The sequence below is a fragment of the Streptomyces diastatochromogenes genome (assembly GCF_002242805.1).
Lineage (GTDB): Bacteria > Actinomycetota > Actinomycetes > Streptomycetales > Streptomycetaceae > Streptomyces > Streptomyces diastatochromogenes.
Genome location: NZ_MCGQ01000058.1, coordinates 1 through 91,901, shown reverse-complemented (window position 1 = coordinate 91,901; position 91,901 = coordinate 1). Strand labels below are relative to the sequence as shown.

The 91,901-nt window shown below is 72.2% G+C and carries 80 protein-coding genes and 1 pseudogene; 41 read left to right on the top strand and 40 right to left on the bottom strand.

Features of this window, described 5'->3' with window-relative positions:
- The coding region (locus BEK98_RS49680) for a type I polyketide synthase (RefSeq protein WP_208643401.1) at positions 1–3,953 on the bottom strand (3,953 nt) is incomplete at its 3' end.
- 253 nt (positions 3,954–4,206) lie between these two features.
- Here BEK98_RS49680 and BEK98_RS44050 point away from each other — a divergent pair.
- From BEK98_RS44050 to BEK98_RS44040, 3 genes are all read left to right on the top strand, one after another.
- Entirely contained in the window at positions 4,207–4,584 is a 378-nt protein-coding gene (locus BEK98_RS44050; RefSeq protein ID WP_094222468.1) for a YybH family protein, read from the top strand.
- 94 nt (positions 4,585–4,678) lie between these two features.
- Positions 4,679–5,104 (top strand): YybH family protein, encoded by a 426-nt coding sequence (locus BEK98_RS44045; RefSeq protein ID WP_094222467.1) that lies wholly within the window; start codon positions 4,679–4,681, stop codon positions 5,102–5,104.
- 114 nt (positions 5,105–5,218) lie between these two features.
- Positions 5,219–6,394 carry an acyl-CoA dehydrogenase family protein gene (locus BEK98_RS44040; RefSeq protein WP_094222466.1) on the top strand — a complete coding sequence of 392 codons (1,176 nt, stop codon included), beginning with the start codon at positions 5,219–5,221 and terminating at the stop codon, positions 6,392–6,394.
- Between the two features lie 163 nt (positions 6,395–6,557).
- Here the strand turns inward: BEK98_RS44040 and BEK98_RS44035 are convergent, their stop codons facing one another.
- Together BEK98_RS44035 and BEK98_RS44030 are read right to left on the bottom strand one after the other, a co-directional pair.
- Positions 6,558–7,466: an NAD(P)-dependent oxidoreductase gene (locus BEK98_RS44035; RefSeq protein ID WP_094222465.1), complete on the bottom strand. Its 909-nt coding sequence runs from the start codon at positions 7,464–7,466 to the stop codon at positions 6,558–6,560.
- Between the two features lie 174 nt (positions 7,467–7,640).
- Positions 7,641–8,192 (bottom strand): flavin reductase family protein, encoded by a 552-nt coding sequence (locus tag BEK98_RS44030; protein WP_094222464.1) that lies wholly within the window; start codon positions 8,190–8,192, stop codon positions 7,641–7,643.
- Between the two features lie 207 nt (positions 8,193–8,399).
- Between BEK98_RS44030 and BEK98_RS44025 the strand changes: the two genes are divergently transcribed.
- Positions 8,400–10,004 (top strand): aspartate aminotransferase family protein, encoded by a 1,605-nt coding sequence (locus BEK98_RS44025; RefSeq protein WP_094222463.1) that lies wholly within the window; start codon positions 8,400–8,402, stop codon positions 10,002–10,004.
- Between the two features lie 167 nt (positions 10,005–10,171).
- Positions 10,172–13,129, top strand: a complete 2,958-nt coding sequence (locus tag BEK98_RS44020) for a BTAD domain-containing putative transcriptional regulator (RefSeq protein ID WP_094222462.1) — start codon at positions 10,172–10,174, stop codon at positions 13,127–13,129.
- A 99-nt stretch (positions 13,130–13,228) separates the two neighbouring features.
- Here the strand turns inward: BEK98_RS44020 and BEK98_RS44015 are convergent, their stop codons facing one another.
- Genes BEK98_RS44015 through BEK98_RS44005 form a run of 3 tightly spaced genes read right to left on the bottom strand, consistent with a single transcriptional unit; the run spans position 13,229 to position 16,764 of the window.
- Complete coding sequence (locus tag BEK98_RS44015) at positions 13,229–15,313, bottom strand: ATP-binding protein (protein WP_167444416.1); 2,085 nt, start codon at positions 15,311–15,313, stop codon at positions 13,229–13,231.
- On the bottom strand, positions 15,240–16,142 hold the full coding sequence (locus BEK98_RS44010; protein WP_094222476.1) for a thioesterase II family protein: 903 nt from the start codon (positions 16,140–16,142) through the stop codon (positions 15,240–15,242). The genes BEK98_RS44015 and BEK98_RS44010 overlap by 74 nt, the downstream gene beginning before the upstream one ends.
- Before the next feature lie 7 nt (positions 16,143–16,149).
- The gene (locus BEK98_RS44005; RefSeq protein WP_094222460.1) at positions 16,150–16,764 is read right to left on the bottom strand and encodes an NADPH-dependent FMN reductase; all 615 of its coding nucleotides are present in this window, start codon (positions 16,762–16,764) and stop codon (positions 16,150–16,152) included.
- 272 nt (positions 16,765–17,036) lie between these two features.
- Between BEK98_RS44005 and iolC the strand changes: the two genes are divergently transcribed.
- From iolC to BEK98_RS43980, 5 genes are read left to right on the top strand one after another with little or no spacing between them, the layout of a single operon-like run.
- The gene (gene iolC, locus BEK98_RS44000) at positions 17,037–18,005 is read left to right on the top strand and encodes a 5-dehydro-2-deoxygluconokinase (protein ID WP_094222459.1); all 969 of its coding nucleotides are present in this window, start codon (positions 17,037–17,039) and stop codon (positions 18,003–18,005) included.
- 4 nt (positions 18,006–18,009) lie between these two features.
- The gene (locus BEK98_RS43995) at positions 18,010–18,882 is read left to right on the top strand and encodes a Cgl0159 family (beta/alpha)8-fold protein (protein ID WP_094222458.1); all 873 of its coding nucleotides are present in this window, start codon (positions 18,010–18,012) and stop codon (positions 18,880–18,882) included.
- Positions 18,879–19,754 carry a 5-deoxy-glucuronate isomerase gene (iolB, locus tag BEK98_RS43990; protein ID WP_094222457.1) on the top strand — a complete coding sequence of 292 codons (876 nt, stop codon included), beginning with the start codon at positions 18,879–18,881 and terminating at the stop codon, positions 19,752–19,754. The genes BEK98_RS43995 and iolB overlap by 4 nt, the downstream gene beginning before the upstream one ends.
- The gene (gene iolD / locus BEK98_RS43985; protein WP_094222456.1) at positions 19,751–21,634 is read left to right on the top strand and encodes a 3D-(3,5/4)-trihydroxycyclohexane-1,2-dione acylhydrolase (decyclizing); all 1,884 of its coding nucleotides are present in this window, start codon (positions 19,751–19,753) and stop codon (positions 21,632–21,634) included. The genes iolB and iolD overlap by 4 nt, the downstream gene beginning before the upstream one ends.
- 14 nt (positions 21,635–21,648) lie before the next feature.
- Entirely contained in the window at positions 21,649–23,139 is a 1,491-nt protein-coding gene (locus tag BEK98_RS43980) for a CoA-acylating methylmalonate-semialdehyde dehydrogenase (protein ID WP_094222455.1), read from the top strand.
- A gap of 143 nt (positions 23,140–23,282) precedes the next feature.
- Here BEK98_RS43980 and BEK98_RS43975 read toward each other — a convergent pair whose 3' ends face one another.
- The 5 genes from BEK98_RS43975 to BEK98_RS43955 form a co-directional block, all read right to left on the bottom strand.
- The gene (locus BEK98_RS43975) at positions 23,283–23,825 is read right to left on the bottom strand and encodes a GNAT family N-acetyltransferase (RefSeq protein ID WP_094222475.1); all 543 of its coding nucleotides are present in this window, start codon (positions 23,823–23,825) and stop codon (positions 23,283–23,285) included.
- 272 nt (positions 23,826–24,097) lie between these two features.
- Positions 24,098–24,889 carry an ATP-binding cassette domain-containing protein gene (locus tag BEK98_RS43970; RefSeq protein WP_094222454.1) on the bottom strand — a complete coding sequence of 264 codons (792 nt, stop codon included), beginning with the start codon at positions 24,887–24,889 and terminating at the stop codon, positions 24,098–24,100.
- A gap of 2 nt (positions 24,890–24,891) precedes the next feature.
- Complete coding sequence (locus BEK98_RS43965) at positions 24,892–25,956, bottom strand: ABC transporter permease (RefSeq protein ID WP_094222453.1); 1,065 nt, start codon at positions 25,954–25,956, stop codon at positions 24,892–24,894.
- Between the two features lie 87 nt (positions 25,957–26,043).
- Positions 26,044–27,135: a sugar ABC transporter substrate-binding protein gene (locus BEK98_RS43960; RefSeq protein ID WP_208643400.1), complete on the bottom strand. Its 1,092-nt coding sequence runs from the start codon at positions 27,133–27,135 to the stop codon at positions 26,044–26,046.
- Between the two features lie 350 nt (positions 27,136–27,485).
- Complete coding sequence (locus BEK98_RS43955) at positions 27,486–28,523, bottom strand: LacI family DNA-binding transcriptional regulator (protein WP_094222452.1); 1,038 nt, start codon at positions 28,521–28,523, stop codon at positions 27,486–27,488.
- A gap of 226 nt (positions 28,524–28,749) precedes the next feature.
- Between BEK98_RS43955 and BEK98_RS43950 the strand changes: the two genes are divergently transcribed.
- The 5 genes from BEK98_RS43950 (at position 28,750) to BEK98_RS43930 (ending at position 32,898) form a co-directional block, all read left to right on the top strand.
- The gene (locus BEK98_RS43950) at positions 28,750–29,931 is read left to right on the top strand and encodes a Gfo/Idh/MocA family protein (protein ID WP_094222451.1); all 1,182 of its coding nucleotides are present in this window, start codon (positions 28,750–28,752) and stop codon (positions 29,929–29,931) included.
- 67 nt (positions 29,932–29,998) lie between these two features.
- A complete protein-coding gene (locus tag BEK98_RS43945) occupies positions 29,999–31,012 on the top strand; it encodes a sugar phosphate isomerase/epimerase family protein (protein WP_094222450.1) in 1,014 nt (337 codons plus the stop codon).
- 85 nt (positions 31,013–31,097) lie between these two features.
- Positions 31,098–31,958, top strand: a complete 861-nt coding sequence (locus BEK98_RS43940; protein WP_094222449.1) for a sugar phosphate isomerase/epimerase family protein — start codon at positions 31,098–31,100, stop codon at positions 31,956–31,958.
- A gap of 47 nt (positions 31,959–32,005) precedes the next feature.
- Positions 32,006–32,479: a MarR family winged helix-turn-helix transcriptional regulator gene (locus tag BEK98_RS43935; RefSeq protein ID WP_094222448.1), complete on the top strand. Its 474-nt coding sequence runs from the start codon at positions 32,006–32,008 to the stop codon at positions 32,477–32,479.
- Between the two features lie 62 nt (positions 32,480–32,541).
- Positions 32,542–32,898, top strand: a complete 357-nt coding sequence (locus tag BEK98_RS43930) for a tetratricopeptide repeat protein (protein WP_094222473.1) — start codon at positions 32,542–32,544, stop codon at positions 32,896–32,898.
- A 106-nt stretch (positions 32,899–33,004) separates the two neighbouring features.
- Here the strand turns inward: BEK98_RS43930 and BEK98_RS43925 are convergent, their stop codons facing one another.
- From BEK98_RS43925 to BEK98_RS43910, 4 genes are all read right to left on the bottom strand, one after another.
- Positions 33,005–33,622, bottom strand: coding sequence for a TOPRIM nucleotidyl transferase/hydrolase domain-containing protein (locus BEK98_RS43925; protein WP_094222447.1), 618 nt, complete (start codon positions 33,620–33,622; stop codon positions 33,005–33,007).
- A 127-nt stretch (positions 33,623–33,749) separates the two neighbouring features.
- A complete protein-coding gene (locus BEK98_RS43920) occupies positions 33,750–34,679 on the bottom strand; it encodes a M56 family metallopeptidase (protein WP_094222446.1) in 930 nt (309 codons plus the stop codon).
- A 6-nt stretch (positions 34,680–34,685) separates the two neighbouring features.
- Complete coding sequence (locus tag BEK98_RS43915; RefSeq protein WP_094222445.1) at positions 34,686–35,117, bottom strand: BlaI/MecI/CopY family transcriptional regulator; 432 nt, start codon at positions 35,115–35,117, stop codon at positions 34,686–34,688.
- Between the two features lie 58 nt (positions 35,118–35,175).
- Entirely contained in the window at positions 35,176–36,579 is a 1,404-nt protein-coding gene (locus BEK98_RS43910) for a PepSY-associated TM helix domain-containing protein (protein ID WP_094222444.1), read from the bottom strand.
- A gap of 133 nt (positions 36,580–36,712) precedes the next feature.
- Here BEK98_RS43910 and BEK98_RS43905 point away from each other — a divergent pair, with 133 nt between their 5' ends.
- Complete coding sequence (locus tag BEK98_RS43905; RefSeq protein WP_094222443.1) at positions 36,713–37,357, top strand: peptide deformylase; 645 nt, start codon at positions 36,713–36,715, stop codon at positions 37,355–37,357.
- Between the two features lie 8 nt (positions 37,358–37,365).
- Here BEK98_RS43905 and BEK98_RS43900 read toward each other — a convergent pair whose 3' ends face one another.
- Positions 37,366–38,796, bottom strand: a complete 1,431-nt coding sequence (locus tag BEK98_RS43900; protein WP_094222442.1) for a dihydrolipoyl dehydrogenase family protein — start codon at positions 38,794–38,796, stop codon at positions 37,366–37,368.
- A gap of 198 nt (positions 38,797–38,994) precedes the next feature.
- On the opposite strand from BEK98_RS43900, the gene trxA reads away from it, so the two are divergent.
- Positions 38,995–39,369, top strand: coding sequence for a thioredoxin (gene trxA / locus BEK98_RS43895; protein WP_094222441.1), 375 nt, complete (start codon positions 38,995–38,997; stop codon positions 39,367–39,369).
- Between the two features lie 9 nt (positions 39,370–39,378).
- Here the strand turns inward: trxA and BEK98_RS43890 are convergent, their stop codons facing one another.
- Both BEK98_RS43890 and BEK98_RS43885 read right to left on the bottom strand, forming a co-directional pair.
- A complete protein-coding gene (locus BEK98_RS43890) occupies positions 39,379–40,815 on the bottom strand; it encodes an aldehyde dehydrogenase family protein (RefSeq protein ID WP_094222440.1) in 1,437 nt (478 codons plus the stop codon).
- A gap of 146 nt (positions 40,816–40,961) precedes the next feature.
- The gene (locus tag BEK98_RS43885; RefSeq protein WP_094222472.1) at positions 40,962–42,008 is read right to left on the bottom strand and encodes a LacI family DNA-binding transcriptional regulator; all 1,047 of its coding nucleotides are present in this window, start codon (positions 42,006–42,008) and stop codon (positions 40,962–40,964) included.
- A 141-nt stretch (positions 42,009–42,149) separates the two neighbouring features.
- Here BEK98_RS43885 and BEK98_RS43880 point away from each other — a divergent pair, with 141 nt between their 5' ends.
- Both BEK98_RS43880 and BEK98_RS43875 read left to right on the top strand, forming a co-directional pair.
- Positions 42,150–42,812: a TetR/AcrR family transcriptional regulator gene (locus BEK98_RS43880; RefSeq protein ID WP_094222439.1), complete on the top strand. Its 663-nt coding sequence runs from the start codon at positions 42,150–42,152 to the stop codon at positions 42,810–42,812.
- A 25-nt stretch (positions 42,813–42,837) separates the two neighbouring features.
- The gene (locus BEK98_RS43875) at positions 42,838–43,992 is read left to right on the top strand and encodes an FAD-dependent oxidoreductase (RefSeq protein ID WP_094222438.1); all 1,155 of its coding nucleotides are present in this window, start codon (positions 42,838–42,840) and stop codon (positions 43,990–43,992) included.
- Between the two features lie 7 nt (positions 43,993–43,999).
- Here BEK98_RS43875 and BEK98_RS43870 read toward each other — a convergent pair whose 3' ends face one another.
- On the bottom strand, positions 44,000–44,680 hold the full coding sequence (locus BEK98_RS43870) for a TetR/AcrR family transcriptional regulator (RefSeq protein ID WP_208643399.1): 681 nt from the start codon (positions 44,678–44,680) through the stop codon (positions 44,000–44,002).
- Between the two features lie 101 nt (positions 44,681–44,781).
- Between BEK98_RS43870 and BEK98_RS43865 the strand changes: the two genes are divergently transcribed.
- Entirely contained in the window at positions 44,782–45,339 is a 558-nt protein-coding gene (locus tag BEK98_RS43865; protein ID WP_094222436.1) for an NAD(P)H-dependent oxidoreductase, read from the top strand.
- A 223-nt stretch (positions 45,340–45,562) separates the two neighbouring features.
- The gene (locus BEK98_RS43860) at positions 45,563–46,543 is read left to right on the top strand and encodes an aldo/keto reductase (RefSeq protein WP_094222435.1); all 981 of its coding nucleotides are present in this window, start codon (positions 45,563–45,565) and stop codon (positions 46,541–46,543) included.
- Positions 46,544–46,572: 29 nt separating this feature from the next.
- Here BEK98_RS43860 and BEK98_RS43855 read toward each other — a convergent pair whose 3' ends face one another.
- From BEK98_RS43855 to BEK98_RS43835, 5 genes are all read right to left on the bottom strand, one after another.
- Positions 46,573–47,475: a LysR family transcriptional regulator gene (locus BEK98_RS43855; protein WP_094222434.1), complete on the bottom strand. Its 903-nt coding sequence runs from the start codon at positions 47,473–47,475 to the stop codon at positions 46,573–46,575.
- A 16-nt stretch (positions 47,476–47,491) separates the two neighbouring features.
- Positions 47,492–48,664, bottom strand: a complete 1,173-nt coding sequence (locus BEK98_RS43850; protein ID WP_167444415.1) for an FAD binding domain-containing protein — start codon at positions 48,662–48,664, stop codon at positions 47,492–47,494.
- Positions 48,652–49,329 (bottom strand): DsbA family oxidoreductase, encoded by a 678-nt coding sequence (locus BEK98_RS43845; protein ID WP_094222432.1) that lies wholly within the window; start codon positions 49,327–49,329, stop codon positions 48,652–48,654. The genes BEK98_RS43850 and BEK98_RS43845 overlap by 13 nt, the downstream gene beginning before the upstream one ends.
- A gap of 63 nt (positions 49,330–49,392) precedes the next feature.
- Positions 49,393–49,734, bottom strand: coding sequence for a cupin domain-containing protein (locus BEK98_RS43840; RefSeq protein ID WP_094222431.1), 342 nt, complete (start codon positions 49,732–49,734; stop codon positions 49,393–49,395).
- 6 nt (positions 49,735–49,740) lie between these two features.
- Positions 49,741–51,537 carry a helix-turn-helix domain-containing protein gene (locus tag BEK98_RS43835; protein WP_167444414.1) on the bottom strand — a complete coding sequence of 599 codons (1,797 nt, stop codon included), beginning with the start codon at positions 51,535–51,537 and terminating at the stop codon, positions 49,741–49,743.
- Between the two features lie 301 nt (positions 51,538–51,838).
- Between BEK98_RS43835 and BEK98_RS43830 the strand changes: the two genes are divergently transcribed.
- Complete coding sequence (locus BEK98_RS43830; RefSeq protein ID WP_094222429.1) at positions 51,839–52,819, top strand: alpha/beta hydrolase; 981 nt, start codon at positions 51,839–51,841, stop codon at positions 52,817–52,819.
- A 3-nt stretch (positions 52,820–52,822) separates the two neighbouring features.
- On the opposite strand, the gene BEK98_RS43825 is transcribed toward BEK98_RS43830, so the two are convergent.
- Positions 52,823–53,281 carry a (2Fe-2S)-binding protein gene (locus BEK98_RS43825; protein ID WP_094222428.1) on the bottom strand — a complete coding sequence of 153 codons (459 nt, stop codon included), beginning with the start codon at positions 53,279–53,281 and terminating at the stop codon, positions 52,823–52,825.
- Between the two features lie 26 nt (positions 53,282–53,307).
- Positions 53,308–55,380, bottom strand: coding sequence for a xanthine dehydrogenase family protein molybdopterin-binding subunit (locus BEK98_RS43820; protein ID WP_094222471.1), 2,073 nt, complete (start codon positions 55,378–55,380; stop codon positions 53,308–53,310).
- Positions 55,381–56,219: 839 nt separating this feature from the next.
- Here BEK98_RS43820 and BEK98_RS43815 point away from each other — a divergent pair.
- A complete protein-coding gene (locus BEK98_RS43815) occupies positions 56,220–57,395 on the top strand; it encodes a helix-turn-helix domain-containing protein (protein WP_094222427.1) in 1,176 nt (391 codons plus the stop codon).
- Between the two features lie 6 nt (positions 57,396–57,401).
- On the opposite strand, the gene BEK98_RS43810 is transcribed toward BEK98_RS43815, so the two are convergent.
- Positions 57,402–58,790, bottom strand: coding sequence for a glycoside hydrolase family 43 protein (locus BEK98_RS43810; protein ID WP_094222426.1), 1,389 nt, complete (start codon positions 58,788–58,790; stop codon positions 57,402–57,404).
- 200 nt (positions 58,791–58,990) lie between these two features.
- On the opposite strand from BEK98_RS43810, the gene BEK98_RS43805 reads away from it, so the two are divergent.
- The 7 genes from BEK98_RS43805 to BEK98_RS43775 all read left to right on the top strand — a co-directional run bounded on the left by BEK98_RS43805 (position 58,991) and on the right by BEK98_RS43775 (position 65,644).
- The gene (locus BEK98_RS43805) at positions 58,991–60,412 is read left to right on the top strand and encodes an amidase (RefSeq protein WP_094222425.1); all 1,422 of its coding nucleotides are present in this window, start codon (positions 58,991–58,993) and stop codon (positions 60,410–60,412) included.
- Positions 60,413–60,438: 26 nt separating this feature from the next.
- Entirely contained in the window at positions 60,439–60,657 is a 219-nt protein-coding gene (locus BEK98_RS43800) for a hypothetical protein (RefSeq protein WP_244202236.1), read from the top strand.
- 133 nt (positions 60,658–60,790) lie between these two features.
- Positions 60,791–62,281, top strand: coding sequence for an SPFH domain-containing protein (locus BEK98_RS43795; protein ID WP_094222424.1), 1,491 nt, complete (start codon positions 60,791–60,793; stop codon positions 62,279–62,281).
- A 223-nt stretch (positions 62,282–62,504) separates the two neighbouring features.
- On the top strand, positions 62,505–63,362 hold the full coding sequence (locus BEK98_RS43790; protein ID WP_244202235.1) for a polysaccharide deacetylase family protein: 858 nt from the start codon (positions 62,505–62,507) through the stop codon (positions 63,360–63,362).
- A gap of 63 nt (positions 63,363–63,425) precedes the next feature.
- The gene (locus BEK98_RS43785; protein ID WP_094222422.1) at positions 63,426–63,914 is read left to right on the top strand and encodes a hypothetical protein; all 489 of its coding nucleotides are present in this window, start codon (positions 63,426–63,428) and stop codon (positions 63,912–63,914) included.
- Positions 63,911–65,140: a M48 family metalloprotease gene (locus BEK98_RS43780; protein ID WP_094222421.1), complete on the top strand. Its 1,230-nt coding sequence runs from the start codon at positions 63,911–63,913 to the stop codon at positions 65,138–65,140. Before BEK98_RS43785 ends, BEK98_RS43780 begins: the two co-directional genes overlap by 4 nt.
- 57 nt (positions 65,141–65,197) lie before the next feature.
- Positions 65,198–65,644 (top strand): type II toxin-antitoxin system PemK/MazF family toxin, encoded by a 447-nt coding sequence (locus BEK98_RS43775; RefSeq protein WP_094222420.1) that lies wholly within the window; start codon positions 65,198–65,200, stop codon positions 65,642–65,644.
- A 7-nt stretch (positions 65,645–65,651) separates the two neighbouring features.
- On the opposite strand, the gene BEK98_RS43770 is transcribed toward BEK98_RS43775, so the two are convergent.
- Positions 65,652–66,485: a TIGR02452 family protein gene (locus tag BEK98_RS43770; protein WP_167444413.1), complete on the bottom strand. Its 834-nt coding sequence runs from the start codon at positions 66,483–66,485 to the stop codon at positions 65,652–65,654.
- A gap of 275 nt (positions 66,486–66,760) precedes the next feature.
- On the opposite strand from BEK98_RS43770, the gene egtA reads away from it, so the two are divergent.
- From egtA to egtD, 4 genes are read left to right on the top strand one after another with little or no spacing between them, the layout of a single operon-like run.
- The gene (gene egtA / locus BEK98_RS43765) at positions 66,761–68,074 is read left to right on the top strand and encodes an ergothioneine biosynthesis glutamate--cysteine ligase EgtA (protein WP_094222419.1); all 1,314 of its coding nucleotides are present in this window, start codon (positions 66,761–66,763) and stop codon (positions 68,072–68,074) included.
- Entirely contained in the window at positions 68,071–69,408 is a 1,338-nt protein-coding gene (egtB, locus tag BEK98_RS43760) for an ergothioneine biosynthesis protein EgtB (RefSeq protein ID WP_094222418.1), read from the top strand. The genes egtA and egtB overlap by 4 nt, the downstream gene beginning before the upstream one ends.
- A complete protein-coding gene (gene egtC, locus BEK98_RS43755) occupies positions 69,408–70,187 on the top strand; it encodes an ergothioneine biosynthesis protein EgtC (RefSeq protein ID WP_094222417.1) in 780 nt (259 codons plus the stop codon). The genes egtB and egtC overlap by 1 nt, the downstream gene beginning before the upstream one ends.
- Positions 70,184–71,146 (top strand): L-histidine N(alpha)-methyltransferase, encoded by a 963-nt coding sequence (gene egtD / locus BEK98_RS43750; RefSeq protein WP_094222416.1) that lies wholly within the window; start codon positions 70,184–70,186, stop codon positions 71,144–71,146. The genes egtC and egtD overlap by 4 nt, the downstream gene beginning before the upstream one ends.
- 1 nt (position 71,147) lies before the next feature.
- Here egtD and BEK98_RS43745 read toward each other — a convergent pair whose 3' ends face one another.
- Positions 71,148–72,404, bottom strand: a complete 1,257-nt coding sequence (locus tag BEK98_RS43745; RefSeq protein ID WP_094222415.1) for an extracellular solute-binding protein — start codon at positions 72,402–72,404, stop codon at positions 71,148–71,150.
- Between the two features lie 218 nt (positions 72,405–72,622).
- Between BEK98_RS43745 and BEK98_RS43740 the strand changes: the two genes are divergently transcribed.
- A complete protein-coding gene (locus BEK98_RS43740) occupies positions 72,623–72,838 on the top strand; it encodes a dodecin (protein WP_094222414.1) in 216 nt (71 codons plus the stop codon).
- Positions 72,839–72,849: 11 nt separating this feature from the next.
- Here the strand turns inward: BEK98_RS43740 and BEK98_RS43735 are convergent, their stop codons facing one another.
- Positions 72,850–73,341 (bottom strand): phosphatase domain-containing protein, encoded by a 492-nt coding sequence (locus BEK98_RS43735; protein WP_094222413.1) that lies wholly within the window; start codon positions 73,339–73,341, stop codon positions 72,850–72,852.
- A gap of 60 nt (positions 73,342–73,401) precedes the next feature.
- On the opposite strand from BEK98_RS43735, the gene BEK98_RS43730 reads away from it, so the two are divergent.
- The gene (locus tag BEK98_RS43730) at positions 73,402–73,776 is read left to right on the top strand and encodes a (2Fe-2S) ferredoxin domain-containing protein (protein ID WP_094222412.1); all 375 of its coding nucleotides are present in this window, start codon (positions 73,402–73,404) and stop codon (positions 73,774–73,776) included.
- Positions 73,777–73,851: 75 nt separating this feature from the next.
- Positions 73,852–74,856 (top strand): LLM class flavin-dependent oxidoreductase, encoded by a 1,005-nt coding sequence (locus BEK98_RS43725; protein ID WP_094222411.1) that lies wholly within the window; start codon positions 73,852–73,854, stop codon positions 74,854–74,856.
- Positions 74,857–74,861: 5 nt separating this feature from the next.
- Here the strand turns inward: BEK98_RS43725 and BEK98_RS43720 are convergent, their stop codons facing one another.
- Positions 74,862–77,339, bottom strand: a complete 2,478-nt coding sequence (locus BEK98_RS43720; RefSeq protein WP_094222410.1) for an ATP-dependent Clp protease ATP-binding subunit — start codon at positions 77,337–77,339, stop codon at positions 74,862–74,864.
- Between the two features lie 145 nt (positions 77,340–77,484).
- On the opposite strand from BEK98_RS43720, the gene BEK98_RS43715 reads away from it, so the two are divergent.
- On the top strand, positions 77,485–77,676 hold the full coding sequence (locus BEK98_RS43715) for an antitoxin (RefSeq protein WP_094222409.1): 192 nt from the start codon (positions 77,485–77,487) through the stop codon (positions 77,674–77,676).
- Positions 77,677–77,745: 69 nt separating this feature from the next.
- A complete protein-coding gene (locus tag BEK98_RS43710; RefSeq protein WP_094222408.1) occupies positions 77,746–80,085 on the top strand; it encodes an ATP-binding cassette domain-containing protein in 2,340 nt (779 codons plus the stop codon).
- Here the strand turns inward: BEK98_RS43710 and BEK98_RS43705 are convergent.
- From BEK98_RS43705 to BEK98_RS43685, 5 genes are all read right to left on the bottom strand, one after another.
- A complete protein-coding gene (locus BEK98_RS43705) occupies positions 80,061–80,906 on the bottom strand; it encodes a lysophospholipid acyltransferase family protein (RefSeq protein WP_094222407.1) in 846 nt (281 codons plus the stop codon). The genes BEK98_RS43710 and BEK98_RS43705 overlap by 25 nt on opposite strands.
- Positions 80,906–81,676, bottom strand: coding sequence for a GNAT family N-acetyltransferase (locus BEK98_RS43700; protein WP_094222406.1), 771 nt, complete (start codon positions 81,674–81,676; stop codon positions 80,906–80,908). Before BEK98_RS43700 ends, BEK98_RS43705 begins: the two co-directional genes overlap by 1 nt.
- 236 nt (positions 81,677–81,912) lie before the next feature.
- Positions 81,913–82,662 (bottom strand): succinate dehydrogenase/fumarate reductase iron-sulfur subunit, encoded by a 750-nt coding sequence (locus tag BEK98_RS43695; RefSeq protein WP_094222405.1) that lies wholly within the window; start codon positions 82,660–82,662, stop codon positions 81,913–81,915.
- Entirely contained in the window at positions 82,659–84,608 is a 1,950-nt protein-coding gene (locus BEK98_RS43690) for a fumarate reductase/succinate dehydrogenase flavoprotein subunit (protein ID WP_094222404.1), read from the bottom strand. Before BEK98_RS43690 ends, BEK98_RS43695 begins: the two co-directional genes overlap by 4 nt.
- Position 84,609: 1 nt before the next feature.
- Complete coding sequence (locus tag BEK98_RS43685; protein ID WP_094222403.1) at positions 84,610–85,281, bottom strand: succinate dehydrogenase; 672 nt, start codon at positions 85,279–85,281, stop codon at positions 84,610–84,612.
- 120 nt (positions 85,282–85,401) lie between these two features.
- On the opposite strand from BEK98_RS43685, the gene BEK98_RS43680 reads away from it, so the two are divergent.
- Entirely contained in the window at positions 85,402–86,286 is an 885-nt protein-coding gene (locus BEK98_RS43680) for a LysR family transcriptional regulator (RefSeq protein ID WP_094222402.1), read from the top strand.
- 40 nt (positions 86,287–86,326) lie between these two features.
- On the opposite strand, the gene BEK98_RS43675 is transcribed toward BEK98_RS43680, so the two are convergent.
- The 4 genes from BEK98_RS43675 to BEK98_RS43660 all read right to left on the bottom strand — a co-directional run bounded on the left by BEK98_RS43675 (position 86,327) and on the right by BEK98_RS43660 (position 91,387).
- A complete protein-coding gene (locus BEK98_RS43675) occupies positions 86,327–87,106 on the bottom strand; it encodes an SDR family NAD(P)-dependent oxidoreductase (protein ID WP_094222401.1) in 780 nt (259 codons plus the stop codon).
- Positions 87,107–87,203: 97 nt separating this feature from the next.
- Complete coding sequence (locus tag BEK98_RS43670) at positions 87,204–89,348, bottom strand: putative bifunctional diguanylate cyclase/phosphodiesterase (RefSeq protein WP_094222400.1); 2,145 nt, start codon at positions 89,346–89,348, stop codon at positions 87,204–87,206.
- Entirely contained in the window at positions 89,345–90,157 is an 813-nt protein-coding gene (locus tag BEK98_RS43665; protein ID WP_094222399.1) for an SAM-dependent methyltransferase, read from the bottom strand. Before BEK98_RS43665 ends, BEK98_RS43670 begins: the two co-directional genes overlap by 4 nt.
- A gap of 258 nt (positions 90,158–90,415) precedes the next feature.
- Entirely contained in the window at positions 90,416–91,387 is a 972-nt protein-coding gene (locus BEK98_RS43660; RefSeq protein WP_094222398.1) for an SCO0930 family lipoprotein, read from the bottom strand.
- 276 nt (positions 91,388–91,663) lie between these two features.
- Between BEK98_RS43660 and BEK98_RS49675 the strand changes: the two are divergent.
- Positions 91,664–91,901 (top strand): annotated as a pseudogene (locus BEK98_RS49675) (hypothetical protein); the annotation flags it as partial.

Below are 91,901 nucleotides of genomic sequence, written 5' to 3'. Positions count from 1 at the left end.
TCCACATCCGCCGGACCGAGATGCGCGTCGTGCAGGGCCTGGCGGACGACCCGCTCCTGGGACGGGCCGTTCGGCGCCGTCAGTCCGTTGCTGGCGCCGTCCTGGTTCACGGCGCTGCCCCGCACCACCGCGAGCACCCGGTGGCCGTTGCGGCGCGCGTCCGACAGGCGCTCCACCACGAGCAGTCCGACACCCTCCGACCAGGAGGTGCCGTCGGCCGCCGCGGCGAAGGACTTGGACCGGCCGTCCGGGGCCAGGCCCCGCTGCCGGGAGAACTCCACGAACATGCCGGGCGAGGACATCACGGTGACGCCGCCGGCCAGGGCGAGGGTGGTCTCGCCGGAGCGCAGGGACCGGATCGCCAGGTGCAGGGCGACGAGCGACGAGGAGCAGGCGGTGTCGACGGTCACGGCCGGGCCGATCAGGCCCAGTTGGTAGGCGATACGGCCGGACAGGACGCTCGGAGTGGTGCCGGTCAGCACATGGCCCTCGACGGTGTCCGGGGCCTCGTGCATCCGGGGCCCGTACTCCAGGGCCGTGGCGCCGACGAAGACGCCGGTGCGGGTGCCCTTCAGGGCGGCGGTGTCCAGGCCGGCCCGCTCCATGGCCTCCCAGGCGGTCTCCAGCAGCAGGCGCTGCTGCGGGTCCATGGCGAGGGCCTCGCGGGGCGAGATGCCGAAGAACTCGTTGTCGAAGAGGGGGGCGTCGTGCAGGAATCCGCCCTCGCGGACGGTGCTGTGGCCGCTCGCGGTGGCGTCGCCGTCGTGGAGGCCGGGGTCCCAGCCGCGGTCGGTGGGGAAGCCGGAGACGGCGTCTCCGCCCTCGGCGACCAGCCGCCACAGGTCCTCCGGGGAGCCGATCCCGCCCGGGTAGCGGCAGGCCATGCCGACGATGGCGATCGGCTCGTCGGACTCGGCGGCCGGGGGCAGTTCGTCCTCGTCCTGTTCGGTTCCGGTCAGCAGGGTGTCGAGGTGGTCGACGAGGGCGGCCGGGGTGGGGTGGTCGAAGAGGAGGCCGCTGGGCAGCCGCAGGCCGGTGGCGGCGGACAGCGCGTTGCGCAGCTCGACCGACATCAGGGAGTCGAAGCCGAGGTCCTTGAAGGTGCTGTGGGCCTCGACCCGGCGGCCGTCGGGGTACTCCAGGACCGCGGCGATCCGGGCGAGGACGAGGGCCGTGGTGTCGGCGCCGGGCAGCGCGGCCGGTGCCGGCCGGGCCGCGGGCCCGGCTGCCGCCGACGGGGTCTCGGCGGGGAGGGCAGCGGTGCGGGCGGTGCCGGTGATCCAGTAGGGCTCGCGCTGGAAGGCGTAGGTGGGCAGGGCGACGCGTCGGCCGCCGGTGCCGGCGTGGACGGCCGTCCAGTCGATGTCCGTGCCGCGTACGAACGCCGTGGCGAGCGCGGTGAGCAGGGTGCGCGGCTCGGGCCGGCCGGCGCGCAGCATGGCCAGCGGCAGCGCCGCCTCGGTGTCCGGCAGGCAGTCGGCCGCCATGGGTGCGCAGACGGCGTCGGGGCCCAGCTCCAGGAAGGTCACCGCGCCCTCGGCGGCCAGGGCGCGTACGGCGTCCAGGAACCGGACCGGGCGGCGCACCTGCTCGACCCAGTAGTCGGGGGACGTCCACCGGCCGGGCTCGACCGGACGGCCGGTCACCGTGGACACGGCCGGGATGCGCGGCTCGTGGAAGGTGAGTCCGGCGACGACGCGGCGGAAGTCCTCCAGCATCGGGGTCATCAGCGGGGAGTGGAAGGCGTGCGAGACGGTCAGCCGGCGGGTGCGGCGACCGTCACCGGCGAGCTGCTCCGCGATCCGGGTGACGTGCTCCTCGGTGCCGGACAGCACGACGGAGCGGGGCCCGTTGACGGCGGCGACGGCCACCTCGTCCGCGTGCTCCGCGAGCCGCGGCAGCACCTCGTCCTCGGCGGCCTCGACGGCGACCATGGCACCGCCGGACGGCAGTCGCTGCATCAGCCGGCCGCGAGCGGCCACCAGTCGGGCGGCGTCCGGCAGGGACAGCACGCCCGCGACGTGCGCGGCGGCGATCTCGCCGATGGAGTGGCCGGCGACCAGGTCGGCGGTCACCCCCCAGGAGGCCAGCAGCCGGTGCAGGGCGACCTCGACGGCGAACAGCGCGGGCTGGGTGTACCCGGTGTCGTCCAGGCCGTCGCCGGAGTCGATCACCTCGGCGAGCGGGCGGTCCAGCAGCGGATCCAGTACGGCGCACACCTCGTCGAAGGCGGCGGCGAACTCCGGGAAGGCGGCGCGCAGTTCGCGGCCCATGCCGAGGCGCTGGGCGCCCTGCCCGGTGAACAGCAGCGCGGTCCGGCCGGACCGGACGGTTCCGGTGACGACGTGGGCCGCGGCCGTACCTGCGCCGAGCGCGTCGAGCCCGGCCAGCATGGCGTCCCGGTCGGCGCCGAGGACGACGGCGCGGTGCGCGAAGGCCGTCCGGGTCGCGGCCAGCGACCAGCCGACGTCCACGGGACGCGGGGCGGTCCCGCCCTCGACGGCGGTCCTCAGCCGCCCCGCCTGGGCCCGCAGGGCGTCGTCGCCGCGGGCCGAGACCAGCCAGGGCCGCAGCGCGGCACCGGACTCGGCGGGCTGTTCGGCCGTCTCCGGTGTCGTGGCCGGTGCCTCCTGGAGCACCACGTGGGCGTTGGTGCCGCCCATGCCGAAGGACGACACGCCCGCGATCAGCGGCCGGTCGGGCACGGGCCAGGCCGAGAGGTCGCGCTGGACTTCCAGGCCCAGGTCGGCGAGCGGGACGGCCGGGTTCGGCGTCGCGAAGTTGAGGCTCGGCGGCAGGGCGCGGCGGCTGACCGCCAGCACGGTCTTGACCAGGCCCGTGATGCCCGCCGCGCCTTCCAGGTGGCCGATGTTGGTCTTCACCGAGCCGACCCGGAGCGGCGCCCCACCGGCCCGGTCGCCGCCGAGCACCGCGCCGAGTGCTGCGGCCTCGATCGGGTCGCCGACCGGGGTTCCGGTGCCGTGGAGTTCGACGTACTGCACCTGGGCGGGGTCGACGCCGGCCCGCTCGTACGCCTCGCGCAGCACCTGTTCCTGGGTGGCCTGACCGGGGACGGTGAGGCCGGGGGTGGAGCCGTCGTTGTTGACGGCGCTGCCGCGGACGACGGCGAGGACCGGGTCGCCGTCGGCGAGGGCGCGGGACAGCGGCTTGAGGACGACGGCGGCGCCGCCCTCGCCGCGGACGAAGCCGTTGGCGCGGGCGTCGAAGGTGTAGGTGGTGCCGTCCGGGGACAGGCCGCCGAACCGCTCCTGCGCCACCGCGCTCTCCGCGAGCAGGTTGAGGTTGACGCCCGCGACGATCGCCGCGTCCGCCTCGCCGGCCCGCAGCGACTCGCAGGCGAGGTGGACGGCGACCAGCGAGGAGGACTGGGCCGAGTCCACGGTGAGGCTGGGGCCCTGGAGCCCGAGGTGATAGGACACCCGGTTGGCGATGACCCCGCGGTTGACCCCGGCCATGGTGTGCTGGGTGACGGCGGCGGCGCCGTGCTGGTAGAGGAGGGCGGCGTAGTCGTCGCGCAGGGTGCCGACGAACACAGCGGTGCGGCTGCCGCGCAGCGCGGCGGGCACGATGCCGGCGTGTTCCAGCGCCTCCCAGGCGAGTTCCAGCACGAGCCGCTGCTGCGGGTCCATGGTGACGGCCTCGCGCGGGGCGATGCCGAAGAAGGCGGCGTCGAAGGTGTCGACGCGGTCGAGGAAGCCGCCGCGGCGCGTGCCGGGCGCAGTGTCCCCGGGCGCCCCGGGTGCGCTCTCGTCGGCCGCGGACCGCAGCCGGCCCTCGGGGGGTGGCGTGATGGCGTCGGTGCCGGTGCGCAGCAGCTCCCAGAACGCCTCGGGGCCGTCGGCACCGGGCAGGCGGCAGGACAGTCCGACGACCGCGATCGCCTCCGCCTCGCCGCGGGTGAAGGGGGATTCGGACTGGTGCTGATTCGTCATCGTGCTCGACTGCCTTTCCGACGGAATTGCCAAGACCTGCCGGGACTCTCCAGAGCGTGTGGCGCACCGGGCGGGCCGATCGTAGGCAGGGGATTCTCACCCGCCCCTCAGTAATCGCCCTCAATCCAGTAATTCTGTTTACGGCGAGGCCGGTTGATTACCGCGCGATGGGCCGGTGCAGAGCAGCACCGCATAGTTTCCGTAGCGGAAATTCCCGGACGCCGACTACCGAGAAGGCAGGTCGACTCTTCCCATGTCTCAGCTGCTGGAGAACCTGGAAAAGCACACCGCGCAATACGTCGAGGCATTCAACGCCGGCGACTTCGAGACCCTGGACGCCTTCTACACGGAAGAGGCAGTGGCGGTCTGGGAGCCCGGAGAGCCGCTCACGGGCCAGGCCCGGCGGGACTACCAGCGGGAGTTCCTCGCCCGCAGGCCGAAGATCTCCACGACGACCCGGCAGTCGTTCGTGACCGGCGACACCGCGCTGCTGATCGTCGACTGGGTCATCGACACGGTCGACGACCAGGGCGCCCCGGAGCGCCTGACCGGCACGGGCGTGGACGTCCTGCGGCTCGGCGAGGACGGCATCTGGCGCTACGCGGTGGACGACCCGTACGGCCAGGACTGACCCGCCGCACCCCGCCCACGACGCGCCGCGGCGCGCTCGGCGCACCTCACGTCCCTTCCGTCGCACTCATCCCACAGAGAGGCGGGCCGGTCCCATGGCCTTCGACTTCAGTACCGACTTCGACCCCGAGAACCCCGACCTCACCGACAACACCGAGATACAGAACGAGATCTTCCTGCAGGCGTTCAACTCCGGTGACGGGGCGCTGTTCAACCGCCTGTACCTCGAGGACTCGATCTCCAACTTCTCCGGCGAGCCGCTCACCGGTGCGGCCCGGCTGGCGTTCTTCAAGGAGTTCCTGGCCCCGAAGCCCTCGCTCAAGGCGGAGGTCACGCACGCGTACGTCGCCGGGGACGTCGCCCTGATCGGGGTGAAGTACAGCATCGACACCACCGGTGAGAACGGCGAGCCGGTCCATCTGGAGGGCGTCTGCACCGACGTCCTGCGGCGGGGCGAGGACGGCCGCTGGCTGATGTCCATCGACCGTCCGGTGGCCGCCACCGGCCTGGTGGCGGAGTAGGCGGAATCCCGAGGCGCGGTGTGCCCCCGGGAAGGCGACTTCCCGGGGGCACACCGCCGGGCCCCGGCCTGAACGCGCAGTTTTCCTGAACCGTTGTGACGAGGAGAAAGACCCATGGCCACCGAAGAAGAACTCGCCTCCGTCCTCGACGGGGTGCGCGCCGCCGTACCGGCCCTGCGCCACAACGGGCAGGAGAGCGAACGGCGCCGCTGGATCGTCGAGGAGAACATCCAGCTGCTGGAGAAGGCCGGGGTCTTCCGCGCCGCGGTGCCGAGGACCTACGGCGGGCTCGACCTGGACGCGGCCCAGCAGGCTCGGGTGGTGTCCGAGGTGGCGCGCGGCTGCCCGTCCACGGGCTGGCTGACCATGGTGTGGCTGACCAGCGCCTGGTGCGTCAGCCTCTATCCCGACCGGGCCCAGGAGGAGGTTTTCGCCGGCGGCTCCACCCGGGTGTCGATCGTGTTCGCGCCGACCGGGACGCTGCGGCCGGTGGAGGGCGGCTACCGGCTCACCGGTACCTGGCGGTTCAACTCTGGGGTGCGCGGGGCCGACTGGGATCTGCTGGCCGGCGTCGTGGAGCAGCCGGACGGCTCGCACCAGGAGCTGGTCGCGCTCGTACCGACCGGTGAGCTGACCCTGGACGACGACTGGCAGGTCTCCTCCGGTGCGGGCACCGGCAGCGTCACGGTCACGGCCGACGACCTGTTCGTACCGGCGTACCGCACGGTGCCGCTGGAGGAGGCGATGGTCAGCGCCACCGGTGACCGCGCCAACACCGGGGCGACGGGTCGCAACTACGGTCTGCTGGGCTACATCCTCACCAACGTGGCGGCGGCCCTGACCGGCATCGCCCAGGGCGCGTACGAGCTGTTCCTGGAGCGGGTGCCCGGCCGCGGCATCACCTACACGGACTGGACCGACCAGCGCGAACACCCGGTCACCCAGCAGCACCTGGCCGTCGCCGCCAACAAGATCGAGGCCGCCCGGGCGCTGAACGAGCGCTGCCTGGCGGTGCTCCAGCGGGGGGCCGACGCCGGCGAGCAGCCCACCGACGAGGAGAAGGCCGTCATCCGGGGCCGCACGGCGTACGCCGGTCAGCTGGCCAAGGAGGCGGTCGAGTCGCTGTACGCGGCCAGCGGCGGTTCGGTGATCCGCACCGAGGTGGACCTGCAGCGCTTCCACCGTGACATCCAGGGCTTCTCCCTGCACGCCCTGGTCCAGCTCGGGGCGAATCTGGAGGTGCAGGGCCGGGTGCTGATGGGGCTTGAGCCCGGCACGTACTTCCTCTGACCTTCCTCCGGCCCTCCGCTGATCCGGCCGCCGATCCGGCGAGGGCCGTCCCGACGACGGGGACCGGTGCGGCGGTCCCCGTGCGGGCGTGCGGTGTCCCCCGCGCCGGCACGCCGAAGGGCCCGGACCGCTTTCCGCGGTCCGGGCCCTTGCCGTGTCCGGGCTACGGCTGCTTCGGCGAGCTGTGCTCCGGGCCGCGGAACAGCTCGGTCATCGCGGCGTAGCTGTGGCCGCCGAGGCCCCGGGCGATGGCGCGTTCCATCAGGGTGTGCACGAAGCGCGGCAGTTCGGCGTCGACGCCCTGCGACCGGCTCTCGTGCAGCAGGTGCGCCAGTGCGCCGAAGTGCACCTCCAGCGTCGCGTCCCGGGCGGGGTAGGCACCGTCCCCGGCGTCGATCTGCCCCGCGTAGTCGGTGGCGAACAGCTTGACGGCGTCCACCCACTTGACCGCCCAGGGCAGGAACTCCGACGCCTTGACGTCCGCGGTTTCCAGCAGGGCCGCGCCGTGCAGGAAGCTGTTCAGCGTGCCCCACATCATGCCGAGCAGCGCCACGTCGTACAGCGGTGCGAGGCCGTGGTCCTCGCCGAGGTGGGTGGTGCCGCCGCCGAGCAGCCGCAGCGTCTGAGCGTGCCGTGCGTAGGCCCGCTCGGGCCCGGCGTAGAAGAACACCGAGTCCTCGGCGCCCACGCCGGCCGGTACGGTCATGATCGCGCCGTCGAGGTAGTCGAAGCCCGCCCGGCGGGCCCAGTCCGCGTTCGCGCGGGCCTGGTCGGAGGAGCCGGAGGTCAGGTTGGCCACGACCCGGCCCGCCAGCCGGTCGGTCACCGGGTCCAGTACGGCGTGCAGGACGTCGTTGTCCGACACGCACACGACGATCAGCTCGGCGGCCGTGACCGCCTCGGCAGGTGTGGCGGCACGCAGCGCGCCCTGCGCCACCAACTCGTCCACTTTGCCGGCCGAGCGGTTCCACACCGTGGTCGGATGCCCTCCCTTCAGGAACGCGGCTGCCAGCGCGTGGCCCATCAGTCCCAGACCGATGACGGTCACCGGTGAACGATCCTTGTCCGCCATGAAGACTCCGTTTCCTCGACGTGGAAAATGCGCCGGGTCATCAAAACAAGGGCGGCGAACGGACGGTTCACCCTCGGGGAATTCCCCGGTCTGGGCCCGGTCATCGGCGGTTCACGGGAACGGCAGCCATAACGGGCGAGCGGATTCCCGGCCCGTGCGCCCGGGAAAACGGGGTCATTCGGCGGCGGGTGCCACCCGGCCGAACCGGCCGTCGACGAAGAGCAGCCCTCCGCCCTCGGCGACCTGCCCCGCCCCGAGCACGGTGCCGATGAAGATGGTGTGGTCACCGGAGGCGTGCGCGTCCGTCAGCTCGCACTCCAGCCAGGCCAGCGCACCGCCCAGCAGCGGGGCGCCGGTGTGCCGGCCCGGGGTCCAGGCCACCCCGTCGAACTGGGCGGCGCCCAGGGTGCGCTTGCTGTTCGCGAAGTGCCGGGCCAGGTCCTCCTGTTCGGCGCCGAGTATGTTGACGGCGAAGCGTCCCGCCGAGGAGAGCGCGCCGTGCATCACCGCGCTGTGTCCCACGCTGCACAGCACCGAGGGCGGTTCGAGGGACACCGAGCTGAAGGCGTTCGCCGTCATCGCGTGCAGCTGTGCGCCGCCCACGGTGATCACGGTGACTCCGGTGGCGAAGCGCGCCATCACGGTGCGCAGCACGGCGGGAGTCACCGCGTCGAGGGCGGGCGGGGAGGCGGACAGGGCGTCGAGGTCAGCGGGCGCGGAATTCATTCCGTATTCTCCGATCCTTTTCGCGGGGCGCTCTCAGGCCCTGCCGTTGGCCGACCAGGGCCCGCTTTCGTCAACGTACCGTCGGGAATCCGGCAGCCCGTCATCCGCCGGTAATCGCCTGCTCCCGCCCGTCGCTCACCTGTGCTCGGGGCCGGCCGAAGAGCCGCCGATGACCGGCCGTTGACCAGAACGGCGCAATCTGAACCCATGGACACCAAGAACTCCGCGGCCGAGGGCCCGGAACTGGCCGAGCCGTATCTGCGGGAAGTGCTGGGCACGGCCGGGCTGGCCGTCGAGTACGTGCGGGCCGAGGGCAACACGCTGTACCGGCGCGGCGAGGACGGCGGCGAGATCCCGGTCGCCGACTTCGCCGGCGGCTACGGTTCGGTGCTGCTCGGCCACAACCACCCTGACCTGGTCGCCTGCGCCCGGGAGCTGCTCGACGCGGGCACGCCCGTGCACGCGCAGTTCTCCCGGCACCCCTACGCCAACCGTCTCGCCGCCGAGCTGAACCGGATCGTGCACCGCGAACTCGGCTCCACGGAGCCCTACTTCGCCATCTTCGCCAACACCGGGGCGGAGGCCGTGGAGGCCGCCGTCAAGCATGCCGAACTGGACCGGGTACTGCGGATCGCCGCGCTGCGCGAGGAACTGGAGCGCTCGGCGGACCGGGCACGGGCGGCGGTCGCCGCCGGGGAGGCCGAGTTGCCGGCCCGGGTCCGCACCCGTTTCGGGATCCCCACGGGAGCCGGGACGGCCGCCGCCCTCGCCGAGTTGACGGCACGCCTCACCGCCGAGAACACGGCCCGGTTGAACCGGCCGCCGCTGTTCCTGGCGCTGGAGGGCGGCTTCCACGGCAAGCTGGGCCTGAGCGTGCAGCTCACCCACAACGCGGCCTACCGTACGCCGTTCCAGGCGCTCGCCGCGCAGGCGCGGTTCGTGCCGCGGGACCGGCCCGAGGTGCTGAAGGAGATCCACGCACAGGAACGGGGCGTCGTGCACGCCCTGGAGGTGACGGACGGCCACGTGGACGTCATGGAGCGGGAGTTCCCGGTGTTCTGCGCCTTCCTGGTGGAGCCGATCCAGGGCGAGGGCGGCATACGGGTGCTCGGCGCCGAGTTCGCGGAGGCGATCCAGCAGTTCTGCGCGGAGACCGACGTCCCGCTGATCGTGGACGAGATCCAGAGCGGCATGGGGCGTACGGGCACGCTGCTCGCCTCGGCGCAGACCGGCCTGGTGGGCGACTACTACACGCTGGCCAAGACGCTCGGCGGCGGGCTGGCCAAGACGTCGGTGATGCTGGTGCGCGAGGCCCGCTACCGGCGGGAGTTCGAGATCGTGCACAGCTCGACCTTCGCCAAGGACAGCTTCTCCTGCACCATCGCCCTGAAGGTGCTGGAACTGCTGGAGGCCGACGGAGGGGCGGGCTACCGCCGGGCCGTGGAGCGCGGTGCGGCCCTGCGGGCGGTGCTGGAGTCCGTCCGCGCCGACTTCCCCGAGGTGGTGAAGGAGGTCCGGGGCAAGGGACTGATGCTGGGACTGGAGTTCCACGACCAGAGCGGCTCCGCCTCCGAGTCGGTGCGTTCGCTGGCCGTCAGCGGACTGTTCGGCTACTTCCTGGCCGGCCACCTGCTGCACGTGCACGGGGTGCGCACCTTCCCGACGGCGAGTGCGGTCGAGACGCTGCGCTTCGAGCCGTCCGTACAGGTCTCGGACGAGGAGATCGCGCAGCTGGAGGCGGGCCTGCGGGACGTGTGCCGGCTGCTGCGCGACGGGGACGGCACCCGGCTGGCGGGAGCGGTGGCCGGCTGACCCCCGGACACCGGCAGCGACCCCGGTCCGTGCCCGCACCTCGGCGCCAGTGACCGCCCGGCCGATCTCATTGCATTGACGTTACCGTCCTTTGGGAACACAGGGATTGACATGATCGGTCCGGGTCGGGTGACGACCGGGCCGAGGGAGGAAACGGGGGAGACGTCATGGAGTTCCGTCTACTGGGACCACTCGAGGTGGAGGGGCCGTCGGGGCTGGTCGCTCTCGGCGGCACCCGGCAGCGCGCGGCACTGGCCTATCTGCTGCTGCACGCGGGCGAGGTGGTGCCCACCCGGCGCCTGCTGTCGGCGGTGTGGCCGGCGGACCGGGTGCCGGGCACGGCACGCAAGATCCTGCAGAACGCGATCTGGCGGCTGCGCCGGACGCTCGCCGTGCCGGGCGAGGCGCAGGCGGCACAGCTGGTGACCCAGGCGCCCGGATATGTGGTGCGGGTGCCGCCGGAACGGATCGACCTGCTGCGGTTCGAGCGGCTGGCGGCACAGGGCCGGGCGGCCCTGCTGACCGGCGAACCCGCCCGGGCCCGCGGGGCGCTGCGCGAGGCGCTCGCGCTGTGGCGCGGCCCCGCCCTGGCGGATCTCGCCGAGGCCGGCACGGTGTGGCCGGAGCTGGCGGGGCTGGAGCAGAAGCGGCTCGACGTCATGGAGGACTGCTTCGAGGTCGAACTCCTGTGCGGCCAGCATCAATCGGTCCTGCGCGACCTCGACGCCTTCGTCCGGGCCGAGCCGCTGCGCGAGCGGGCCTCGGGGCAGTTGATGCTCGCCCTGTACCGCAGCGGGCGCCAGGCCGACGCGTTGCACGTCTACGCCCGCATCCGCACCGCCCTCGTCGAGGGCCTCGGTCTGGAGCCGGGCCGCGAGATGCAGCGCCTCCAGTCGGCCATCCTCGCCCAGGACCCCCAACTGAACCTGCCCGGCCCGCCGTACGGCACCGGCCCGGACTCCCCGCCGACCCTCGCCCACGGCACCGCCCCGGCTTCCTTACCGTACGGCGCCGGCCCGGGAACAGCCCCTGCCCCTGCCCCTGTCTCGGGCAACGGTCTGGCTCCGGCACCGGGATGGGCTTCCGGCGTGGACGCCGGACCGGGTTGGGCCCAGGGCACCGGAACAGATTGGGCCCGGGGCACGGGGCCGGCATCCACCCAAGGCACCGGACCGGGCTGGGCTCAGGACACCGGACCGACACCCACCCAAGGCACCGGACCGGGTTGGATTCAGGACACCGGACCGACACCCACCCAAGGCACCGGACCGGGCTGGGCTCAGGACACCGGACCGACACCCACCCAAGGCACCGCACCCGGTTGGATTCAGGACACCGGACCGACACCCACCCAAGGCACCGGACCGGATTGGGGCCGGGGCACCCGGCCGGATCCCGCCCAAGGCGCCGAACCGGCATCCGTGCAGAGCCCCGTGCCCGTCATCAAACCGAACGCCGGACCCACCATCGGACCTGGCCCCGCCTTCCTTCCCACCCGTGGAGCGGAGCCCGCCCTGGGCTCCGAAGCACCGGGCACCCCAGGCACCGGAGCCGCCGCCGACCTCGGCTTCGGAGCAACCCCTTGGCCGGACTACGGAACACCCCGTGCGCCGGCCACCGGAGCAACCCCCGGGCCAGACACCGGATCGGCCCTCGGACCACGCACCGGAGCAGCCCCCAGCCCGCCCACCGCCCCTCGCACCGCCCCCGGCCCCCTGCACGACGCCGCGCCGGCGAACGGACCGGCCCCCACCCCGGGCGCTGCTCCCCCGCCGACCGCCGTCACCGCCGTACCCCCGGTGGGAGACCCTTCCCGCACCGGGACCGGCACCTCACCCGACAGCCGAGGCGGTGCCTACCGGTCCGGCTCTGTCCTGATGATCCGCTTCGGTCTGGGTACGGAGTTCGACGATCTGCCGGCCGGGGACATCGACCGTGTCCTGGACACCGTGTGCGAACTGGCGCGGGAGGAGATCGAGAAGTCGGGCGGGTGCGCGGCCTGGTCGATAGGGTCCGTGCTGCTCAGCCTGTTCGAGGAGGAGCCCGGCCGGGACGGCTGCGCGGAGCGGGCCGTGCGGGCGGGGCTCGCGATCCGGGACTGCCTGAGCATCCCCGCCTCGCCGCTCGCCCCGCCCACCTCGGTGATCAAGGGGCTGTCGGTGCACGCGGCGGTGACGACGGGGACGGCGTACGTGTGCCGTTGGCCGTCCTCCGGCGCGGCCGGCGACGATCCCTGGATCAGCGGTGAACTCGTCGACACCTGCGAGGCGATGCTGTGCCTGACCCCGTCGGCCGAGATCCATGTCTGCGACGAGACCCGGAGCCGTACCGAGGGCGCCATCAGCTACCACCGGTTGTCCGCCGCGACCGCGACCTGGCAGGTGCGCGCGCTCCGGCCCGGCGCCGAGGGGGACGGCCCCTGCTGCGAGCGGGACTCCGAACTCGACCTGATGACCGGCTTCCTGAGCCGGGCCCGGCAGCGCTCCACCCCGCACCTGATCTCCGTTCTCGGTCACTCGGACCTCGGCCGCACCCGGCTTCTGATGGAGTTCCACCGCAGGATCGCCGAGACCGCCCCCGACCCGGTACGGGTCCTGAACGGCACGGTCACCGCGGGCGGCGACGTGCTGGCCGTACCGACCGAGATGCTGGCCGCCTGCTGCGGCATCACCCGCCAGGACGATCCCGCGACGGCCGACCGCAAACTCGCCTCCGCGCTACGCGGGCTCGCCGACGCCGGCACCGCCGCCGAACTGCTGCCCGCGCTGCGGTCGCTGCTCGCCGGGCGCCACCGCGGCGCGGACGAGCGGGACCGGCTGCTGGCCGCCTGGCGCCGGTTCATGGCGCCGGCCGCGCGCAGCGGGCCGCTGGTGCTGATCTGGGACGGCCTGCACCAGGCGGACGACGCCCTGCTGGACGCCGTGGAGCAGCTCTGCGCCGACTGCCCGGACGCGCCGCTGCTGGTCGTGGTCGGTGCGCACGACGATCTGCTCGGCGCCCGGCCGGCCTGGTCCGGTGTCGCGCAGCAGGCGATGACCCTGCGCCTCGCGCCGCTCGCCGAGGACGCGCTGGACCGGCTGCTGCGGTCGGTGTTCCTGTCCGAGGCGGACGGCGACGCGGCATGAGCGCGTGCACTGCTTCGGCCGAGGCCCGTCGATCGTCTGGAAGACACTCGACGGGCCCCGGCCCTGAGCAGGATGGGTGAAGCCCGCTGCGGTGAGGCGCTATCTGCCGTCGACCCTCTGCGGCGCCGTCGTGGCTGGTCGCGCAGTTCCCCGCGCTCCTTCGGGGCGCTCCGCCCAGACCTCGGCGGCGGCACCGGGCAGCCGCTGCAGGGTGAGGGTCACGCTGTGCCGCAGGCCGCTGCCCCACAGGGGCCTGCGGGCCAGCAGGCCGCCGGGCCGGGCGCACACCAGGATGAGCAGCGGCACGTCCTGCGGCAGCGACGCGAGCTTCTCCACGAGGCCGAGTACGGCGTCGTCGGCGGCGTGCGCGTCGTCCACGCACAGCACCAGCGGCTGTTCCCGGGCCAGCAGCACCAGCAGCTCGCACCAGGCCTCGTACGCCTCGGCCTCCTGGTCGGAGGCGTCGTGCGGCCGGCCGGGGCTGAGCCGCCGCAGCAGCCGTTCCGCGGTCTCGCTGCGTCCGGCGACCCGGTGCACGACGTCGGTGAGCCCGCGGTCGTCGGTGTCGGACAGGGGCAGTCCGCAGCAGGCCCGCAGCACGTCGCACAGCGTCCACGAGGCCCGGTCCCCGCCGCGCACCCGCACCACCCGGACCGCCTCGCCCTGGATGCTCCGGACGAAGTCGGCGAGGAAGCGGGTCCTGCCCACGCCCGGTTCACCGAGGATGGTGACCAGGTGCGGGGCGTCATGGCGTCGGGACCGGGTCAACAGGCCCTTCACCATGTCCAGTTCGGCCTCGAAGCCGCCGGACGGGTCGGGCAGGGCGGCGGCCTCGCCGGCCGTGCGCAGCCCGGCGACGGCCCGTACCCGGGGCCGTTCGGTCGGCACTTGCCGGACCAGGCCCACGGTGTCCTGCACGGCCTCGCCGTCGAGGTGGATCGCGCCGGACGGCACCGTGGCGAGCAGGGTGCGTGCCTCGTCGACGAGGCGGCCCACGACCCGTACGGGCGCGGCGCCGTCGTAGGGGTTCCAGCGCACGAGGGCCTCGCCCGCCGACACCACCGCGTGCCAGCGGGGCCCGGGGACCTGGCTGAGCCGGGCGCGCAGGGCCACCGCGGCGCGCACCGCGCCCTGCGCTGCCTCGGCCCGGTCGGTGTCCAGCCCGAACACCGCGACCCAGACCCGGCCGAGCGACCCGGCGACGGTGCCGCCGAACTCCTCGACACAGTCGGCGACCGCGGCCACGGCGTCGTACAGCGTGTGGGACTCCCCCGGACCGGCGGCGGACGTCTCGGCGGTACGGGCACCGACCAGCAGGACGGCGACCGACCTGCGCTCGGTGTGCGGGGCCGGTGCCCGGTGCGCGACCCGCTCCGGGACGGCCGCCCGAGCCGCCTCGCCCCGCGCAGCGACAGCCCGAGGCGGCGCGGGCGATACGGGTGATACGGGCTGCTCGGGCCGTGTGTGCACGGCGGGTGGCGTGGGCGCGACCGTGGCCGGCGGGGCCAGCGCGGGATCGTGGGTGAGGATGTTCTGCTGGAGCAGCTGGAGTTCACGGGAGGGTTCCAGGCCGTGCTCCTCGACCAGGGCCCGTCGTACCCGGCTGAAGACGTCGAGCGCCTCGGCCTGCCGGCCGCAGCGGTACAGGGCCAGCATCAGCTGGCCGCACAGCCGTTCCCGCAACGGCTCCTCCTCGGCCAGGGAGACCAGCTCGCCGAGGACGGAGTAGTGGTGGCCGCTGCGCAGTTCGGCCTCGAAGCGGTCCTCCATCACGTCCAGCCGGAGCTGGCTCAGCGCGGTCAGCTCGGGCCAGTCGGTGCCCGCCTCGGCGAGGTCCGCGAGCGCCGGTCCGTGCCACTCCTCCAGCGCGGCACCGAGCAGCCGGGCGGCCTCCGCGGGGCGGCCGCCGGACAGCTGGGCGCGCCCTTCGGCGACCCGGCGGTTGAAACGGTGCAGGTCCACCTGTTCGGGGTCGAGCCGCAGCACGTATCCCGGTGCCTGGGTGACCAGTTCGGGGCCGCGGTCCACGGCGCTCTCCTCGGCGAACAGGGCGCGCAGGCCCCACACCGCGTTCTGCACGATCTTCCGGGCGGTGGTGGGACGGTTCTCGTCAGGCCACAGCGCTCCCAGCAGTTCGCTGGTCGCCACCACCCGGTTCGCCCGCAGCAGGAGCAGCCCCAGCACCGCCCGCTGCTTGTGTCCCCCTAGGGCCAGCTTGTGCTCCCCCGCCGACGCCTCCAACGGGCCCAGAACCCGGAATTCCACTGCTTCCCCCTGTCGATGGACTCAAGCGGCTCCTCAGGACAGCGGTCACCTGGTCCAGCCGCTCGCTCAGATAGAAGTGGCCCCCTGCGAAGACCAGAACCTCGTCGTCCTGTCGCGTCTGCCGTGCCCAGCCGGCCACCGACGCGACCGGTACGACCGGGTCCGCATCGCCGACGAGCACGGTGACGGGGGTGTTCAGCGCGGGACCGGGCTGCCAGCGGTACGAGGCGAGGGCCCCGTAGTCGGCGCGCAGCGCGGGCAGCACCATGTCGAGAAGTTCCGGGTCGTCCAGCACGGAGGCGTCGGTGCCTCCCAACTTCCGGACCGCAGCGAGGATGGCCGCGTCGTCCGGGAGCCGGTCGTGCGGGTCCGGTGTCGGGCCGGGCGCGCCGCGCCCGGACAGGAACAGGCGCACGGGTGGCGGCACGGATCCGTCGTCGAGCATCCGCGCGGTCTCGTAGGCGACGAGCGCCCCCATGCTGTGGCCGAAGAACGCGTACGGCTGCCGCGTGTACGGCGTGAGCGCCTCGGCTATGCGGGCGGCGAGCCCGAGGATGCCGTCCGCGGGCGGCTCGGCGCGCCGGTCCTGGCGGGCCGGGTACTGGACGGCGAGGACGTCGAGTGTCCCGGAGAGCTTCCGCGACAGCGGGGCGTAGGCGGTGGCCGAGCCGCCCGCGTGCGGGAAACAGATCAGCCGACAGGCCGCGGGCAGCGGCTCGCCGAACCGCCGGAACCACCTGGTGTCCATGGATGTGTCACTCCTCCGCGCGGGCGGGGTACGAGTACGTGTACGGCTCACGGGCACGGGCCCGGCGCAGGGCACGCGCCCACCAGTCGAGCCGGTCGAGCATGGCGAGGGCGTCCCGGCGACAGTCCTCGGTGTCGAGGAACTGCCCCTCGGAACCCCAGCGCTCCTGGTAGTTGTCGAAGCTGACGGTCTCCGGGACGGTGACCGCGTGGGACTCGGCGAAGACCTGCCGGAGCTGGGCGACCGCCCACAGCCCGCCGGACGGCCCGCCGTAACAGACGAAGCCGACGGGCTTGGCGTGCCATTCGCTGTCGTACCAGTCGATCGCGTTCTTCAGGGACGCCGGGTAGCCGGAGCGGTGCTCCTGCGTCACCACGGCGAACGCGTCGGCGGCGGCGAGCCACGGGGACAGGTCCCGCACGGCGGACGGCCGCGGCACCGCGGGGTCGGCGGTCATCAGGTCCGGCAGCCAGGCCGTGGCCAGGTCGATGACGTCGACCTCGAAGTCGCTGCGCAGCCGGGCGCGGGTCGCGAGCCACTCGGCGGCCGCCAGCCCGAAGCGGCCCTCCCTGGCCGCGCCGACGAGGATCACCAGCCGCAGGCGGTCGTCGCCGTCGTCCATCCCCGCTCCTCCAGCCCCGATCGTCCGGTTCTCAAGCACCTCGACCACTGTGCGGCATATGCCTTCGGGAACGCTTCGGGTCTCCTTACGGTCGCGCTTCGGACGCTTACGGCTGTCCGTCACGGAAGCCTCGTACCAACAACCTATTGACATGACATTTTTATGACGGCATCGTACTCGCCTTAGAGCACCCGCTTAAAACGCTTTAATCATTCGTCTGCCCCAGGCCCCACCGCCTCCGGGGACGGTCGGAGCGAAGGGAAACCAGCGTGATGTCGTTCGAAGTGCTGACCATGGGCCGAGTCGGGGTGGATGTGTATCCGCTTCAGACGGGTGTGGGGCTGGCGGAGGTCACGTCGTTCGGCAAGTACCTGGGCGGGAGTCCGACGAACGTGGCGGTGGCCGCGGCGCGGTACGGGCACTCGGCTGCGGTGATCACGAAGACGGGGCGGGATCCATTCGGGGGCTTCGTGCGTGCGGCGCTGGAGGGGTACGGGGTCGACAGCGGCTTTGTCGGCACGTCCGACGTCGCGCCGACGCCGGTGACGTTCTGCGAGATCTTTCCGCCGGACGACTTCCCGCTGTACTTCTACCGGCTGCCGAAGGCTCCTGACCTGGACATCCGTGCGGATGAGCTGGACCTGGCGGCGGTGCGGGACGCGGGGATCTTCTGGGTCACCGGGACCGGGCTGAGTGAGGAGCCGAGCCGTTCGGCCACGCTGGGCGCGCTGGCGCACCGGGCCAAGTCGGGTCCGACGGTGTTCGACCTCGACTGGCGGCCGATGTTCTGGGCGGACCCGTCTGCGGCGCGGGCGTACTACGCCGAGGCCCTGCGCCATACGACGGTCGCGGTCGGCAACCTCGACGAGTGTGAGGTCGCCACCGGTGAGCGCGAGCCGTATGCCGCTGCGAAGGCGCTGCTGGCCGCCGGGGTCGAGCTGGCGATCGTGAAGCAGGGCCCCAAGGGAGTGCTGGCGATGGACCGGGACGGTTCGGCCACCGAGATCGCGCCGGTTCCGGTGGACGTGGTGAACGGGCTGGGTGCCGGTGACGCGTTCGGCGGGGCGCTGTGCCACGGCCTGCTGTCGGGCTGGGACACCCGCCGCACGGTCGCCTTCGCGAATGCGGCCGGCGCGATCGTCGCGGGCCGGCTGGCCTGCTCCGACGCCATGCCGACCGAGACCGAGGTCAACTCCAAGCTCCGCGAGGCATCCCTCGCCACCAGCGAACGAAAGGCGTGACGACGTGCTGTCCGACAATGTGACCCGGATCGTGGATGCCCGGGTCAGTGATCCCGGTGCCATCGCGGCGGCGGCCGCGCGCCGCGTCAGGGCGACCTCGCTGCTGGGCGAACACGGCAAGGCGATGATCATCGCCGCCGATCATCCGGCGCGCGGCGCCAACGGCGTGGGCTCCGATCCCACCGCCATGGCCGACCGCGCCCGGCTGCTCGACCGCCTGTGCATCGCCCTGGACCGACCCGGCGTGACCGGTGTGCTGGCCACCGCCGACATCCTCGAAGACCTGCTCCTCCTCGGCGTCCTGGACGGTAAGAGTGTCTTCGGCTCCATGAACCGCGCCGGACTCGCGGGCTCCGTGTTCGAGATCGACGACCGGTTCACCGGCTACGACGCCGAGACCATCGCCGCGATGGGCTTCGACGGCGGCAAGATGCTCACGCGTATCGCCCTGTCTGACGCGGCAACTCCGTCGGCCTTGGTGGACACCGCCCGAGCGGTCAACGAACTGAATGACCGTCAACTCATGGCGATGGTAGAGCCGTTCATGTCCGTGTGGCAGGACGGGAAGATCCGCAACGACCTCTCCACGGACGCCGTCATCAAGTCCATCACCATCGCCTCCGGCCTGGGCCGCCGTACCGCCTACACCTGGCTGAAGCTTCCGGTCGTGGACGACATGGAGCGCGTCCTGGCCTCCTCCACGTTGCCCGCGCTGCTTCTGGGCGGCGAGGTCAAGGATGCCGACGCGGCCTTCGCGTCCTGGGGCAAGGCCCTGAAGCAGCCCACCGCGCAGGGCCTGGTCGTGGGCCGCTCCCTCCTCTACCCGTCGAACGGTGATGTCGCCGGTGCCGTGGACCGGGCGGTGAGCCTGCTGTGAGCAGCAAGTACCACCAGCCCAAGGGGACTTCGGCCGACGGCCCCTACGAGGTTCTGGTCACGCCGGAATCGGCGGGCTGGGGATACTCCGGCCTCAGGATCCTGACCCTGAGGCCGGGCGAGGCACACGCCCTGTCCACCCGGGATTCCGAGTTCCTGGTCCTGCCGCTGACGGGCTCCTGCACCGTCACCACGGACGGCAAGGCCATCGAACTCACCGGACGGACAGGCGTGTTCGCCTCGGCCACCGACTTCGCCTACCTCCCCCGCGAATCGGAGGCCCTGATCAGCAGCGCGCACGGAGGTCGCTTCGCACTGCCCTCCGCCCGTACCGAGCGAAGCTCACTGCCCGCTCGGTACGGGCGCAAGGAGGACGTCCCCGTCGAACTGCGCGGCGCCGGCGCCTGCTCGCGGCAGGTCAACAACTACTGCCTCCCCGGCACCTTCGACGCCGAACAACTCCTGGTATGCGAAGTCCTCACGCCCGGCGGCAACTGGTCTTCCTACCCACCCCACAAACACGACCAGGCACGCCCGGGCGAGGAGTCAGAACTTGAGGAGATCTACTACTTCGAGATCTCCGGCGGCGAGAACGGCTTCGGCTACCAGCGGGTCTACGGCACCCAGGACCGACCGATCGACGTGCTCGCCGAGGTCCGCTCCGGCGACACCGTCCTGATCCCGCACGGCTGGCACGGACCTTCCATCGCGGCGCCCGGCTACGACCTCTACTACCTCAACGTCATGGCCGGCCCCGGACAGGACCGCGCCTGGCTGATCTGCGACGACCCCGCCCACGGCTGGGTGCGGGCCACCTGGGACTCCCAGGACGTCGACGACCGGCTTCCCTTCGAAGGAATCGACCAGCGATGAACACCGTCCGACTCACCACCGCACAGGCCCTGGTCCGTTTCCTGGCCAACCAGTACAGCGAGCGCGATGGTCAGGAGCAGCGTCTGATCCCGGGCGTGTGGGGCATCTTCGGGCACGGCAACGTCGCCGGCATCGGCCAGGCTCTGCTGCAAGCGGCCACCACTCGCGAGGCCGACCTGCCCTACTACCTCGCCCGCAACGAGCAAGGCATGGTCCACGCCTCCGTCGCCTACGCCAAGATGCGCGACCGACTGGCCACCTTCGCCTGCACCGCCTCCACCGGCCCGGGGTCGACGAACATGATCACCGGTGCAGCTCTGGCCACCACCAACCGGCTCCCGGTCCTGCTGCTGCCCAGCGACATGTTCGCCACCCGCGCCGCCGACCCGGTCCTCCAGCAGTTGGAGGACACCCGAGGCGGAGACGTCACCGTCAACGACGCCTTCCGCGCCGTCTCCAAGTACTTCGACCGGATCTCGCGGCCCGAGCAGCTCATCCCGGCGGCGCTGGCCGCGATGCGGGTGCTCACCGATCCCGTGGAGACCGGGGCGGTGACGCTGGCGTTGCCTCAGGACGTGCAGGCCGAGGCCTACGACTGGCCCGTCTCCTTCTTCCGGCGCCGGGTCTGGCATGTGAGCCGCCCGGTGCCGGAACCCAGCGCCGTCGAACGGGCCGCCGCCCTGCTACGCACAGCGCGCAAGCCGCTGATCGTGGCCGGTGGCGGGACCGTGTACTCCGGTGCCGAGACCGCCCTGCGCGCGTTCGCCGAGGCCACCGGCATCCCGGTCGCGGACACGCATGCGGGCAAGGGCGCAGTGCCCTGGGACCACCCCTACGCCGTCGGCGGCATCGGCTCCACCGGCTCATACGCGGCGAACGAGGTGGCGAAGGAAGCCGATGTCGTCCTTGGTATCGGCACCCGCTACTCCGACTTCACCACCGCCAGCCACACCGTCTTCGGCAACCCCGACGTCACCTTCGTCAACCTCAACGTCGCCCGCCTCGACGCCGTCAAGCACTCGGCCGAGCCCCTGGTCGCCGATGCCCGCCTCGGCATCCAGGCCCTCGCCGGTGCACTGGCCGACTGGGAAGTCGAAGAGTCCTACCGGCGCCGCACCCGCGAACTCATCGCCCACACAAGGGAGGTCGAGAACGAGTGCTTCGCACCGGACCGCAACACGGGTGACCTGCCCGCTCAGACGCAGATCCTGGGCGCGCTCAACGAGGTCCTGGACGACCGGGCCGTGGTCATCAACGCCGCCGGTTCCATGCCCGGCGACCTCCAGCAGCTGTGGAGGGCGAGGGACCCGAAGGCCTACCACGTCGAATACGCCTACTCCTGCATGGGCTACGAAGTAGCCGCCGGCGTCGGCGCGAAGATGGCCGACCCGTCGCGCGAGGTCGTCGTACTGGTCGGTGACGGCTCGTACCTGATGATGGCCCAGGAGATCGTGACCATGGTCTCCGAAGGCCTGAAGGTCATCATCGTCCTTGTCCAGAACCACGGCTTCGCATCCATCGGCTCGCTCTCGGAGTCGCTGGGCTCACAGCGGTTCGGCACCAAATACCGCTACCGGGACGAGAATTCAGGCCACCTCAACGGCGACGTCCTGCCGGTCGACCTGGCCGCGAACGCCTCCTCCCTGGGCGCAGACGTACTGCACGCCACCACCGTCGACGAGTTCCGCTCCGCGATGGAGAAGGCGAAGGCCTCCGACCGCACAACGGTCGTGCACGTCGAGACCGACCTCTACGGACCCAACCCGCCCGGCCACGGCTGGTGGGACGTACCCGTCAGCGAGGTATCAGCCCTCGACACCACCCAAGCCGCCTACGAGACCTACGCCGCCCACAAGCACACCCAGCGCCACTACCTGTAAGGACAACCGCTCCCGTGAACACCATTCCCCACTGGATCAACGGCACCGAGGTCACCGGCCAGGACACCGCCCCGGTCTTCAACCCGGCCACCGGCGCCGAGCAGGCCCAGGTCGTCCTCGGCGGTGCCGCTGATGTGGACATCGCCGTCACCGCGGCCTCGGCCGCCTTCGAAACCTGGTCCGAGTCCTCTCTCACCCAGCGCACCCAGGTCATGTTCGCCTTCCGCCAGCTCCTCGTGGAGCACGAGGAGGAACTGGCCCGGATCATCTCCGCCGAACACGGCAAGACCGTCGACGACGCACGCGGCGAGATCGTCCGCGGCCGGGAGGTCGTGGAGTTCGCCTGTGGCCTCGGCGACGTGCTCAAGGGATCCTTCTCCGACCAGGTCTCCCGCGGCATCGACGTCCACAACTTCCGCCAACCCCTCGGCGTCGTCGCCGGCATCACCCCCTTCAACTTCCCCGCCATGGTGCCGCTGTGGATGCACCCGATCGCCATCGCGACCGGCAACACCTTCATCCTCAAGCCCAGCGAGCGCGACCCCTCCGCCGCCAACTTCGTCGCCGACCTGTACCAGCGCGCGGGCCTGCCGGACGGCGTGTTCAACGTCGTCCACGGCGGCAAGAACGCCGTCGACGCGATCCTCACCCACCCCGGCATCGAAGCCGTCTCCTTCGTCGGCTCCACCCCCATCGCCAAGTACGTCCACGAACAGGCGACTTCACACGGCAAGCGTGTCCAGGCCCTGGGCGGAGCCAAGAACCACGCCGTCGTCCTGCCGGACGCGGACCTGGAGTTCGCCGCCAACCACATCACCGCCGGCGCCTACGGCTCCGCCGGCGAACGCTGCATGGCCGTGTCGATAGCCGTCGCCGTCGGCGACGCAGCCGACGCACTCGTCGCAGTCCTGGAACGCAAGGCCCGCGAAGTCAAGGTCGGCCCCGGCAACGCCCCCGACACCGAGATGGGCCCCCTCGTCACCAAGGCCGCCCAGGAACGCATCGAGAACGCCGTCACCACCGCCCACACCCAAGGCGCCACGATCGTCGTCGACGGCCGCGGACTCAAGGTCGACGGCCACGAGGACGGCTTCTTCACCGGCCCCTCCCTCCTCGACCACGTCACCACCGAGATGGACGCCTACAAGGAAGAACTCTTCGGCCCCGTCCTCGCCATCATCCGCGTCAACACCCTCGACGAAGCCATCGACCTCATCAACGCCAACCCCTACGGCAACGGCACCGCACTCTTCACTGCCTCCGGCGAAGCCGCCCGCCGATTCCAACGCAACATCAAGGTCGGCATGATCGGCATCAACGTCCCGGTCCCCGTCCCGATGTCGTACTACTCCTTCGGCGGCTGGAAGGACTCCCTCATCGGCGACTCCCCCATCCACGGCCCCGAAGGCATCCGCTTCTACACCCGCCCCAAGGTCATCACCACCCGCTGGCCCCAGCCCAAGCAGCAGACGACCGCAGGCTTCAACTTCCCCACCTCCAGCTGACTTCCCACATCAACTCGAAGCCCGCTTCTCAAGAACACACTTCCTGCCCCCGGGTCCCGTCAGGGTCCGGGGGCATGGGTGCGTGATCTGTGCGCACGACAGACTCGCGGTCCGCTACGAGGCCACCGCCCTCGTTGCCGCCATCAACGAGTGGTGGTGACGCACTGGTCCGACGACAACTCGAACACCCGGACTCGCCGGCCGCCGGTGGGATTGACGGTCTCACGGACCGGATGCATCCCCAGTTTGGTCATGATCCGTTCGGAGGCGTCGTTGCCCACTTGAGTGATGCTGACGATCCGCTCCAGCCCTCGCTCTTCGAACCCGAACCGTACAGCGGCCGCAGCGGCCTCGGTGGCCAAGCCCTGCCCCCAGTGGGAACGTCCCAGCCGCCAGCCGACCTCAACCGCCGGCAGTACCTCCGGCAAGTAGTGGGGCACCGAAAGGCCGGTGAACCCGGCCAGCTCGCCAGTGGACCGGATCTCCACGGCGAACAGGCCGAAGCCCTGTGACTCCCACTCGCTCTCCCATGCCTGGATCCCGCCGCGAGTCTGCTGTTCGTCACGGACGCTGCCGTCACGGATCCACCGCATGACCTCGGGGTCGGCGTTGATGGCAGCCATGGGCGCAACGTCTTCCTCGCGCCAGCGACGCAGGATCAAACGGGGAGTCTCAAGCGTGACCATCCAGTCATTCTGGATCACAGAATGGGCTCTCCGCCATCCTCACCAGGCACTTTCGATACCGCCCCAGCTCGCTGACCGGCGCAGCCCCCTCGCCCAACAGGCGGATGACCAACGGCGTCCACTTGTTCCGCTCGCGCAGGTCCAGCAGTCGACCCCAGCGGCGAAACGCACCGACGGCCGCACCAGTTCGCATCCCCGCACGGCAAAGCCGCCCAGGGCACTCACCCCTGGGCGGCTCTCCGGTCCGATGGTCCGATGGTTCGATGGTGCGATCAGGCGTCGGCCTGGAGTTGTGCGAGTTCGGCTTCGAGGTCGGCCATGGCTTCGCCGCCGGCCATGAGGTCGGTGATCTCCTCGCGGGTGCGTTCGCCCTTGCGGAAGTCGTCGGCCTTCTGGCCGCGGATGAGGACGGCGAAGTGGTCGCCGACCATCATGGCGTGGCGGACGTTGTGGGTGACGAGGATGACCGCGACGCCCTTGGCGCGGGCCTGCATGATGATGCGCAGGACGTGGGCGGCTTCCTTGACGCCGAGGGCGGCGGTGGGCTCGTCCAGGATGAGGACGTTGGCGCCGAAGTAGACGGCGCGGGCGATGGCCAGTGCTTGGCGTTCGCCGCCGGAGAGGGCGCCGACGAGGCGGTTGCCGTCGGTGACGCGGGTGATGCCCAGGGACTGCATCTCGCGTACGGCGATCTCACCGGCCAGTTTCTTGTCGAAGAGCTTGAAGGGGCCGAAGCCCTTGGTGGGTTCGGCGCCGACGAAGAAGCAGCGTCCGACGCCCATCAGGGGGAACGTGCCGCCGAACTGGTGGACGGTGGCGATGCCCTGGGCGCCGGCGTCGCGGGGGCTGTCGAAGACGACCGGGTGGCCGTTGATCTCGATGGTGCCGGTGGTCGGCTTGTGGAACCCGGAGAGGATCTTGATGAGGGTCGACTTGCCGGCGCCGTTGTCACCGAGGAGGCACAGGACCTTGCCGGCGTCGACCTCGAGGGAGATGTCCTGCAGTGCGTGGGTGCCGACGAAGGACTTGCCGATGTTGTCGAGGCGCAGGAGGGGCGCGGTCATGGTCAGGCCTTCTTCGCGGAGCGGGGCTTGTAGGACAGGGCGAGGCGGCGGAACGTGTTGTTCATCAGGACGGCGGTGAGGATGAGGATGCCGAGGATCAGGCTGGCCCAGTCGGAGTTCCAGCCGGTGTAGTAGATGCCCTGGTTGACGATGGCGAAGGTCAGGGTGCCCAGGACGACACCGAAGACCGAGCCGTAGCCGCCGGTGAGCAGCACGCCGCCGATGACGACGGCGATGATCGAGTTGAAGACGAAGGACTGGCCGTTGGCGACCTGGGCGCCGTTGTAGAGGATGGTCTGGATCACGCCGACCAGGGCGGCTCCGAAGCCGCTGGCCATGTAGAGGGCGATCTTCACCTTGGCGACCGGGATACCGGTGGCGCGGGCACTTTCCTTGTCACCGCCGATCGCGAAGATCCAGTTGCCGTACTTCATCGCCTGCAGCATCACTGCCACCAGCACCGCCAGGCCGATCCACCAGAAGATCGCGACCTCGAACTGCCCCCCGATCAGCTGGCCGAAGATCGCCTTGGACACGGGGTCGGGGCTGATGGCGACGCTGGTGGTGCCCGTCGTGACGCGGGACAGGCCCAGAGTGAGGCCGGCCATGCCGGACAGGGTGGCGAGCGTGACGACCAGGGACGGGACGTTGGTCCTCGTCACGATGATCCCGTTCAGAAGCCCGACCAGCACTCCCAGGGCCAGCGCGAGGACGATACCGACGATCATCGGGGCGCCCCAGTGGCCGGACACGATGGCCAGGGTCATGGAGCTGCCGGCCAGGACCGAGCCGACGGAGACGTCGAGTTCACCGGCGATCATCAGCAGGCCGACCGGGATGGCGATGATGCCGAGTTCGGAGGCGATGTTCAGCCAGCTCGCCGCGCCCGCCGGGGCGAGGAACTTCTCACCGCCGAAGATCGCGAAGAAGGCGAAGACACTGATCGTTCCGATGAGCGCGCCGGCCTCGGGACGGTGCCGCAGTTGCGCCAGGGGGCTTTCGGTTCGCTTCGGCGGGGCGACGGCGGTCTGTGTCTCGGCCGTCGTGTCGGGAAGTGAGGTTGTCATCGGTCTGGTGTCACCTTCGTGGAACTCGGATGGAGGACGGGACGCAGGTGCCGGTACCGGTCTGTTCCGGCACCTGCCGCGGTCGGCTCAGCGGACGCCGGCCTTGGTACCCGCGATCGCCGCGTCGACGTTGTCGGCGGTGACCAGGAGCGGGCCGGTCAGCAGCGGGTTCTGGGGCGGGAGAACGCCGTAGGACAGGTACTGGTTGGCCATCGACACGGAGTAGAAGCCCTGCAGATACGGCTGTTGATCGATGGCGAAGAGCTGCTTGCCGCTCTTGATCCGGGTGAGCTGGCTGTCCGAGAGGTCGAACGTCCCGAGCTTGACCTTGTCGCCGGCCTTGGCCTGGTCGATCGCGGATGCGGCGCTGTCCGCGTCCTGGACGCCGATCGTCACGAGGGCGTCGACGTCGCTGTCCTTGAGCAGCGCGCCCTTGATGGCCTGTGTGACGGCGGACGGGTTGCCGAAGTTGGAAGAGGGCAGGGGCAGTTGCTTGGCCTTGGCGCCCTTGCTCTTGGCGCCGTCGGCGATGCCCTTGCAGCGGACCTCCGAATTGGCGGCGCCGGGCACGGTGTTGACGCAGAGGATGTTCTTGGCGCCGGACTCGGCGAACTTGACGCCGCCGGCCTTGCCCGCTTCGTAGTCGTCCGAGCCGATGTACTTGATGCCGCCGGTCCGCTTGGCGGCCTCGACACCGCCCGCGTTGTAGACGAAGACCCTGACGCCCTTGGCCACGGCCTGCTTGATGGCGGCGTCCTGGTTCTCGGGCACCCAGTCCGGGACGACGATCGCCGAAGGGTTCTGCGACAGTGCGGTGAGGGTCAGCTTGGCGGCGTCCGGGCCGAGGTTGTCGTAGTTCTGCGGGCCGAGGAAGGTGACCGAGCCGCCACCCGCCTTGACCAGCTTCGCCGCGTCCTCGCCGCCCCGCTTGATCGCGGACCAGAACGGGTCGTCGGCCTTGCCGCCGATGACGTAGATGGAGGCCTTGCCGTTGCTCTTCGTGCCGGAGGTCGAGCCGCCCGCGGCCGTGGCCGTCGCCTGGCCCGCACCGTCGCCGGTGGCCTTGCCGCTGGCGCACCCGGTCAACGCGGCGGCCGACAGGGCGAGGAGGCTCACCACGGTCAGGCCTCTTCCGGAGAGGCGACGGCCGGACGACCGCCGGATCTGCATGCGTTCCATGTGCTGGGTTGCTCCTTCGTGTGATGCCGGGCGGCGGCGTGAGCGGGCCGGGCATGTATCGGGGGCGATGCGAGAGGGGTGCGCTGACCGGGTCGCGCCTGCGCGTTCGCGCCGGCCGTGGAGGCACGGCGTGGACCTGCGGGGGGTACCCCTGGCAACGGGGTCTTTCCCCACGCGGGATCGAGTGGCGAATTAAGCCTCCGCGATCTTTTAAATCGCTTTAAGCGGTGGCCAGAGCATGCTTGTGTTTCGGAAAGGTGTCAAGAGTCCGCTCGCAAAATCCCACCGCCCCGCGATGCGTCCACGAAAAGGTGCATCGGCCACATATTCGTGGCCCGGACCGCGCCGGATCAGCGCGGTGGCGCCGTGGTCCCGCGTACCACCAGGGTGGGCGCGAGGACGATCTCACGGGCCGCCGTGCGGCCCCGGTCGAGGCGTTCGACCGCGGCCGCCACGGCCTGACGGGCCTGCTCCTCGGCGTTCTGGCTGACGGTGGTGAGGTGGAAGGAGCCGAGCCGGGACAGGGTGTCGTCGTCGTAGCCGACGACGGAGACGGCGCCGGGGACGTCGATCCCGGCCCGCCGGAAGGCCGTGACCAGGCCGATCGCGCTCTGGTCGTTGTACGCCACGACGGCGGTCGGCAGGTCGCCGCTCTCCAGGAGCTGCCGGCCCGCCTGCTCGCCGGCCGCCTCCGTGTTGTCCCCGCGGAGGACGCTGATCCGCTCGTCGAGACCGTGGTGGCGCATGGCCTCCCGGTAGCCGCGGCGCCGGTCGGTGGCGATGACGCCCTTGCCGCCGTCGACGTGGGCGATGGCACGGTGACCGAGTCCCACCAGGTGGCCGACTATCTGGCCGACCCCGTCGTCGTCGGCGGTGCGGACGACGTCGAGATCGGCGCCTGCGATACGGCGGCCCACGGAGATGACGGGCGCCTTGCGGTCGAGTGCGGCCAGGGCGGAGGCGGGGGCAACCGGGCCGAGCAGGATCAGCGCCTCGCAACGGAACGCCAGGAGCGTCTCGACCGCCGTGTTCTCGTCACGGGTCCGGGTCAGCGCGCTCAGGACGAGGTCATAGCCGACCTCCTCGGCGGCCGTGTGCAGATGCTCGACCAGCTCGGCGTGGAAGGGGCTGTGCACGTCGACCATGACACCGAGCAGCCGGCTGCGCCTGCTGGCCAGGGCGCTGGCGGTGCGGTCGGGGCGGTAGCCGAGTTCGGCCGCCGCCTTCAGGACCCGCTGCCGGGTGCGCTCGCTGGGGCCGGGCACGCCCCGCAGCACCAGTGACACCGACGCCGTCGACAGGCCTACGCGCTCGGCGACGTCCTCCAGCCGGGGGCGCACCGACCCGGTGCCGCCACCCGCGGGCGAGGCGGATTCGAGTTCGTCCACACGACCTCCCGTGGATTTTCCGGCAACACCCTTGACACCTGTCCGTCGCGCCGTCGATATTACCAGCACTTAAAGCGCTTTAAGGGAGTTGTTCGACAGCGTCCCGACAGGACGGATCCCGAGCGCTCGGTTCGCCGTTCCCTACCGGGACCAGCTCCCCTTTCAGATCCCCCGGATCCCCGCACCACCTAGCCACGGCGCCCCGGCGCGCCGGAGAGGAAACACCATGAGCACAAGGCCGATCGGGGTGGCGGTCATCGGCGCCGGAATGGCGGGCCGAGCCCACCTCAACGGCTACCGGCAGGCCGCGACGCTGTACGGTGCCGGGCTGCCGGACGTGCGCCTGGTCGCCGTCGCCGACGCCTATGAGCCCTTCGCCCAGGACGCCGCCCGCCGCTACGGCTTCGAGCGGGCCGAGACGGACTGGCGGGCGATCGTGGAGGCCGACGACATCGACGCGGTCAGCGTCGTGGTCGCCAACCATCTGCACCGCGAGATCGTCGAGGCCCTGCTGGCCGCGGGCAAGCATGTGCTGTGCGAGAAGCCGCTGGCGCCGTCCGTGGCCGACGCCCGGGCCATGGTGGCGGCGGCCGAGGGCACCGGACTGGTGGCGGCCACCGGCTTCACCTTCCGCCGCTCCCCCGCCGTCAACGCCGTCCGGCAGCAGGTGCGGGAAGGCTCGCTCGGGCCGGTGCAGCACTTCAACGGCCACTACTGGTGCGACTACGGGCACAACCCCGACGCGCCCATGAGCTGGCGCTACCGGGGCGGCATCGGTTCCGGGGCGCTGTCCGACATCGGCAGCCACCTCATCGATCTCGGCGAGTACTTCTGCGGGCCGGTGCAGAGCGTCCAGGGCGCCATCCTGTCCACCCAGGTGCAGGAGCGGCCCGTGCCGCTGGGAACGGCGGTGGGGCACTCGGCCGACGTCCAGGTGAGCGAGGAGCGCGAGCGGGTCGAGAACGAGGACATCGCCACCTTCACCGCGACGTTCGCCTCCGGCGCCGTCGGCACCTTCTCCGTCTCGCGCATCGCCCGCGGTCTGGCCAACTCCCTGGGCTTCGAGGTCTTCACGAAGAACGGCGCGGCGACCTTCGAACTGTCCCGCCCGGCGGAGTTCACCCTCACCGACGCGGCGGCCTCCGACCCGGTGGACGGCTACCGGCGGGTGGTGGTCGGCCCCGGCCACCCCTACATCGCCGGTGGACTGCCCATGGACTTCCCGAGCGTCGGCCACGGCCAGCACGAGTTCTTCGTCTGGCAGGCCCGGGCCTTCCTGGAGCAGATCGCGGGCCTGGACCGGCTGCCGCAGTGCCCCACGCTCGCCGACGGGCTGCACAACCTGCAGGTCATCGACGCGATCGTCGCCTCCGCCGACGCCGACGGCAAGGCCGTCACCGTCGGGTGACCCGCCCCTTCCCGCCCACCCCGCGCACGACCACCTTCACCGTCGAGAAGGACTGAGGAAAGACAAGATGAGGCTCGGACTCTACAACGCGATCCTGCACGACCGGCCGTTGCCGGAAGCGATCAAAGTCATCGCCGATCTGGGCCTGACCGGCATCGAGATCAACACCGGTGGTTTCCTGCCCGCCGTACACGTCCCGACCTTCGACGACATCCTGGTCAGCGACGCCGCCCGGGACGACTTCCTCGGCCTCTTCGAGGGCACCGGCGTCTCCATCGCCGGCCTGAACGCCAACGGCAACCCGCTGCACCCGAACCCCGCCATCGGCGAGAAGCACGCCGAGGACATCCGCCGCTCCATCCGCCTGGCCGAGCGGCTCGGGCAGCACCGCCTTGTGACCATGTCGGGCCTGCCCGGCGGCGAGCCGGGCGCCTCCCGCCCGAACTGGATCGTCAACGCGTGGAACTCGGCGGCCCTGGACGTGCTCGACCACCAGTGGAAGATCGTCGCGGACTTCTGGCGCGAGACCGACCGGCTCGCCCGTGACCACGACGTCAAGGTCGCCCTCGAACTGCACCCGCAGAACGTCGTGTTCAACTGCGCCGACGTGCACCGGCTCATCGACCTCACCGGGGCCACCCACGTGGGCGTCGAACTGGACGCCTCGCACCTGTTCTGGCAGCAGATGGACCCCGTCGAGGTCGTCCGCCACCTGGGCGAGCTGGTCTTCCACGCCGCCGCCAAGGACGTCCGGATCAACCGCGAACACGTCGTCCTCAACGGTGTACTCGACAACAGCTTCCGACGCCTCACGCCCGACGAGCCCCGCACCAACCTCGGCGGCGACGAGTGGGCCAACGAGTGGCCCAAGGAGTCCGCCTGGGACTTCGTCGCCCTCGGCAAGGGCCACGACGTCGCCTACTGGACCGAGTTCCTGCGCGCCCTCCATGAGGTCGACCCGGACATGCTGGTCAACATCGAGCACGAGGACACCGAGCTGGGGCGCGTCGAGGGCGTCGCCGTGGCCGCCGGAGTGCTCAAGGCCGCCGACGCGGCACTGCAGGAGTCGCTGCGGTCGTGACCGCAACGGCCGGCCACCCCTGAAAGACCATCGGCTCCGGCGGTCCGCACACCGCCGGAGCCCGTGACACCAAGGAGCACCCACGATGAGGATCGCCCTCGACCCGTACATGATCCGCGACGTCCCGCTGCTCGAACTTCCCTCCGTGGTGGCCGAGTTGGGCTACGAGTGGATCGAGCTGTCCCCCCGCGAGGACTTCATCCCGTTCTTCCGCCACCCGCGCGTGGACGACGGCACGGTCCGCAGGTTCCGCAAGGCACTGGACGCGGCGGGCGTGGGGATCTCGTCCCTGCTCCCCCTGTTCCGCTGGTCCGGCCCCGACGAGGACGCCCGGCAGGCCGCCGTACGGTACTGGAAGCGCTCGATCCAGATCGCCGCGGACCTCGGCGTGGACAGCATGATCTCGGAGTTCAACGGCCGGCCCGAGGACGCCGACCGCAGCGAGGCCCAGTTCTGGAAGTCGATGGACGAACTGCTGCCGCTGTTCGAGCGCGAGGGAATCCGCCTCACCCTGGAGCCGCACCCCGACGACTTCATCGAGAACGGCTACGACGCCGTCAACCTCATCCGGGGCATCAACCACCCGAGCGTGAGCTTCCTGTACTGCGCCCCGCACACCTTCCACATCGGCAACAACGCCCCCGGCATCATCCAGTACGCGGGCGACCTGCTCACCCACGTCCACCTCGCCGACGCCTTCGATCACACGGCGTCCTCCGGTAACCGCTACATCCTCAACCCGCCCGGTACACCGGCCCGCATCCACCAGCACCTGGACATCGGGCAGGGCGAGGTCGACTTCGACGAGCTGTTCCGGGAACTGCGGGCGAACGGCTTCGACGGCACGCTGACCGCGTGTGTGTTCGCCTGGGAGGAGCGGGCCCGGGAGTCCTCCGTGTTCATGCGGGACAAGATCAAGGAGTACCTGGCAGCCGCCTGGAAGTGACCGGGTGCATCGCGGGCCCGCCATAGTAGCCATGTACGGTATCCGGCATGAGCAAGACATCCGAAGGGGCCACCCCGGGTTTCCTGGTGTGGCGGCTGTCGATGAAGTGGCGGGTCGCCGTCGACCGGGCGGTGGCCCCGCTGGGCCTCACCCACGCCCAGTACTCGCTGGTGGCGTCGCTGTACGGCATGCAGCGCACCGGCGAGCGGCCCAGCCAGCGGCGGCTCGCCGACCACACCGGCCTGGAACCGCTGTACGTCTCCAAGCTCGCCCGCAGCCTGGAGTCCGCCGGGCTCCTGGAGCGCGCCAAGGACCCGCGGGACCCGCGCGCGGTGCAGCTCGCGCTCACCGCGGAGGGCCTGGAGACCACCCGGCGGGCGATCGGCGTCGTCCACGGTCTGCTGACCCAGTTGCTGGAGCCGCTCGGCGGGCTGGACAGCGACCGGACCCGGGAGCTGAGCCGTGACCTGACCCTGCTGCTGGACGCACCCCTGGACCCGGCCGCGACCGGCCCCCAGTAGTGGAATATTGAACAACCGCGTTCCGTTGTGGCCGTCGAAGGAGGTCACGAGTGGAGACGCAAGTGAAGACCATGTACTACGACCACGGCACCCCCGCCGAGCGCTGGGTGCGGGCGCAGCAGTTCTTCGCCGCCAAGGACTACGCGGGCGCGGCGCGGGTGCTGGCCGCTCTTGTCGAGGAGGTGCCGGAGCAGACCGGACCCCGGCTGCTGCTGGCCCGCGCCTACTACCACTCGGCCCAACTGCGCCGCGCGGAGGCCGAGTTGCGGCTCATCGTGGAGCACGACCCGGTGGAGCACTACGCCCGGCTGATGCTGGGCCGCACGCTCCAGCGGCAGGCCCGGCACGACGAGGCGGAACAGCACCTGCGGATCGCCTCGGCGCTCGCGGGCGACTTCCCGGACACTCCGGCGGAGTGAACGCCCTGTGCGGGGCCCGGTTCCCTTCGGGGGACCGGGCCCTTCGCGCGTCTCAGCACCCGTTCGCTGTCCAGGCGTCTCGCCACAGCCCTCCTCGTCCACCAGGTCACAGGCTCGTGAGGAGGTCGTCGAGCGGGGCCGGTACCTGTTCGGGGTCGAGAGCCTCGACGAGGAGGCGGCCGTAGCGGATCTTGCGGCCCTTCTTCGTGCCGAGGAAACGCCGCAACTGCTGGTGCCGGGGCCGACCGCGCTGTGCGGGCTGGTGCAGGAAGGTCTGCCAGGCACGTAGGTCGCCCTCGGTCCGGATGATCTCCTCGACCCTTTCCGTGCCCAGCGCGCGGATGAGTTCGTCCTCCAGGTCCCTCACGCACACGAAGAAGCCCCCGCGCGGCGCCCGTGCCCGCTGCAGGCCGCGGTCGTAGAAACGCTGCTCGCCCTCGTCGCACAGTCCTGTCAGACGCAGGCCGAGGCCGGGCGGCCCGAGGAGGCCGGCGTAGCGGCCGACGTTCATCGCCCCGCCCATCGGCACGACGGACACCCCCTCGGCGGCCAGGTCACGGCCGTGCCGAGCGGCCAGCGCCTCGACGGCCGCGAGGTCACTCAGCCCTTCCAGCAGCACCGCCGTCCGCAGCTCAAGTCGCACGGCCAGATCACTCGCCGGCCCCCCGGGACCACCTGCCGCCCAGCCACTGACCGCGTCCCGGAACGCCCCTATCTCCGCCATGGAGCGAGTCTGCACCTCCACCGACGGCACGGCACGGGATTATTCGACGGCCCGCTCGCCAGGAACGGCGCCCTCGTCACCTTCGGACAGGGGCCGTACCGTGCACGTCATCGGTACTGTCCCGAGGTCACAGCCGGGTCGCCGCGTGCAGGATCACGAACAGGCTGACGGCCGAGTTCGCCGAGGACATCGCCGACACCAGGGCACCGACGGCGGCGCCCCAGACGGCCAGGCCGACCGAGGTGAACGCCGAGGGCCAGGAGCGGGCCACCGGGGCGGGGGCCAGCAGGGCGGCCACCCGGCGCGGGACGGGGCCGGTCGTGGCGAGCGCGGCGAGGGTGGGCGCGGGGGTGCCGCGGGACAGCAGCGCCGCCTTGCCGATCGCGCGCGCGACCGTACGCCGGTCGCCGACCGCGCGGGCCGCCTCCTCGTCCGCCCAGCGCTCGGCCGTGTAGACGACGGCGGTGCGCAGCGGGCGCAGGAACGGGTTGGCCCGGGCGGCCAGTCGGGCGGCGAGCAGATGGCGGTGGTGACCGGCGGCGAGGTGGCTGCGCTCGTGGGCGAACAGGGCGCGCCGTTCGGCGGGGGCGAGCCCGGCCAGCAGCGCGGTGGTGACGACGATCCGTCCCCGGCCGCCCGGCAGGGCATAGGCGTACGGCGCGCTGTCCGGCAGGACGGCCACCGTCGGGCCGGGCAGGCCGGCCAGTGCGCGGCGGGCCCGGCGGGTGACCCGGTGGTGGCGCCACAGGGTGCGGGCACAGGCGGTGGCGACCACGGCGAGGGCGGGGATGGCGGCGCGGCCTGCGACCTCGTCGTGCGGGACGGCGGCCCGCACCTCGGGGTCGGACCAGGCGTCCGGGAGGGGGTTGCCCGGCAGTTGGGCGGTGCCCACGACCATCAGCAGGGCCAGACAGAGCGTGCTGCACACGGCCATCACGACGGCGACCGCGGTCAGCAGCCGGGTGGCGGTGCGCGGGTGCAGGTGCACCTCGGCGAGCCGGGCGACCGGCCAGGCGGACAGCGGCAGCACCAGCGGCAGGAAGACGAAGACCCCCATGGGCGGTCAGTCTTCCGTACCGCCGTCGCCGGTGTGCGCGGTGTTCCCGTTGTTCACCGAGCCCGGCTCGGCGGCGTCCAGCAGCGCCCGCAGCACCTGTTCGTCGCCGGGCGGCAGGGCGGTGACGAAGCTCGCCAGGACGGCCTCGCGGTCCCGTTCGCCGTCCAGCAGACGGCGCATGCGCAGCGCGGCGAGCCGGGCCACGTCGGCGGTGGGCGTCCACAGGAAGGAGCGGCCCTGCCGTTCCCGGGCGACGACGTCCTTGGCGAGCAGCCGGGTGAGGATGGTGACGACGGTGGTGTAGGCGAGGTCGCCGCCGAGGCGCTCCTGCACCCAGGCGGCGCTGACCGGTCCGTCCGCCTCGCGCAGCGCGCCGAGGACCTGGCCCTCCAGTTCGCCCTGCCCGCGCCGCCGGGCCCGGCCCCCGTCCCGCACCATGTCCCGCTCTCCCTCTCCCCTGGCCCGGTTCGCCTGCGCACCGGCCTGAAGAGCCACGCTACTTCACACCGGCCGCGCTCCCGTACGTGCGGCCACCGCGGCGGTGCGCGATCTCGCCGAGGACGATGTCGACGGCGATGAATCCGGCCAGCGGGATGCCGAGCAGCGGCACGAAGTAGCCGAGTACGGCGATCACCGCCAGGGCCGGTACGAGCACGTAGGGCGGCACCTGCGCCCAGGCGCCGCGCGGGATCGGCCGGCCGAAGGCGGAGCCGCGGCCGCGCTGCCACCACATGCGGTAGCCCCACGCGATGAGCAGGATCAGGGAGAGCGCGAGCAGGGCGAGCGCGATCTGGTTGACGATCCCGAAGAGGACGCCGGTGTGCAGGTCGATGCCCCAGCGGGTGAGCTTGGCGAGCACCGGGTAGTCGGCGAACCGGAGTTCGTCGGTGACCTTGCCGGTCGCCGGGTCGACGGCGACGGAGTCCTGCTTCTCCGGCCAGCTGCGCTGGACCTGCTTGACGACATAGGCGCTGTTCGCGTCGGCGGGCGGCACGATCTCCACCGGGTTGCCGAGTCCCTTGGCCCGGGCCGCCGCGAGCACCTGGTCGAGGCCGGCCCCGTGTTCGGCGTCCCCGCCGGTGCCGGCCGCCGCTCCGTGTCCGGCGTGCTCGCCGCCGGATGCGGCCGCGGAGACGGACGGGGTGGCCTGGCCGAGCGAGGTGCGCAGCTCGTCGATGTTGGCGCCGGCGTACGTCGACCAGGTCAGGCCGGTCGCCGACAGGAACAGGAACCCGGCGGCGGCCCAGACGCCGACCGTGCCGTGCAGGCCGAGGGTGCGGCGCCGCCCGCTGGTCCCGCGCACCTTGCGCAGGGCGCGGCGCCGGGAGAACCAGAGCACCAGGCCGCCGCCCGCGATCACCCACAGCCAGCTGGCCGCCAGCTCGCTGTAGAGCCGGCCGGTGTCGCCGAGGTGCAGGTCGCGGTGGAGTTCGTCGATCCAGGTGCGCAGGGGCAGCGCGCCGGTCGCGCCGTACTGTTCGAGCGCCCCGCGCACCTTGCCGGTGTGGGGGTCCACGAACACGGCGAGGGTGTGGCCGGGGTCGACGCCGTTGACGCCGGAGAGCAGCACCCGGGTGGTCGTACCCGGCTCGGGTGCGGGCCGTACCGCCGAGACGGTGCCCTCGGGGTGGGCCTTGCGGGCGGCGGCGACCTGGGCGGAGACGGGCAGTTGGCGGTCCCCGGCCGGAACGGTCAGTTCATGGCCGTACACGAGCTTCTCGGCCTGGAACGAGCCCGCGTACAGCAGGCCGGTGACGGCGGCGACCAGCAGGAAGGGGGCGACGAGCAGGCCGGCGTAGAAGTGGAGGCGCAGCACGAGGGGGCGCAGCGGGGCCCAGCGGCTCGGGGAGGGGGCCGGGGAGGGTGCCTCGTCCGTGGCGGGCGAGGGAGCGGTGGTCATCGGCGGGCTTCTCCGGGGACTCGGTCGGGGAGGGAATGCGCTCCAGTGGTCGGAGCGCCAAGGCCTCGAGTTCCCGCGCGTGTTGGTGACCTGCGTCACAGGGAGGGGCGGATGGGCATGGCATTCTGACGCGATGGCACCTCCCAGCGATCGCGCACCTCTCGCCGAGCGGGTCGAGGAACTCCTCGCCACCGGCGGTCTCTTGCCCATCGTCGCGGCCGGCCGGCCCGTCCTGCGGCACGCCACCCAGCCCTACGACGGCCAGCTCGCCCCCGCCCTGCTGGCCCGCTTCATCGAGGCCATGCGCGACACGATGCACGCGGCGCCCGGGGTGGGCCTGGCCGCGCCCCAGGTGGGCGTGCCGCTGCGGATCGCGGTCATCGAGGACCCGGCGCCGGTGCCGGAGGAGGTGGCGCTGATCCGGGGCCGGGTGCCGCAGCCGTTCCGTGTGCTGGTCAACCCGTCGTACGAGCCGGTCGGGACCGCCCGCGTCGCGTTCTTCGAGGGCTGCCTGAGCGTGCCGGGCTGGCAGGCCGTGGTGGCCCGGCACGCCGAGGTGCGGCTGCGCGGCGAGGACGAGCACGGCCGCGCGCTGGACGAGGTGTTCACCGGCTGGCCCGCCCGTATCGTCCAGCACGAGACGGACCACCTCGACGGCACCCTCTACCTCGACCGCGCGGAACTGCGCTCCCTGTCCACGAACGAGGCGGTGGCGGCACTGTGGGCCCAGCCGGCACCGGAGGCGGCGGCCGAGGCTCTGGGCTTCGAACTGCCGTAATCCGGACCTCAGTTGTCCCGGTAGGCCTCCAGCAGTCGCAGCCACACCTCACTGAGCGTCGGATACGAGGCGACCGCGTGCCACAGGCGGCCGACCGGGACACGGCCGGCGACCGCGATGGTCGCGGAGTGGATCAGTTCGCCGACACCGGGGCCGACGAAGGTGACACCGCGCAGGATCTCCTCCTCCAGGTCGACCACCATGCGGGCGCGGCCCTTGTAGCCGTCGGCGTACAGGCCGGCCCCGGCGACGGAGGAGAACTCGACGTCGACGGCGCGGACGCGGTGGCCGGCCTGTTCGGCCTCGGCGAGGGAGAGGCCGACGGCGGCGGCCTCCGGGTCGGTGAAGACGACCTGGGGTACGGCGTGGTGGTCGGCGGTCGCTGCGTGCGCGCCCCAGGGTTCGTCCAGCAGGGGGCTGTCCGCGGCCCGGGCGGCGATGGCGGCGCCGGCGATGCGGGCCTGGTACTTGCCCTGGTGGGTGAGGAGGGCGCGGTGGTTGACGTCGCCGACCGCGTACAGCCAGTCCGTGCCGTTGACGAGGAGGCTGTCGTCCACGTCCAGCCAGGAGCCCGGCCGCAGGCCGACGGTGTCGAGGCCGATGTCGTCGGTGTGCGGGACGCGGCCGGTGGCGAAGAGGATCTCGTCGGCCTCGAGGCGGTCGCCGGTGTGGGTGACGGCCACGACGGTGCCGTTCTCGCGGGTGACGGACTCCACCGAGGTGCCGGTGCGGACGTCCACGCCCGCCTCGGTGAGGGCCTCGGCGACCAGTTCCCCGGCGAACGGCTCCATGCGGCCCAGCAGGCCCTTGCCGCGGACCAGCAGCGTGACCTGCGAGCCGAGGGCCTGCCAGGCGGTGGCCATCTCGGTGGCGACGACACCGCCGCCGACCACGATCAGCCGTGCGGGGGCCGCCTTGGCGCTGGTGGCCTCGCGGCTGGTCCAGGGCTTGACCTCGGCCAGCCCGGGCAGGTCGGGCAACTGGGCGCGGGTGCCGGTGCTGACGGCCACGGCGTGCCGCGCGGTCAGGGTGGTCACGGTGCCGTCGGGGCCGGTCACGGTGACCGTGCGGGGGCCTGCGAGGCGGCCCTGGCCGCGGAACAGGTCGGCGCCGATGCCGTCCAGCCAGCGGACCTGGCCGTCGTCGTGCCAGTGCGAGGTGTACTCGTCCCGGCGGGCCAGGACGGCGGGCGTGCCGAGGGGACCCTGGACCGCCTCGCTCAGGCCGGGCAGGCGGCGGGCGTCCGCCTGGGCGATGACCGGCCTGAGCAGTGCCTTGCTGGGCATGCAGGCCCAGTACGAGCACTCGCCGCCGACCAGCTCGCTCTCCACGACCGCGGTGGTGAGGCCGGCCGCACGGGTGCGGTCGGCGACGTTCTCCCCCACGGGTCCGGCCCCGAGCACCACGACGTCGTACGCGATGGATTCCGTTTCCGTCATGGGGTCAGTCTGGTGGGTGCTCGGCGCGGGGGCCACACGGGTACGCGCGCGGAACACGACCGTGCACGCACGGAACAGGCACGGGACACGCATGGAACAGGCCTGGGACAGGCAGGAGACAGGCATGGAATAGGCGGCCGGATCGCCGTGTTTCCGCCGTCGGCACAAGCCCCCACACCAGGAAGAGGGAATCACGCCATGAGCAGCACCGTGGAGCTGACCAAGGAGAACTTCGACCAGACCGTCACCGAGAACGAGTTCGTCCTCATCGACTTCTGGGCGTCCTGGTGCGGGCCGTGCCGCCAGTTCGCGCCGGTCTACGAGAAGGCCGCCGAGGACAACCCCGACCTGGTGTTCGGCAAGGTGGACACCGAGGCCCAGCAGGAGCTGGCGCAGGCCTTCGGCATCCAGTCGATCCCGACGCTGATGATCGTCCGGGACCAGGTCGCGATCTTCGCCCAGCCGGGCGCCCTGCCCGAGGCCGCCCTCGCGGACGTCATCGGTCAGGCCCGGAAGCTGGACATGGACGAGGTCCGCAAGAGCATCGCCGCCCAGCAGGCGCAGGGCGAGTAGCCGACGGCGTCAGAACGGGTACGGCGCCACGTCGCCGCGTACGGTCGTCCAGCGCAGCTCGGTGAAGGCCTCCAGGTTGGCCTCTCCGCCGAAGCGGGCGCCGGTGCCGGACGCGGCGACGCCGCCGAACGGGGCCACCGCCTCGTCGTTCACGGTCTGGTCGTTGATGTGGACGATCCCGGTCGGGATGCGTTCGGCGAGGTCCAGGCCGCGTGCGGGGTCCCGGGTGACGATGCCGAGCGAGAGGCCGTAGGCGCTGTCCGCCGCGAGCGCGGCCGCCTCGTCGGCGGTGGCGAAGGAGCGGACCGGGGCGACCGGGCCGAAGACCTCCTCGGTGTAGGCGGGGGTGTGGTCGTCGACGCCGGCGAGCACGGTCGGCCGGTAGAAGAGCCGGTCGTGGGTGCCGCCCGCGGCGAGTTTCGCGCCGCGGGCAGCGCTCGTCTCCACCAGGCCCTGGATCTTGGCGAGTTGGCCCGCGTCGATGACCGGGCCGAGGTGCACCTGGTCGCGGTACGGGTCGCCGACGGCGAGCGAGTCGGCCTTGGCGGCGAGCCGTTCGACGTACTCCTCGTACAGCGAGGCGTGGACGAGGTGGCGGCCGGTCGTCATGCAGATCTGGCCCTGGTGGAAGAAGGAGCCCCAGGCCGCCGTGGAGATCACCGCGTCCAGGTCGGCGTCCGCCAGCACGATCAGGGCCGAGTTTCCGCCGAGTTCGAGGTGGGCGCGCTTGAGGTGGCGGCCGGCCAGCTCGCCGACGGCACGGCCCGCCGCAGTGGACCCGGTGAAGGAGATGACGGGGACGAGCGGGTCCTCGACCAGCGCCTGCCCGACCTCGGCGCCCCCGGGCAGCACCTGCAGCAGGTCCGCAGGGAGGCCCGCCTCGGCGAGAACGGCGGCGAGCGCCAGTCCACCGCAGGCCGCGGTGCGCGGATCGGGCTTCAGGACCACCGCGTTGCCGAGCGCGAGGGCGGGGGCGACGGAGCGGATGGAGAGGATCAGCGGTGCGTTGAACGGCGCGATCACGCCGACGACGCCGGCGGGCACCCGGCGGGTGTACGACAGCCGGGGCGCCTCGCTGGGCAGCACCTGTCCGGCGGGGCGGGAGGCGAGGGCGGCGGCCTCGTAGCACTCCTGGGCGGCGACATGCAGTTCGAAGTCCGCCTTGCCGGGGATAGACCCGGACTCGCGGACCAGCCAGGTGCGCAGTTCCTCGGCGTGCTCGGTGAACAAGTCCCCTGCCCTGCGCAGCACTTGGGCCCGGACGAAGTGCCGGGTACGGGCCCACTCCCGCTGGGCGGTGCGGGCGGCCCGGGCCGCCGGGGCGACGTCCTGGGGTGCGGCGAGGGTGAGGGTGCCGAGTGGGTCGCCGGTGGCGGGTTCGGTGACGGTGTACTCGGGGCCCGCCGGGGTGCGGGTCTGCCAGGACTTCGGGTCGAGCAGCGGCATGTCGGCTCTCCGATCGGTCGCCGGGCGGTACGGCTCGGGGCGCGGGCCGGGTCCGGGGGCGTTCCGGGGACGCGCCTACTTTGTTGAGCGCGAAACTACATCGTGGTCATGCCTCTTCGGAACCCTAACCGCCGCCGCGGACCGGGTCAGCTGGAGTCGCGCTGGACGAGCGACGCGCCCAGCACCTTGCGCACCTCGGGCTCGCCGCCGGGGTCGCGCACCGCACGGTCGACCAGTTCCGCGAGGTCACGGCCGGAGGGCAGCTCGATGTGGACGGTGCTGAGCCGTGGCCGCAGCAGCCGGCCTAGCATCAGGTCGTCGGCGCCGACGACGGCGACGTCCTCGGGGATGCGCACACCCTGGTCCTGCAGGGCACGCATCAGCAGCATGGCGTACTCGTCGTTGTAGGCGAACACCGCGTCCAGGCCCGACTCGGGCCAGCGGGCGGCGAGTTCGGCGGCGGCCTGCTCGGTGTACGCGAGCGGCACGGCGGTCACGGTCGCGTCCGTGCCGTGCAGGGCCTGGTGCACACCGGCGAGCCGGGGCCGGGAGAAGGACTCCAGGCCCGGCTCCTCGGGGACGATCACACCGATACGGCGACGGCCGCGGGCGTACAGATGCGCGCCGGCGCAGTACCCGACGGCGTCGTGGTCCATCAGCAGGGCGTGCGCGCCGTCGACGCGCTCGGGCCCCAGGGTCACCACGGCGCGGGCGCCGGACCGCTTGAGCACCGCGACGCCCTGCGGGCCGAGCCCCGCGCCCGGCACCAGGACGGCGACGGGACGCAACTCGGCCCAGGCGCGGGCGGCCTCGTCGCCCTGGAGGCCGACGGTGCCGTACTGCACGACCGTGTAGTCGAGGCGGCCGAGGGCCGACTGGAGATCACCGAGGAAGCCGCTGTAGAGGGGGCCCACCGGGAACGTCGGGGCGGGCATCAGGACCATACGGCTGTGTCCGGCGCGCAGGCTGCGGGCGGCGGCGTGCGGCACGTACCCCAGCTCCCGGGCGGCCTCGTGGACGCGGCGGCGCGTCGGCTCACTGATCCGTACGGCACTGGTGTTGTTGAGGACGTAGGAGACGGTCGCGCGCGAGACGCCGGCCAGCCGGGCCACATCGGCACTCGTGGGGACGGAGTGCGGAGCGGGCGCAGCGGACGGGGACGTGTTCGGTATCTGCACCATGACAGACCGCATCTTGGCAGAGCGGCGGCGGGCGGGGGTGAGCGGGGGAAGGTGGTTCATTCCTGAACTAATTAAGCGGTACGCGGTCCACGAATCTACGAACACGTTCGTTCCGAACTTGTTCGTAGCGAACATGTTCGTTACCGTGGACACATGACAGCTTCCCCCCGCTCCCGTCGCGAACGTCCGGCCAAGCCCGCTCTCACCCGGGAGGGCATCGTCGCCGCCGCGGTGGCGATCCTGCGCACCGAAGGGCTGCGGAAGGTGACCATGCGACGGCTGGCACAGGAGCTCGACACGGGTCCGGCCTCGCTGTACGTCTACGTCCGCAGCACCGACGAGCTGCACGCGGCCGTCCTGGACGAGCTGCTCGGCACGGTGGGGCCCGCTTCGGCCGAGGGCAGCTGGCGCGAGCGGCTGGAGCGTGTGCTCACCGACTGCACGCGGATGCTGCTGGAGCATCCGAGCCTCGCCCGCTCGGCGCTGACCGCCCGGCCGAGCGGCCCGCACTACCTGAACCTGATCGAGACGCTGCTCGCCCTGCTCGACGAGGGTGGGGTGCCGCGCGACCGGGCGGCCTGGGGCGTCGATCTGCTGCTGCAGCACGCCACCGCGACCGCCGCCGAGCACGCCGGGGAGGAGTCCCCGGGCGACTGGCAGGCGCTGGAGGGCGCCTTGCGCGGGGCGTCCGAGGACACCCACCCGCACATCGCCGCGACCGGCGACGCCCTGCTGTCCGGTGCCCCCGAGGCCCGGCTGTCCTGGGCCTTCCAGGCACTGATCAACGGCATCGAGCGCACCGCCGTACCCGACTGACCCCCTCACCTCCCAGGAGGCCACCATGACCACCCCTGCCCCCACCCTCCCCCACCACCCCATCGCCGTAGTCGGCGCCGGACTCGGCGGGCTCGCGCTCGCCCGGGTGCTGCACGTGCACGGCATCGAGGCGGCCGTGTTCGACCTGGACGCCTCGCCGGCCGTGCGGACGCAGGGCGGCATGCTCGACATCCACGACGGCTCCGGCCAGGTGGCGCTGCGCGCGGCCCGGCTGTACGACACCTTCCTGGCCCGCGTCCACGCCGGCGGTCAGGCCACGCGGGTCCTCGACCGGCGCGGGACGGTCCGCCTGGAGCTGCCGGACGACGGCACCGGCGGGCGCCCCGAGATCGACCGCGGCGATCTGCGCGACCTGCTGCTGGACTCCCTGCCGGACGGCACCGTCCGCTGGGGCGTGAAGGTGACCGGCGCGCGCCCGCTCGGCGCCGGGCGGCACGAGGTGACGCTCGCGGACGGCAGCGCCTTCACCACGGACCTGCTGGTCGGCGCGGACGGCGCCTGGTCCCGCATCCGCCCGCTGCTGTCCCCCGCCCGGCCCGCCTACACCGGGGTGTCGTTCGTCGAGGCGGACCTGTCGGCGGCCGATCTGCGCCACCCCGGGAGCGCCCGGGTCGTCGGCGGCGGAATGCTGTTCGCGCTCGGCGCCGGCCGGGGCTTCCTCGCCCACCGCGAGTCCGACGGCAGCCTGCATGTCTACGCCGCCGTCGAGGCGCCGGAGGACTGGCTGGACGGCATCGACTTCACCGACACCGAGGCGGCCAAGGCGGCCGTGCTCAAGGAGTTCGACGGCTGGGACGAGAGCCTGAAGGCGCTGGTCACGGACGCGGACGGCGCCCTGGTGCCACGGCGGATCCACGCCCTGCCGGTCGGCCACCGGTGGGACCGGGTCCCCGGGGTCACCCTGCTCGGCGACGCCGCGCACCTGATGTCGCCGTTCGCGGGCGAGGGCGCCAACCTCGCGCTGCTCGACGGCGCCGAACTGGGCCTCGCGCTCGCCGCGCACCCCGGGGACACCGAGGCCGCGCTGGCCGCCTACGAGGAGACGATGTTCCCGCGCGGCGCGTCCTCCGCGGCGGACTCCGCGCAGAGCGCCGCGATGCTGTTCCGCGCCGACGCACCGCAGGGGCTGGTCGACATGTTCACCGCCGACCACGGCTGATCGGGGCTCAGCCGGACCACTCCGTGCCCGTCAGCCGTGCCACGAGGTCGTGCCAGCCGGACTCCAGCCGATGCATGGGCATCCCGCACTGCCGGGTCAGATGGTGGATCAGCGCCGGGTCGAGCGAGGCCATCAGCGTCTGGGAGAGGAGTTCGCAGTCGGCGGTGGGCACGATCTGCCGCAGCAGCATCGCGACGTGCGTGCGCAGGGCCTGGACCGAGGGGTGGGAGAACCGGCGGGCCGGCTCCGGCTGGGCGGCCAGCTGCAGGTCCAGCTGCTCGGCCGATCGATAGAGCACGGCCACACCGAAGGCCCGCAGCCGCTCCAGGGGCGGCGCCCCGGGACCCAGCGGGGGCGGTCCGCCGAGGAAGTCGGCCTGCAGCTGCCGCGCCGAGTGGTCGAGCAGCGCCGTCAGCAGCCCGTTGCGGTCGCCGAAGCGGCGGAAGACCGTGCCCTTGCCCACCTGGGCCGCGGCGGCCACCGCCTCCATCGTCACTCCGGCCACTCCGTGCTCCGCGATCAGCCGGGCGGCGGCCTCCAGCAGCCGGGCCCGGTTGCGGGCCGCGTCGGCGCGCAGGCAGGGCTCGTCCGGGGCCGACTCGACCTCCAGCAACCGAGGGGGTTCGAGGGGCTCCTGAGGCTTCGGGAAGGGCGGCAGGGCGCTGGACATGACGACAGCGTAAAGCATCGGGAATGAAACTGGACCACGGTCCGCTTAGCCTGATACAAACTTAAGCGGACCCCGGTCCGGATCGTAACAGCGATGTTTCAGCCCCTTGGAGTACCCCCATGTCTGTTCGTATCCTCGCGCTCGTCGGCAGCCTTCGCGCCGGTTCGCACAACCGCCAGCTCGCCGAGGCAGCCGTCAAGCTCGCCCCCGAGGGCGCCGAAGTCGACCTCTTCGAGGGCCTGGCCGAGATCCCCTTCTACAACGAGGACATCGACGTCGAGGGCAGCGTCCCGGCCGCCGCCGCCAAGCTGCGTGAGGCCGCCCAGAGCGCCGACGCCTTCCTGCTCTTCTCCCCCGAGTACAACGGCACCATCCCGGCCGTCCTGAAGAACGCCATCGACTGGCTGTCCCGCCCCTACGGCGCCGGCGCCTTCGGTGGCAAGCCCGTCGCCGTGGTCGGCACCGCCTTCGGCCAGTACGGCGGCGTGTGGGCCCAGGACGAGGCCCGCAAGGCCGTGGGCATCGCCGGTGGCAAGGTGATCGAGGACATCAAGCTGTCCATCCCGGGCTCCGTGACCCGCTTCGCCGAGACCCACCCGGTCGACGACGCCGAGGTCGCCGCCCAGCTGACCGAGGTCGTCGCCCGTCTGCACGGCAACGTGGGCGTGGCTGCCTGAGCCGGTACGCACCAGCGAGGGGTCGGAGGCTGCTCCGGCCCCTTTCGCGTGCCACCGTCCGTCCACGCGCCGGACGACGGTCATCGATCGTCCTCATCAGGGGATCGTGTGGATTGATTGGACTCATCCCGATGCGCTGAACAGGCTGGACGGGCAGTGCGGTGCTCGGTCTCCGGACCGCCACCCACCCGACCGCCTACGCCCATCGAGAGAAGAGCGCACCATGTCCGTCGGCTATCGCCAACTCGGCACCTCCGGTCTGACCGTGTCCACGGTCGGGCTCGGCTGCAGCAACCTCGGCCGGCCCGGCACCGCCAGCTTCACCCAGGAGGGCACCGACGCCGTGGTGCGAGCCGCCCTCGACGCCGGCATCACCCTTTTCGACGTCGCGGACACCTACGGCACACCCCCCGGGCTGAGCGAACGACTCCTCGGCGAGGCGCTGAAGGGCCACCGCGACGACGTGGTGATCGCCACCAAGTTCGGCATGGACGCCGAGGGGGCCAACGGCCGTGACTTCGGAGTCCGCGGCTCCCGCCGCTACATCGTCCGCGCCGTCGAGGAGTCGCTGCGCCGACTGGGCACCGACCGGATCGACCTGTACCAGTTCCACACCCCCGACCCGGTCACGCCGATCGAGGAGACCCTGGCCGCGCTCGACACCCTGGTGCGGCAGGGCAAGGTGCTCTACCTCGGCCACTCCAACTTCGCCGGATGGCAGATCGCCCAGGCCGAGTACCTCGCCCGCCAGCTCGGCACCACCCGCTTCGTCGCCTCGCAGAACCAGTACAACCTGCTCGACCGCCGCGCCGAGCTGGAAGTGCTGCCCGCCGCCCGGGCGTTCGGGCTGGGCGTCCTGCCCTACTACCCACTCGCCAGCGGGCTGCTGACCGGCAAGTACTCCTCCGGCAAGGCCCCCGAAGGGTCGCGGCTGACCCACTTCCGCCAGGACGACTTCGAGAACGCCGACCTGGCCCAGCTCGCGGCCTTCGGCGACTTCGCCAGGAAGCGCGGCCTCGACGAGGTCCAGGTCGCCTTCTCCTGGCTCGCTTCCCGTCCCGCTGTCGCCTCGGTCATCGCCGGTGCCACGCGGCCCGGGCAGGTCGCCCAGAACGCGGCCGCGGCCGGGTACGAGTTCGGTGCGGACGACCTCGCCGAACTGGATGAGATCTTTCCCCCGCTGCCGCCCATCGCACTGTTCTGAGCGCAGATCACGACCACCGGAAACGGGTTCTACCGCCGGCCCGTCGCAGGAGCCGACAGGCCGGCGGGACGCTTCTCGCACAGGTCCCGGATCACGGTGACGTTCGGGTGCCAGGGTCGGCCGCTCGGGCCGGTCAGGACGAGCCGGCGTTCCAGGTGCGGTCGCAGGGGGACCAGGGTGAGGGTCTCGGACAGCATGCTCGCCGCCAGGGACGGGATGATCCCGACGCCGAGGCCGGCCTCCACCATGCACAGCAGGGTGGTGAGTTCGCGGATGCGCTGGGTGGGCCGATAGGTCAGGCCGGTCATCGCGTGCAGGTGCTTGACCTGGGTCTCGCAGCCGGAGGTGGTGGCCAGCAGCGGGTCCTCCAGCAGGTCCGCCAGCTCGATGAACTCCTCGCCCGCCAGAGGGTGGTCGCTACGCACCACGGCCTCGTAGGCGTCGGTCGCCAGGTGCAGGGCGCCGCGGGGCAGCGGGTCGGGGTCGATGAGGACGGCCACGTCGACCGTGCCGCTCTCCAGCCACTGTTCGGTCTCCTCGTCGAGGCCCTCGAAGACCGTGATCTCGACGTGCGGAAGGTGCTCGTGCCACAGCCGCAGCAGGCCGGGCAGCAGCCCGCGCGCGGCCGTCGGCGGGACGGCAAGACCGATCGCCCCGGCCACACCGGTGCTCTTGTGCGCGGCCGCGGCGGCGTGGAACGCGCGGGCCGCGGCAAGGGTGGCGCGGGCATGGGGCAGCAGCACCTCACCCAGCGGCGTCGGCCGGACCGGCGTGGCGCGCTGCACGAGGGCGCCCTGCACCACGCGTTCGAGCGAGGCGAGCGAGTGCGACACCGAGGACTGGCTCATGCCGAGGGCCGCGGCGGCCGCGCCGAAGCCCTCGTTGTCGGCGATGGCCACGAATACACCGAGTTGCCGTAGCGTCGCGTCCATCGAATGAACCACTCCCTCAACTGCCGGCAGCGGCGGCCCTCGCCGGCTCGGAACCGCCCAGGCCGAGCCGGTGTCCGAGGCCGATGCCGTGGCGGTAGAGGGCCGTTCCCTCGGCAAGCCGGTCCTTCTCCCACGCCCGCAGGGCGCCGTCCAGGGACGGGACCTGCTGCAGGGCGGTGAAGAGGGTGATGGCGTCGGCGGCCGCCTTCTCCGCGCTGGCGGCGGTGTGCGGCCGGACCACGAAGGCCGCGTCGCCGGTGAGCAGCGTACGGCCGCTGCGCATCCGGGAGACCCGCCCGTCGAGGATCGCCTGGGCGAACGGCTCCCGGGTGTGCTCCACGAGTTCACGCAGGAGGTCGGGAAGCAACGCCCCTGCCCGGTCCAGGAGTTCGGTGTGCACCTGAGGGGCGATCAGCCCCGGGGGCAGGGACAGCCCGTGGGCCGTTCCGTCGCGGTCGGTGGTGATGCGATCCAGGTCGGCCCCGTCCGCCCGCACGTACCACACCCAGTTCATCCGGCGCTTTCCCGGCGTGGTCGTGCCGAAGTCGCCCGGGATGAAGTAGCACAGGAACTGGGTGCGGTCCCCGTCGTAGAAGCTGAACCGGTCACGGAAGACCTCGCTCAGCTCCTCCGGGAGTTCGGCCTCGTCGATGACGCCCCGGTAGGCGACGTACCCGGCGTAGTGGGGGGCACCCCCGGGTGCGACGAGCCGGCGATGGCGGGAGGCGGAGCCGTCGGCGATGATCGCGAGGTCCACGGGACGGACGGCGTCGCCGACCTGGACGTCGACACCGTCGGGCCGGGGTGCGAGCGCGGTCACCTGGTGCCCGTCGTGGTAGCGCGCGGGGTCGAGGCGGTCCCGCAGGGAGGCGTAGATCGCACCCCAGGAGATCATCCGCTGTCCCATGAGCGTGTGATGGCTCCGCCCGTCCCGGCCGAAGAACTGCCGGTGCGTGACGGGGACGCTGATCCGGTCGGGATCGACGCCGCAGAACATGCTGAGGAACCAGGCGACGCTCGGCTGCAGCACGATCCCCGCGCCACGGTCGTCGGGTCGGCCCGCGGACCGCTCCCAGACGGTGACGTCCAGTCCCAGCTCCGCGAGCGCGACCGCCTGGAACAGACCGCCCAGCGAACCGCCCACGATGCCGACCGACTTGATGTCCGGCACGGTGGTCACAGCGAGCACACCCCGTCCTCGCACACGGCGCCGTCCGGCACCTCGGTGGCCTGGCGCTGCAGGATCTCCACGAGCGCGTCGGTGCCGACCGCCCCGTTGATCGCCTTGTCACCGACGATCAGCAGCGGCACCCCGCGCAGGCCGAGGTATGCGGCAAGCTGCTCGTCCTCCGCCACGGCCGTCTCCAGCGCCGGGTCCGCCAGCTGCGCGGCCACGTCGTCGCCCAGCCCCATCTCCTTGCCGATCCGCGCCAGCACCGCGACATCACCCACGTCCTGGCCCTCGGAGAAGTAGGCCACGAGCAGGCGGTCGGCCATCGCCGCGCCCGACTGCGCCTCCCGCTCCGCGAGGGCGATCAGCCGGTGTCCGGCCCGGGTGTTCGGCGTCCTGGCGATCGCCTCGTAGTCGAACACGATGCCCTCGTCCCGGCCTGCCGGCACCGTGCCGGCATCCATCTGGCGCGAACGCTCCCAGCTGCCGAACTTCTCGCTCCGGTAGGCGCGCCGGTCCATTCCGGCCGCCGGCATCTCGGGGTTCAGCTCGAAGGCGTGGTGACGGATGCGGAACTCCTGCCCCGTGCGCTCCTGCACGATGTCGACGGCCTTCTGCAGCCGACGCCCGCCGATGTAGCACCAGGGGCAGATCAGATCGCTGAACACATCAAGGTTGATCATTGGTGGAATCTCCTATTCGAACCGGCGGAGGAGGCCGCCCCGAGAAGACCGCAGCCGTCGTGCTCACTCGGCGACGTACTGGATGTCGAACGGCTTGTTGGTGATGAAGAGGAAGGTGCAGTCGCCGTCGTCGCCGGCACCGTGGGTCATGGTGCCGCCCTCGGGGAACCAGACGAAGCTGCCCGCCGGGTAGTCGCCCTGGTGCGTGGTCAGGGTGCCGTCGAGGACGTAGATGCCGTGGGCGCAGTTGTGGGTGTGCCAGGGGTTGGTGAACCCGGCCCTGTAGACGACCTTCAGCACCTCCATCCCGGTGTGTCCCGGGACTGACCTCCAGCGTGACAGCGCACGACATCGAGGGCACTGTGCGGCAGCACAGCCTTTACCGCCAGGCCTGTACTGCGGCACAGATCGTCAGGTGCGGGTGATGTCGTCGATCGCCAGCGCCGTGCGCAGCGTGGTCAGGTCGCCGACGCTGGTCAGGGAGACGCCCAGCAGGCTTTCGATGCGTTTGACGCGCAGGCCGACCGTGTTCGGGTGGACGAAGAGGGCCTCGGCGGTGGCGTTGGTGTTGAGGTCGTGGGCGAGGTAGGTGCGCAGGGTGCTGACGAGGTCGGTGCCCCGGCGCTGGTCGTACTCCCGTAGCGGGCCGATCCAGCGGGCGGCGAGGACGCCCATGCGCTGCGGGTCGACGTCGGCCAGCAGCATGCCGATCACCCCTGCCGACGCCACCGTCAGGACGTCCTCGCCGGTGGCGTACGGCAGGAGCCGTAGCAGGCCGGTGACCTGGCGGAACGCTCCGGGCAGCCGGTCCGGACCGGCACAGGTCTCGCTGACGGCCACACGCACACCGCCCTCCAGGGTCTGGATTCCGACGGTACGGATGCGCCGGGCCAGCTCCTCGGCACCCTCCGGGTCCGCCGCCGGCGCCACGATCACGATCGCGCCGTCCCGCAGCGCGAGCAGCGGTTTGGGACGCGGGCGGGAGAGCACGAGCGACTGCGTCAGGCGCAGCAGCTGCGTGGTGACCGCCTCACCGGCCTCCTCGTGGCGGACGGCGAGGACGCGCTGGGGCAGCCTCAGGTCGCTGCCGAGCCGGTCGCCGCGCGCGAGGACGGCCTCCGGGTCGGCGAGGGGCCCGCTCGCGAGTTCGGAGACGAGATCGCCCCGCAGCTGCCACTGGGCGTCGACCACGGCGCGCCGACGCAGCATCTCCAGGCCCAGGACCACCGTGGCCTGCTCGATGGCGCGCAGCCGTACGTCGTCGTCCTCGGCGTCCCCGGCCAGCCAGAGCACGCCCAGGGTCTCTTCCCCCAGCCGGACCGGTCCCGCCAGCAGGCCGGGAAACGCGTCGGACCGCAGCACCGGGGACGCCTGCGCCAGGAGGTCGAGCAGCGACACGCCTCCCTCCTGCCGGGGCCAGGACAGCCAGTCCGGCGGCCGTACCGACACCCCGGCCCGGGGCACGGCGGCGAGGGTCTGGCCGGACACGTCCTGCACGGCCACGGCCCGGTCCGCGGTCTCCGCGAGGGCGGCCGCGATGTCACTGATGCCGCCGCCACGTCGGGCGACCCCGATGAACCGGTCGTGAATGGCGGCGTGTTGGCGCAACAGTTCGTTCAACGCGCTCAGTTCGCGCACCCGGCGGCGGTCGCGCTCCAGCTGCGCGCTCGTCTCCAGGGCGATCCCGGCGTGGCTGGCGAGGACCTGCAGCAGCTCCAGCCCGCCCGGGCCCAGGCGGCGCGGATCGCTGCCGTAGACGTTCATCGTGCCCACGGTCTCGCCCTGGTTGCGCAGCGGCACCGCAGCCATGGAGTGGTGCCCGTGCTCCTGGGCCGCCTTCGCCCAGGGTCCGTACGAGGGATCGTGGGCGATGTCCTCGACGATCACCGGCACGCCGTCGACGAAGGAGCGCCGGGACGGGCTGCCGGCGAAGGTGCCCTCGGGGACCAGCAGCAGCGGCGACTCCTCGTTCACCAGCCGCACATAGCCCTCGCTCAGACCCCAGCTGCCCTCGATCCGCAAGGCCGCGCGGTCGTCGTCGACCAGCAGTACGGCCGCGCTCTCGTAGCCGAGCAGGTCACAGGCGGTACGGGCGATCTGCTCCAGCAGCCTCGGCAGGTCGCGCTGCTGATTGACCGCGATGGCCAGTTCGTCGATGGCGCTCATACAGCGCAGCAGATCCGGCCCTGCGGAGGACACGGACGTCATCGCTACCTCCTCGCACGCCCCCCGCCAGCAGCACGCGACTGTGCATCTCCCCATGCTAGTGACGAACCGCTGTGAGCATGCACATGTGATGCCGGAAGGGTTCGGAGCCAAGCGGATCCATCGGAGGGCCGACCAGCGCGCTGCGGCTGCTCCCGGCACCCGCCGTCCGGCGGACAGGTTCCGCCATCCGTCGGCCTCCGGGCTCGTCTGGGTACGCGGATCATGGCCGTAGGGGCCACCGCCGGTCGCGCGGGTCGCGTGACGGGTGGCCCGAGCCGCTTGAGTCAGCTGAGGAGAAGCCATGCCCGAGGTCCCGCCCCCGCCCCCGTTCGACCCGGAGCTCGCCGCCGCGCTGGAGCTGATCAAGGACCAGATCTCGCCCGGGTTCACCCTGGAGGAGATCCCCGCCGTCCGGGAGGGCGCGGGCATCGAGCTGCTCGCACAGCTCGACCTCACGTTGGGCGGCGCGTTCGTGGCCGAGGACCGTACGGTGCCGGGCCCGGCGGGAGCCCCGGAGATCTCCCTGCTCATCTGCCGCCCGACCGCCGCCGACCCCGCCGTCCCGCTGCCGGTGATCTACCACGTGCACGGCGGCGGCATGGTCCTCGGCGACAACCGGGCCGGCGTGGACGCCCCGCTGGCCTGGGCGCGCGAGCTGGGCGCGGTCGTCGTGTCGGTCGAGTACCGCCTCGCGCCGGAACACCCGTACCCGGCGCCGGTCGACGACGTGTACGCCGGCCTGCTGTGGACGGCCGCGCACGCCAAGGAGATCGGCGGTGACCCGGACCGGATCGTCATCGCGGGCGCGAGCGCCGGCGGCGGCCTGACCGCCGCGCTCGCCCTCCTGCTGCGCGACCGCCAGGGCCCGCCGGTCATCGGCCAGCTCCTGATGTGCCCGATGCTCGACGACCGCAACGACACCGTCTCCAGCCACCAGATGGCGGGCATCGGCATCTGGGACCGCACCGCCAACGAGACCGGCTGGACGGCGCTACTGGGCGAGCGGCGGGGCGGCCCCGACGTCTCCCCCTACGCCGCCCCCGCCCGCGCGACCGACCTGTCCGGGCTGCCCCCGGCCTTCCTCGACGTCGGCTCCGCGGAGACCTTCCGGGACGAGGTCGTCGACTACGCCTCCCGCATCTGGCGGTCGGGCGGCACGGCCGAACTCCACGTCTGGCCGGGCGGCTTCCACGGCTTCGACGGCTTCGCTCCCCAGGCGGGCCTGTCCCAGGCGGCCCGGGCAGCCCAACTGGACTGGCTGCGGCGGCTGCTGGCCGAATGAGACTCAATCACCGCTCTCCGCGGCCTTCTTGATCGCCTCCCGGATGCGGGCGTACGTGCCGCAGCGGCAGATGTTCTCGATGGCGTCGATGTCGGCGTCCGTGGGGTGGGAGGTGCGCTTCAGCAGGGCTGTGGCGGCCATGATCTGGCCCGGCTGGCAGAAGCCGCACTGGGCCACGTCGCAGTCCATCCAGGCCTGTTGGACCGGGTGCAGGGTGTCGCCGTCGGCCAGGCCCTCGATGGTGGTGACCGCGCGGTTCGCGCAGTCGGCCACCGGGACCACACAGGGCTGGATCTCGGCGCCGTCGAGGTGGCTGGTGCAGGCGCGGCAGACGCCCACCCCACAGCCGTACTTGGGGCCGGTGACCCCGAGGAGGTCGCGCAGGACCCACAGGAGGGGCATGTCGGCGGGGGCCTGCACGGTCACCTGTCTGCCGTTGAGGGTGAAGGAGTAGGAACGCATGGGTGCCTCGGAAGGTGAGTCGGCGGTCAGAAGGTGAGCGGGAAGCTGCGCGGAGCGGTGCCGGTCGCGCGGGCGTAGGCGTTGGCGACCGCGCCGGATGCCGCGGGGACGCCGAGTTCGCCGGCGCCGCCCGGGTCCCCGGTCGAGGGCAGGATGTGGGCCTCGAAGACGAGCGGGGCGTGGCGCTGGCGGGCGTAGCGGAAGTCGGCGAAGCTGCTCTCGCGGACGGCGCCCCGGTCGATGTGCAGGCCCGCCTGCAGGATCACGGAGATGCCGTCGGTCGTGGCGCCCATCAACTGGGCTTCCAGGCCACGGGGGTTGACCGCGGTGCCCACGTCGGCCGCCATCACCACCTTGGTCACCCGGGGGTTCTTCGGGTCGCTCGCGTCGATCTCGGCGAGGCAGGCCACGCGGGAGCCGTACTCCTCGTGCACGGCGATGCCCTGGGCGCAGCCGTCGGGCATGGGACGGCCCCAGTGGCCGGCGGCCGCCGCCTTGTCGAGGACGGCCCGGACGGCCTTGCCGCGCAGGGTGGTCCGGCGGAAGGCCACCGGGTCCACGCCGAGCTTGCGGGCGATCTCGTCCACGACGATCTCCTCGGCGGTCCGCACGGTCCCGGAGTCCACCGACCGCCAGGCGCCGAGCGGCACGGCCAGTTCGATGCCGCCCGAATCGCCGGACACCCGGCCGAAGTTGTACAGCCCCGTCTGGCTGGGCAGGGGGCCGGACGCGGCCCGCACACCGCCCTGCGCGGACAGGCCGGCGTCGTCGTACGACTCCGACACCGAGGCCATCACCTGTTCGAAGGCCACCACCCGGCCCCCGGCCACACTGGCCCGGATCCGGTGGTGGCTCGCGGGGCGCATCCGGCCGTGCCGGATGTCGTCGCCGCGGCTCCACATCAGCTTCACCGGGCGCCGGGCCGCCTTGGAGACCAGCGCCGCCTCGATCGCCGCGTCGTAGTTCAGCCGGCGGCCGAACGAGCCACCGGCGCGCACCACATGGACCTTGACCTTCGACGGACGCAGGCCGACCGCCTGGGCGACGGCGTCCCGCGCGTCCATCGGGGTCTGGGAGGAGAACCACAGCTCCGCACGGTCGGCGCGGACGTCCGCGACCGCCGTGAGCACCTCCATCGGGGCGTGCCCGACGAAGGCGAACGCGAACTCGGCCTCCACCGGGGTCGATCCGTGCGGCGGGGTGCCGAGCCGGGGGACGGCGGCCTTCAGCCGCGCGCGTATCTGCGCGTCCGAGAGACGGGCGAGCGGGCCGGGCGCCCACGTGAGGCGAAGGGCGTCCCGGGCGCGGAAGGCGTGATGGAAGGTGTCCGCGACGACGGCGACCCCGCCGGGCAGCCGGACCACCGCGTGGACGCCCGGCAGGGCGCGGGCGGCCCGGTCGTCGACCGAGACGAGCTTGCCCCGGATCGTCGGCGGCCGGGCCACCACCGTGGGCTTCGCCCCGGCCACCGCCACGTCCCCGGCGTACTTCGCCCGGCCGGTGACGATGTCCCGCGCGTCGATCCTGGTCGTCGGCCGGCCGATCACCCGGTGCCGGGACGCGGGCTTGGGCTTGCTCGGGACGGCGGGCCGGTGGATACGGGCCGCGCTCGCGGTCAGCGAGCCGAAGGTGGCCGTGCGCCCGTCCGGTGCCACGACCATGGTGTCTCGGGTGCGCAGGGTCCGGGCGGGCAGGTGCCAGCGGCGGGCGGCGGCGGTCACCAGCTTGGCCCGCGCGGTGGCGGCGAGCTGCCGGGCCGGGCCGTACAGCGAACTCACCGAACTGGAGCCGCCGGTGTACTGGTTGCCCTTGGTCCGGGCATCGGCGAGCGGGATGCGCACGTCGGCGAGGCGGGCGTCCAGCTCCTCGGCGATCATCATGGCGACCGCGGTGGTGATGCCCTGGCCGACCTCGGCCCGGGGCAGCCGCACGACGATGTGGTTGGCCTCCGTGACCTCCAGGACCAGCATCTCCTCGTCGGTGCCGGTCACCAGGACGTCGGAGGCCGCGCGGGAGGGCTCGGCGCCTTCCGCGCGCGAGGGGGTGCAGGCGAGCGGGGCGGCGACCGTCAGGGTGGCCGCGGCCACCGTGTACACCATGAATCTACGGCGGGACGGGCCCGCGGAGGGCAGGGGCTCGGTGCGGTCCAAACGAGGGCTCCTGTCGGCGCGTGGGGCGGGCAGGTCACGGCACGCGGGGCGGCACGTGTCCCGGTACGGGTCACTCGCCAGGTAGGAGGGACGGGGCCGTACGCCGGTTCCCTTCGGAACGCGTCCCGCGCCTCCCGGCCAACGATGCCGGGGCCGCAGTACGGGTCATCGCCCACTCCGACCGGCGGGCCGGGGCACCCAGGGCAACGCGCCCCTGAGGCGGGACCGGCATGGCCCGGCCAGTTCCGCCGCCCTCCGGCCACCGATGCCGGGCCGCAGTGCGGGTCATCGCCGAGTTCGACCAACTGGCCGCAGCCGCCCCAGGACCAGCCCACCCAAAAGCAGAACGGGCACGGCCCGGCCAGTTCCCCGCCGGACACGTCCACCGCCTCCCAGCCACCGAAACCGGGCCCGCAGTGCGGGTCATCGCCCAGTTCGACCGACTGGCCGCACGCGCCCCAAGATCAGCCAGCCCAGAGGCAGAACGGGCACGGCCCCGAACCGTTCCCGCCGCACGCGCGCGCCGCGCCTCCCGGCCATCGAAACCGGGGCCACACAGCGGGCCATCGCCCACTACCACCGGCAGACGCGTCCGCCGCGCCCCAGCCACCGGCGCCGAGGACGCAGTACAGGCCGTCACCCACTACCACCGGCAGGCCCGGGCACCCACAGCAGCGCGCCCCAAGTTCAGCCCCCCCGAGGCAGGACAGACGCGCCCCCGCACCGCTTCGACGCCGGATGTGTTCCGCGTCTCCTCGCCGTCGGCGCCGGTGACGCATGATGGCCCCATGAAAGAGCTGGCCGGGCGGCTGGCCGCGTTGGATCCGGATGCCGGGGCCGCGGTGCGGGTCATCGCCTACTTCGACCGGCTGGCCGAGTCCCGGGCCGGTCTGGAGGCGCTGGTGCGCGGTGCCGCCGTGCTGGCGGGGTGTCCCGCGCGGCTCGTCGACGCGGAGCGGCGGGTGGTGCTGCGGGTGGAGCCGGACGGGCGGCGCCGCGACCCGGAGACGGAACCCGACCCCGAGTGGCCGTCCGCGCCCCTGGCGCCGGGCGGGCCCCCCGCGCTGTGGCTGGAGCGGGCGGAGGCCGGGCCGAGCGTGGTGGACGCGGTGATCCTGGAGCGGGCCGCCGGAGCCGTACGGGCCGTCCTGGACCGCACCCGGGGCCGCGCCCCGGCCGCACCGGCCGACGACCCGGCCCTGGTGGAGACGCTCCTCGACCCCACGGCACCCGAGCAGGCCCGGCTGCACGCGGCCCGCCGACTGGGCCTGGACCCGGAGGTGCGGGTACGCGCCGTCGCTCCAGCCGAGGGGCCGCCCCAGATCGTCGCGGCCGAAGGGGCGGCGGACCTCACCGGGTCAGGGGATGGCCGGCCCTCTCACGGCGGAGGCACGGCGCCGCGCGGGAGGCCCGGAACGGGTCCGGCGGGCTCCGCGCGCCTGGACGGCGGCGGCAACCCCGGACCAGGAAGCGGTCACGCCTACCCCGGCCCCCGCAGGGACGGCGGACCCGGTCCCGTCACGGTCCGCTCCGAGCGCCTCGGCATCGGCCCCGCCGTCCCGGTCCTGGACCTCCCCCGGTCCTGGGCCGCCGCCCGGCTCGCGCTGCGGTTCACCGCCGAGGGCGACGACCTGGATCCGGGACAACGGGTCGTACGGGCCGACGAGTTGGGCGGGATCGCACTGCTCGCCGAACTCGTCGTACCGGGCGCGGAGCCGGACCCGGACGTCCGGGCCGTGGAGACGGCTGCGGCGGACGCGCCCTGGATGCTGCGGACGCTGCACGCGGTCGCCGCCACGGCCAGCCTGCGGGCGGCCGCCGCCGAAGCCGGCGTGCACCACTCCACGCTCCAGGACCGCCTCGCTCACGCCGAGCACCTGCTGGGCTGGCCGGTGCGCACCCCGCAGGGCCGCTTCCGGCTCCAACTCGCCCTGATGCTCCGACATTTGACCCGAGGGCACTGAGGAGTGCTAAGCCCAGGCCGTCACCGGCACGAAGGAGCTGTCCTGCCGGAACAGGTCCGTGCCGTCGGGAAGGTCCACGCGGACCTGGTAGTTGTAGTGGCGCAGATAGCGGCCGGGGTAGTTGTACGACTCGAAGCGCACCGAACCGCTCGCCGTGCCGGTGCGGGCGATGAAGGTGGCGTCCTTGGCGAACGTCGTCGTGCCGTCGTTGGCGTCGAAGCGGCCCCGGAAGTCCCAGTGCCGCAGATAGTTGCCGGACGCGTCGCGGAAGGAGTAGCCGCCCGCGTCCGCCAGCCCCGCGACCACGGTGAACGTGGCGGCCTGCTTGTCGGCGGTGGCGCTGGAGGCGGTCACCACGGGCAGGTTGAGCAGGGCGGACTGCTCTTCCCAGTACCGGGTGGTGTAGTTGGCGGACTGGAAGGAGCGGGTGGCGTTCCTGGTGAGGCTCGGGCCGCCGGACACCGTCTCCTTGACGACCGTGAAGTGGCGGGCCGTGCCGGAGATACCGGGCAGCTTGGCCGGGGCGGTCCAGGTGGCGAAGGTGTCGTAGCTGTCGGAGTAGTAGTAACTGCCGTCGCCGTAGCCGTCGAAGAAGATCCGCCAGCCGCCGTTGTCCAGCTGCACCAGCGCCGGGCCCTCGCGGTAGCTGCCCCAGCCCGCCCAGTCGCCGGTCCTGGTGATCGTGTAGGGGCCGGTGAGGCTCGACGCCGTGCCGTACTCGATGTACTTGGCCGTCTCGTTCTTGGTGAAGGCGTGGTAGGTCGAGCCGATGCGGACGATGAAGGTGTCGATGTGGTTCGCGCCGATGCCGGAGAGGGCGACCGGTGAACTCCATGAGGTGAGACCGGAGTTGGTGGCCGTCAAGAGGTACGGGGTGAAGATCCACTCGTTGTCGGTGGTGGAGCAGGACACGATGACGTTCACGCTGCCGTCGGCGTCCACGAACCACTCGGGCGCCCAGGCCCGGGACAGGTTGGTGATCGAGACCGTGTAGTCGTACAGGAACGTCCAGTTGAGCCGGTCGGCGCTGCGGGCGAAGCCGATGGTGGTGCTGACGTCCTGCCAGGTGTGGGTGGTGTAGGTCAGGTAGTAGTAGCCGTCCGTGTGCTTGAAGACGCTGGCGTCCCGGATGCGGTTCGCGGGCGGGGTGTAGGCGGAGGTCTGCAGCAGGCGGAAGTCGGTGGCGTCGTCGGACTGGTAGACGTTGACCGTGCCGTCGTTGCTGTTCAGGAACGGGACGATGGTGTAGCGGGAGGCGGACCCGGCGGCGGGTGCGGCGGCCAGCGCCGTGCCGAGCAGGCCGGGTGTCTCGCCCAGGAGGACCGCGGCGGCGGGCAGGGCGGCCAGAGCCCGCAGCAGGGTGCGGCGGGACGGGGCGGGGGGAGGTGTGGTCACGTGCGGCTCTCCTGAACTGACGCGTGCGATATTACGAACGCGGTTCGATAAATCGCCCAGAAACTAAGGCGCAGACAGGTTCACGTCAATGCTTTGAACTCGACTCGATGTCGCCTGTGCGAAACCTGTACGGCACCGGCCGCTCTATGGTTACCGTTCGGTAGACACCGTGTCAGGAGGCTCCCGGAGGTGCTCCCGCAATGACGCCCGACCGTGCCGCAGGCCTTGCGGAGTCCGCCCGCGCGCTCGCCGACGGGGAGGTGACCTCCCGCGTGCTGGTGGAGCGGGCCCTGGCCCGGATCGAGGCCACCCAGCCGACCCTGAACGCCTTCCGGATCGTACGCACCGAGGCCGCGCTCGCCGAAGCGGACGCCGCCGACCGGGAGTTGGCCGCCGGAGCGCGGCGCCCGCTGCTCGGGGTGCCGGTCGCGGTGAAGGACGACATGGATGTCGCGGGCGAGCCGACCGCGTTCGGCTGCCCCGGCGATTTTCCGCCGGTCGCGGCGGACGGGGAGGCGGTACGGCGGCTGCGGGCGGCCGGGGCGGTGATCGTCGGCAAGACGAACACCTGCGAGCTGGGGCAGTGGCCGTTCACGGAGGGCCCGGCGTTCGGGGAGACCCGCAACCCGTGGCACACCGGCCACACCCCCGGCGGCTCCTCGGGCGGTTCGGCGGCCGCGGTCGCCGCCGGCCTGGTGCCTGCCGCGCTCGGCTCGGACGGCGCCGGTTCGGTGCGGATCCCGGCCTCCTGGACCCATCTGATCGGCATCAAGCCACAGCGCGGGCGCATCTCGACCTGGCCGCGCGGCGAGGCCTTCCACGGCATCACCGTCAACGGCACGCTGGCCCGTACGGTCGCCGACGCGGCCCTGCTGCTGGACGCGGCGAGCGGCAACCACGACCGGGACCCGCACCAGCCGCCGGCGCTCACGGTGTCGGACGCCGTCGGCCGCGACCCCGGCCGGCTGCGCATCGCCCTGTCACTGAAGCCGCCGTTCACGGCGGTACCGGCACGGCTGCGCCCGGAGGTCCGGTCCCGGATCCTCGAACTCGCCGGGAAACTCGCCGCGTTGGGGCACATCGTCGAGGAGGCCGACCCGCCCTACGGCCAGATCGGGCTGACCTTCGTGCCGCGCGCCACCGCCGGCATCGCCGACCATGTCCGCGAGACCCCCGACCCCGCCCTGCTCGACCCGCGCACCCGGGACGCGGCCCGGCTGGGCCGGCTGCTCGGCGGGGCCCCGCTGCGGGCGGCCCGGCGCGCCGAGGCGGTCCTGCACCGGCGGATCGGCGCGTTCTTCGGGTCGTACGACGTGCTCCTCGCCCCGACGACGGCCGCTCCCCCGCCCGCGATCGGTGCCCTGTACCGGCTCGGCGGGCTCGCCACGGACCGCGCGATGATCTCCGCCTGCCCCTATGCCTGGCCCTGGAACGTCCTCGGCTGGCCCGGCGTGAACGTACCCGCCGGGTTCGTCGGCGCCCTGCCGGTGGGCGCCCAACTGCTCGGCCCGGCCAACAGCGAACTCCTGCTGGTCTCGCTGGCCGCCCAACTGGAGGCGGAGTTGCGCTGGCACGAGCGGTGGCCGCCGCAGCAGGCGGACGCCGACAGCACGGCGGCATGAACGCCCTCCGCCCGTACCCTGTGACCATGGAAGACGCGTCGATGGTCGGGCTCATGGGGCGGGTGACGGGGACGATCGGGCCGGGGCTCGTCGGCGAGGTGATCGTCCGGGTGCGCGGCGGCGCGGAGCACTTCCTCGCCTACGCGGCCGACAGCACGGGCCGGATCGAGCGCGGCACGGTGGTGATGGTGGTGGAGTACCTGCCGCCGAGGACGGTCTACGTCACCGCCGCGTACGACAGTTGAGCGGGCTCCGCCCCAGGTGAGGGGCGTGTGCGTCAAGATTGCAACAAGGATTCGCCAGCGTCTTCTCGGCGTGTCCCCGCAGGCGCACACTCCCTTCGTTCGGTGCCGAAAGGGCACCATGCAAAGGGGGCGAATGCCGATGGTTGTCGGCGTCGTTGCGGGGGCGGTCGTCGTTGCCGTTCTCGTTCTCATCGGTCTGTTCAAGATGATGTGGCGGGTCGCCGAGCCGAACGAGGCGCTCATCATCTCCGGGTCCAATCACCGCACCGAGGGCCTGGAGGAGGGCATGGGCTTCCGCATCGTCACCGGTCGCGGCACGCTGGTGCTGCCCGGGGTGCAGGCGGTGCGCAAGCTCTCCCTGGACCTGAACGAGACCGAGCTGCACGTGGACTGCGTGACCCACCAGGGCATTCCGCTGAAGGTGCGGGGCGTGGTCATCTTCAAGGTGGGCGACGACTTCGTGTCGATCGCCAACGCGGCCCGCCGTTTCCTGGACCAGCAGCGGATGATGTCGGAGCGGGTGCACAACGTCTTCGCCGGTCATCTCCGTTCCATCGTGGGCGGGTTGACGGTCGAGGACATGATCCGCGACCGGGAGAAGCTGACCGGGCAGACCCGGGCGGCCTGCGGTACGGAGATGGAGAAGCTCGGCCTGATCGTCGACTCGCTGCAGATCCACGAGATCGAGGACCCGACCGGGTACATCCAGAACCTGGCGATGCCGCACGCCGCCGCCGTCCAGCGGGACGCGCGCATCGCGCAGGCGGAGGCGAATCGTCTCGCCACCGAGGCCGAGCAGCAGTCCTTCGCCCGGATGGCGGAGGCCACCCGGGACAGCGAGATCCTGCAGGCCGGCTACCAGGCCGAGCGGGACAAGGCGGCGGCACGCGCCCGTCAGGCGGGTCCGCTCGCCGACGCGGGCGCCCGGCAGGAGGTCGTGGTCCAGGAGACGCGGGTCGCCGAGCTGGAGGCGCACCGGCGGGAGCAGCAGCTCCAGGCGGACGTCCGCAAGCCGGCCGACGCCCGGGCCTACGAGAAGCGCACGCTGGCCGAGGCCGAGCGTGACGCACGGATCTCGGGGGCACAGGCGAAGGCGAAGGAGACGGAGCTCGCGGCCGCGGCCGAGGCGACCCGGGTCAAGACGGCCGCGGGCGCCGAGGCGGAGGCCACCAAGAGCCGGGGTGCGGCCACGGCCGCGGCGACCCGGGCCACCGGTGAGGCGGAGGCCGCGGCCGCGCAGGCCAAGGGTCTGGCCGCGGCCGAGGCGACCAGGGCCAAGGGTCTGGCGGAGGCGGAGGCCATCAAGGCCCGGGCCGCCGCCCTCGCCGAGAACCAGGAGGCGGTCGTCGCCCAGCAACTCGCCGAGCACTGGCCGGAGATCGTCCAGGCCGGCGCGTCCGCCTTCGGCAACGTGGACAACATGGTGCTGCTCAACGGCGCCGACGGCATGGCCGAGTTGTTCGCCAAGGCACTCACCATGGGCGGCACGGGTCTCGGCGTCGCCCGCCAGCTCCTTGCCTCGATGAACCCGAACGGGCAGGAGCAGAACGGCACTTCACCGTCGCTCAACGGGGTGGCGACGCCGCCCGCGCAGCGGGTGCCGGTGGAGAACGACGAGGACTGAGCACCGACTCGTCCGTGCCGGGGCCCTCGGCTGCGAGGGCCCCGGCACGCTGAGGAGCCGAGGGGCCCAGGACAACCCCAACCGAACCCTTACCGCCCCCTTCCCGGTCGCGGCACGGCCACCACGTACGGTGTGCGTGGCGGGCCGCGGCAGGCCCGTACGAGGAACTTCGACCAGGTGGGGGCGTGGATGACGGCCAGTCGCCGGGCTGTGCTGGCCCGGCTTGGCGGGCGGTGTGCTCGCGGGCTGCGCGGGCCCGAGAAGCTCGACGCACATCAGCGCGTCCGGGTCGCCCACGTCCACGCCCGCGGCACCGGCACCCTCGGCGACCGCCCCCGTCGCCCCCTCGCCCACGGCACCCGCCACCGCGCCCACGGTCACCCGCGCCGAGATCGTCGCCCGCTACGGGCACTCCGTGCCGCACACCTGGGGGTTCGACGCGCCCGGAGTGATGCACACGCTGCCGACCACGCGACGTGCGATCGCGCTGACCTTCGACGCCTGCGGCGGCCCGGGCGGCAGTGGCTACGACCGGGCGCTGATCGACTTCCTGCGCAGGCGGGAGATACCGGCGACCCTCTTCATCAACTCCCGCTGGATCGACGCCAACCCGGCCGTCTTCCGCCGGCTGGCCGCCGAGCCGCTGTTCGAGATCGCCAACCACGGCACCCGGCACCGCCCGCTGTCCGTCACCGGACGCTCCGCCTACGGCATCCCGGGCACCCGCAGCGCCGGCGAGGTGTACGACGAGATCGCCGGGAACCGTGGCAAGCTCACCCACCTGCTGGGTGCCCCACCGCGCTTCTTCCGGTCCGGCACCGCGTACTGCGACGACGTCGCGGCACGGATCGTCGGAGACCTCGGGGAGCGCTTCGTCAGCTTCTCCGTGAACGGCGATGCCGGCGCCACCTTCTCTCCCGAACAGGTCCGCGCCTCCGTCTCCTCGGCCCACGCCGGTTCGATCGTCATCTGCCACATGAACCACCCCGAGGGCGGCACCGCCCGAGGCATCACCGCGGCCGTCCCCTCTCTCCTGGCGACGGGCCATGACTTCGTCCACCTCTCGGACGCGCCGCACTGACGGCACGGCGGCCCGGATGGCATTCTTCTGGCGTGAAACACCGTCAGAGGAAAGGAAGTTCAGGTGCCCGAGTCGGCTCAGACGCAGGCCCTCGTCGTCCTCGACCCGGCGCACGTGCCCGCCACACGTGAGCTGGCGGCCACCCACGGCGTCGAGCTGCACGAGGTCCCGCGGCGCGGCATCGAACCCGTCACCACCGTCACCCTGGTCCTGATGGGCGCGGCGACCGCCGTCGGCGCCCTGCAGCACGCCCTGGAACAGCGCAAGGGCGGCCAGGTGATCGACCTGAGGCCGGGCGCGCCGCGGGCGCTGTACCGCACGCCGGACGTGGTCTACGGAACGGTGGTCGTCCTCGCGGCCGACGGCACGGTGACCGTGGAGGTCAAGGAGCCGGACGGCATGTTCGGCAAGGTGATCTCCGTCCTGCCTAACCTGCTCTCCGCCGGCGGGAACGGCACCGACCAGGTCACGGCGACCGTCACGGCGACGTTCGGCGCCGACGTGGAGGTCCGGCCCGCGACCGGACGACCGGCGCCGGACGGTGAGGCATGAGCGAGCGGGGGCGGCAGCAGGAGGCGCAGGACTTCCTCGATCTGCTCAGGGCCCAGGCCCGGGCCGAACAGGGCACGGCCGACCGGCCCCCGGGCACCGGGGCCGCCGTGCGGGACCTGACCGAGCGGATCCTGCGCGACAGCTTCAACGCCGAGCAGGGCAAGGACCCGCGGATCCGGGCGCAGGTGGAACACGAGGCCGCCCGCAACCTGCGGAGCCAGGACGACGTGTTCGCCGAGATGTTCGCGGGGATGCAGGACCACATCGAGCGGACGGCCAGGGACCGGATACAGGGCGACGGCCTGGACCTCGCGGCCCTGCGCCCGCTCATCAGCCATCTGCGCACCGGGCAGCTCAACGCGGTGAGCATGCGCGTGCCGGGTCGCCACGGCGCCCATCTGGTGCTCGTCGAGGACCAGATGCCGCTCTTCGCCTCCAAACTCAGCAAGGCGGTCGCCTGGGCCGTCCCGCACGGACCGGCCGACGCCGAGGGCATGGTCGGCCTTCAGTGGAGCCTGCCCGCCGCGGTCGAGCGGATCGAGACCGTTCCGGAGGTCGCCGAGCGCTTCACGGACATCGTCGTGGCCTACGCCGTCACGGGCCGGGTCGGCGACGCCGGCCACCACCTGCTGCCGCCGGGCCTGTTCAATTTCGCCGGGATGCTGCGTGACTCCCTGGAGTACTTCGTGGTGGGCCACGAGTACGCCCACATCATCAGCGGCCACCTGGACTCCGCGGTCCGGCGCAGGGGTGTCCTGCCGGTCGAGGAGGCCGAGGTGCTGGCGTACTCGTGGCGGCACGAGTTCGACGCCGACCTGCTCGGCATGGTCCTGTCCCTCAACGCGGGGGTCGAGCACGACAACCGCGATCTGTGGGTGGGGTTCCTGGGCATCAGTCTGTTCTTCGACGCCCTGGACGTGATGGACCGCGCCGTGGCCCTGCTGCAGACGGGCGACGAGCACGCCCGCCAACTGGGCTCCCACCCGCCGTCCGACCTGCGCAAGCAGTGCCTGCGCGGGTTCCTGCCGCGGATGGCCGATGCCGACCGGGTGCGGATGGCGCTCGAACTGGCCGACATCCAGGGGCAGATCATCCGCGAACTGTGGGCTCGCACCCGCCCGGCCCTGCTGGATCTGCACCGGCGCGGCGTGCCGACGGCCCAGACCTGGCGGACCATTCCGAAGGAGACCGGAGACCCGGGGCCCGTGCCGACCGCCTCGGCCTGAGAGTGCCCACCGGTGGGCGGTTGTCCAACTCTTCGGCGTACGGCCTAGGGTGCCCCCGTGACTGCCTTTACCGACGAAGACATTCCCGGCCGCCAGGGCCCCTCCGCGACCACCGAGGCCGACCCGCGCGAGGTCGGCCGGGTGCGGACCGAGTACTCCCCCGCCCATGACGGCGACCCGGACCCGGGCGAGATCGTGTGGACCTGGGTGCCGTTCGAGGAGAACGACGGCCGGGGCAAGGACCGCCCGGTGCTGGTGGTCGCCCGGGAGGCGGCGGGCACCTTCCTCGCCGTGCAGCTGTCCAGCAAGCGGCACGACGGGGACCGGGAGTGGGTGGCGATCGGCAGCGGTCCGTGGGACCGGTCGGGCCGCGACTCCTGGGTGGACGTGGACCGCGTGCTGCGGCTGCACGAGGAGGGCATGCGCCGGGAGGCGTGCGCGCTCGACCGGATGCGGTTCAATCTGGTCCGCCAGCGGCTCCACGAGCGGTACGGCTGGACCTGACGGACCCCTAGAGCGTGACCGGGGGCGTGCGCTCCGGAAACGCCCGTACGAAGGCCTCCCGGACCGTCGCTCCCGGCGTGCGGTCCAGGACGCCGAACACCACGCGCTCGAACGTGTGGGCGAACCGGCCGCCGGGGCCGAGCAGCGCCCGGAAGGCGCCCGCGACCTGCTCCGGGTCGTTCTGGAAGACACCGCAGCCCCAGGCGCCCAGCACCAGCCTCCGGTAGCCGTGCGCCGCGGCGGTCTCCAGGACCCGCTCGGCCCGCCGGGCCAGGGCGGCCGGGAGTTCGGCGGCGCGCTCGGGTGCCGTACGCCGTATGACGCCCGCGTTGGGGGCGGCGGCGGTCAGGAAACCGGCGAGGTAGGGCTCCGGCAGCAGGCGGCCCCGGTCGTCGCGGAACACCGGCACGGCGGGGGTGTGGATCACCCGGTCCGTGTAGAACGGGTCGCGGTGGGCGCGGTGGTGGTCGTAGAAGTCCCGGGCCTGGAGCAGGCAGGCGTACAGCGCGGAGCCGCGGCACAGGGCCTCCTCCTGGGCCTGGGCGCCGTTCAGATAGCCGCCGCCGGGATTGCGGGCGGAGGCGAAGTTCAGGACGGCGACGGGCGCGTCGGCGAGCCGACGGGCGGCTTCCAGGCTGCTCTCGCCCGTGACCTCGAAGAACGGCTCCGCATCCGCTGTCGCGGGCACCGGCACGGGCTCAGGGCCGTACAGCCGCGTGCCCGCGCGGGCGGCCTCGATCGCCGCCGCGACGGACACCTCGCGGCCGTCCGGCGACGGGTACGTCCCCGCCGCCACGATCTGCTCGGTCTCCGTGGCGATGCCGCGCAGGCGCGCGCTCATGGCGCCACCCCCGTGGGCGCCACGACCGCGGCCCGCGCGGTCTCCCCCGTCGTGCTCATGCACGCATCCTGGGTGATGCTGGTGATGCGGTGCAACGGAGTTTCCCGCTCCCGGAACGGCCTGGAAACGCCCAAGAAAACGGAGATTACCGATCCGGAACGTCCCGATGGGCACCCTTGTGCGAATCGTTTCGAGGGTCTTGGGTGGGACGAGTGCCGGCCCGGCTCACCGAATGCCGAGCCGGTGGCATGGTGGAATCTCAGGAGGATCCAGACATGTCCGACTCAATAGGTGATGGTGGCGACTGTACGGAGCACCGCACAGCCGTCACCGAGGCAGAGGTCGAGGCCTTGGTCCGCGGCATCTGTTTCAAGACCGGCCCGCCCCGCACGCTCGGGGTCGAAGTGGAATGGCTCGTCCATGAGCTGCGGCGGCCGCAGCTCCCCGTGACACCCGAACGACTCGAAGCGGCCTACGCCGCCCTGCGGGCCGTGCCCCTGAAGTCGCCGCTGACGATCGAACCCGGCGGCCAGCTGGAGCTCAGCTCACCGCCCGCCACCTCCCTGATGGAGTGCATAGAGACCGTCTCGGCCGACCTGGACACGGTCCGCGCGGTCCTCGCCGAGGACGATCTGGGACTCGTCGGCTTCGGCCACGACCCCTGGCACGCACCCCGTCGTTTCCTGCGCGAACCGCGCTACGACGCCATGGAGGCGTGCCTCGACCGCACCGGCCCGGCCGGCCGGCACATGATGTGCACCTCGGCCTCCGTCCAGGTGTGCGTGGACGCCGGCCACGAGGAGCCCGGGCCGCTCGGGCACGAGCGACGCTGGCAGCTGGCGCATCTGCTGGGCGCGGTGCTGGTGGCCGCGTTCGCGAACTCCCCGCTGATCGGCGAGCAGCCCACGGGCTGGCTGTCCACCCGGCAGCTGCTGTGGACGGAGATCGGCGCCGGGCGGGCGGGCGCTCCCCCGCCGGACGGCGAGCCGAGATCCGCCTGGGCCCGGCATGTGCTGGACGCCCCGGTGATGTGCATCCGCGGCGACGGCAGCCCGTGGGAGGTGCCCGAGAACCTGACCTTCCGCGAGTGGACCCGCTCGCGGACACCCCGGCCGCCCACCCGGGCGGATCTCGACTACCACCTCACCACCCTGTTCCCGCCGGTCCGGCCGCGCGGCCACCTGGAGCTGCGCATGATCGACGCGCAGCCCGGTGAGGACGGCTGGATCGTGCCGCTCGCGGTGGCGGCGGCGCTGTTCGACGACCCGGAGGCCGCCGAGTCCGCGCACCGGGTGGTGAAACCGCTGGCGGAGCGGGCCCTGAACCTGCCCGCCCCACACAATCCGCTGTGGACCGACGCGGCCCGGCACGGGCTCGCCGACCCCGAGCTGCGGGAGGCCGCCGTCGCCTGTTTCACGGTGGCGCTGGAGGCTCTGCCCAGGCTCGGTGCCACACGCGCGGTCATGGACGCCGTGGCGGCGTATCTGGACCGCTACGTCGCCCAGGGCCGCTGCCCGGCCGACGACTTGCTGGACCGCCTGCGCGACACGGACCGTCGTGCCCACGGGAGGAAGGACATCCGCACATGACCGCCCCGGAGACCGAGGTCACGGCCACCGAGCCGGACACCGAGGCGCTGCGCGAGCGTGCGCTGGCCTCGCTCACCACCGCCCGCGCCCGCACCACGCTGCTGACCAGCTGCGTCGAGGACCCCGACCTCACCGCGCAGCACTCCCCGCTGATGTCGCCGCTGGTGTGGGACCTCGCGCACATCGGCAACCAGGAGGAGCTGTGGCTGCTGCGGGCGGTCGGCGGCCGGGACGCGATACGGCCCGAGATCGACGGCCTGTACGACGCCTTCGAGCACCCGCGCGCCGAGCGGCCCTCGCTGCCGCTGCTGCCGCCCGCCGAGGCCCGCGGCTACGCGGCCGAGGTGCGCGGCCGGGCCCTTGACCTGCTGGGGGCCGCGGACTTCCACGGCAGCCGGCTGACCGAGGCCGGGTTCGCCTTCGGGATGATCGCGCAGCACGAACAGCAGCACGACGAGACGATGCTGATCACCCATCAGCTCCGCAAGGGTCCGCAGGCCCTGACCGCCCCCGACCCCGAACCGGCCCCGCTGTTCACGGGCCCGACGGAAGTCCTCGTCCCCGGCGGCCCGTTCACCATGGGCACCTCCGACGAACCGTGGGCCCTGGACAACGAACGCCCGGCGCATCCGGTGGACGTGGCGCCGTACTGGATCGACACGACCCCGGTGACGAACGCGGCGTACCAGGCGTTCATCGAGGACGGCGGCTACGACACCGAGCGCTGGTGGACGCCCGAGGGCTGGGCGCACATCCGGCAGCACTCCCTCCGCGCACCCCTGTTCTGGCGCCGCGACGGCAAGCAGTGGCTGCGCCGCCGCTTCGGTGTCACCGAGGTCGTCCCGCCCGACGAGCCGGTGCTGCACGTGTGCTGGTACGAGGCCGACGCCTACGCCCGCTGGGCCGGGCGCCGGCTGCCCACCGAGGCCGAGTGGGAGAAGGCCGCCCGGTACGACCCGGCCACCGGCCGTTCGACCCGCTACCCGTGGGGCGACGCCGACCCTGCGCCCGAGCACGCCAACCTGGGCCAGCGCCACCTGCGGCCCGCCCCGGCCGGCAGCTACCCGGCCGGTGAATCGCCGCTCGGCGTGCGGCAGTTGATCGGTGACGTGTGGGAGTGGACGGCGAGCGACTTCCTGCCGTATCCCGGCTTCCAGGCGTTCCCGTACAAGGAGTACTCGGAGGTGTTCTTCGGCTCCGACCACAAGGTGTTGCGCGGTGGCTCGTTCGCCGTGGACCCGGTGGCCTGCCGGGGCACGTTCCGCAACTGGGACTACCCGATCCGGCGGCAGATCTTCTCCGGGTTCCGCACCGCCCGCTCGGAGGCCGTCTGATGTGCCGCCATCTGGCCTATCTGGGACCTGAGGAGCCGCTCGACCGGCTCCTCGTGGAGCCCCCGCACAGCCTGTACCGGCAGTCCTGGGCGCCCCGGCGGCAGCGGCACGGGACGGTGAACGCCGATGGTTTCGGGGTGGGTTGGTACGCCCCGGGCGATCCGGCCCCGGCCCGGTACCGGCGGGCCGGGCCGATCTGGGCGGACCTGTCCTTCGCCGACCTGGCCCGGGTCGTACGCGCCGGCGCCGTGCTGGCCGCCGTACGCGACGCGACCGTCGCGGGCGCGGACGCCGAGGCCGCGGCGGCGCCCTTCGCCGACGGGCGGTGGCTGTTCAGCCACAACGGCATGATCGCGGGCTGGCCGGACTCGGCGGCGCCCCTGGCGTCCGCCCTGCCCCCGGTCGAGCTGCTGTCCCTGCAGGCGAGCACCGACTCGGCGTTCGTCTGGGCGCTGGTCCTGCATCGGCTGCGCCTCGGCGACGACCCCGCCGACGCCCTCGGCGGAGCGGTGCGCGAGCTGGCCGAGGCGGCCCCCGCCTCCCGGCTGAACCTGCTGCTCACCGACGGCGCCACCATCGCCGCCACCGCCTGGGGCGACAGCCTCTGGTACCGCGCGGAGCCCGGCACCGGCACGGTCGTCGCCTCCGAACCGTACGACGACGACCCGCTCTGGCAGGAGGTCCCCGACCGCACCGTGCTCACGGCGAGCCGCACCGGCGTGCTGCTCGCCCCGCTCGAGGACCCGGCATCCGTATCACCGAAGGAGCCCTGTACGTGAGTCCCCTGCACGTCACCCGCACCCTCCCCGAGGACGCGACGGACGCCGCGCTGCGCGCCGACGTCCTGAACGGCCTCACCGTCGACCCCAAGACGCTGCCGCCCAAGTGGTTCTACGACGCCCGGGGCAGCGAGCTGTTCGAGCAGATCACGGAGCTGCCCGAGTACTACCCGACGCGGGCCGAGCGCGAGATCCTCGTCGCCCGGTCCGGCGAGATCGCCGCCGCGAGCGGCGCGCGCACCCTGGTCGAGCTGGGCTCCGGTTCCTCGGAGAAGACCCGCTATCTGCTCGACGCGCTCACCTCGCTGGCGGCGTACGTCCCCGTCGACGTCAGCGAGAGCGCCCTCACCCAGGCCGGGCAGGCGCTCATCGAGGAGCGGCCCGGGCTCGAAGTGCACGCGCTCATCGCCGACTTCACCGCCCCGCTGACGCTGCCCGAGACGCCCGGACCCCGGCTGGTGGCGTTCCTCGGCGGCACGATCGGCAACCTGCTGCCCGCCGAGCGGGCGAAGTTCCTGGCCTCGGTGCGTGCCCTGCTCGCCCCGGGCGACGGGCTGCTGCTCGGCACGGACCTGGTCAAGGACGAGCGGGTGCTGGTCCGGGCGTACGACGACGCGGCCGGGGTGACGGCCGCGTTCAACAAGAACGTCCTGTCCGTCATGAACCGGGAGCTGGGCTCCGACTTCGACCCCGGCGCCTTCGACCACGTGGCCCTGTGGGACAGCGAGCAGGAGTGGATCGAGATGCGGCTGCGCTCGCGCACCGCGCAGACCGTGAAGGTGCCCGCGCTGGACCTCGCCGTGGACTTCGCGGCGGGCGAGGAGCTGCGCACCGAGGTGTCGGCGAAGTTCCGCAGGGACGGCGTGGCCGCCGAACTCGACGCGGCCGGGCTGGAGTTGACCCACTGGTGGACGGACACCGAGAACCGCTTCGCACTGTCCCTCAGCGTGGCGCGGTGAGTCAGCCCAGGTTCTGGGCCAGGGCCTCGGTGATCTTCCGGTCGGCCCGGCGGGCTTCGGTCGCCGGGTCGGCTCCGCCGAGCACCCGGGTCATGTACCCCTTGATCGGGTTGTCGGCCTCGACCGCGGCCCACTGAGGGGTGTGGGGGGTCGCCCGGCCGTGTGCGGCGCCCGCCGCCATCGCGGCGACCCCCTCCTCCCCCGCGACCGCGCCCGCCAAGGTGGTCTTGTTGGGCACGTAGTTCATGGTGCGGGCGAGTTCGGTGTCCCACTTGGCGCCGGTGAGCGCCCCGATGACGGCGGTCGCGGCGAACTGGTCGTCGGTGTTCTGCGGGACCACCAGGTCGGAGCCGCCGGTGAAGACCGTGCCGGGCCGGGCGGCGGTCCTGCCCGGCACCGGGAAGAAGCCGAGCTTGCCCTCCAGGCCGGGGTTCTGCCGCACGATCGCCCCGGCGAGCCCCGGTACGGCGATGATCTGCGCGACCTTGCCGCCCGCGAACACCCCGGCCTGGGGCGGGTGTTCCTCGTCCGCGTCCACGGGCCCCGCGCCGAGCGCCTGGAGCCGCCGGTAGAAGTCCATGCCGCGCAGCGCGGCCGGGGTGTCCAGGGTGCCGCGCCACTCGTAGTCCTTCTGCTCGGCCAGGTCGCCGCCCTCGTCCCAGATGAAGCCGGAGAGGGTGTACCAGTCCTGTCCGGCCAGGTAGATGCCCTGGTTGCCGCCGGAGTCGAGCTTCCGGGTGTCGGCGAGCCACTCGTCGCGGGTCTTCGGCGGGGCGGTGATGCCGGCCTGTGCGAAGAGGTCCTTGCGGTAGATGACGACCCGGTTGGCCGCGTACCAGGGCACGCCGTACTGCTTGTTGCCGTCCTTGCCGGGTTCGGCGAGGCCGGGCAGCCAGTGCTCCTTGCCCCAGTCGCGCATCGACTCCAGCGTCAGATCGGCGAGCCGGCCGTCGTCGACGTACAGCGGGACCTGGGTGTTGCCCACCTCGATGACGTCGAGGCCGTCCTCGGCGTCGCCCCTGAGCGCCTTCTGGACCTTCTCCACGATGCCGGTCCACTCCTGGATGCGGATGTCCAGGCGCAGGTCCTTGTGGGTGCGCTCGAAGTCCTCGGTGAAGCGCCGCAGGAACTCCTTCGAGGCGCTGTCCTTCATCAGCCACACGGTGACGGTGTGCCGGTCCTGGCCGCCCGGGAGGAGGCCGCAGCCACTGATCAGGGAGCCGGTGACACAGAGGAGGGCGAGCAGACGACGTCTCACGAGGGGTCCTGTTCTGTCTGGCGGACAGGGGAGGGGGCCCGACGTGGGGGGACGAGCCAGGGCTCGCACGGGTGTATGGATTTTGGTATGGACCAATGCGGGGGTCAAGGGCTACCGGGGGTACGGCCGCGACGCCTCGCGCTCCGCCCCCGCATACGGCACCGTGGAGTGACGCGTGACACACCCGTCACGGCGGAGCAGCACAGAGGAGCACCCGCATGACCAACCACACCTACCGGGTCTCGGAGATCGTCGGCACCTCCCCCGACGGCGTCGACAAGGCCATCCGCAACGGGATCACCCGGGCGGCCCAGACCGTGCGCAACCTGGACTGGTTCGAGGTGACGCAGGTCAGGGGGCAGATCGAGGACGGGCAGATCGCCCACTGGCAGGTCGGCCTGAAGGTGGGCTTCCGCATCGAGGACGGGGAGTAACCCACTCGGCGTCAGGTCCGGCCCTCACGCTCCTGGGCGTCCTCCAGCGCGGCGGACTTCGCGGCCCAGCGGGCCCGCACGACGGCGAATCCGGCACGCTCGGCGTCGTCGCACACGAGTTCGTCGTCATCGACGAGGAACCGTATCTCGCGGTCCCGGGCCAGCCGGCGCAGGACCTCCAGCTTGGTGAACCGGGCGGGCCTGCGATCGGCGTTGCCCCGCATGTGGAGGCGCCCCGCGGGCAGCCGCTGCGTGGCGAGCCAGTCGAGCGTGTCGCGCCGGCACCGCTCGGGCCGCCCCGTGAGGTACACGATCTCGCACTCCCGTGCCTGCGTCAGGACCAGCTCCACCCCCTCGGCGAGCGGCGGGTCCTCGGGCGCGGCGGCGAAGAACCCGGCCCAGTTCCGCGGCCGGTCCTCCAGGAAGTGCTGCCGATGGGCGGTGTCGGCAAGGGTGTTGTCGAGGTCGAACACGGCAACCGGGCGCGCACTGCTGTCTGTCACGGGCCCACCCTAGCCACCCCTGCGTCAACTCCCCGGGGGTGAGGGCTTCATGCTTCTCCCATGCCTTCTGTTCCCACCCTCGTCGTCTGCCGGGGCTGCTGCTGCGGCAACCCGGCCAAACACCCCGGTACCGATCACGAACGTCAGCTGGACCGGTTGCGGGCCGCCGCGGCCGAGGGCGGCTTCGCGGTGCGTACGACCGACTGCCTGGGCCCGTGCGACCAGGCGAACGTCGTGGTCGTACGCCCCTCCGCCGAAGGACGGCGGGCGGGCGGCAGGCCCGTGTGGATCGGGTTCGCCCTGGACGACGACTGCACGGCCGAGGTCGCCGAGTGGGCACGGACGGGCGGCCCCGGTCTTGCCGAGCCGCCGCTCGCGCTGGAGCTGCAGATGATCGAGGCCCCACGGGGCGCACGGACCCGGTCGGGACGGTGACCGCCGGGCGCGGGCCACCGCACCCCGACATCGCGCCGTGAGGAATCCTGCGGGCTCCCCGGTGTTGAACCTCGTATGAGTTCCGTGATCGCCGCGACCCGCTTCTCCGTCCTCGACCGCTCCCGCACCCGTGCGGGACACCCGCCTGCCGAGGCGCTGCGGGACACGGTCGCGCTGGCGCGGGAGGCGGAGGGGCTCGGCTACCACCGTTTCTGGGTGTCCGAGCACCACGGCGTGCCCGGGGTCGCCGGGTCGGCGCCGACGGTGCTGGCGGCCGCCGTGGCCGGCGCGACGCGCTCGATCCGGGTCGGCACCGGCGGGGTGATGCTGCCCAACCACCAACCTCTCGTCGTCGCCGAGCAGTTCGGTGTGCTGGAGTCGCTCTTCCCGGGCCGGATCGACATGGGGCTCGGGCGTTCCGTGGGCTTCACGGACGGGGTGCGCAAGGCCCTCGGGCGGGACAAGGACGACGCCGAGGACTTCGCGGCGCAGCTCGGTGACCTGCTCGGCTGGTTCGAGGGGACCTCGCCGACGGGGGTGCACGCCCGCCCGGCGGAGGGGCTGCGGGTGCCGCCGTTCGTGCTGGCCATGGGCGAGGGCGCGCGGATCGCGGCCCGCGCCGGCCTGCCGATGGTCATCGGCGACCTGCGGGGCCGCGAGAAGATGCTGCGCGGCATCGACCAGTACCGCTCCCTGTTCCGCCCCTCCCCCTGGGCGTCCGAGCCGTACGTGGTGATCTCCGGGACGGTCGCGGTCGCCGGGTCGCCGGAGGCCGCGCGGCGGCTGCTGGTCCCGGAGGCCTGGGCCATGGCGTACTCACGGACCCACGGAACCTTCCCGCCCCTGGCCCCGGCCGAGGAGATCCAGGCCCGCACGATGACCGCCAAGGAGAGCGACTTCTACGAGTCCGGTCTCGCCGGTCACCTCGCCGGCACCGAGGGCGAGGTCGCCCACGAGCTGGAGACGGTGCTGAAGGAGACGGGCGCCGACGAGGTCCTGGTCACGACCAGCTCGTACGACCGCACGGCGCTGCTGGACTCCTACCGGCGCCTCGCCACGCTGTTCGCGCCCCGCGGCTGAGCGGCTCAGCCCTCCACGCCGGCCGGCTTGTCCGCGCGGATCGCCACGGAACCGTCCGCCGCGTCCACCACCGCCCGGTCGCCGGCGCTCAGCTCGCCGGAGAGCAGCAGGTCGGCGAGGCGGTCGTCCACCTCGCGCTGGATGGTGCGACGCAGCGGGCGGGCGCCGAAGTCGGGCTGGTAGCCGAGGTTCGCGAGCAGGTCGGCGGCCGCGTCGGTGACCTCCATGGTGACCTCCTGGGCGTGCAGCCGGCGCCGGGTGTGCTCCAGCAGCAGGTCGACGATCTGGCGCAGCTGGGCGCGGTCCAGGCCGCGGAAGACGATGATCTCGTCGATGCGGTTGAGGAACTCGGGCCGGAAGTGCTGCTGGAGGGCGGGCATGACGGCGTCGCGGACCTTGGTGTAGTCCTCGGTGCCGGCGGCCAGGATGCGGTCGGCGCCGATGTTCGACGTCATGATCACGACGGTGTTCTTGAAGTCGACCGTGCGGCCCTGGGAGTCGGTGAGCCGGCCGTCGTCCAGGAGCTGCAGCAGGGTGTTGAAGACGTCCGGGTGGGCCTTCTCCACCTCGTCCAGCAGCAGCACGGTGTACGGCTGCCTGCGCACCGCCTCGGTGAGCTGGCCGGCCTCCTCGTGGCCGACGTATCCGGGGGGCGCCCCGACCAGGCGGGAGACGGTGTGCCGCTCCTGGAACTCGCTCATGTCGAGGCGGATCATGCGGCTCTCGTCGCCGAAGAGGGCGGCGGCGAGGGCGCGGGCCAGCTCGGTCTTGCCGACGCCGGTGGGACCCAGGAAGAGGAAGCTGCCGATGGGCCGGTTGGGGTCGCTCATGCCGGCCCGGGCGCGGCGTACCGCGCGGGCGACGGCGGTGATCGCCTCGTCCTGGCCGACGACCCGCTCGTGCAGATGCTCCTCCAGCTTCATCAGCCGTTCCCGCTCCTCCTCGGTGAGCTGGGCGACCGGGATGCCGGTGGTGCGGGAGACGACCTGGGCGATGTCCTCGGCGGTGACCTTCGGGACGTGCTCCTCGGCCTTGCCCGCCGCGGTCAGCTCGGCCTCGGCCTCCTTGATCCGGTCGCGCAGGTCCCTGGCGCGCTCGTACTCCTCGTCGGCGACGGCCTGGTCCTTCTCCCGGTTCAGAGCGGCGATGCGGTCCTCGATCTCGCGGGTGTCCGTCGGCGGGGTCTTGGCGCGCAGCCGGACCCGGGCGGCGGCCTGGTCCATCAGGTCGATGGCCTTGTCGGGCAGGAAGCGGGAGGTGATGTACCGGTCGGACAGCTCGGCCGCGGCGACGACCGCCTCGTCGGTGATGCGGACCTGGTGGTGGGCCTCGTACCGGTCGCGCAGGCCGCGCAGGATCTCGATGGTGTCGTCCACGCTGGGCTCGCCGACCAGGATGGGCGCGAAGCGGCGCTCCAGGGCCGCGTCCTTCTCGATGTGCCTGCGGTACTCGTCCACGGTCGTCGCGCCGATCAGGTGCAACTCGCCGCGGGCCAGGGCGGGTTTGAGCATGTTGCCCGCGTCCAGGGCGCCCTCGCCGCCGCCTCCGGCGCCGACGACGGTGTGCAGCTCGTCCAGGAACAGGATCAGTTCGTTTCCGTGCTCGCCCACCTCGTCGAGGAGCTTCTTCAGCCGTTCCTCGAACTCGCCCCGGTACTTGGTGCCGGCCACCATTCCGGCCAGGTCCAGGGAGACCAGCCGCTTGTCGGCCAGGGTCTTGGGGACGTCTCCGGCGACGATGCGCTGGGCGATGCCCTCCACCACGGCCGTCTTGCCGACGCCGGGGTCACCGATCAGGACGGGGTTGTTCTTGCTGCGCCGGGAGAGGACCTCGATGGTCTGTTCGACCTCCTCCTCGCGTCCGATCACCGGGTCGAGGCGGCCCTGGCGGGCGTCCTCGGTGAGGTCGCGGCCGTACTCGTCCACGGTCGGCGTGGTGCTGGGCTTCTTCCGCTCGCCGGCACCCTCGGTGGGCAGCCTGGCCGGCTCCCAGCCGCCGTCGCCGAGCGCCTGCCCGGCCGCCGACTCCGGGTTCGCGGCGAGCGCGCGCAGGATGTGACCGGGGCCGATGTAGGAGTCGCCCTCGGCACGGGAAATCTGGTAGGCGTCGAGCAGGGCGCGCTTGGCGGAGGGGGTCAGGGTGTTCGGCTCGGTCTTCTCGCCGCCGTTCGCACCGGTGCCGAGCTGCTCGCGGAGGCGGTCGGGGTCGGCGCCGGCCTCGGCGAGCAGCCGCCGGGTGGAGTCGTTGTGGGTGGCGGCGGCCAGCAGGTGCCGGGCGTCGAGTTCCTCGCTGCCCTCGATCGCGGCGATGTCCCTGGCCTCGGCCACCAGGTCCCGCGCCCGTTCGGACAGCAGACTGCCGATGTCGACCCGCTGCGGCCGGCGGGCGGACGCGGCCGGGCCGCCGGTGCCGAAGAAGCGGGACATCAGCTCGTCGAATTCCTCGAACGGGCTGCGTCCGAATCCGAAGCCGGGGGTGCTCATGGGGCGGGCCTTTCTGGGGCGACAGACGTCCGCCCCCAAACTCGCATAAATAGTGCAAACCTGCACGAGAGCGACACCGAGATGCGGACCCGGCCCGGACCGGAGACGCTGGGAGCGGAAGCCTCAAGCGACGAGGAGGGCTGCCATGTCCTTCATGGACAAGATCAAGGGCATGCTCAAGGGCCACGAAGACATGGCCGACAAGGGCATCGACAAGGGCGGCGACTACGTCGACGACAAGACCCAGGGCAAGTACCGGTCCCAGGTCGACACCGCCCAGCAGAAGCTCAAGGACGAGCTCGGAAGCCAGGAGCGGGACACCCCGCCGCATCCGTAGCCGAAACCCGGCGGGCTAGACTCGCGGGGTTTGTCCCCGCCCGGCAGGCCCGTACGGAGTTTCCCCCCGATGCACAGCCCCCATGACCCGTACGACCCCTACGTCCGTGTCCGCGGTGCCCGCGAGCACAACCTCAAGGGTGTCGACGTGGACATCCCGCGGGACGTACTGGCCGTGTTCACCGGCGTGTCCGGCTCGGGGAAGTCGTCCCTGGCCTTCGGCACGGTCTATGCCGAGGCACAGCGACGCTACTTCGAGTCGGTCGCGCCGTACGCGCGCCGGCTGATCCACCAGGTCGGGGCGCCCAAGGTCGGCGAGATCACCGGCCTCCCGCCGGCGGTCTCCCTCCAGCAGCGGCGCTCGTCCCCCACCTCCCGCTCCTCCGTGGGCACGGTCACCAACCTCTCCAACTCCCTGCGCATGCTGTTCTCGCGCGCCGGTGACTACCCGCCCGGCGCCGAGCGGCTCGACTCGGACGCGTTCTCCCCCAACACGGCGGCCGGTGCCTGCCCGGAGTGTCACGGTCTCGGCCAAGTGCACCGCACCACCGAGGAGTTGCTGGTCCCCGATCCCTCGCTGTCGGTCCGCGAGGGCGCGATCGCCGCGTGGCCGGGGGCCTGGCAGGGCAAGAACCTGCGCGACATCCTCGACACGCTCGGGTACGACGTGGACCGGCCCTGGCGCGAACTCCCCGCCGAGCAGCGGGAATGGATCCTCTTCACGGAGGAGCAGCCGGTCGTCACCGTGCACCCGGTCCGGGATGCCGACCGGATCCAACGGCCGTACCAGGGCACGTACATGAGCGCCCGCCGGTACGTCATGAAGACGTTCTCCGACACCAAGTCCCCGACCCTGCGCACAAAGGCGGAGCGCTTCCTGACCAGTGCGCCCTGCCCGGTGTGCGGGGGCAGCAGGCTGCGGCCCGAGGCGTTGGCGGTGACCTTCGGCGGCCGGACCATCGCCCAGCTGGCCGCACTGCCCCTGACCGACCTGGCCGGCCTGCTCGACGGCGGCACCGAGACGGCCCGGGTCCTCACCGAGGACCTGAAGTCCCGGATCGCGCCCGTGGTCGAGCTGGGCCTCGGCTATCTCGGCCTGGACCGGGCCACCCCCACCCTCTCGGCGGGCGAGCTGCAACGGCTGCGGCTCGCCACCCAGTTGCGTTCGGGGCTGTTCGGCGTGGTGTACGTGCTGGACGAGCCGTCGGCCGGGCTGCACCCGGCGGACACCGAGGCCCTGCTCGCCGTGCTGGACCGGCTCAAGACGGCCGGGAACTCGGTGTTCGTGGTCGAGCACCACCTGGAGGTGGTGCGGGGCGCCGACTGGCTGGTGGACGTCGGCCCCGGCGCGGGCGAGCACGGTGGGCGCGTGCTGTACAGCGGCCCGGTGGCCGAGCTGGCCTCGGTCGAGGACTCGGCCACGGCCCGCTACCTCTTCGACGAGGCCCCGGGCCCGGCGCGTGCGGTCCGTGAGCCGCGCGGCTGGCTGACGGTGGGCCCCGTGACCCGGCACAACCTGCGCGGGGTGACGGCCGAGTTCCCGCTGAGCGCGTTCACCGCCGTCACCGGTGTCTCCGGCTCCGGGAAGTCCACGCTCATCGGCGAGTTGACGGAGGACCTGGCCGGGGTCGGCCGTCTCGTCCGGGTGGACCAGCGGCCGATCGGGCGCACTCCGCGCTCCAACCTGGCCACCTACACCGGCCTGTTCGACGTCGTACGGAAGGTGTTCGCCGCCACCGGCGCGGCACGGGAGCGCGGCTACGGCGTCGGGCGGTTCTCCTTCAACGTGGCGGGCGGGCGCTGCGAGACCTGTCAGGGCGAGGGGTTCGTCAGCGTCGAGCTGCTGTTCCTGCCGAGCACGTACGCGCCCTGCCCGGACTGCGCGGGCGCCCGCTACAACCCCGAGACCCTGCGGGTGGCGTACCGGGGACGGAACATCGCCGAGGTCCTCGACCTCACCGTCGAGGACGCGGCCTCCTTCTTCGCGGACACCCCGGGCGCGGCCCGCAGCCTGGGCTCGCTGCTCGACGTGGGCCTCGGCTATCTGCGCCTGGGCCAGCCCGCCACCGAGCTGTCCGGCGGGGAGGCCCAGCGGATCAAGCTGGCCAGCGAGCTGCAGCGCGGGCGCCGCGCCCACACCCTCTACCTGCTGGACGAGCCGACGACCGGTCTGCACCCGGCCGATGTCGAGGTGCTGATGGACCGGCTGCAAGGGCTGGTCGACGCCGGGCACACGGTGGTCGTGGTCGAGCACGACATGACCGTGGTCGCCGAGGCGGACTGGGTGATCGACCTGGGTCCGGGCGGCGGCGACCGGGGCGGCCGGATCGTGGCGGCCGGGCCGCCGCAGCGGGTGGCGCAGGCGGCGGGCAGCGCCACGGCGCCCTATCTGGCCCGGGTCATGCCCTGAGGGGAGAGCTGCGGCGCCAGCAGGACGGCATGGGTCCAGGCGGTCTCCGAGGGGACCGGCTGGGCGGCACGGGCGAGGGAACGGCGGTCGGGCTGGTCGCCCGGCGGTATCACCGGCCGGATGTCCACCTCGGCCACCAGGCCCCGCGCGCGGGCGACCCGCCACAGGGAGGCGAGCAGGGTGTCCTCGCCGACGAACGCGGCCGCCGTGCTCGCCGCCCCTCCCCCGTCCTGCCGGTAGCGCAGCCGGACCGGCTGCACGGGCACGCCCGCGTCCAGCGCGGCCTGGAAGACAGCCCGGTGGAAGCGGCCGTGCGCCCGCCCGCACCAGGTGCTGCCCTCGGGGAAGGCGACCACGGCCGCGCCCTCCCGCAGGGCGTGCGCGATCCGGGCGACCGTGTCGGGCAGCGCGCGCAGCCGGTCGCGCTCGATGAACACGGCCCCGCCGCGCGCGGCCAGCGCCCCCGCCACGGGCCAGTCACGGATCTCGGTCTTGGCGAGCATCCGGGCGGGGCGTACGGCGGCCAGCAGCGGGATGTCCAGCCAGGAGACGTGGTTGGCGACCAGCAGCAGACCGCCGTCCGGTGCGGTGGTGCCGGTGAGGCGGACCCGGACCCCGATGGCCCGCACGATCGACCGGCACCACCGCCTGACCCACTCGGCGGGGATCCGCCCGCCGAGGGGGGTCAGCGCGATCCCGGCCAGTACCAGGACCGCGACCGCGGTGAGCCGCAGCACCGCACGGGGTACGGACGCGGCGGGTGCGGCCGGCTCCACGCAGGCGCCCGGGGTGCAGGGCGCGGTGGGCAGCCAGACGCTCATCAGGCCGGCACGAGGGAGAGGAAGTGCTTCAGATAGCGCGGGTTGACCCGGCGCATCGACAGCAGCACGTACAGGTCGGCGACCCCGAAGTCCGGGTCGTGCGCGGGTTCCCCGCACACCCAGGCGCCGAGGCGGACGTAGCCGCGCAGCAGGGCGGGCAGCTCGGTGCGGCCGGCGGGCACCTCGGCGTTCGGGGTCCACGGCAGCAGGGGCCGTACCCGGAACTCCTCGGGCGCCAGGTGCTTGGTGCGCACCCGCTCCCAGGTGGCCGTGGCCAGCGCGCCGCCGTCGGCGAGCGGCACGGAGCAGCAGCCCGCCAGCCACTCGTGGCCCCGGTCGACCATGTACCGGGCTATCCCGGCCCAGATCAGGCCGATGACGGCGCCGTCCCGGTGGTCGGGGTGCACGCAGGAGCGGCCGACCTCGACCAGACCGGGCCGGATCCCGTCCAGCGGGGCCAGGTCGAACTCGCCCTCCGAGTAGAGCCGGCCGGCGACCGCGGCGCGCTCCGGCGGCAGCAGCCGGTAGGTGCCGACGACCTGCCCGGTCACGGTGTCGCGCACGAGCAGGTGGTCGCAGTAGGCGTCGAACGGGTCGACGTCGAGGCCCGGCTGCGAGGTGGCCAGCAGGGCGCCCATCTCTCCGGCGAAGACGTCGTGCCGCAGCCGCTGCGCGGCACGGACGTCGGCCTCGTCACGGGCGAGGGTGACGGTGTAGCGGGTGGGTGCCGCGGGCTGCGGGGGGCGATCGAGCGTGGTGACGCCGGTCATGGCTCTCTCCATGGTCACGGGCCGGGGTCGGCGGGAGCGGCAGAACGTCGGTCCGCTCTGCCGCTCCTGTTCTTCCGACGCCGGTTGGCGTACGCGTGACCGGTGCCCGGAGAATGGGTGTGGGCTTGTTGAACGGCGTGGGCGAGCGCGCCACCGGAAAACCAGACGGGGCCGGAAGGAGCACCTCTCCCGGCCCCGCCCGTCCGCCCCTTTACGGCGAACGTCTTCTCTTGCGGCTAGCGCTTGCCCACCTTCCGGTTCGCCCGCAGCCACTCCCTGTTCATGCCGGTGATGGACACGAGCGGAATCCCCTTGGGACAAGCGGTCGCACACTCACCCGTCAGCGTGCACCCGCCGAACCCCTCCGCATCCATCTGCGCCACCATGTCCAGCACCCGCGTCTCCCGCTCGGGCGCACCCTGGGGCAGCACATTGAGGTGGTTGACCTTGGCGGAGGTGAACAGCATCGCCGCACCGTTCGGGCACGCGGCCACACACGCCCCGCACCCGATGCACTCGGCGTGCTCGAACGCGAAGTCCGCATCCGGCTTCGGCACCGGCGCCGCATGCGCCTCCGGTGCGGAGCCCGTCGGCGCGGAGATGTAGCCGCCGGCCTGGATGATCCGGTCGAAGGCGGACCGGTCGACGACCAGGTCCTTGATCACCGGGAACGCCGACGCCCTCCACGGCTCGATGTCGATCGTGTCGCCGTCCTTGAAGGACCGCATGTGCAGCTGACAGGTGGTGGTCCGCTCGGGCCCGTGCGCATCCCCGTTGATCACGAGGGAACACGCGCCGCAGATGCCCTCGCGGCAGTCGTGGTCGAAGGCGACCGGGTCCTCGCCCCTGAGGATGAGTTCCTCGTTGAGCGTGTCGAGCATCTCCAGGAAGGACATGTCGGCGGAGATGCCGTCCACCTCGTACGTGGACACGGCGCCTTCGGCGTCGGCGTTCTTCTGCCGCCAGACGCGCAGGTTGAGCTTCATGCGTAGCTCCGCTGGGTGGGGTGGACGTACTCGAAGACCAGGTCTTCCTTGTGCAGGACGGGCGCCTCGCCGGTGCCGGTGAACTCCCAGGCGGCCGCGTAGGAGAACTCCTCGTCCCTGCGGGCGGCCTCGCCGTCGGGTGTCTGCGACTCCTCGCGGAAGTGGCCGCCGCAGGACTCGGCGCGGTGCAGCGCGTCGAGGCACATCAGCTCGGCGAGTTCCAGGTAGTCGACGATGCGGTTGGCCTTCTCCAGCGACTGGTTGAACTCCTCGCCGGTGCCGGGCACCTTGATGCGCCGCCAGAACTCCTCACGGATCTGCGGGATCCGCTCCAGGGCCTTGCGCAGACCCGCGTCCGTGCGCGCCATGCCGCAGAACTCCCACATGAGTTCGCCGACTTCGCGGTGGAAGGAGTCGGGGGTGCGGTCGCCGTCGACGGACAGCAGCAGGTTGAGCCGGTCCTCCGTCTCGGCCAACACCTCCTGGACGACCGGGTGTTCGGCCGTCACCGCCTCCTGGTGCGGGTTGCGGGCGAGGTAGTCGTTGATCGTCGACGGCAGGACGAAGTAGCCGTCGGCGAGGCCCTGCATCAGGGCGGACGCGCCGAGGCGGTTCGCGCCGTGGTCGGAGAAGTTGGCCTCGCCGATCGCGAACAGGCCGGGGACGGTGGTCTGCAGGTCGTAGTCGACCCACAGACCGCCCATCGTGTAGTGCACGGCGGGGTAGATCCGCATCGGCACCTCGTACGGATCCTCGTCGGTGATCCGCTGGTACATGTCGAAGAGGTTGCCGTACTTGGCCTCGACGGCCTTGCGCCCCATCCGCCTGATCGCGTCGGCGAAGTCCAGGTACACACCCTGGCCGCCGGGGCCGACTCCCCTGCCCTCGTCGCAGACGTTCTTCGCGGCGCGGGAGGCGATGTCGCGCGGGACCAGGTTACCGAAGGACGGGTAGATGCGCTCCAGGTAGTAGTCGCGCTCGTCCTCGGGGATCTGGTTCGCGGGCCGGGTGTCGCCCTTGGCCTTCGGCACCCAGATCCGGCCGTCGTTGCGCAGCGACTCGCTCATCAGGGTGAGCTTGGACTGGTGGTCGCCGGTGCGCGGGATGCAGGTGGGGTGGATCTGGGTGAAGCAGGGGTTGGCGAAGTGGGCGCCGCGCCGGTGCGCCCGCCAGACGGCGGTCGCGTTGGAGTTCATGGCGTTCGTGGACAGGTAGAAGACGTTGCCGTAACCGCCGCTCGCGAGCACGACGGCGTCGGCGAAGTACGTGTCGATCTTCCCGGTGACGAGGTCCCGCGCCACGATGCCGCGCGCCCGCCCGTCCACGACGATCAGGTCCAGCATCTCGGTGCGCGGGTGCATCTCCACGTTCCCCGCGGCGATCTGCCGCGACAGCGCCTGATAGGCGCCCAGCAGCAGCTGCTGGCCCGTCTGGCCGCGGGCGTAGAACGTCCGGGACACCTGGACGCCGCCGAAGGAGCGGGTGTCGAGCAGACCGCCGTACTCGCGGGCGAACGGCACGCCCTGCGCCACGCACTGGTCGATGATCTCGACCGAGATCTGCGCGAGGCGGTGGACGTTGGACTCGCGGGCCCGGAAGTCGCCGCCCTTGACGGTGTCGTAGAACAGCCGGTGGATCGAGTCGCCGTCGTTGCGGTAGTTCTTCGCCGCGTTGATGCCGCCCTGCGCGGCGATCGAGTGCGCGCGGCGCGGGGAGTCCTGGTAGCAGAACTGGACGACGTGGTAGCCCTGTTCGGCGAGCGTGGCGCCCGCGGAGCCGCCGGCCAGGCCGGTGCCGACCACGATCACGGTGTGCTTGCGGCGGTTGGCGGGGTTGACCAGCTTGGCCTCGAAGCGGCGCTTGTCCCAGCGCTCGTCGATCGGGCCCGACGGCGCCTTGCCGTCGACGACGGCGTCACCGGTCGTGTAGTCCGCGTAGGTTGTCATGTCAGCTCACCACTCCGGTCATGACGCCCACGGGTACGGCGATGAAGCCGGCCGTGAGCAGCAGCGCGAGGACGTCGGCGACGGTCTTCAGGGCGCGGTCGCGGGCGCGGCTGCCGACGCCGAGGGTCTGGGCGGCGCTCCAGAAGCCGTGCCGGATGTGCAGGCCGAGCGCGAGCATCGCGACGATGTAGATGACGTTGCCGTACCAGGTGGAGAAGGTGTCCACCACGTTCTGGTACGGGTGGCCCTCCTGGAAGCCGCCGGAGTGCACGGTGCCGGTGGTCAGGTCCAGGATGTGCCAGACGATGAACAGGCCGAGGATGATCCCGCCCCAGCGCATGGTCCGCGTGGCGTAACTGGCCCGCGGCTTCCTGTGCACGTACTTGCTGGGCCGTGCCTTGATGTCGCGGCGGCTGAGCTGGTACGCGGACGTGGCGTGGGCGACCACGGCGACGACCAGGACGATCCGGATGAGCCAGAGCGTCCACTCGTAGTGCATGAACGGTTCGCCGACGGTGCGCAGCCAATGGGCGTAGTGGTTGAACTCGCCCGCCCCGAAGTAGATCTTCAGGTTCCCGATCATGTGCGCGACCAGGTACAGCAGCATGATCAGACCGCTGACGGCCATGATCGTCTTCTTGCCGACGGTGCTGTCCCACATCGTGCGCGCCATGGACGGCCGTCGGTCCGTCCGCGTTGCCAGAGCCATGGCACAGCACGCTAGGCGCGCCGGACCCGATCGGTCCAAGACATGGTCCAGCTTGTTTCCATAGGCAGGAACTATTCTGTAACCGTGCAGTTCCAGCAGCTTCAGTACTTCGTGGCCGTCGCCGAGACCCGGCACTTCACCCGGGCCGCCGAACTGGTCCATGTCGCCCAGCCGTCGTTGTCGCAGCAGATCAAGTCGCTGGAGCGGGAGCTGGGCGCGGATCTGTTCCTGCGCGCCCGGGGCAACATCACGCTCACCGACGCGGGCGAGGCGCTGCTCCCGCTGGCCCGGCGGATCCTCGCGGACGCGGACACGGCCCGGTACGAGGTGCAGGAGCTGGTGCAGCTGCGGCGGGGGCGGGTGCGGCTGGGCGCGACGCCGAGCCTGTGCACCGGCCTGCTGCCGGACGTCCTGCGCGCCTTCCACGACCGCTATCCGGGCATCCGGCTGCTGATCGAGGAGGGCGGCTCGCACGACCTGGTGCGGGGGCTGGCCCGCGGCGCCCTCGACCTCGCCCTCGTCGTGCTCCCGCTGCCGACGCCCGCGCCCGCCCTGACCACGGTGGAACTGCTGCGGGAGGATCTGGTGGTGGTGTCCTCACCGGAGGTGAGGGCGCCCGGCGGCGGCGGCCGGGTCGTGCGCATCGCGGATCTGGAGGGCGAACGGCTGGTGATGTTCCGGCACGGCTACGACCTCAGGGAGCTGACGGTCGCCGCGTGCCGGGCGGAGGGTTTCGAGCCGGACTTCGCGGTGGAGGGCGGCGAGATGGACGCGGTCCTCGGCTTCGTCCGGTCCGGGCTGGGGGTCGCGGTCGTACCGCGCATGGTGGCGGCCCGCACCGGGCGGGGGCTGCGGGTCACTCCGCTGGCCCGGCCCGGCCTGCACCGTACGATCGCGCTGGCCCACCGCAGCGACGTGGCTCCGCCGCGCGCGGCCCGGGAGTTGCAGCGGATGCTGCTGGAGAGGTGATGACGCGGCCGGTCACCAGGCCTGTGGCACCGGGTCCGGGTCACCAGGTCGGGACGTAGCCGCCGTCGATCACCAGGTCGCTGCCGACGATGTTGCCCGACCGGTCGCCCGCCAGGAACAGGACCAGGTCGGCGACCTCCTCCGGCCGCGAGAAACGGCCGGTGACGGTGGCGCTCGACACCTGGGCCACCACGTCCTCGGGCGTGCTGCCCGCCGCGGCCGACAGGGTGTCGGCCACCCCGCCCCCGCCGAGCCACAGCTCCGTCTCCACCGGTCCGGGGCTCACGGTGTTGACCCGGATGCCCCGGGGGCCGACCTCCTTGGACAGCGCCTTGGAGAACGCGACGAGGGCTGCCTTGCTCGCGCTGTAGTCGATCACCATCGGGTCCGGCAGAGTGGCGTTGACCGAGGCGACGGTGATCACCGCGCCCTGTCCGGCCTCCAGCATCAGCGGCAGGGCCGCCCGGGTGACCCGTACGGCGGTGAGGAGGTTCAGGTCGAGGGTGCGCTGCCAGTCGGCGTCGGTCACGGACAGGAAGCCGCTGGTGCGGACCGGGGCCGCGCCGACATTGTTGACCAGGACGTCGACGCGTCCCCGGGCGGCGCCGACCAGCCGCTCCGCCGCCTGCGACTCGGCGAGATCCACCGGGACCCAGGCGACCGAGCCGTCCTTGACCAGGGCGTCCAGGCCCTCGGACGTGGTGCGGGATCCGGCGACGACGCTCGCGCCCGCCTGCGCGAGCGCCCGTACGATCGCCAGGCCGATGCCCTTGCTCGCCCCGGTGACGACGGCTGTCCTGCCCTGCAGCTCGATGCTCATATCGATCCGGCTCCTTCGGGAACGGATCAAGTAGAGCACGGCCGTACGGCACCGGCACGTGGCGGCGGAGCGGGCCGCCACGGTCGTATCCGTACCGTCAGCCCGTCGCGTCCACCAGCGCCAGCTCGTGCAGCCGCTCCGGCGGCCCGGGGCGGGCGTAGTACCAGCCCTGGGCCGTGTCGCAGCCCAGTATGCGGAGTTGCTCGGCCTGGGCGCCGGTCTCCACTCCCTCGACGGTGACCGCGAGGTCGAGGCTGTGGGCCAGGGTGACGATGCCCTCGACGATCTTCAGGTCGACCGGGTCGGCCGGGAACTGCTGCATGCCCTGGGTGAAGGAGCGGTCCAGCTTGAGGATGCTCACCGGGAGGCGGCGCAGGTTGGCGAGGTTGGAGTAGCCGGTGCCGAAGTCGTCCAGGGCGATGTCGACGCCCATCTCGGCGAGTCGCCGCAGGGGTTTGAGGAGGTCGTCGTCGGCGCCGATCAGCGCCGACTCGGTGACCTCCAGGCAGAGGGCGTCGGGGGCGACGCCCGCGCGTTCGAGGATCTCCACCGTGTCCTGGACCAGGCCGGGATGGCTGAGCTGGCACGGGGAGAGGTTGACGTTGATGCGCAGGGGGCCGGCGGTCGTCTGTTCGCCGTACCGTTCTCGCCATTCGCGGGCCTGGCGGATGGACTCCTCCAGGACCCAGCGGCCGAGCGGGACGATCAGGCCCGTGTGCTCGGCGAGCGGGATGAAGCGGTCGGGGCCGAGGACGCCGTGCTGCGGGTGCAGCCAGCGCACCAGCGCCTCGGCACCGCGGACGCTGCCGTCGCCGAGGTGGACCAGGGGCTGGTACTCGATGAAGAACTCGCCGCGCTCCAGGGCCGTGGGGAGGGCGGTGGTCAGGCCGTGGCGGGTGATCGCGCGGGCGTCGGCCTCCGGGTCGGCCAGTTCGGAGCGGTTGCCGCCCGCCGACTTGGCCCGGTACATGGTGATGTCCGCGCTGCGCAGGACCTCCGCCGCGGTGCGCTCGCCCGCCGGGCCCTCGACGATGCCGAGGCTGCCGCGCACCAGCAGATCACGGCCGTCGATACTGATGGGGGTGATGAGCGCGTTCAGGATGCGTTCGGCGAGTTCGTCGACCTCGCGCTCGGTGCCGGGGCCGGTGGTCAGGGCCACGAACTCGTCGCCGCCGAGCCGGGCGACCATCTCGCCGGGCGCGGTGGCGCAGGACTGCAGCCGGTCGGCGACCTCCACCAGCAGCCGGTCGCCGGCCGCGTGGCCGAGGCTGTCGTTGATGGTCTTGAAGCCGTCCAGGTCGAGGTAGCACAGGCCGAAGCGCTGGCCCTCGCCCGCGCCCAGGGCCTTCTCCAGGCGCTCGAAGAACAGGGTGCGGTTGGGCAGTCCGGTGAGGGCGTCGTGGGTGGCCTCGTAGCGCAGCCGGAGGTTGAGCAGGCGGCGCTCGGTGGTGTCCTCCATGAGGGCCAGCTGGTACTGCGGTTCGCCGTCGGCGTCACGCAGCAGGGAGACCGTGAGGTTGGTCCACAGGACCGTGCCGTCGGGACGGTTGAAGGCCTTCTCGACGTGGTAGTGCTCGCGTTCGCCGCGGACGAGTTCGTCGTAGAGCTTCCAGGTCTGGGGCGCGTCCTCGGGATGCGTCCACTCCATGACGTTGCGGCCGCGTACGGTGTGCTCGGAGCCGCCGAACATGCGCAGCAGCGCCTCGTTGACCTGGAGCACGTTGCCCTCCAGGTCGGCGATGCCGATGCCTATGGCCGCGCCCTCGAACACCGCCCGGAAGCGGGCCTCGCTGGCGTGCAGCGCCTGCGCGACCACGCCCTGGGCCTGCAACGCGGCCTGGGCGATGGCCTCCTGCTCGGCGAGGGTGCGCTCGCGCAGGGCCTGCGCGTACCCGGCGGCCATCGCGTGCTGCAACCGCGAGGAGCGCATGCGCAGTTCGTCCTGGGGGCCGTCCTCGCCGCAGTAGAGGACCAGGTAGGCGTCGACGCAGTCCAGGGTGCGGGTGAGCGCCTCGGGGTCGGTGCAGTGCGCGTCGACCAGCGCGGCGCCGACCGCCTTGGCCTCCTCGGAGTCGAAGCTGCGGGCCCGCAGGAGGTGGCTCAACCGGCGTGCGAGCGGAAGGAGTTGTTCCGCGAACTCCGCACGGGTCAGCGACGTGGAGGTGACCGGGAAGACCGCCCGGCTCCAGATCGTCGTCAGCCGGCGCAGTCTGTCCTCCGGCCCGTCCGGCTCCGCGCTCACGCCGTGCGCCCCACGCCGGCGAATCCGGAGAAGGCGTACGGATCCTCGTCCTCCGGCGCCGACTCCGGGCGCCAGTGCGGCATCGGCACCAGTCCGGGTTCCACCATGTCGTACCCCTCGAAGAACCGTGCGATCGCCTCGCGCGAGCGCATGATCAGCGGGTTGCGAATGTCCTTGTATACGTCCACCACACCCTCGGCCCGCTCCGCCGGCAACGGGATTCCCTCGTACGAGGCATGGGTGAGGATCAGCAGGCTGCCGGGCGCGAGCGCCTCGCGCAGCTCCGCCACCGCACCGTACGGGTCGTCCGCGTCTTCCACGAAGTGCAGTATGGCAACGAGGAGGAGGGCCACTGGCCGATTCAGGTCGATAAGGCGCTCCAGTTGGGGACTGGAGAGGATCTCCTGGGGTTTGCGCAGGTCGGCCGCGATCACCTCGACGTCCTCGTTGCCCTCCAGCACCGCCTGGCTGTGCGCGACCGCCACCGGATCGTGGTCGACGTAGACGACGCGGGCGCCCGGCGCCGCGGCCTGGGCCACCTCGTGGACGTTGCCGAAGGTCGGGATGCCGGAGCCGATGTCGAGGAACTGGGTGATGCCCTCCCCGGCCGCGAAGCGCACCGCCCGGCGCATGAACGCCCGGTTGGCCTGCATGATCTTCGGCAGGCCCGGCATGAACTCCATCGCCTTGCGGGCCGCTTCCCGGTCGACCTCGAAATTGTGTGAACCGCCCAGGTAGAAATCGTAGATACGCGAAACGCTCGGCACCGAGATGTCGATGCTTCGTGGGGCCCAGGCGGGACGCTCCATGTATCTCTCCAAGGCGTAGGCGACAGGTCCAGGCGATCCGGTGTTCGAGCTGAGGCTACTGATCGCCCGCCAAAGGAGCGACCCGAACCGGAAATTGACCATCCGTTCCCGGTCACTGCCTGCGGCAAGTGCCCATGTGACCCCGCTGTGTGACGGCCTTGTGAAAACAAACGGTCCGCCCCCTCCGTGCGGTGCGGAGGGGGCGGACCTTCGGTCAGGCGCCGGTGGGCGGGGCGATCGACCCTGGGGAGGTGATCTCTACTTGCCCGGCGCGCCGACCGGCTTTCCGTCGGGCGAGACGGCGTACCAAGTGCCCCCCACGCCCTGACCGTTGGTGTCACCGGCGGCCTTGTCGCCGGAGAAGGTGTAGATGGGCCAGCAGTTGACGGTCATCTGCTTCTCCCCGTCGGGCCGGGTGAAGCCCATCAGCCCCTTCTTCTGGACGCCCTCGGTGTTCTCGGGCTTGACCGGGGCGACCGCGGGCCACTTCTCCAGGCAGGCCCCGATGCAGTTCGAGACGACCTTCGGCCACGCCTTGTCCTTCAGGAACCGGTAGACCGTCATGCCGTTCTTGTCCACGATGATGTCGCCCAGCTTGGGGTCCTTGCGGACGGACAGACCGGGCAGGGCGGACAGCGAGGCCTTCTTGCCGTTGGGGGCGAGCGCGAACCACTTGCCGCCCACGCCCTGGCCGTTGACGTCACCGGAGTTGACGTCCTTGACGTAGCGGTAGGCGGGCCAGCCGCCGATGGTCAGCTGCTTGGTGCCGTCGGGGCGGGTGACTTCGCCGAGCAGCGCCTTGTCGATGCCGGCGCCGGCGGTGGCGTCGTCGGCGGGCACCGGCGGCCAGGTGGTGGCGCAGTCGCCCTCGCAGTTCGACTTGGGCGGATTGGCGGTGTCCTTGTCGAACCGGTAGAGGGTGAGGCCGGAACCGTCGGTCAGCACGTTGCCCAGGTCGGGGTTGCTGGCCACGGTCAGCTTGCCCGCGGGGGCGGCAGGGCTCGGCGAGCTGGAGCTCTGGTTGCCGTCGGCGCCGTACCCGTTGCCCGCGGCGGTGCCCGTGCCGGCTGCGGCGCCCGGGTTGCCGTAGTCACCCGCAGCGGCCGTGGCCCCGACGTTCTGGGCCGCCGATGCCGGGGTGGTGCTGTTGTCCTGACCGCACGCCGTCGTCAGCGCCAGCACCGAAGCGGCCGTGGCCACCAGTGAGGCGGTCCGCCAGGAGGTCTTCATCGCCAACTCCCCAATTTTGCCTGGATATTGCAGCGCCTTGCTGCGCCGCCGCACGGCCATGGGTACGCGGCGGAGGGGGCGGAGCGTTCAACGGGGACGCGAAATTCTTTCCGGATCCTGTGACGCGTCCCGCGCGCGGGGAGTCGTACGAGCCCGCAAATCGGCTAGTTGGTCCACATCGTCCCTTCAAACCATTGATCGCGATTTGTCACCCCTTCGGGCCAATCCCGGCGCACTCCGGAGTACGACGGCGCCCCGAGCCTCATGATCTCCGTCGTGCATGGACCCGAAGTGACCCGATGTGCGCCCGCCACACGGGTGTTGGCCCTGTTGGCGCTGACCTGGACTCTGGTGGGCTGCCCGGTCGGGACCGCGTCGGCCGACGCCTGCGCGTCCGCCTCGACGGGCCCGGACGGCACGGTGGCGGTGGCCGTGGCGGGAGACGGCGACCACTGGCCCACGCCCCCGCCGTGCCCGAAACCCACGCCGACGCCGTGCCCGCCCACGCCGACGC

Excerpts from the sequence above, each read along its gene's own strand:
- BEK98_RS44050 (WP_094222468.1), top strand. The coding sequence starts at position 4,207 with ATGTCTCAGCTGCTGGAGAACCTGGAAAAGCACACCGCGCAATACGTC.
- BEK98_RS44045 (WP_094222467.1), top strand. The coding sequence starts at position 4,679 with ATGGCCTTCGACTTCAGTACCGACTTCGACCCCGAGAACCCCGACCTC.
- BEK98_RS44040 (WP_094222466.1), top strand. The coding sequence starts at position 5,219 with ATGGCCACCGAAGAAGAACTCGCCTCCGTCCTCGACGGGGTGCGCGCC.
- BEK98_RS44035 (WP_094222465.1), bottom strand. The coding sequence starts at position 7,466 with ATGGCGGACAAGGATCGTTCACCGGTGACCGTCATCGGTCTGGGACTG.
- BEK98_RS44030 (WP_094222464.1), bottom strand. The coding sequence starts at position 8,192 with ATGAATTCCGCGCCCGCTGACCTCGACGCCCTGTCCGCCTCCCCGCCC.
- BEK98_RS44025 (WP_094222463.1), top strand. The coding sequence starts at position 8,400 with ATGGACACCAAGAACTCCGCGGCCGAGGGCCCGGAACTGGCCGAGCCG.
- BEK98_RS44020 (WP_094222462.1), top strand. The coding sequence starts at position 10,172 with ATGGAGTTCCGTCTACTGGGACCACTCGAGGTGGAGGGGCCGTCGGGG.
- BEK98_RS44010 (WP_094222476.1), bottom strand. The coding sequence starts at position 16,142 with ATGGACACCAGGTGGTTCCGGCGGTTCGGCGAGCCGCTGCCCGCGGCC.
- BEK98_RS44005 (WP_094222460.1), bottom strand. The coding sequence starts at position 16,764 with ATGGACGACGGCGACGACCGCCTGCGGCTGGTGATCCTCGTCGGCGCG.
- iolC (WP_094222459.1), top strand. The coding sequence starts at position 17,037 with ATGTCGTTCGAAGTGCTGACCATGGGCCGAGTCGGGGTGGATGTGTAT.
- iolD (WP_094222456.1), top strand. The coding sequence starts at position 19,751 with ATGAACACCGTCCGACTCACCACCGCACAGGCCCTGGTCCGTTTCCTG.
- BEK98_RS43975 (WP_094222475.1), bottom strand. The coding sequence starts at position 23,825 with ATGGTCACGCTTGAGACTCCCCGTTTGATCCTGCGTCGCTGGCGCGAG.
- BEK98_RS43970 (WP_094222454.1), bottom strand. The coding sequence starts at position 24,889 with ATGACCGCGCCCCTCCTGCGCCTCGACAACATCGGCAAGTCCTTCGTC.
- BEK98_RS43965 (WP_094222453.1), bottom strand. The coding sequence starts at position 25,956 with ATGACAACCTCACTTCCCGACACGACGGCCGAGACACAGACCGCCGTC.
- BEK98_RS43960 (WP_208643400.1), bottom strand. The coding sequence starts at position 27,135 with ATGGAACGCATGCAGATCCGGCGGTCGTCCGGCCGTCGCCTCTCCGGA.
- BEK98_RS43950 (WP_094222451.1), top strand. The coding sequence starts at position 28,750 with ATGAGCACAAGGCCGATCGGGGTGGCGGTCATCGGCGCCGGAATGGCG.
- BEK98_RS43945 (WP_094222450.1), top strand. The coding sequence starts at position 29,999 with ATGAGGCTCGGACTCTACAACGCGATCCTGCACGACCGGCCGTTGCCG.
- BEK98_RS43940 (WP_094222449.1), top strand. The coding sequence starts at position 31,098 with ATGAGGATCGCCCTCGACCCGTACATGATCCGCGACGTCCCGCTGCTC.
- BEK98_RS43935 (WP_094222448.1), top strand. The coding sequence starts at position 32,006 with ATGAGCAAGACATCCGAAGGGGCCACCCCGGGTTTCCTGGTGTGGCGG.
- BEK98_RS43925 (WP_094222447.1), bottom strand. The coding sequence starts at position 33,622 with ATGGCGGAGATAGGGGCGTTCCGGGACGCGGTCAGTGGCTGGGCGGCA.
- BEK98_RS43920 (WP_094222446.1), bottom strand. The coding sequence starts at position 34,679 with ATGGGGGTCTTCGTCTTCCTGCCGCTGGTGCTGCCGCTGTCCGCCTGG.
- BEK98_RS43915 (WP_094222445.1), bottom strand. The coding sequence starts at position 35,117 with ATGGTGCGGGACGGGGGCCGGGCCCGGCGGCGCGGGCAGGGCGAACTG.
- BEK98_RS43910 (WP_094222444.1), bottom strand. The coding sequence starts at position 36,579 with ATGACCACCGCTCCCTCGCCCGCCACGGACGAGGCACCCTCCCCGGCC.
- BEK98_RS43905 (WP_094222443.1), top strand. The coding sequence starts at position 36,713 with ATGGCACCTCCCAGCGATCGCGCACCTCTCGCCGAGCGGGTCGAGGAA.
- BEK98_RS43900 (WP_094222442.1), bottom strand. The coding sequence starts at position 38,796 with ATGACGGAAACGGAATCCATCGCGTACGACGTCGTGGTGCTCGGGGCC.
- trxA (WP_094222441.1), top strand. The coding sequence starts at position 38,995 with ATGAGCAGCACCGTGGAGCTGACCAAGGAGAACTTCGACCAGACCGTC.
- BEK98_RS43890 (WP_094222440.1), bottom strand. The coding sequence starts at position 40,815 with ATGCCGCTGCTCGACCCGAAGTCCTGGCAGACCCGCACCCCGGCGGGC.
- BEK98_RS43885 (WP_094222472.1), bottom strand. The coding sequence starts at position 42,008 with ATGCGGTCTGTCATGGTGCAGATACCGAACACGTCCCCGTCCGCTGCG.
- BEK98_RS43880 (WP_094222439.1), top strand. The coding sequence starts at position 42,150 with ATGACAGCTTCCCCCCGCTCCCGTCGCGAACGTCCGGCCAAGCCCGCT.
- BEK98_RS43875 (WP_094222438.1), top strand. The coding sequence starts at position 42,838 with ATGACCACCCCTGCCCCCACCCTCCCCCACCACCCCATCGCCGTAGTC.
- BEK98_RS43870 (WP_208643399.1), bottom strand. The coding sequence starts at position 44,680 with ATGCTTTACGCTGTCGTCATGTCCAGCGCCCTGCCGCCCTTCCCGAAG.
- BEK98_RS43865 (WP_094222436.1), top strand. The coding sequence starts at position 44,782 with ATGTCTGTTCGTATCCTCGCGCTCGTCGGCAGCCTTCGCGCCGGTTCG.
- BEK98_RS43860 (WP_094222435.1), top strand. The coding sequence starts at position 45,563 with ATGTCCGTCGGCTATCGCCAACTCGGCACCTCCGGTCTGACCGTGTCC.
- BEK98_RS43855 (WP_094222434.1), bottom strand. The coding sequence starts at position 47,475 with ATGGACGCGACGCTACGGCAACTCGGTGTATTCGTGGCCATCGCCGAC.
- BEK98_RS43845 (WP_094222432.1), bottom strand. The coding sequence starts at position 49,329 with ATGATCAACCTTGATGTGTTCAGCGATCTGATCTGCCCCTGGTGCTAC.
- BEK98_RS43835 (WP_167444414.1), bottom strand. The coding sequence starts at position 51,537 with ATGACGTCCGTGTCCTCCGCAGGGCCGGATCTGCTGCGCTGTATGAGC.
- BEK98_RS43830 (WP_094222429.1), top strand. The coding sequence starts at position 51,839 with ATGCCCGAGGTCCCGCCCCCGCCCCCGTTCGACCCGGAGCTCGCCGCC.
- BEK98_RS43825 (WP_094222428.1), bottom strand. The coding sequence starts at position 53,281 with ATGCGTTCCTACTCCTTCACCCTCAACGGCAGACAGGTGACCGTGCAG.
- BEK98_RS43820 (WP_094222471.1), bottom strand. The coding sequence starts at position 55,380 with ATGGTGTACACGGTGGCCGCGGCCACCCTGACGGTCGCCGCCCCGCTC.
- BEK98_RS43815 (WP_094222427.1), top strand. The coding sequence starts at position 56,220 with ATGAAAGAGCTGGCCGGGCGGCTGGCCGCGTTGGATCCGGATGCCGGG.
- BEK98_RS43805 (WP_094222425.1), top strand. The coding sequence starts at position 58,991 with ATGACGCCCGACCGTGCCGCAGGCCTTGCGGAGTCCGCCCGCGCGCTC.
- BEK98_RS43800 (WP_244202236.1), top strand. The coding sequence starts at position 60,439 with ATGGAAGACGCGTCGATGGTCGGGCTCATGGGGCGGGTGACGGGGACG.
- BEK98_RS43795 (WP_094222424.1), top strand. The coding sequence starts at position 60,791 with ATGCCGATGGTTGTCGGCGTCGTTGCGGGGGCGGTCGTCGTTGCCGTT.
- BEK98_RS43780 (WP_094222421.1), top strand. The coding sequence starts at position 63,911 with ATGAGCGAGCGGGGGCGGCAGCAGGAGGCGCAGGACTTCCTCGATCTG.
- BEK98_RS43770 (WP_167444413.1), bottom strand. The coding sequence starts at position 66,485 with ATGAGCGCGCGCCTGCGCGGCATCGCCACGGAGACCGAGCAGATCGTG.
- egtA (WP_094222419.1), top strand. The coding sequence starts at position 66,761 with ATGTCCGACTCAATAGGTGATGGTGGCGACTGTACGGAGCACCGCACA.
- egtB (WP_094222418.1), top strand. The coding sequence starts at position 68,071 with ATGACCGCCCCGGAGACCGAGGTCACGGCCACCGAGCCGGACACCGAG.
- egtC (WP_094222417.1), top strand. The coding sequence starts at position 69,408 with ATGTGCCGCCATCTGGCCTATCTGGGACCTGAGGAGCCGCTCGACCGG.
- BEK98_RS43740 (WP_094222414.1), top strand. The coding sequence starts at position 72,623 with ATGACCAACCACACCTACCGGGTCTCGGAGATCGTCGGCACCTCCCCC.
- BEK98_RS43730 (WP_094222412.1), top strand. The coding sequence starts at position 73,402 with ATGCCTTCTGTTCCCACCCTCGTCGTCTGCCGGGGCTGCTGCTGCGGC.
- BEK98_RS43725 (WP_094222411.1), top strand. The coding sequence starts at position 73,852 with ATGAGTTCCGTGATCGCCGCGACCCGCTTCTCCGTCCTCGACCGCTCC.
- BEK98_RS43720 (WP_094222410.1), bottom strand. The coding sequence starts at position 77,339 with ATGAGCACCCCCGGCTTCGGATTCGGACGCAGCCCGTTCGAGGAATTC.
- BEK98_RS43715 (WP_094222409.1), top strand. The coding sequence starts at position 77,485 with ATGTCCTTCATGGACAAGATCAAGGGCATGCTCAAGGGCCACGAAGAC.
- BEK98_RS43710 (WP_094222408.1), top strand. The coding sequence starts at position 77,746 with ATGCACAGCCCCCATGACCCGTACGACCCCTACGTCCGTGTCCGCGGT.
- BEK98_RS43705 (WP_094222407.1), bottom strand. The coding sequence starts at position 80,906 with ATGAGCGTCTGGCTGCCCACCGCGCCCTGCACCCCGGGCGCCTGCGTG.
- BEK98_RS43700 (WP_094222406.1), bottom strand. The coding sequence starts at position 81,676 with ATGACCGGCGTCACCACGCTCGATCGCCCCCCGCAGCCCGCGGCACCC.
- BEK98_RS43695 (WP_094222405.1), bottom strand. The coding sequence starts at position 82,662 with ATGAAGCTCAACCTGCGCGTCTGGCGGCAGAAGAACGCCGACGCCGAA.
- BEK98_RS43690 (WP_094222404.1), bottom strand. The coding sequence starts at position 84,608 with ATGACAACCTACGCGGACTACACGACCGGTGACGCCGTCGTCGACGGC.
- BEK98_RS43685 (WP_094222403.1), bottom strand. The coding sequence starts at position 85,281 with ATGGCGCGCACGATGTGGGACAGCACCGTCGGCAAGAAGACGATCATG.
- BEK98_RS43675 (WP_094222401.1), bottom strand. The coding sequence starts at position 87,106 with ATGAGCATCGAGCTGCAGGGCAGGACAGCCGTCGTCACCGGGGCGAGC.
- BEK98_RS43665 (WP_094222399.1), bottom strand. The coding sequence starts at position 90,157 with ATGGAGCGTCCCGCCTGGGCCCCACGAAGCATCGACATCTCGGTGCCG.
- BEK98_RS43660 (WP_094222398.1), bottom strand. The coding sequence starts at position 91,387 with ATGAAGACCTCCTGGCGGACCGCCTCACTGGTGGCCACGGCCGCTTCG.